Annotated in this window: 115 protein-coding genes, 2 tRNA genes, 3 rRNA genes and 1 riboswitch (2 of these 121 cut by a window edge); of the genes, 52 read left to right on the forward strand and 68 right to left on the reverse strand. The window is 47.0% G+C overall.

The annotated features are described in order from the left end of the window. Both recD2 and LEPBO_RS38580 read right to left on the reverse strand, forming a co-directional pair. Nucleotides 1-132: the beginning of an SF1B family DNA helicase RecD2 gene (recD2, locus tag LEPBO_RS0128865; protein WP_017291077.1), read on the reverse strand. Its footprint begins 2,115 nt before the window's first position; the window shows 132 of its 2,247 coding nt (coding positions 1-132); the start codon lies at nucleotides 130-132; the stop codon falls past the left edge of the window. 122 nt (nucleotides 133-254) lie between these two features. Then, nucleotides 255-824 (reverse strand): L,D-transpeptidase, encoded by a 570-nt coding sequence (locus tag LEPBO_RS38580; protein ID WP_017291078.1) that lies wholly within the window; start codon nucleotides 822-824, stop codon nucleotides 255-257. 284 nt (nucleotides 825-1,108) lie between these two features. Here LEPBO_RS38580 and LEPBO_RS43055 point away from each other — a divergent pair, with 284 nt between their 5' ends. The 3 genes from LEPBO_RS43055 (at nucleotide 1,109) to LEPBO_RS0128885 (ending at nucleotide 2,762) form a co-directional block, all read left to right on the forward strand. Continuing rightward, nucleotides 1,109-1,258 carry a hypothetical protein gene (locus tag LEPBO_RS43055; RefSeq protein ID WP_017291079.1) on the forward strand — a complete coding sequence of 50 codons (150 nt, stop codon included), beginning with the start codon at nucleotides 1,109-1,111 and terminating at the stop codon, nucleotides 1,256-1,258. A gap of 152 nt (nucleotides 1,259-1,410) precedes the next feature. Beyond that, on the forward strand, nucleotides 1,411-2,070 hold the full coding sequence (locus LEPBO_RS0128880; RefSeq protein WP_017291080.1) for a sigma-70 family RNA polymerase sigma factor: 660 nt from the start codon (nucleotides 1,411-1,413) through the stop codon (nucleotides 2,068-2,070). A 170-nt stretch (nucleotides 2,071-2,240) separates the two neighbouring features. Continuing rightward, nucleotides 2,241-2,762, forward strand: a complete 522-nt coding sequence (locus LEPBO_RS0128885) for an anti-sigma factor family protein (RefSeq protein WP_017291081.1) — start codon at nucleotides 2,241-2,243, stop codon at nucleotides 2,760-2,762. Between the two features lie 39 nt (nucleotides 2,763-2,801). Here LEPBO_RS0128885 and LEPBO_RS0128890 read toward each other — a convergent pair whose 3' ends face one another. Together LEPBO_RS0128890 and lipA are read right to left on the reverse strand one after the other, a co-directional pair. Continuing rightward, a complete protein-coding gene (locus tag LEPBO_RS0128890; RefSeq protein ID WP_017291082.1) occupies nucleotides 2,802-3,212 on the reverse strand; it encodes a gamma-glutamylcyclotransferase family protein in 411 nt (136 codons plus the stop codon). After that, nucleotides 3,209-4,135: a lipoyl synthase gene (gene lipA, locus LEPBO_RS0128895; protein WP_017291083.1), complete on the reverse strand. Its 927-nt coding sequence runs from the start codon at nucleotides 4,133-4,135 to the stop codon at nucleotides 3,209-3,211. The genes LEPBO_RS0128890 and lipA overlap by 4 nt, the downstream gene beginning before the upstream one ends. 279 nt (nucleotides 4,136-4,414) lie before the next feature. Between lipA and LEPBO_RS0128900 the strand changes: the two genes are divergently transcribed. Then, nucleotides 4,415-4,963 carry a response regulator gene (locus tag LEPBO_RS0128900; protein WP_017291084.1) on the forward strand — a complete coding sequence of 183 codons (549 nt, stop codon included), beginning with the start codon at nucleotides 4,415-4,417 and terminating at the stop codon, nucleotides 4,961-4,963. 49 nt (nucleotides 4,964-5,012) lie between these two features. On the opposite strand, the gene LEPBO_RS0128905 is transcribed toward LEPBO_RS0128900, so the two are convergent. From LEPBO_RS0128905 to LEPBO_RS0128925, 5 genes are read right to left on the reverse strand one after another with little or no spacing between them, the layout of a single operon-like run. Beyond that, nucleotides 5,013-6,440: a carotenoid oxygenase family protein gene (locus LEPBO_RS0128905; protein WP_017291085.1), complete on the reverse strand. Its 1,428-nt coding sequence runs from the start codon at nucleotides 6,438-6,440 to the stop codon at nucleotides 5,013-5,015. A gap of 10 nt (nucleotides 6,441-6,450) precedes the next feature. Next, entirely contained in the window at nucleotides 6,451-7,122 is a 672-nt protein-coding gene (locus tag LEPBO_RS0128910) for a DevA family ABC transporter ATP-binding protein (protein WP_017291086.1), read from the reverse strand. A 2-nt stretch (nucleotides 7,123-7,124) separates the two neighbouring features. Beyond that, complete coding sequence (devC, locus tag LEPBO_RS0128915; protein WP_017291087.1) at nucleotides 7,125-8,285, reverse strand: ABC transporter permease DevC; 1,161 nt, start codon at nucleotides 8,283-8,285, stop codon at nucleotides 7,125-7,127. 7 nt (nucleotides 8,286-8,292) lie between these two features. Further along, a complete protein-coding gene (locus tag LEPBO_RS0128920; protein WP_017291088.1) occupies nucleotides 8,293-8,682 on the reverse strand; it encodes a DUF3291 domain-containing protein in 390 nt (129 codons plus the stop codon). 33 nt (nucleotides 8,683-8,715) lie between these two features. Further along, the gene (locus LEPBO_RS0128925; RefSeq protein WP_017291089.1) at nucleotides 8,716-9,867 is read right to left on the reverse strand and encodes an ABC exporter membrane fusion protein; all 1,152 of its coding nucleotides are present in this window, start codon (nucleotides 9,865-9,867) and stop codon (nucleotides 8,716-8,718) included. Between the two features lie 132 nt (nucleotides 9,868-9,999). Here LEPBO_RS0128925 and LEPBO_RS0128930 point away from each other — a divergent pair, with 132 nt between their 5' ends. The 5 genes from LEPBO_RS0128930 to LEPBO_RS41275 all read left to right on the forward strand — a co-directional run bounded on the left by LEPBO_RS0128930 (nucleotide 10,000) and on the right by LEPBO_RS41275 (nucleotide 12,370). Beyond that, on the forward strand, nucleotides 10,000-10,584 hold the full coding sequence (locus LEPBO_RS0128930; protein ID WP_017291090.1) for a PadR family transcriptional regulator: 585 nt from the start codon (nucleotides 10,000-10,002) through the stop codon (nucleotides 10,582-10,584). A 36-nt stretch (nucleotides 10,585-10,620) separates the two neighbouring features. After that, entirely contained in the window at nucleotides 10,621-11,127 is a 507-nt protein-coding gene (locus tag LEPBO_RS0128935) for a hypothetical protein (protein WP_017291091.1), read from the forward strand. A gap of 6 nt (nucleotides 11,128-11,133) precedes the next feature. After that, a complete protein-coding gene (locus tag LEPBO_RS0128940; RefSeq protein ID WP_017291092.1) occupies nucleotides 11,134-11,562 on the forward strand; it encodes an MAPEG family protein in 429 nt (142 codons plus the stop codon). Nucleotides 11,563-11,578: 16 nt separating this feature from the next. Next, complete coding sequence (locus LEPBO_RS0128945; RefSeq protein ID WP_017291093.1) at nucleotides 11,579-12,070, forward strand: YajQ family cyclic di-GMP-binding protein; 492 nt, start codon at nucleotides 11,579-11,581, stop codon at nucleotides 12,068-12,070. A 135-nt stretch (nucleotides 12,071-12,205) separates the two neighbouring features. Further along, nucleotides 12,206-12,370 (forward strand): metallothionein, encoded by a 165-nt coding sequence (locus LEPBO_RS41275; RefSeq protein WP_071596192.1) that lies wholly within the window; start codon nucleotides 12,206-12,208, stop codon nucleotides 12,368-12,370. A 75-nt stretch (nucleotides 12,371-12,445) separates the two neighbouring features. On the opposite strand, the gene hemL is transcribed toward LEPBO_RS41275, so the two are convergent. Continuing rightward, nucleotides 12,446-13,744 (reverse strand): glutamate-1-semialdehyde 2,1-aminomutase, encoded by a 1,299-nt coding sequence (hemL, locus tag LEPBO_RS0128955; RefSeq protein WP_017291095.1) that lies wholly within the window; start codon nucleotides 13,742-13,744, stop codon nucleotides 12,446-12,448. Between the two features lie 297 nt (nucleotides 13,745-14,041). Here hemL and lexA point away from each other — a divergent pair, with 297 nt between their 5' ends. After that, entirely contained in the window at nucleotides 14,042-14,662 is a 621-nt protein-coding gene (gene lexA / locus LEPBO_RS0128960; protein WP_017291096.1) for a transcriptional repressor LexA, read from the forward strand. A 123-nt stretch (nucleotides 14,663-14,785) separates the two neighbouring features. On the opposite strand, the gene mltA is transcribed toward lexA, so the two are convergent. After that, nucleotides 14,786-15,949 (reverse strand): murein transglycosylase A, encoded by a 1,164-nt coding sequence (gene mltA / locus LEPBO_RS0128965; protein WP_017291097.1) that lies wholly within the window; start codon nucleotides 15,947-15,949, stop codon nucleotides 14,786-14,788. Nucleotides 15,950-16,017: 68 nt separating this feature from the next. Then, nucleotides 16,018-16,269, reverse strand: coding sequence for a hypothetical protein (locus LEPBO_RS0128970; protein WP_026149006.1), 252 nt, complete (start codon nucleotides 16,267-16,269; stop codon nucleotides 16,018-16,020). A 548-nt stretch (nucleotides 16,270-16,817) separates the two neighbouring features. Between LEPBO_RS0128970 and LEPBO_RS0128975 the strand changes: the two genes are divergently transcribed. Both LEPBO_RS0128975 and LEPBO_RS0128980 read left to right on the forward strand, forming a co-directional pair. After that, nucleotides 16,818-17,207, forward strand: a complete 390-nt coding sequence (locus LEPBO_RS0128975; protein WP_017291099.1) for a Mo-dependent nitrogenase C-terminal domain-containing protein — start codon at nucleotides 16,818-16,820, stop codon at nucleotides 17,205-17,207. Between the two features lie 487 nt (nucleotides 17,208-17,694). Further along, nucleotides 17,695-18,459, forward strand: coding sequence for a hypothetical protein (locus tag LEPBO_RS0128980; RefSeq protein ID WP_017291100.1), 765 nt, complete (start codon nucleotides 17,695-17,697; stop codon nucleotides 18,457-18,459). A 120-nt stretch (nucleotides 18,460-18,579) separates the two neighbouring features. Here the strand turns inward: LEPBO_RS0128980 and alr are convergent, their stop codons facing one another. Beyond that, nucleotides 18,580-19,812 (reverse strand): alanine racemase, encoded by a 1,233-nt coding sequence (alr, locus tag LEPBO_RS0128985; protein WP_017291101.1) that lies wholly within the window; start codon nucleotides 19,810-19,812, stop codon nucleotides 18,580-18,582. A gap of 103 nt (nucleotides 19,813-19,915) precedes the next feature. Between alr and LEPBO_RS38585 the strand changes: the two genes are divergently transcribed. Beyond that, a complete protein-coding gene (locus LEPBO_RS38585; protein ID WP_017291102.1) occupies nucleotides 19,916-21,304 on the forward strand; it encodes an adenylate/guanylate cyclase domain-containing protein in 1,389 nt (462 codons plus the stop codon). 34 nt (nucleotides 21,305-21,338) lie between these two features. On the opposite strand, the gene LEPBO_RS0128995 is transcribed toward LEPBO_RS38585, so the two are convergent. The 7 genes from LEPBO_RS0128995 to LEPBO_RS0129025 all read right to left on the reverse strand — a co-directional run bounded on the left by LEPBO_RS0128995 (nucleotide 21,339) and on the right by LEPBO_RS0129025 (nucleotide 29,405). Then, nucleotides 21,339-22,904, reverse strand: coding sequence for an MDR family MFS transporter (locus LEPBO_RS0128995; protein WP_017291103.1), 1,566 nt, complete (start codon nucleotides 22,902-22,904; stop codon nucleotides 21,339-21,341). After that, a complete protein-coding gene (locus LEPBO_RS38590) occupies nucleotides 22,888-23,592 on the reverse strand; it encodes an MFS transporter (protein ID WP_051077833.1) in 705 nt (234 codons plus the stop codon). The genes LEPBO_RS0128995 and LEPBO_RS38590 overlap by 17 nt, the downstream gene beginning before the upstream one ends. 82 nt (nucleotides 23,593-23,674) lie before the next feature. After that, nucleotides 23,675-25,873 (reverse strand): CHASE2 domain-containing protein, encoded by a 2,199-nt coding sequence (locus tag LEPBO_RS0129005; RefSeq protein WP_017291104.1) that lies wholly within the window; start codon nucleotides 25,871-25,873, stop codon nucleotides 23,675-23,677. Nucleotides 25,874-26,098: 225 nt separating this feature from the next. Further along, nucleotides 26,099-27,067, reverse strand: coding sequence for a glutathione synthase (gene gshB, locus LEPBO_RS0129010; protein WP_017291105.1), 969 nt, complete (start codon nucleotides 27,065-27,067; stop codon nucleotides 26,099-26,101). Between the two features lie 78 nt (nucleotides 27,068-27,145). Next, nucleotides 27,146-27,406, reverse strand: coding sequence for a glutaredoxin 3 (gene grxC, locus LEPBO_RS0129015; protein WP_017291106.1), 261 nt, complete (start codon nucleotides 27,404-27,406; stop codon nucleotides 27,146-27,148). Nucleotides 27,407-27,440: 34 nt separating this feature from the next. After that, nucleotides 27,441-28,052, reverse strand: coding sequence for a 2OG-Fe(II) oxygenase (locus tag LEPBO_RS38595; protein WP_017291107.1), 612 nt, complete (start codon nucleotides 28,050-28,052; stop codon nucleotides 27,441-27,443). 75 nt (nucleotides 28,053-28,127) lie between these two features. Continuing rightward, the gene (locus tag LEPBO_RS0129025) at nucleotides 28,128-29,405 is read right to left on the reverse strand and encodes a type IV pilus twitching motility protein PilT (RefSeq protein ID WP_017291108.1); all 1,278 of its coding nucleotides are present in this window, start codon (nucleotides 29,403-29,405) and stop codon (nucleotides 28,128-28,130) included. A 282-nt stretch (nucleotides 29,406-29,687) separates the two neighbouring features. Here LEPBO_RS0129025 and LEPBO_RS0129030 point away from each other — a divergent pair, with 282 nt between their 5' ends. The 6 genes from LEPBO_RS0129030 to LEPBO_RS0129055 all read left to right on the forward strand — a co-directional run bounded on the left by LEPBO_RS0129030 (nucleotide 29,688) and on the right by LEPBO_RS0129055 (nucleotide 34,822). Continuing rightward, entirely contained in the window at nucleotides 29,688-30,809 is a 1,122-nt protein-coding gene (locus tag LEPBO_RS0129030) for a DUF58 domain-containing protein (protein ID WP_017291109.1), read from the forward strand. A 15-nt stretch (nucleotides 30,810-30,824) separates the two neighbouring features. Then, the gene (locus LEPBO_RS0129035) at nucleotides 30,825-31,247 is read left to right on the forward strand and encodes a DUF309 domain-containing protein (RefSeq protein WP_017291110.1); all 423 of its coding nucleotides are present in this window, start codon (nucleotides 30,825-30,827) and stop codon (nucleotides 31,245-31,247) included. 158 nt (nucleotides 31,248-31,405) lie between these two features. Continuing rightward, nucleotides 31,406-31,876 carry an LptA/OstA family protein gene (locus tag LEPBO_RS38600; protein WP_017291111.1) on the forward strand — a complete coding sequence of 157 codons (471 nt, stop codon included), beginning with the start codon at nucleotides 31,406-31,408 and terminating at the stop codon, nucleotides 31,874-31,876. A 40-nt stretch (nucleotides 31,877-31,916) separates the two neighbouring features. Next, on the forward strand, nucleotides 31,917-32,645 hold the full coding sequence (gene lptB, locus LEPBO_RS0129045; RefSeq protein WP_017291112.1) for an LPS export ABC transporter ATP-binding protein: 729 nt from the start codon (nucleotides 31,917-31,919) through the stop codon (nucleotides 32,643-32,645). Between the two features lie 3 nt (nucleotides 32,646-32,648). Then, nucleotides 32,649-33,797, forward strand: a complete 1,149-nt coding sequence (locus LEPBO_RS0129050) for an LptF/LptG family permease (RefSeq protein WP_017291113.1) — start codon at nucleotides 32,649-32,651, stop codon at nucleotides 33,795-33,797. Further along, the gene (locus tag LEPBO_RS0129055) at nucleotides 33,794-34,822 is read left to right on the forward strand and encodes an aromatic ring-hydroxylating oxygenase subunit alpha (protein WP_026149007.1); all 1,029 of its coding nucleotides are present in this window, start codon (nucleotides 33,794-33,796) and stop codon (nucleotides 34,820-34,822) included. Before LEPBO_RS0129050 ends, LEPBO_RS0129055 begins: the two co-directional genes overlap by 4 nt. Nucleotides 34,823-35,020: 198 nt before the next feature. Here the strand turns inward: LEPBO_RS0129055 and LEPBO_RS0129060 are convergent, their stop codons facing one another. From LEPBO_RS0129060 to LEPBO_RS0129085, 6 genes are all read right to left on the reverse strand, one after another. Continuing rightward, nucleotides 35,021-35,452: a YciI family protein gene (locus LEPBO_RS0129060; RefSeq protein WP_026149008.1), complete on the reverse strand. Its 432-nt coding sequence runs from the start codon at nucleotides 35,450-35,452 to the stop codon at nucleotides 35,021-35,023. Nucleotides 35,453-35,523: 71 nt separating this feature from the next. Next, on the reverse strand, nucleotides 35,524-36,021 hold the full coding sequence (locus LEPBO_RS0129065; RefSeq protein ID WP_017291116.1) for a VOC family protein: 498 nt from the start codon (nucleotides 36,019-36,021) through the stop codon (nucleotides 35,524-35,526). A 32-nt stretch (nucleotides 36,022-36,053) separates the two neighbouring features. Continuing rightward, complete coding sequence (locus LEPBO_RS0129070; protein WP_026149009.1) at nucleotides 36,054-36,410, reverse strand: YciI family protein; 357 nt, start codon at nucleotides 36,408-36,410, stop codon at nucleotides 36,054-36,056. Nucleotides 36,411-36,432: 22 nt separating this feature from the next. Then, nucleotides 36,433-36,912 carry a DUF1579 domain-containing protein gene (locus LEPBO_RS0129075; RefSeq protein ID WP_017291118.1) on the reverse strand — a complete coding sequence of 160 codons (480 nt, stop codon included), beginning with the start codon at nucleotides 36,910-36,912 and terminating at the stop codon, nucleotides 36,433-36,435. Nucleotides 36,913-36,948: 36 nt separating this feature from the next. After that, entirely contained in the window at nucleotides 36,949-37,317 is a 369-nt protein-coding gene (locus LEPBO_RS0129080; protein ID WP_036044965.1) for a YciI family protein, read from the reverse strand. A gap of 72 nt (nucleotides 37,318-37,389) precedes the next feature. Next, nucleotides 37,390-38,649, reverse strand: coding sequence for an RNA polymerase sigma factor (locus LEPBO_RS0129085; protein WP_017291120.1), 1,260 nt, complete (start codon nucleotides 38,647-38,649; stop codon nucleotides 37,390-37,392). A 384-nt stretch (nucleotides 38,650-39,033) separates the two neighbouring features. Here LEPBO_RS0129085 and LEPBO_RS38605 point away from each other — a divergent pair, with 384 nt between their 5' ends. Then, nucleotides 39,034-39,390 carry a hypothetical protein gene (locus LEPBO_RS38605; protein ID WP_017291121.1) on the forward strand — a complete coding sequence of 119 codons (357 nt, stop codon included), beginning with the start codon at nucleotides 39,034-39,036 and terminating at the stop codon, nucleotides 39,388-39,390. 36 nt (nucleotides 39,391-39,426) lie between these two features. Here the strand turns inward: LEPBO_RS38605 and LEPBO_RS0129095 are convergent, their stop codons facing one another. The 8 genes from LEPBO_RS0129095 to LEPBO_RS0129140 form a co-directional block, all read right to left on the reverse strand. Beyond that, nucleotides 39,427-39,936: a hypothetical protein gene (locus LEPBO_RS0129095; protein ID WP_017291122.1), complete on the reverse strand. Its 510-nt coding sequence runs from the start codon at nucleotides 39,934-39,936 to the stop codon at nucleotides 39,427-39,429. 597 nt (nucleotides 39,937-40,533) lie between these two features. Further along, a complete protein-coding gene (locus LEPBO_RS0129110) occupies nucleotides 40,534-40,803 on the reverse strand; it encodes a hypothetical protein (protein ID WP_017291125.1) in 270 nt (89 codons plus the stop codon). 52 nt (nucleotides 40,804-40,855) lie between these two features. After that, nucleotides 40,856-41,080, reverse strand: a complete 225-nt coding sequence (locus LEPBO_RS0129115) for a hypothetical protein (protein ID WP_017291126.1) — start codon at nucleotides 41,078-41,080, stop codon at nucleotides 40,856-40,858. A 171-nt stretch (nucleotides 41,081-41,251) separates the two neighbouring features. Further along, nucleotides 41,252-42,124: an SDR family oxidoreductase gene (locus LEPBO_RS0129120; protein WP_017291127.1), complete on the reverse strand. Its 873-nt coding sequence runs from the start codon at nucleotides 42,122-42,124 to the stop codon at nucleotides 41,252-41,254. 86 nt (nucleotides 42,125-42,210) lie between these two features. Further along, complete coding sequence (locus tag LEPBO_RS0129125; protein ID WP_017291128.1) at nucleotides 42,211-42,564, reverse strand: hypothetical protein; 354 nt, start codon at nucleotides 42,562-42,564, stop codon at nucleotides 42,211-42,213. A gap of 102 nt (nucleotides 42,565-42,666) precedes the next feature. Then, nucleotides 42,667-43,191, reverse strand: coding sequence for a DUF2231 domain-containing protein (locus LEPBO_RS0129130; protein WP_017291129.1), 525 nt, complete (start codon nucleotides 43,189-43,191; stop codon nucleotides 42,667-42,669). Nucleotides 43,192-43,204: 13 nt separating this feature from the next. Beyond that, the gene (locus tag LEPBO_RS0129135; RefSeq protein ID WP_017291130.1) at nucleotides 43,205-43,933 is read right to left on the reverse strand and encodes an LmeA family phospholipid-binding protein; all 729 of its coding nucleotides are present in this window, start codon (nucleotides 43,931-43,933) and stop codon (nucleotides 43,205-43,207) included. A gap of 87 nt (nucleotides 43,934-44,020) precedes the next feature. After that, entirely contained in the window at nucleotides 44,021-45,364 is a 1,344-nt protein-coding gene (locus LEPBO_RS0129140; protein ID WP_017291131.1) for a sensor histidine kinase, read from the reverse strand. Nucleotides 45,365-45,520: 156 nt separating this feature from the next. Here LEPBO_RS0129140 and LEPBO_RS0129145 point away from each other — a divergent pair, with 156 nt between their 5' ends. Next, nucleotides 45,521-45,748: a hypothetical protein gene (locus LEPBO_RS0129145; RefSeq protein ID WP_017291132.1), complete on the forward strand. Its 228-nt coding sequence runs from the start codon at nucleotides 45,521-45,523 to the stop codon at nucleotides 45,746-45,748. Here LEPBO_RS0129145 and LEPBO_RS0129150 read toward each other — a convergent pair whose 3' ends face one another. Next, on the reverse strand, nucleotides 45,749-46,006 hold the full coding sequence (locus LEPBO_RS0129150; RefSeq protein WP_317135202.1) for a ferredoxin-thioredoxin reductase variable chain: 258 nt from the start codon (nucleotides 46,004-46,006) through the stop codon (nucleotides 45,749-45,751). It lies immediately after the preceding gene. 64 nt (nucleotides 46,007-46,070) lie between these two features. Beyond that, nucleotides 46,071-47,942: a PP2C family protein-serine/threonine phosphatase gene (locus LEPBO_RS0129155; RefSeq protein WP_017291134.1), complete on the reverse strand. Its 1,872-nt coding sequence runs from the start codon at nucleotides 47,940-47,942 to the stop codon at nucleotides 46,071-46,073. 176 nt (nucleotides 47,943-48,118) lie between these two features. Here LEPBO_RS0129155 and LEPBO_RS0129160 point away from each other — a divergent pair, with 176 nt between their 5' ends. The 11 genes from LEPBO_RS0129160 (at nucleotide 48,119) to LEPBO_RS43475 (ending at nucleotide 63,051) form a co-directional block, all read left to right on the forward strand. Continuing rightward, nucleotides 48,119-48,529: an NfeD family protein gene (locus tag LEPBO_RS0129160; protein ID WP_017291135.1), complete on the forward strand. Its 411-nt coding sequence runs from the start codon at nucleotides 48,119-48,121 to the stop codon at nucleotides 48,527-48,529. A 12-nt stretch (nucleotides 48,530-48,541) separates the two neighbouring features. After that, the gene (locus LEPBO_RS0129165) at nucleotides 48,542-49,486 is read left to right on the forward strand and encodes an SPFH domain-containing protein (RefSeq protein ID WP_017291136.1); all 945 of its coding nucleotides are present in this window, start codon (nucleotides 48,542-48,544) and stop codon (nucleotides 49,484-49,486) included. Nucleotides 49,487-49,797: 311 nt separating this feature from the next. Next, complete coding sequence (locus tag LEPBO_RS0129170) at nucleotides 49,798-53,253, forward strand: AAA-like domain-containing protein (RefSeq protein WP_017291137.1); 3,456 nt, start codon at nucleotides 49,798-49,800, stop codon at nucleotides 53,251-53,253. 119 nt (nucleotides 53,254-53,372) lie between these two features. Further along, nucleotides 53,373-55,841, forward strand: a complete 2,469-nt coding sequence (locus LEPBO_RS0129175) for a beta strand repeat-containing protein (RefSeq protein ID WP_017291138.1) — start codon at nucleotides 53,373-53,375, stop codon at nucleotides 55,839-55,841. 78 nt (nucleotides 55,842-55,919) lie between these two features. Beyond that, on the forward strand, nucleotides 55,920-56,096 hold the full coding sequence (locus LEPBO_RS0129180) for a Sec-independent protein translocase subunit TatA/TatB (RefSeq protein WP_017291139.1): 177 nt from the start codon (nucleotides 55,920-55,922) through the stop codon (nucleotides 56,094-56,096). Between the two features lie 176 nt (nucleotides 56,097-56,272). Continuing rightward, entirely contained in the window at nucleotides 56,273-58,723 is a 2,451-nt protein-coding gene (locus LEPBO_RS0129185; protein WP_017291140.1) for an ATP-dependent Clp protease ATP-binding subunit, read from the forward strand. Between the two features lie 223 nt (nucleotides 58,724-58,946). Continuing rightward, nucleotides 58,947-59,369: an alternative ribosome rescue aminoacyl-tRNA hydrolase ArfB gene (gene arfB, locus LEPBO_RS0129190; protein WP_017291141.1), complete on the forward strand. Its 423-nt coding sequence runs from the start codon at nucleotides 58,947-58,949 to the stop codon at nucleotides 59,367-59,369. Nucleotides 59,370-59,465: 96 nt separating this feature from the next. Beyond that, nucleotides 59,466-61,607 (forward strand): type I DNA topoisomerase, encoded by a 2,142-nt coding sequence (gene topA, locus LEPBO_RS0129195; protein ID WP_017291142.1) that lies wholly within the window; start codon nucleotides 59,466-59,468, stop codon nucleotides 61,605-61,607. Between the two features lie 168 nt (nucleotides 61,608-61,775). Further along, entirely contained in the window at nucleotides 61,776-62,255 is a 480-nt protein-coding gene (locus tag LEPBO_RS0129200; protein ID WP_017291143.1) for a GNAT family N-acetyltransferase, read from the forward strand. A 367-nt stretch (nucleotides 62,256-62,622) separates the two neighbouring features. After that, nucleotides 62,623-62,874, forward strand: a complete 252-nt coding sequence (locus tag LEPBO_RS0129205; RefSeq protein WP_017291144.1) for a DUF2281 domain-containing protein — start codon at nucleotides 62,623-62,625, stop codon at nucleotides 62,872-62,874. Next, complete coding sequence (locus LEPBO_RS43475; protein WP_017291145.1) at nucleotides 62,875-63,051, forward strand: PIN domain-containing protein; 177 nt, start codon at nucleotides 62,875-62,877, stop codon at nucleotides 63,049-63,051. It begins immediately after the preceding gene. Between the two features lie 80 nt (nucleotides 63,052-63,131). Here LEPBO_RS43475 and LEPBO_RS0129215 read toward each other — a convergent pair whose 3' ends face one another. Then, on the reverse strand, nucleotides 63,132-64,121 hold the full coding sequence (locus tag LEPBO_RS0129215) for a GntR family transcriptional regulator (RefSeq protein ID WP_017291146.1): 990 nt from the start codon (nucleotides 64,119-64,121) through the stop codon (nucleotides 63,132-63,134). Between the two features lie 392 nt (nucleotides 64,122-64,513). Between LEPBO_RS0129215 and LEPBO_RS0129220 the strand changes: the two genes are divergently transcribed. From LEPBO_RS0129220 to LEPBO_RS0129230, 3 genes are all read left to right on the forward strand, one after another. Then, on the forward strand, nucleotides 64,514-65,227 hold the full coding sequence (locus tag LEPBO_RS0129220) for a dienelactone hydrolase family protein (RefSeq protein WP_017291147.1): 714 nt from the start codon (nucleotides 64,514-64,516) through the stop codon (nucleotides 65,225-65,227). Between the two features lie 40 nt (nucleotides 65,228-65,267). Continuing rightward, complete coding sequence (locus LEPBO_RS0129225; protein WP_017291148.1) at nucleotides 65,268-66,155, forward strand: S1 RNA-binding domain-containing protein; 888 nt, start codon at nucleotides 65,268-65,270, stop codon at nucleotides 66,153-66,155. Nucleotides 66,156-66,242: 87 nt separating this feature from the next. After that, nucleotides 66,243-68,216, forward strand: coding sequence for a tetratricopeptide repeat protein (locus tag LEPBO_RS0129230; RefSeq protein WP_017291149.1), 1,974 nt, complete (start codon nucleotides 66,243-66,245; stop codon nucleotides 68,214-68,216). On the opposite strand, the gene LEPBO_RS0129235 is transcribed toward LEPBO_RS0129230, so the two are convergent. Then, on the reverse strand, nucleotides 68,206-68,985 hold the full coding sequence (locus LEPBO_RS0129235) for an aminotransferase class IV (RefSeq protein ID WP_017291150.1): 780 nt from the start codon (nucleotides 68,983-68,985) through the stop codon (nucleotides 68,206-68,208). The two genes, LEPBO_RS0129230 and LEPBO_RS0129235, sit on opposite strands and share 11 nt — an antisense overlap. Further along, a complete protein-coding gene (locus LEPBO_RS0129240) occupies nucleotides 68,982-70,166 on the reverse strand; it encodes a tetratricopeptide repeat protein (RefSeq protein ID WP_017291151.1) in 1,185 nt (394 codons plus the stop codon). The genes LEPBO_RS0129235 and LEPBO_RS0129240 overlap by 4 nt, the downstream gene beginning before the upstream one ends. A gap of 95 nt (nucleotides 70,167-70,261) precedes the next feature. Here LEPBO_RS0129240 and LEPBO_RS0129245 point away from each other — a divergent pair, with 95 nt between their 5' ends. The 5 genes from LEPBO_RS0129245 to LEPBO_RS0129260 all read left to right on the forward strand — a co-directional run bounded on the left by LEPBO_RS0129245 (nucleotide 70,262) and on the right by LEPBO_RS0129260 (nucleotide 77,421). Beyond that, on the forward strand, nucleotides 70,262-70,576 hold the full coding sequence (locus LEPBO_RS0129245; RefSeq protein ID WP_017291152.1) for an ATP-dependent metallopeptidase FtsH/Yme1/Tma family protein: 315 nt from the start codon (nucleotides 70,262-70,264) through the stop codon (nucleotides 70,574-70,576). A 213-nt stretch (nucleotides 70,577-70,789) separates the two neighbouring features. Continuing rightward, on the forward strand, nucleotides 70,790-72,631 hold the full coding sequence (gene ftsH3, locus LEPBO_RS0129250) for an ATP-dependent zinc metalloprotease FtsH3 (protein ID WP_017291153.1): 1,842 nt from the start codon (nucleotides 70,790-70,792) through the stop codon (nucleotides 72,629-72,631). 302 nt (nucleotides 72,632-72,933) lie between these two features. After that, nucleotides 72,934-76,566: a methionine synthase gene (metH, locus tag LEPBO_RS0129255; RefSeq protein ID WP_017291154.1), complete on the forward strand. Its 3,633-nt coding sequence runs from the start codon at nucleotides 72,934-72,936 to the stop codon at nucleotides 76,564-76,566. Nucleotides 76,567-76,704: 138 nt separating this feature from the next. After that, nucleotides 76,705-77,040 carry a papain fold toxin domain-containing protein gene (locus LEPBO_RS45445; RefSeq protein ID WP_315875396.1) on the forward strand — a complete coding sequence of 112 codons (336 nt, stop codon included), beginning with the start codon at nucleotides 76,705-76,707 and terminating at the stop codon, nucleotides 77,038-77,040. Nucleotides 77,041-77,052: 12 nt separating this feature from the next. Continuing rightward, nucleotides 77,053-77,421, forward strand: coding sequence for a hypothetical protein (locus LEPBO_RS0129260; RefSeq protein ID WP_017291156.1), 369 nt, complete (start codon nucleotides 77,053-77,055; stop codon nucleotides 77,419-77,421). Between the two features lie 105 nt (nucleotides 77,422-77,526). Here LEPBO_RS0129260 and LEPBO_RS44115 read toward each other — a convergent pair whose 3' ends face one another. The 7 genes from LEPBO_RS44115 to LEPBO_RS0129290 all read right to left on the reverse strand — a co-directional run bounded on the left by LEPBO_RS44115 (nucleotide 77,527) and on the right by LEPBO_RS0129290 (nucleotide 84,609). Next, nucleotides 77,527-78,114 carry a transposase gene (locus tag LEPBO_RS44115; RefSeq protein ID WP_017291157.1) on the reverse strand — a complete coding sequence of 196 codons (588 nt, stop codon included), beginning with the start codon at nucleotides 78,112-78,114 and terminating at the stop codon, nucleotides 77,527-77,529. Beyond that, complete coding sequence (locus tag LEPBO_RS44120; protein ID WP_017291158.1) at nucleotides 78,111-78,674, reverse strand: hypothetical protein; 564 nt, start codon at nucleotides 78,672-78,674, stop codon at nucleotides 78,111-78,113. The genes LEPBO_RS44115 and LEPBO_RS44120 overlap by 4 nt, the downstream gene beginning before the upstream one ends. 428 nt (nucleotides 78,675-79,102) lie before the next feature. Further along, nucleotides 79,103-80,002: an amino acid ABC transporter substrate-binding protein gene (locus LEPBO_RS0129270; RefSeq protein ID WP_017291159.1), complete on the reverse strand. Its 900-nt coding sequence runs from the start codon at nucleotides 80,000-80,002 to the stop codon at nucleotides 79,103-79,105. A 57-nt stretch (nucleotides 80,003-80,059) separates the two neighbouring features. Continuing rightward, nucleotides 80,060-82,288 carry a DNA repair protein RecN gene (locus tag LEPBO_RS0129275; RefSeq protein ID WP_017291160.1) on the reverse strand — a complete coding sequence of 743 codons (2,229 nt, stop codon included), beginning with the start codon at nucleotides 82,286-82,288 and terminating at the stop codon, nucleotides 80,060-80,062. Nucleotides 82,289-82,358: 70 nt separating this feature from the next. Further along, entirely contained in the window at nucleotides 82,359-83,714 is a 1,356-nt protein-coding gene (locus LEPBO_RS0129280) for a serine/threonine protein kinase (RefSeq protein ID WP_017291161.1), read from the reverse strand. A gap of 88 nt (nucleotides 83,715-83,802) precedes the next feature. Next, nucleotides 83,803-84,039, reverse strand: coding sequence for a DUF4351 domain-containing protein (locus LEPBO_RS0129285; RefSeq protein WP_017291162.1), 237 nt, complete (start codon nucleotides 84,037-84,039; stop codon nucleotides 83,803-83,805). 60 nt (nucleotides 84,040-84,099) lie between these two features. Beyond that, a complete protein-coding gene (locus LEPBO_RS0129290; protein WP_017291163.1) occupies nucleotides 84,100-84,609 on the reverse strand; it encodes a peptidoglycan-binding domain-containing protein in 510 nt (169 codons plus the stop codon). A 179-nt stretch (nucleotides 84,610-84,788) separates the two neighbouring features. On the opposite strand from LEPBO_RS0129290, the gene LEPBO_RS0129295 reads away from it, so the two are divergent. Further along, a complete protein-coding gene (locus LEPBO_RS0129295; protein WP_017291164.1) occupies nucleotides 84,789-85,487 on the forward strand; it encodes a TraB/TrbI/VirB10 family type IV secretion system protein in 699 nt (232 codons plus the stop codon). 56 nt (nucleotides 85,488-85,543) lie between these two features. Here LEPBO_RS0129295 and LEPBO_RS0129300 read toward each other — a convergent pair whose 3' ends face one another. Next, nucleotides 85,544-85,831, reverse strand: coding sequence for a DUF3288 family protein (locus LEPBO_RS0129300; RefSeq protein ID WP_017291165.1), 288 nt, complete (start codon nucleotides 85,829-85,831; stop codon nucleotides 85,544-85,546). Nucleotides 85,832-85,887: 56 nt separating this feature from the next. On the opposite strand from LEPBO_RS0129300, the gene LEPBO_RS0129305 reads away from it, so the two are divergent. Continuing rightward, on the forward strand, nucleotides 85,888-86,097 hold the full coding sequence (locus LEPBO_RS0129305) for a hypothetical protein (RefSeq protein ID WP_017291166.1): 210 nt from the start codon (nucleotides 85,888-85,890) through the stop codon (nucleotides 86,095-86,097). Nucleotides 86,098-86,117: 20 nt separating this feature from the next. Here LEPBO_RS0129305 and LEPBO_RS40450 read toward each other — a convergent pair whose 3' ends face one another. The 3 genes from LEPBO_RS40450 to malQ form a co-directional block, all read right to left on the reverse strand. Beyond that, entirely contained in the window at nucleotides 86,118-86,645 is a 528-nt protein-coding gene (locus LEPBO_RS40450) for a nucleoside monophosphate kinase (RefSeq protein WP_017291167.1), read from the reverse strand. 205 nt (nucleotides 86,646-86,850) lie between these two features. Next, complete coding sequence (locus tag LEPBO_RS38635) at nucleotides 86,851-87,219, reverse strand: response regulator (protein ID WP_017291168.1); 369 nt, start codon at nucleotides 87,217-87,219, stop codon at nucleotides 86,851-86,853. A gap of 120 nt (nucleotides 87,220-87,339) precedes the next feature. Then, the gene (gene malQ, locus LEPBO_RS0129320) at nucleotides 87,340-88,848 is read right to left on the reverse strand and encodes a 4-alpha-glucanotransferase (protein ID WP_017291169.1); all 1,509 of its coding nucleotides are present in this window, start codon (nucleotides 88,846-88,848) and stop codon (nucleotides 87,340-87,342) included. A gap of 102 nt (nucleotides 88,849-88,950) precedes the next feature. Here malQ and LEPBO_RS0129325 point away from each other — a divergent pair, with 102 nt between their 5' ends. Next, the gene (locus LEPBO_RS0129325; RefSeq protein WP_017291170.1) at nucleotides 88,951-89,379 is read left to right on the forward strand and encodes an NUDIX domain-containing protein; all 429 of its coding nucleotides are present in this window, start codon (nucleotides 88,951-88,953) and stop codon (nucleotides 89,377-89,379) included. Then, on the forward strand, nucleotides 89,376-89,765 hold the full coding sequence (locus tag LEPBO_RS0129330; protein WP_017291171.1) for a RidA family protein: 390 nt from the start codon (nucleotides 89,376-89,378) through the stop codon (nucleotides 89,763-89,765). Before LEPBO_RS0129325 ends, LEPBO_RS0129330 begins: the two co-directional genes overlap by 4 nt. Before the next feature lie 153 nt (nucleotides 89,766-89,918). Here the strand turns inward: LEPBO_RS0129330 and LEPBO_RS0129335 are convergent, their stop codons facing one another. The 3 genes from LEPBO_RS0129335 to LEPBO_RS0129345 form a co-directional block, all read right to left on the reverse strand. Further along, nucleotides 89,919-90,740, reverse strand: a complete 822-nt coding sequence (locus LEPBO_RS0129335) for an acyl-CoA desaturase (RefSeq protein WP_017291172.1) — start codon at nucleotides 90,738-90,740, stop codon at nucleotides 89,919-89,921. Between the two features lie 37 nt (nucleotides 90,741-90,777). Next, nucleotides 90,778-91,233, reverse strand: a complete 456-nt coding sequence (locus LEPBO_RS0129340) for a hypothetical protein (protein ID WP_017291173.1) — start codon at nucleotides 91,231-91,233, stop codon at nucleotides 90,778-90,780. A gap of 104 nt (nucleotides 91,234-91,337) precedes the next feature. Beyond that, nucleotides 91,338-91,481: riboswitch (cobalamin riboswitch) on the reverse strand. A gap of 318 nt (nucleotides 91,482-91,799) precedes the next feature. After that, complete coding sequence (locus LEPBO_RS0129345; RefSeq protein WP_017291174.1) at nucleotides 91,800-92,240, reverse strand: DUF3574 domain-containing protein; 441 nt, start codon at nucleotides 92,238-92,240, stop codon at nucleotides 91,800-91,802. 148 nt (nucleotides 92,241-92,388) lie between these two features. Between LEPBO_RS0129345 and LEPBO_RS0129350 the strand changes: the two genes are divergently transcribed. The 3 genes from LEPBO_RS0129350 (at nucleotide 92,389) to LEPBO_RS0129360 (ending at nucleotide 95,618) form a co-directional block, all read left to right on the forward strand. Next, nucleotides 92,389-92,811, forward strand: coding sequence for a hypothetical protein (locus tag LEPBO_RS0129350; RefSeq protein ID WP_017291175.1), 423 nt, complete (start codon nucleotides 92,389-92,391; stop codon nucleotides 92,809-92,811). After that, nucleotides 92,811-93,719 (forward strand): allantoinase PuuE, encoded by a 909-nt coding sequence (gene puuE / locus LEPBO_RS0129355; RefSeq protein ID WP_017291176.1) that lies wholly within the window; start codon nucleotides 92,811-92,813, stop codon nucleotides 93,717-93,719. Before LEPBO_RS0129350 ends, puuE begins: the two co-directional genes overlap by 1 nt. Before the next feature lie 96 nt (nucleotides 93,720-93,815). Continuing rightward, nucleotides 93,816-95,618, forward strand: a complete 1,803-nt coding sequence (locus LEPBO_RS0129360; RefSeq protein ID WP_017291177.1) for a M3 family oligoendopeptidase — start codon at nucleotides 93,816-93,818, stop codon at nucleotides 95,616-95,618. Between the two features lie 75 nt (nucleotides 95,619-95,693). Here the strand turns inward: LEPBO_RS0129360 and glgA are convergent, their stop codons facing one another. Beyond that, a complete protein-coding gene (gene glgA, locus LEPBO_RS0129365) occupies nucleotides 95,694-97,169 on the reverse strand; it encodes a glycogen synthase GlgA (RefSeq protein ID WP_017291178.1) in 1,476 nt (491 codons plus the stop codon). Between the two features lie 146 nt (nucleotides 97,170-97,315). Here glgA and LEPBO_RS0129370 point away from each other — a divergent pair, with 146 nt between their 5' ends. After that, nucleotides 97,316-98,728 (forward strand): hypothetical protein, encoded by a 1,413-nt coding sequence (locus LEPBO_RS0129370; protein ID WP_026149014.1) that lies wholly within the window; start codon nucleotides 97,316-97,318, stop codon nucleotides 98,726-98,728. A 50-nt stretch (nucleotides 98,729-98,778) separates the two neighbouring features. Here LEPBO_RS0129370 and LEPBO_RS0129375 read toward each other — a convergent pair whose 3' ends face one another. The 6 genes from LEPBO_RS0129375 to LEPBO_RS0129400 form a co-directional block, all read right to left on the reverse strand. Continuing rightward, entirely contained in the window at nucleotides 98,779-99,162 is a 384-nt protein-coding gene (locus LEPBO_RS0129375) for a single-stranded DNA-binding protein (protein WP_017291181.1), read from the reverse strand. Nucleotides 99,163-99,311: 149 nt separating this feature from the next. Further along, nucleotides 99,312-99,428 (reverse strand): 5S ribosomal RNA (gene rrf, locus LEPBO_RS0129380). A 114-nt stretch (nucleotides 99,429-99,542) separates the two neighbouring features. Continuing rightward, a 23S ribosomal RNA gene (locus LEPBO_RS0129385) occupies nucleotides 99,543-102,426 on the reverse strand. A gap of 199 nt (nucleotides 102,427-102,625) precedes the next feature. After that, nucleotides 102,626-102,701: transfer RNA gene (locus LEPBO_RS0129390), tRNA-Ala, on the reverse strand. Nucleotides 102,702-102,715: 14 nt separating this feature from the next. Next, nucleotides 102,716-102,789: transfer RNA gene (locus tag LEPBO_RS0129395), tRNA-Ile, on the reverse strand. A 114-nt stretch (nucleotides 102,790-102,903) separates the two neighbouring features. Next, a 16S ribosomal RNA gene (locus LEPBO_RS0129400) occupies nucleotides 102,904-104,391 on the reverse strand. The 16S, 23S and 5S rRNA genes sit together here with 2 tRNA genes alongside, the layout of an rRNA operon. 312 nt (nucleotides 104,392-104,703) lie before the next feature. Here LEPBO_RS0129400 and glyQ point away from each other — a divergent pair. Next, the gene (gene glyQ, locus LEPBO_RS0129405; protein WP_017291182.1) at nucleotides 104,704-105,591 is read left to right on the forward strand and encodes a glycine--tRNA ligase subunit alpha; all 888 of its coding nucleotides are present in this window, start codon (nucleotides 104,704-104,706) and stop codon (nucleotides 105,589-105,591) included. Between the two features lie 498 nt (nucleotides 105,592-106,089). On the opposite strand, the gene LEPBO_RS45150 is transcribed toward glyQ, so the two are convergent. The 3 genes from LEPBO_RS45150 to LEPBO_RS45455 all read right to left on the reverse strand — a co-directional run bounded on the left by LEPBO_RS45150 (nucleotide 106,090) and on the right by LEPBO_RS45455 (nucleotide 106,599). Further along, entirely contained in the window at nucleotides 106,090-106,233 is a 144-nt protein-coding gene (locus LEPBO_RS45150) for a hypothetical protein (RefSeq protein ID WP_239741242.1), read from the reverse strand. Then, nucleotides 106,172-106,315, reverse strand: coding sequence for a DNA cytosine methyltransferase (locus LEPBO_RS45450; protein WP_347277625.1), 144 nt, complete (start codon nucleotides 106,313-106,315; stop codon nucleotides 106,172-106,174). The genes LEPBO_RS45150 and LEPBO_RS45450 overlap by 62 nt, the downstream gene beginning before the upstream one ends. Nucleotides 106,316-106,434: 119 nt before the next feature. Next, nucleotides 106,435-106,599, reverse strand: a complete 165-nt coding sequence (locus tag LEPBO_RS45455) for a DNA cytosine methyltransferase (protein ID WP_394368062.1) — start codon at nucleotides 106,597-106,599, stop codon at nucleotides 106,435-106,437. 192 nt (nucleotides 106,600-106,791) lie between these two features. Here LEPBO_RS45455 and serA point away from each other — a divergent pair, with 192 nt between their 5' ends. From serA to LEPBO_RS38640, 3 genes are all read left to right on the forward strand, one after another. Further along, the gene (gene serA / locus LEPBO_RS0129415; RefSeq protein ID WP_026149015.1) at nucleotides 106,792-108,372 is read left to right on the forward strand and encodes a phosphoglycerate dehydrogenase; all 1,581 of its coding nucleotides are present in this window, start codon (nucleotides 106,792-106,794) and stop codon (nucleotides 108,370-108,372) included. Between the two features lie 205 nt (nucleotides 108,373-108,577). Then, entirely contained in the window at nucleotides 108,578-109,468 is an 891-nt protein-coding gene (gene prmA / locus LEPBO_RS0129420) for a 50S ribosomal protein L11 methyltransferase (protein ID WP_026149016.1), read from the forward strand. Continuing rightward, on the forward strand, nucleotides 109,452-110,036 hold the full coding sequence (locus LEPBO_RS38640) for an HD domain-containing protein (RefSeq protein ID WP_017291185.1): 585 nt from the start codon (nucleotides 109,452-109,454) through the stop codon (nucleotides 110,034-110,036). Before prmA ends, LEPBO_RS38640 begins: the two co-directional genes overlap by 17 nt. A gap of 111 nt (nucleotides 110,037-110,147) precedes the next feature. Here the strand turns inward: LEPBO_RS38640 and LEPBO_RS40455 are convergent, their stop codons facing one another. The 5 genes from LEPBO_RS40455 to LEPBO_RS0129450 all read right to left on the reverse strand — a co-directional run. Further along, nucleotides 110,148-110,963 (reverse strand): helix-turn-helix domain-containing protein, encoded by an 816-nt coding sequence (locus LEPBO_RS40455; RefSeq protein WP_017291186.1) that lies wholly within the window; start codon nucleotides 110,961-110,963, stop codon nucleotides 110,148-110,150. A gap of 145 nt (nucleotides 110,964-111,108) precedes the next feature. Beyond that, nucleotides 111,109-111,387, reverse strand: coding sequence for a 4a-hydroxytetrahydrobiopterin dehydratase (locus LEPBO_RS0129435; RefSeq protein ID WP_017291187.1), 279 nt, complete (start codon nucleotides 111,385-111,387; stop codon nucleotides 111,109-111,111). Further along, entirely contained in the window at nucleotides 111,384-112,154 is a 771-nt protein-coding gene (locus LEPBO_RS0129440) for an MBL fold metallo-hydrolase (RefSeq protein ID WP_017291188.1), read from the reverse strand. The genes LEPBO_RS0129435 and LEPBO_RS0129440 overlap by 4 nt, the downstream gene beginning before the upstream one ends. A 94-nt stretch (nucleotides 112,155-112,248) precedes the next feature. Then, nucleotides 112,249-112,437, reverse strand: a complete 189-nt coding sequence (locus LEPBO_RS0129445) for an RNA-binding S4 domain-containing protein (RefSeq protein ID WP_017291189.1) — start codon at nucleotides 112,435-112,437, stop codon at nucleotides 112,249-112,251. Continuing rightward, a protein-coding gene (locus tag LEPBO_RS0129450) for an AAA family ATPase (RefSeq protein ID WP_017291190.1) crosses the window boundary here: on the reverse strand, nucleotides 112,438-112,689 show its 3' portion. Its footprint extends 1,272 nt past the window's final position; only the last 252 of its 1,524 coding nucleotides appear in the window; its start codon lies beyond the right edge, outside the window — the gene reads right to left on this strand; its stop codon occupies nucleotides 112,438-112,440. It abuts the gene before it with no gap.

Below are 112,689 nucleotides of genomic sequence, written 5' to 3' on the forward strand. Positions count from 1 at the left end.
GAGGCTGGCAAAATTGCCGACAATTGTTACAACTTCGGCAACCGTCTGCAACCGAGCAACCGTAAATCCAGTTTTAGCCGAGGTAAATACGATCGATTCAATGCTGCCTTCGAGTTCCTCAATGTTCATCATGTTGGCTTTGGGCTGCAACTTCGCTCAATCCACAAAACGCATCGAAACGCATCTTTGGCTTATTCTACTGTTGAGTCTTGAGTCAAGTCGAAGAAGTGGAAGGTACAACTCGCCAAACCTAATTACTTCTTCACCTCAACAGGTGTCCCAATCCTCACTGCCTGATACAGCGCCACTACATCCGCATTTCTCATTCTCAAACATCCATGAGAAACGGCTTGCCCTAGCAACGAGTAATCCTTTGTTCCATGAAATCCAATCAAAAGTTTTCCCTGCGAAGTAAAGCCAATCCACCGTTTGCCCAAGGGATTGTCCTGGTCACCTGCCGGGATATGCTCACCCGTAATCGGATGTTGCCAAGTTGGATTCTCAACCATTTGAGACACTTTAAACGATCCAATGGGCGTTTCCCATCCTTCTTGCCCAATTGCGATCGGATAAGTTGCCTTCAATTTCTTTTTCTCAAACAGTCGCACCTTGCGATCGCTTAAATCGACCACTAATTTTGTCTCAATCACAGGCGACGGAGCAGGAGAAGCTTTGGGAGCAACCATCGCCTGAAAATTCGGCAGGTCAAATTTTGGCAACGCAGGCAACCGACGCACCTGGAAAAGCGCGATCGCGATTCCTGGGACAACGCAGATCATCATGAACGCTTTAGAAAGAGGAGACTCCTGAATCTTTGCCGCCATTTCCTTCTCAAACTGCTACTTTTTTCATTCTGCCCGGAACTCATCTGCTCGATTGTGAATCTTAAGACGCAAGCAGATTTTTCTTTTACACGGATACCATTGTCGCGATCGTAACGTAATTCATACGGGAATCCTTTGACCTAACCCGGAAAATTGGCGAATCTGCCGCAATCTTACCTAGGTTAGATAAAAGATTGAGTAAATCTTGATCCAAAGGGTGATCCCAAATTTACAATGCTGGCAACCTGTTCGTTTCGGTCTGAGTGAGGAGTGAGGAGTGAGTCATGAAAGAAAAGCTATTTCTAGCGATCGCCGTCACAAGCGCAATTCTCTGTCTGTATGATTGGTCTAGTCCAATTCGCGTCCGAAATACTACCCAAACTGAAGCGATCGCCGACCACATCGCTCGTTTACAGCTCGAAACTCTACCCTAAAGCGTATTTCTGTTGCCAGAGTTCTCCAACGAGAACATCTCCGATCTATCCTGGATAGGATCACTCGATCAAAAACTAGGCAACTGTGAGGAACTTTCTCAAACCCGTTGGGGTCATCAAAGGTGGAACGTAGAAAATACCGTCATCCGCCCATGAGTCAGTCCCTTCCTGTATCCTGGTCATCGATCGAGCCAAAGGTTCATCAGAGTCCAGTGCAAGCAGAAAAACTCTCCAATTACGATTTAGTGTTGCAATGTCAGACCGGACATCGCCCGGAGAAAGCCGTGTTTGCGGAACTCATGCGGCGGTATCAGTCTCATGTCGATAAAGTTCTCTATCATTTAGCACCGGATTGGCAAGATCGTGCCGATCTGGCTCAAGAAGTCTGGATTCGGGTCTATCGCAACATCACCCGACTGAATGAACCTGTCAAGTTCCGAGGTTGGTTGAGTCGGATTGCGACCAATTTGTTTTACGACGAGCTTCGCAAACGCAAACGCAATACCGCACCCCTGTCTTTGGATGCACCTTTATCCGTGGATGATGGAGAGGTAGATTGGGAAATCGCCGCAGCAACACCCGGACCTGATGAAGATCTCACCACTCGGGAATTCTACGATCAGCTCAACGAAGCGATCGCTGACCTCCCCGAAGTCTTCCGTACCACGATCGTGTTACGTGAGATTGAGGGCATGGCATATGAAGAAATTGCTGAACTCACTGGAGTGTCACTCGGAACTGTGAAATCGCGGATTGCGAGAGCGCGCCATCGCCTCCAATCGCAACTTCAACAGTACCTTGATGGACAATAATTTTAAATTCTCCGTGATATTGCTAAGACTTCAGATTGGCTTTGTTAATATGCTCTCAGATGTATCTCCGCAAGAGCTTTAATATTCTGAGGAGTGAGTGATTACGAGGAGTGGTTAAGTACACTGAAAATCGTTTGATCTCTGGGCATTCATAAGTGAAGTGACTCTCGATGAACTCCAATTTTGATTCGCTGAATAACGATATGCAATCTCCGCTCAATTCACAGTTAAACGCACAAGCCCGCGATCGCTTCGAGTTACTCAGTGCCTATCTCGACGGAGAAGTGACAGCCAGTGAGCGCAAACAGGTCGAAGAATGGTTAGCAACCGATGCTTCGATCCAACAGCTTCACGCTCGCTTGCTCAAACTTCGTCAGGCATTTCGCTCGATTCCTGCCCCCGCTCCCGTTCAATCTGTTGAGCAAACAGTTGAACAAGTCATGGCAAAAGTCGATCGCCGTCCAAAACTCCGCTTGGTCTGGGGAGGGGCTGCCATTGCTGCTGCCTTTATGGGTGCCGTGACGCTCTTTAGTGTTCGTCAGCCCCAAATGGCACAAGTTCAACCCAAAACTCAACCGACTCTTGAAGCTCAGCAGCAGCCCTCTGACTCTGACATGATGGTGGCGCTCGATCGCCCAGTTGTGTCAATTAAGATGGCAAATTCTCAACCGCCTTCACGTCAACGCAACTAATCTCAGGTTTGCTGAAGATTTCAATCGCCCGTGGTTATTTCACTGCGGGCGATTTTTCTGCCAAATTCCGCTGGGAGTCAGAACGCCCTTTAAGCGATCGACTTGCTCTTGCATCATCACATACGCCCAAGCTTTCCCTAGTGAGATTTGGTTAAGATCGAAAACTTCAATTTCCTGGCGCTGATAATCGTTCCCTGATCCAAACGGCTCGATCTCGGTTGGATCATGTTGTTCGTAGTCATCTAGGATTTCTAATATCTCAGCATTCTGGAAAGTTAACAGATAACCGTAAGTCCTTCCATTTCCAGGAACAATTGCCGGATAACCTAGCTGTAAATGATAGAGAGAGGCGTGAGCGATCGCGCTCTGGCTGGAAATAACGCGATCAGCACAGAGCACATACTGACTTTCACCCGGTTTGAGCGTGCCGTACACAAAGACCCGAATCATTCCTCTTCGCCTGCATGATACGAACTGCGGACGAGGGGAGCCGATCGCACATGAGAAAATCCCATGTCTTTGGCAATCTTGCCCAAACGCTCGAACTCATCCGGATGCCAATATTTCTGAACGGGCAAATGGTCTAAAGAAGGACGCATATATTGACCGATCGTTACGCGATCGCACTTGACGGCTCTCAAATCCTGAAGTGTCTCAATCACTTCTTCTTCAGTTTCACCGTGTCCTAACATCAAGCCTGATTTGGTGGGAATCGCCGAATCGAGTTCTTTGACGATTTCTAAAACTCGAAGCGTGCGATCGTATTTCGCACCTCGGCGCACGGGAGCCTGTAACCGCTTGACGGTTTCAATATTGTGGTTATAGCAAGCGGGTTGCGCTTTCACGATCGTCTCAATTCGCTGACGCTGCAATTCTTCTGCGGAAAACCCTTCTTGTTTTCCGCCCCAAAAATCAGGGGTCAGCACTTCAATCTGAGTCTCCGGATTCAATTTGCGAATTTGCTGCATCGTTGCTGCAAACCAACCTGCTCCTTGATCCGGGATGTCATCTCGTGCCACCGAAGTTAGCACGACGTATCTCAAGCCGAGTAACTGAACCGATTCCGCCACTTTCTGAGGCTCTTCGGCATCCAGCGGCATGGGCGCGTGCCCTTTATCCACCTGACAGAACGCACACGATCGCGTACAAGTTGGCCCCATCAACAGAAACGTCGCCGTCTTCTGGGCATAGCATTCTCCCCGATTTGGACAGCGTCCTTCCTCACAAATCGTGTGAATTTGGCGCTGTTTAATAATCTGCTGCACAGTTGAAATATCACTGGCATTCCCGATCGAGCGGCGTAACCAGTCTGGCATCGCAGCAACCAAGGCACGACGTTCAGAAATTGTCGAAGGATTCGTTTGGGAAGACATAAACGGGGGAATGCTAGGGGTCAGATGAATAAAAACTTGGCAAAAGCCAACAGCTTAGAAGATAAAGTTTTGTTGCCTATGTCAATTATAAAGTGAGAAACTCATCGGCTCGACGCTGTAGTGTTCCTTCACGAAAAGTCAGTATCATTTAGCACGATCGCGGCTATCATTTCTACTGCTGAGTTTCTCGGTCAGGGGTGCAGTATTCACGGGTCGCATCGTTTTCCCGACCATCCTGACCGATGTTGTTTCCCAGATCACCCGTAGAGGAGTTCAGTTGTGGCTAGTCACAAAGTTATTGTTATCGATGATAGCGCCGTGATTCGGAACATGGTGCGTGACATGTTGCCGAAAGGCAATTTTGAGGTTTTGGAAGCAAAAGACGGAGTGCAAGGGATTACCCTGATTCGTCAGGAGCGTCCAACTCTGATTATGTTAGATTTCCTGCTGCCGCGGATGAGCGGTTGGGAAGTGTACCAGCAAATTCAGAGCCAGCCTGAACTACAAACGATTCCTTTAGTACTGATGTCGGGACGTAAGGAAGAGGTTGAGGAAAAGCTGCAAGAGCCGTTTGAGTATTTTGAGTTTGTGCAGAAGCCATTTGACCAGAAGGGTCTAATTGATGCCATTAAAACGGCAATGGCAAAAGCGAAGCGTCGCCCGGCTCCGGTTGCACCAGTTGCTCCGGTTGCTGAGACCACAAGTGGCGCAGACGCAGCTGAAATTGCAGCCCTGAATCAGAAGATCGTGAAGATGCAGGCTGAAATTGATGGAATGAAGAAGCAAATGGGTCAGCTTTTAGCGTTTGTGAAGCAGAAGTTGAAGTAATTTTGATGAATATAGGGCGCTACGGAAGTTCTCACCTCCGTAGCGTTTTTTATTGAGCAGGTTTCCATGTCCCATGAAATCCGAGAGGGATGACTTCCGGCAATGCTAATCGACATACGGGCTGATCATCTAAATGCTCACTATCGAACACCCAAACTTCACTACTATCTGTACGCGCATCGTAAACAACGGTAATAATCCAACCTTGATTGGCATCGATCGCATCAGGTGCGTAAATCGGTTCCATTGGATAGCGATTCTCCCCACAGTCAGCTTCGATCAGCGTTTCAGTTTTCCGATCGAATCTCCCGATCGCGCCAAAGAAATCTTTCGTCGAATCGCTGCCTTTACGATGCATTGCTAAATAGGTATAGCGCCAGTCTTGTCCCACATCGACTGGGTTTACCACCGGAAATTCTAAGTGTCGATCGACGAGTTCCTGCTGCTCGAATACTTTCCCCGTTTTCGGATTGACTCGAACTTGCCACAGGGTCGATTTTGCGGAGGTATGCGTCTCGCCCGTGGCAACCTGTCTGAGGTATTCATTAGTATTGAAGTCGGGGAGGCGGATGATATCAACGATCGCATTGCCATCCTCATCCACACAAGCATTGCCAAAATGCCATTGATACCAAGGATCAGTTTCGCCTTTGCTCACCAGTTGTAGCGTTTCTCGATCGAAGACCAACACTTGAGTTCCGAGTTCTGGCTTCCAGTCGAACGACTCGCTAAAACTCTTAATTCTTGCTAACAGCAAAAACGGATTCAACCGTACAGGCGAAACAAAAAAGAGTAAATACTGACCTGCCATCACAAAATCGTGGATGAGCGGAAAGCCGTCTAGGGTGTAGCTATTTCGCTGCTTGAGTTTGCCATTTGCATCGACACAATACAAATTCAGAACCGGGTCTTTCCCAACGGTCACACCGAAATTGTAGATATCTCCGGTTTTGGGGTCACGTTTTGGATGAGCAGAAAAAGGAATTGACTCCGGTAAGCTTCCTAAAGGGTCAGGTTCTCCAGTCTCTAAGGTTTCTAGATTGAGCGTGTACGGATGTGCGCCTTCCCAGAGAGCGAGTAAGCGATCGCTCAATGCCAACACTGAGGTATTTGCCGCATTTTTCAAGCCTTTCGTAAAGCGATTGATCAATCCTCCGGGTGGCAACATGCCATAACCGCTGTACATCAATCGCCCCGCCCGTTCCTCATTGAGAAATTCTGGCGTTTCCACATAGCGATAAACCCCCGTTGCGCCCGCCTCTTTGAAATGCACGGCTAAGATTGCGCCATCGCCATCAAACCAATGTCCAACTCGCGTATTGCCGCGTTCTAGGCGACCGGGACCGTTGCGGTAGAGTGAGCCTCTCAAGCCTTCGGGAATTTTGCCAGATAAAATTGGCAGAGCCGTGGCTGAAAAGCCTTTGGCAGTATGAAGAACAGATTGAGTCCAAGGTTGTGATTTTACAGCGGTGACCATAATTTTTTTCTTAGTTTAGTAGCTTGCCATCTTCGAGTTCGACAATTCGATCGGCGATATCTAAAATCCGATTGTCGTGAGTGACGAGTAAAATCGTGCAGCCTTGTTCTTGGGCAAGTTTTTGCATGAGTTCAACGACATCTCGACCGGATTTTTTATCGAGTGCAGCAGTCGGTTCGTCGGCAAGAACAATTTTGGGATGACTCACTAGCGCACGAGCGATCGCGACTCTTTGTTTTTGTCCACCCGATAAGTCTGCGGGATAGTAATCCATCCGATGTTCTAATCCGACCGCAGTGAGAATTTCTTCTGCCATTGTCGAAGCAGTTTTATAAGGGGTTTCGCTTAATTCTAGCGGCATCATGACGTTCTCTCGTACAGTCAGACATTCGAGAAGGTTGTGTGCTTGAAAGATGTAGCCTAACTGCTGTCTTGCTTGAACAAGCTGAAGTTTGCTGGCATTTGAGAGGTTTTGTCCGAGAACATTGAGCGTGCCGGATTGCGTCGATCGTAGACATCCGATTAAGCTCAAAAGCGTTGTTTTACCTGAGCCGGAAGGCCCTGTCATGATTACAATTTCGCCGCTTTGAATGTTGAGATTGATGCCAGACAGAACTTGTTTTTTGAGTTGACCTTGACCGTAGTAATGATCGAGGTTCTGAATGGAAATTGCGGTGTTCATGATTAGAAAATATCTGCGGGGTCAGCCGATCGCAGTTTTCTGACCGAAATTGCGGCTGAGATTGTACACATCATTGCAGTTAGCATTAACACAAATGTTGCTCGTCCTATGGTCATCACCATGGGTAAAAGTGTTGCTTGTCTTGTGACCTGATAGAAGCCTAGAGAAATCGCAAACCCAGGCAGAAATCCAATAAATGCCAGAATCAGTGCTTCTTGGAAGACAACTGAAAGCAAATAAGTATCTCGAAATCCAATTGCTTTCAGCGTTGCATATTCCGGTAAGTGATCAGTTACATCACTGTAGAGAATCTGATAAACCACAACTGCACCCACAATAAAACCAATCACTGCGCCCAAATCAAACACATAACCAACGGGTGTGCTCGTGTTCCAAAAACTCTTTTCTTGCTCCATAAATTCCGCTTTTGACATGATTCGGACATCATTTGGCAAGCCCGATCGCAGATTTTGCAGCACTTGATCCAAATTCGCATCCGATCGCAGTTTCACAACTCCCACATCAATCAAGCCTTTCTGCCGCCGCTCTCGAAACATCCGCAAAAAGTTCAAATCGCTCGTAATCATGTGCCCGTTAATTCCAAACGAAGTTCCGAGCTTAAACAATCCAACGACATCCACTCGTCGATGCTCAACTTCAGTCGTCACATTTCCCGAAGCTTGAAATAATTGCGGAATTCTCCCAAATTCTTGCCGCGCTCCTGCATCAAACAGTACAGTATCAGGGCGTTTTAGCAATTCAGTATTTGATTTCACTTCTGGTAACAGAATTGTTTGATCATCTGGATTAATGCCAATTGCATAAAGATTCCAAATCTGCTGATTTTCTGGATTCTTCCACTGAACTGGGCTGAGATAAACGGGCGTGACTGATTCAACTCCTGAATAGCCTAATGCTTGATACAATCGCCGTTCTGTAAATCGATCGAGAGAAATTACGGCTTTATAGCGATCGCTGACTAGAAAAATCTCGCCATCCAAAACCTGATGAAGCTGAACGGCTCCTTCAAATAACGCACTGCGAAATCCCATTTGCAAGAACATCAAGACATCGGCAAAAGCAATTCCCGCGATCGCAACAATCATTCGTCCCCGTTCTTTGGTCAGTTGCTTCCAAGCTAACGGAATTCTGCGTTTCAGCATAAAAGCCTCAATTAAATCGATGGTTTTGGTGCGCGATCGAGGGATGCGTCAATGAGCTAAATCGACCGCTCGTAAACATTGCCGTTTCAGCCTCTTCCCAAGTTGTTGAGGTTGCCCTTTCTGATTGCCAATGAACGACCGAAGCTTCATCACACCAATTTTGCAGTTTTGGCATGACTTCTCGATGAGAACCCGATCTCATAAACGATCGCATCGATGCTTCATCTTCCCAAACCGTCTTTGTCCAAAACACATTTTTGCCCGCTGCTCGAATGGTTGAAGCTAAGTTGCCTTGAGCTTGTTTTGCTTGTTGGTTGCTTTTGAAGGAATACCAGAGAAATGCTGGAAGAAATCGAACAGAGCGCACTCGTAAGCGCGTGACAGAAATCAAGGGCATTGTTTTACTCCTAAAATTAGCGAAGATCAGTAATTATTGAAGGCCGATCGCGATTTGCAGTTTCATATTCGTTAAGCCTGCAACGCTCTGACTGTCCTCTGGATCGAGTCGAACTTTGACTTCAACCACTCGCGCATCGATCGATGCCGCTGGATCGGTGTTCAAAACATCTTTCTTGGCAACTTCTAAGCCAATTTCGTCTACTTTGCCTTTGAGCGATCGTGCGAGTTTTCCACCCGATACGCTCGTCATCGTTGCTGCCTGTCCGACTCGAATCTTTGGCAAATCGGTCTCATACACTTCGGCAACGGCATACATCACATCCGTTTGCCCGATCGAGACAATTCCATTTTTGCTATCGATGATCTCGCCTTCCCAGGTATGAACTTTGAGAATCTGCCCATCTCTCGGCGCACGAACGACTGTTAAATCCAGCTCTGCTTGAGTTTGTTGAACAGCAGCGATCGCACTTTGCACCTCTGCCTGTGCTGCCTCGATATCCACCGGACGCACCTCAGCAATCCGATCTAACGTGGCTTCGGCTTCTTTGACTTGTTTCGCAATCGTTTCGGCTGCCTGTCTTCGATTGGCTTTTGCTTCTGCTAATTGCTGACGCGAAACATCTAAGGTTAATCGTTTCCCATCTTTGAGAGAAGTGGAAATCGCACCCTGTTTTTCTAAGAATTCGTATCGCTGAAATTCCAATTCGGCATTTTTTACTTCTGCTTCTAATTTCGCGATCGCCGCATCTTTCGCTGCCACATCCTCACGCAATTGCACTTCAGTGCGATCAATCGTTGCCTGCTGTGCAGAAATCTCTCCCCGCTTCGCGCCTGCTTCCACCTGCGCCAATTTTGCTTGAGCAATTCCGACTCGCTTCTGGGCTTGAGTTAAAGCTGCTAAAGCGCGATCGTGCGTATCCAACACGGCAATGATTTGACCTTTGCGGACTCGATCTCCCAACTTCACCCGCAATTCAGCAATTCGACTTCCAGGCGGATTGGCTGCCAGTTGGATCACTTCTCCTTTCGGTTCTAATCTCCCCAATGCCGTTATCGCTTGAATGGCAGGAGCATCAGAAATCGCAACTGCCACCGTTTTCGGACGAAATTGATAGAGCGCGATCGCCCCAAACGCTGTCAAAATAACCGCAATTCCAATCGATCGTGGTTGAATCTGCTGCATAGTTTTAACTCCTAATTACTATGCACTTAGTTGCATAACACTTGCTAGAATATATGCAACTAATTGAATATGTCAACAGTTTTGTATGCAAAAAATTGCATTTAAGATTCAAATGGTTTGAGGTTCAAATTTATGGCATTGAGTCACGCAATTTTGGCTCTTTTAATCGACAGCCCTTACAGCGGCTACGATCTGGCAAAAGATTTTGATCAGTCGGTGAATTTTTTCTGGAAGGCAACGCACCAGCAAATTTATCGCGAACTCAGCAAGCTCGAAGAGCAGGCATTGGTTGAAGTCAGCACGATCGCGCAAGCAGGACGACCCGACAAAAAGCTCTATCACATCACCAAAGCGGGCGAAACATTCTTAATCGAATGGCTGCTCCAACCTTGTGAAGTCATGCCGATCAAAGAAGACTTGCTCGTGAAACTTTGGGCAGCGCAATTGATCCCCGTTGCTCATGCGATCGAACAGTCCGCTTCCGTTGCCAAACTAATCGAAGAATTCCAGCGACATCGAGAACTGCATCAGCAGCGACTCGCGACGTATCACCAAATCGAGCGCAAATTTTATCCAGATTCCGATCATCTGCCAATTGCCCAAAAATACCGTTACCTTGTGTTGCGGCGCGGCATTCGCTATGAAACAGACTATATCGAATGGTGTGATGAAGTTCTCAAACTATTCGCAAATCAAGCGGAAGGCAAGGGTGTCTGATACAATGAACGGCGTTGTCAATTAGATGTACATCCTTTGAGTCAATCGATCGACGATCTACCTAAAGTAGATGATTTTCTACAAGAACTCGCCACGATTCAGCAAACAGGGTCGAAACGGATTGCGATTCTCGGTTCACGCCACGTGCCGATTACGCACCAAACTCTGATTGAACTGATGACGTATGCGTTGGTTTTAGAAGGGAACCGGATTATTACATCCGGCTCGACCGGGACAAATTTTGCTGCAATTCGAGGAGCATTACGGGCTGATCCGTCGATGTTAACGGTGATTTTGCCGCAAGGACTCGATCGACAACCCCGTGAGTCTCGTGAGCAGCTTGAAACCGTCATGCATTTAGTCGAGTGTCCAGAGAATAATAGCCTTTCTCTTGGCGAAGCGAGTGCGCTCTGTAACCAGGAAATCATTTCTCGCTGTCAACAGCTCATTTCGTTTGCGTTCCATGATAGTCACACGCTGCTACAAACCTGCCGCGATGCTGAAGATCAGCGCAAAGTTGTGACATTGTTCTATTTCGACTAAATTTTTATGTTGTTTGGATTGTCCGTCCCGAGCTTGCTGCTGATTGCGATCGCGGTCGCAGTCGTGTGGATTTATGTGCCATTTTTAGTTGTTGCGTACGCCCGCGCTCAGATTGGGTATCTCACGAACAAAGAAATGATGGCAGCCCCGCGCGCCACCTTTGATCAATTGCCGGACTATGGAAAGCGAGCTACTTGGGCACATCAGAATGCGCTCGAAGCCTTTCCGATTTTTGCCGCGGCAGCATTGATGGCGTATGTGACTCATCAAACTTCCGCATGGGCAGGATGGGCAGCGATCGCTTGGATCGTGGCACGATTTCTGTATCCCGTTTTTTACATTCTGAATGTCTCCATTTTGCGATCGTTGATGTTCGGAATTGGCTCAGTTTGCAGCTTTACGTTAATCGGACTAAGCTTGATCAGCACGCTCTAAAAGACTTTTTTGTTTTATGGCTTCTACTTTTTCGTTTGATATTGTGAGCGACTTCGATCGTCAGGAACTCGTCAATGCGATCGACACAACGAAGCGCGATGTTCTCAGCCGCTACGATCTCAAAGATACGAAAACGGAGATCGAGTTGAATGCTGATGCGATCGTAATTAACACCGATAGCGAATTTACCCTAGATGCAGTGCATACGCTGATGCAACAGCGAGCTGCAAAACGGAATCTGTCCTTGAAGATTTTCGATTATGGCAAGGTTGAATCCGCGAGCGGAAGTCGCGTTCGACAAGAAATTAAGTTGAAAAAAGGCATCAGCCAAGATATCGCCAAGCAGATCACTAAGATTATTCGCGATGAATACAAGAAAGTTCAAGGCTCAATTCAAGGCGATGCCGTTCGAGTGACTGCAAAATCAAAGGATGATTTGCAAGCCGTGATGCAGCGGATGAAACAAGAAGATTTTCCGGTGGCATTGCAGTTTACCAACTATCGGTAAGTTCATCGTCTAAAGTTTCTTGGGTTGGAGCATGAATCGGGAATGTTACTCGAATCGATGCTCCTTCTATTTTTCTTAATATCTGAATAACTGTTCATATGTTAGGTTAATAAGGAAAAGATTGGAGAATCAACCATGGCAACCGTAACTCAGATGAAATGTGCGTGTGAAGCTTGCCTGTGCATCGTGTCGATCGAGAATGCAGTCAAGAAAAATGACCATTTCTATTGCAGCGAGGCTTGTGCAGAAGGACATCCAAACGGACATGGGGATTGTGGTCATCAAGGCTGTACCTGCTAATTGAAAAAACCGCAGAAATTATTTCTGCGGTTTTTTCACAATTCATTTTCAAGTGACTGTGAGGCAATATCGCGATTACAGACTTGACATGACCGATTTTGCGGCTGCGATCGTTTGATCGATATCCTCATCGGTATGAGCTAGAGAGGTAAATCCAGCCTCAAACTGCGACGGAGCCAGGTAGACACCTTGCTCTAACATGCCGCGATGGAACTTGCTGAATTTGCTGAGATCCGATTTTTTCGCGTCTTCGTAGTTATGAACGGGCCCTTCGGTAAAGAAGAAGCCAAACATTCCACTGATCGAACCACCACATGCTGCATGACCTGTTTCTTTCGCCGCATTCAGCAATCCAGCGATCAGACGAGACGTAATGCGATCGAGCGTTTCATAAGTTCCCGGTTGCCGTAACAATTCCAACGTCTTAATGCCCGCCGTCATTGCCAGAGGATTTCCTGAAAGCGTGCCAGCTTGATACATCGGGCCTGCAGGAGCAACCATCTCCATAATGTCCCGACGACCGCCGTAAGCTCCGACAGGTAAGCCACCACCGATAACTTTACCCAACGTGGTCAAATCAGGAGTAATGCCAAATTTCTCCTGAACTCCACCGTAAGCAATCCGGAAGCCCGTCATCACTTCGTCGAAGACCAACAGCGCGCCATACTCGCGAGTCAACTCGCGCAGACCTGCTAGAAACCCAGGTTCAGGCACAATGAAGCCAGAATTTCCAACGATCGGTTCTAGCATCACACCAGCAACTTCACCTGGATTTTCTTCAAATAACTTCTTCACCGCTTCCAAATCGTTGTAAGGCGCAGTGAGGGTACTCGCTGCGGTTGATTTGGGCACACCTGGAGAATCGGGCAATCCCAACGTTGCCACACCAGAACCTGCTTTCACCAAGAACATGTCCGCATGTCCGTGATAGCAACCTTCAAACTTGATGATTTTCTCGCGTCCGGTGAATGCCCGCATTAGGCGCAATACGGACATACAAGCTTCTGTACCAGAATTCACGAAGCGCACCATTTCAATGCTGGGAACCGCATCGATGACCATTTCTGCCAGCACGTTCTCGAGAGCGGAAGGCGCACCGAAACTTGTTCCTTTTTCGGCAGCCTCTTGAATCGCACGAATGACTTCAGGATGAGCATGACCGCAGATTGCTGGCCCCCATGTGCCAACATAATCGATGTATTGATTGCCATCGACATCCCAAGCATAAGCACCTTTGACGCGATCGAAGACGATCGGTTGACCACCTACCGATTTGAATGCTCGTACCGGAGAGCTAACGCCACCGGGCATCAGCTTTTGAGCGGCAGAAAAAATCTCATCTGATTTGGTGGTTTTTAAATTGCCAGTGATCAAAGTTCTCTCCTTACTCCGTCAGAAAAATCGGAGTCGCTGAAAAAAGAGGCGATTCATTACCGCCTCTTTTGATAACTACATCATCTTAACCAGATCGCGAAACCGCATGGTAATCATTCGTCTCAGAACCCGCTGGAAACCTGAAAAAACAGGAGAACAACTCACTTGCGTATTTTTTGACTCGTTAAGATACAAACGTTCTAAGAACGATAAACAAATTTACTAGACGAACGCTCAAATTCGTGATACAAGTGTTCTAAAATCCCTTAATTGTTTGTATGTCCACCTAGGAAGTTTATGGAACCCCTTACCGAAGCCCAACAACAACTTTACGATTGGCTGGTTGACTATATCCGCGACCACCAACATGCTCCGTCAATTCGGCAGATGATGACCGCAATGAATTTGAAGTCTCCGGCTCCTGTCCAGAGCCGACTGGAGCACCTTCGGAACAAGGGTTACATCGGCTGGACAGAAGGGCAAGCCCGCACAATTCGGATTCTCAATTCACATCCGCAAGGAATTCCAATCCGTGGCGCGATCGCAGCAACGAGTCTGGTAGAAACTTTTCCCGATGTGGAAGTTGAATATCTCGACTTATCGAACTTGCTGCTAAAACCGAGCCATTTTGCCTTAAAAGTGCGCGGTCATAGCATGATCGATGCGCTGATCGATGATGGCGATATTGTGATTTTGCAGCCTGTGAATGATGCAAGAACGATTAAAAATGACACGATCGTTGCGGCTCATCACCAGGGCAAAGCCACTTTGAAATATTTTGAGCGCAAAGGCAGCAAAGTCATTCTGAAGCCTGGTAATCCCAATCGTGAACTTTATCCGATTACTGAAGTTCCAGCTTCGGAAGTTGAAGTTCAAGGCGTTTTAGTCGGTGTTTGGCGCGGTTACGGCAAACTGTAAAGCTGCGTTTTTGAAGTTGCAACTGCCTCCACTGATAGAAATCAGTGGAGTTTTTTATTGGAATTTAGAATCAACAGCTTTTGAGTGATGCCTGACAAATTCTATTCGCCAAGCATTTTCGTCCTACTTTAGGAGCAAGTAATAGAGTTGCCCAGTGGCATTAATCAAGCCAGCTTCATTGCCAGCTTGTACACCTGTTCCTGTAAAGATATCAACTCGACCTGCTCCAATAATTGCGCCTCCGGTATCTTGATCTAACACAAACCGACTCACCGATCGCTGTTCGAGTTGCTTCTGCGAATTCGCGATTGGCAATTGTGTCTGAATCAACGCCAATGCCCCTGGTGGCATCAAAGACTTATCTGTGGCAATGGAGCGATCGCCCGTCAGCGGAACGCCCAAACTCCCTAACGCAGGCGCACCAAACGTATTTCTGAAAAATACAAACCGCCGATTTCGAGGCAGATAGACATCTAAATCTTTCGGATTTTCTTGAAAATATTTCAGAACATTCGGCAAATTCAAATCCTCTAATTTCAGCTTGTTATCTTTAATCAGTTCCCGCCCGATGCCGCTGTAAGGCTGATCAGTAATTCCGGCAACGCCGATCGTCATCGTCGTTCCATCCGTGAGATTCAATCGCGCCGATCCTTGCACTTGAATCAGGAATGCCTCCAAGCGATCGCGCATCCAGACTAATTCTGCACCCCGCAATTTCCCCTGCTTGCCTTGTAATCCATCCGCTCCTTCTAATTCCAAGCGAGTCGGATGCGGCTTTTTCCACTGCGAAAATCCGGCAGGTAGCGCATAAAGCGGATATCGATATTCCGCTGTTCTTTTTCGACTTGCCGTGTGAACAGGCTCGAAATACCCCGTAAACGCAACCGTGCCCTGATTGTCTTTCCCGGTTGATTGATAAACAGTAAATTCTTTTGCGATCGCCGCTGAAAGTGCCGCCTCAGATTTTGCAGTCAGGAGTAATTGGCGAAATCGTCTCAGACTTCGGATCACACGATCGCGCGTAATTTCTTTAACCGGATAGTTCTGATACGCCTGAATCGCTTTCGAGGTCTGAAGATATCTCAAACTCTGATCAATTGCGCCGAGCACAGAGCGGCGATCGCGCAAAATCTGATCATCCACCGCAACGGTAGAGGGTGCGATCGGTTTAAGCGGAACTTGAGCGGGTTTGGCAGCAGGTTGAGTCGTAGGTTTGGGCTGTGCAAGTAAGGGGATCGCAGGCACACCGAGAAAAAGTAGACTTGCAAGAATCAGCGATCGTTTCATGGGGAGAACTGAACATGGGGTAATCAAAACCGACAATAGATTACCCCTACAAGTTCCACAGCAGCAAGTTAATAGCGATCCACACTGCCTGCAAACAGCGGTTCAACTCTCAAGCTAATAACGCGCGCCGGACGAACGACCATGTATTCGCCTTGGATATTTTTAATCGGAACGCTAATAAAATCCTCAGAAGCAGCCTTCGGCATCAGTTCGCCGCTGTACCACTTCTGAAACTCTTGAATCGTTGGGAAACGCACCTCTTCCCGGTGTCCTCCCTCCATCATAATATGCACGGAAAATTCGCTAGGCGTTCTAGGCATCTGAGTTTCCTCTCAATTGAGCGATCGTCTTTTGCATCGCAGGACAGACTCAGTATGGGCGGAGTGTACAAAGAACTATCAGGTGAGGAGGGGAGAGACAGCAGATTAAGCTTCGAGACATTAAATTATTCCGTTATCTCTGTTACAGAATTCTGCCTGTAATTTTTAACTTTTGAATAGTGAATTTTAGCGATTCGTGAAACGCATCAATTCCATTCAGAAATTAAATATAAATCCTGTAAATGTGGCGAGAATGACCTTCTATCTTTAGAAAGAAAGACTAGAATAAAAAGTGTCAAATTTACTTCATAAAAACGTGGCAACAAAGTTCTACCGAATTGCAGGAAATTTGCAAAGAAAGTAGTAATCTCGTAAAAATTGTTACAATCAGTGAAGCTATTTTGATACATAACTATAGAAACTGGTCTGTCAACCGGATTCTGAATTGTAAGCTTCGCCCGGAATGGCTTCATTTCCTATAGTCGTCACTTCACGGACGGAATCCTTTACCTCTACACATCTCTCACCAGTCCAAGGAACGTTTCAGCATGAGCTTTCGGAAACCTGGTGGCTCCGCGCCAGAGCGCGATCGTCACAGTCACAACACTATCGCGGTTTCAGGATGGGTTTATCACCCCCTAACCGCCTCTACACCTTACTCTCAACCAAGTCGTAAGCCCTTTGATCTCATTGCCCCCCTGCGCCGCAAGTTAGACAACCTCCAAGTTACAAATCCAGAATTTGCTCACTTCATCGCAAAATCGATTCCAGCCCAGTGTCCATTCGAGCGAACGGTTTCGCTCTTTGGCAAGACTCTCTTTCACATTCCGCCTCTGTGCAAACTGAATCCGTTATACGAAGAAGTCGTTGGATTACGGTTCCGCGCATTGTGCTATCTCGCTGATGAATGCGGCGAAGATATCAACCAATATTGTTAAAGCTTCCAATTCTTGTCTTGTACAGCGGCTTCTCCCGGAGCCGCTTTTTTATTGCAATTAATTTCAGGGCTTTACACGCTGCAATTTATATTTCTAAATTTAGTCATTTACAAGCAGAAATATAGATTGAATTGGGTGCTTCTAAGACTCTAAACTTTGGTTTCATGCCCTAGATCTTTGGGGACAAAGTGGTATCTTTGAAATTGAGGTTAGTGAATAACTTCCCTGGCAGATCAAACAGCCAAATCTAGTTAAATAAAGAGAGGTACAACTGCTGTTTCACTTTATATCTGTCTCGTCCAACAACACCCAAGACCGAAATTTGATATTTCCTCTTCTGGCATAGCTGAGAGTCTTTAACAAGTCGGCGCTTAAAATTAAGTATCCAATTTGTTCAACTCTATCTAGAATGGATTAATGTGAGGAAGTCACTCAGAGAGTAAGACTTGGGTGTTGTTGTAATTTTAAAGAGAAGGCAGATTTCAGCATGGCGATTATTGCTCTCAAAGCCTGGTATTTGGAACAGTATGAACCCATTCGGGAACTAGAAAAACGTCCCCACGATTTGAGGTTGAGCAAGAATAGTTTGCTGAAGTCGGGCTTGCGTGCTGATTTTTTAGAAGATAGCGATGAGGTGAAAAAATCATCGTGGTTCCAACGCTATCTCCTTGGTGAAATTGTTGAATTCTATATCGAAGGAAGCGGTGGTTACGCAATTTCTAATATTGATCTGTCGAGCCACGAAATCTATTTCTCAAAACAAGAAGTCATGGCGAATTTGGAGCCTGAAATCTTCTTTTCTTATCAAAATGAGTTTGATGAGTCGAGCGATCTGATCCGCGAAGAACTGATTTCTGTCGTAGAAAGCTTGAATCGTCGATCGCGCTTACCTCTAACGCTACGCGAATCCCATCGGCTGAGCGAAGGCGCAATTCGGCTCAATAGTTCTCTGATGCGATCGATTCGTCAGTCTTTATTATTTATTGGCGATGCAACTTCGATCGCTGAAATTTCTGATACGCCTCCGCTGCTCATTCCCAGTCCAAAAGTATGTATCGAGACGGGATATGCCCTGAGCAGTAAGCGAACCGAGCAAGTTCTGATGGTACAAATGGAGCGATCGGACATGCCGGGATATTTTCCCTTTGATTTGCCGAGTCAGAATCGATTGACGTTTAAAGATAAGACCCAATTGCGGAAATTATTGCCAAAAGCGATTGAGTCTCAACTGCATCGATTTAACTTGCTGTAGAAGCAACCTTGATGAATTTGTGAAATTTGGGTTTCGACTCCGCCCAACCTGCGCACTAGGCAGGATTTGTGAATGATCGAAAAAATTCGATCGTTGAGCGGAGCCGAAACAGATTTTGCACTAACCTAAAGTTCTCTTGATTGGATCAAAGACTGCTCGTTTCGCCACATAGGGCTGACCTACCGAAACTCGTGGCAAGCGATGCTTAAATCCACACAGAATCTCCCAGGAAATTGTTCCTAACAAATTTGCCCAATCATCTGCCAAGATTTTTTCGTTACCATCTTGTCCGAGTAGCGTCACCACCTCTCCTTCTTGCAACGCTGGAATATGGCTCACATCCAGCATTAATTGATCCATCGTGATCGAGCCAATTTGCGCTGCCTGTTGTCCTCGGACTAAAACCTTCATCTTGTTCGAGAGATTACGCGGCACTCCGTCGGCATAGCCAATCCCAACCACCGCGATCGTCGTGTCTCGATCGGCAACAAATCGATGCCCATAACTTACCCCAGTCCCCGGCTGAATCCTTTTAACCTGGGTCACTCGCGCTTTGACTTGCATCACGGGGCGGAGATCTAACCGCGACGCTGGCGGTAAGTGCGAACCCGATCGCAAATGCTCTGCTGGATACAATCCATATAAAATCAGCCCCGTCCGTACCATGTCATAGTGCAAACTCGGATCAACCATCGTTCCGGCTGAATTGGCCAAATGAAAGCGGGGATGCTTGCCCGCTAAGTCATATCCACAGGCTCGAATCGCTGCTTCATAACGTTTTTGCTGTTGTTTTCGGATCGTGGGATCGAGATCTTCAGCTGTTGCTAAGTGGGAATAAATGCTATCGATCGACAAATTCGGCAAACCCTTGACCAACTGCACAAACTCAACTGCCTGCTCCCACGATGTCCCCAATCGAGACATGCCCGTATCGAGTTTGATATGAACGGGCAGAACGCTGCCTCGAACCGATTCTGAGTACACTAAAGCCTGTTTGGGGGTGCAGAGAGTAGGTTGAAGCCGCCAATGCTCGATCGCTCGAATTTGATCAGCGGTATGAGTCGCGCCTAAAACCAAGATCGGCGCTTCAATCCCCGCTTCTCGCAATTCAATGCCTTCTGGGATCGTCGCTACACCAAGCCAGCTTGCCCCTGCTTGTAGAACGGTCTGCGCCACAGTCACAGATCCATGACCATACGCATCCGCTTTGACCACTGCCATTAATTCAGTCTGGGGAGACATCAGGCTGAGAATCTGCTGCACATTATGGGACAGTGCCGCGAGGTCAATCTCAACCCAAGCTCGCTCTCGCTGCATCAGAGCAATACTCGAACTTTGATCCCAACTCAACATCACGTTTACTCCTCGATCACACCATTCATCCTGACAGTTTAATCGTCACTTCTCTTTCACAATCGGGAAATATAGCGTTTAGCTGCGTTCCTAAGTGTTGAACATGTCAACTCCCCGATCTTCGACCCATCGCTTGACTTTACTTTATATCGTTTCTCTCGGTACAGTGGCATTCCTAGCGCTTTTAGGTCAAGCGATCGTCCAATCGATGCTGTCTCAACAAAAGCAAAATGCAACAGTCGTCGAGATTGCAAGCCGACAGAGAATGCTAAGTTGGCAGTTACGAGAAGCGACTTTGGCACTACAAATTGATTCGACTCAAAGTAATGCGACACAGATTCAAGAGATTGAAAACATTCTCCAAGAGTGGGAGGTTGCCGATCAAAAAGTTCAAAGTGCAATTCGGGAAGCCATGAGTTTTAGCAGGTCTGGCAATGAGATTCGCAATCAAGCGGATGCCCTTGTCCCCTCGCATCGTCGGATTCGGCAAGCAGTTGAAGCGTTGATGCAACTGGAATCGGGTCGGAAGCGACCTGCTCAAACTTTATACTATCTGAAGGAAATTCGAGAAAGTGGGAAAGAATTTTCTGAGCGGATTAATCAGTTGCTGTTGTCTTACAACCAGCAGGCACAAGAAGGAATTGCACAACTCCGAGCGGTAGAACTGAGTCTGTTCGGATTGCTGATGCTGATCTTGCTATTAGAAGGAATTTTGGTGTTTCGTCCTGCGGTTGATCAGTTGCAGAAGGCACTCAATGATCTGGAAGCTTCCCTGTCGATGACGCAAGAGACCGCTCAACAGCTGGCAGCAGAACAAGCCCAGTCCGAACGTCTCCTGTTGAATATTTTGCCAAGCCCGATCGCGCAACGGCTCAAAGAAACGCCCGATGAGATTCAGCCGCATATTGCCGATGGCTTTGGAGATGTAACAGTTCTATTTGCGGATATTGTTGGCTTTACCAGTTTGTCGGCTCGAACCTCGCCCCAGGAGTTGGTGGGGTTATTGAATCAAATTTTTTCGCGCTTTGATCGCTTAGCAGAACAGCATGGATTAGAGAAAATTAAAACGATCGGTGATGCGTATATGGTCGTGGGCGGATTACCACATCCGAGTGACGATCATGCGATCGCAGTCGCGGACATGGCAATTGACATGCAAAAGGCGATTAATCAATTCAATTTAGAGACGGGAGAAGCCTTTAGCATTCGGATTGGGATGAATACGGGTGCAGTCGTTGCGGGCGTGATTGGGTTGCGGAAATTTATTTATGACCTGTGGGGCGATACCGTGAATATTGCAAGTCGTATGGAGTCTCACGGAGTTGCAGGTGGGATTCAAGTCACAGAAGCAACTTATCTGCGGCTAGTAGAGACACATCATTTTGAGCCACGAGGAGTGATTGAGGTAAAAGGGCGCGGGGAAATGATGACCTATTGGTTAAAGAACAGAAAGGAAGTTTCCGCTGCAACATCAGAAGCCAGTGTTTTATGAGGTTCCGATTTCTCACTACGCGAGGATGAGTCTGCTAATGTCCAGCGCTCACGCCTTCGGCTTTCACCTTTTTGAAAAATAGCACTGCAATACCGCTAACGAGCAATGCGAACCCGATGAAGTAAAAGCAATCATTGAACGCTTGAATATAGGCTTCACGACGCACAACATTATCGATCGCGGCTAATGCCTGATTTTGAGCGGAGGCTAAATCCGAACCTCGACTGACAAAATATTGTGTCAGCTGATTCAATCGCTCTTGAGTGGCAGGATTGAAATTAGAAATACTTTCTCCTAAACGGTTGGAGTGAAATTGCTGGCGCTGAGTGAGGAGCGTCGCGATCGCGGCAATACCAATCGACCCACCCAAATTTCGCATCATATTAAACAATCCAGACGCTGATCCCGCTTGATTAGGCGCTAAGCCCGCTGTCGCGACTGTCGAAAGTGGAACCATAATCAAAGGCTGCCCTGCCGCCCGAACCAGTAAAGCAGTTCGCAATTGATCCATCCCGGTCAAATTCGTAAAAGTCGAATTCATAAAACAACTGACAGCAAACAGACTCACCCCAACTCCAATCAAGAGCCGCACATCCACGATTTTCATCAACCGGGGAACAAACGGAATCACCAGTAATTGAGGAAATCCAACCCACATCAGCACTTCACCGATTTGTAGCGCGTTGTATCCCTGAATCTGTCCTAAGTAAAGCGGCAAAATATAAACTGAGCCGTACAGTCCTAACCCAAGTGCAACGTTAATGACACTGGCTAGTCCAAAATTGCGTTCTTTGATCAATCTGAGATCGATAAAAGGTTGCCTCCGAGTCAGTTCAATCCAGAAGAAAATACTCAAGAAGATTACAGCAATCACGGCTAATCGAACGATCAAATCAGAGCTAAACCAATCTTTTCGACTGCCTTCTTCAAGCACGACTTGAAAAGATCCAAGCCCGATCGCCATCGCAATCACGCCACCCCAATCGCCATCCCTTAAGCGATCGAGCTGCATCGGGCGGGAATCGATCGCATACCAAACGGCTGTGAGCAATAACACGCCTGGAATCAGATTGATATAAAAAACATAGTGCCAGCTAAAGTTTTCAGTTAACCAACCTCCGAAGGTTGGCCCGATCGATGGTGCAAAGGTTGCTGTAATACCAAACAATGCCATCCCAGTCGGTTGTTTCGACGGTGGTAAAGTCGTCAGCAGCACGGTAAATGCCATTGGAATCAGCACACCACCCGTGAACCCCTGAAGTGCTCGAAACACAATCATCGAGGGTAAATTCCAAGCAAATGCACACAGGATCGAGAAAAGAATGAACAGAGAAGCATTGACAAGGAGATAGCGACGAACTGAGAAAATCTGCGATAGCCAACCTGTCAGCGGAATTACAACAATTTCCGCAACTAAATAAGAAGTCGAAATCCAAGATCCTTCTTCTAAAGTCGCTCCAAGTGCAGCTTGGATATCTCTTAACGACGAATTCGTAATTTGAATATCCAACACTGCCATAAATGCACCCAAGACCGTGCCAAATACCCCGATCCACGTTTTCAATGAAACCTGATCTCGATCGCTAGCAGTAATAGACACGCAATCCTCCAATGATTAGGGATGAGGTTGATAGGGATGAGGTTGATTGTATATGCCGAGGCACGGTTTCATCTTGTGAAGGGATTGGCATTTCACGCTTTCGCAACCGCATGGCAAACAGCCCTGCAATCACAGCAGCATAGCTAACCGTATCAATCGCAAAACAGGCGGGAATGCCCACTGCTGCGATTAATAATCCTGCGATCGCAGAACCCATCAATCGTGCTCCACGAAAAATCGAAGAATTGAGCGCGATCGCATTTCCTAAATTTTCTGGTCGATCAACTAAATGCACGACAAACGACTGGCGCGCAGGAATATCGACCGCATTGACGCAGCCTTGAAACACACTGAGCGCAATGATATACCAGAGATCGATCGCGTTGCTAAACGCTAAAACAGCTAACAGCAAAGATTGCAGCATGGACAGAGCCTGAGTCGCAATCAACGTGTGTTGACGGTTCCAACGATCAACTAAAACGCCTGCAAACGGACTCAAAAGGAAATTCGGAATTTGCTGCGCGAATCCGACCACTCCCAGAAGTAATGCAGAATTCGTTAAGTGATAAACCAGCCAAATTAGGGCTGTTTGGCTCATCCAAGTTCCAATCAGAGAAAGCCCTTGCCCCATGAAAAACAGGCGGTAGTTTCGGGATTCGAGCGCGCGAAACGTCTCTGGAAACTGCATCTTTTAAGTTTCTGAGGAGTGCGCCTCCCAGTGTGAGCGTTTTCAGAGATGGCAAACACTCTCTATCGACGGATTTTGCCAATTAGTCATGGTTTTCGACGGGAATACGATCGGCGATCGAAAATTGATTTTTACCCGATCGTTTAGCGTGATACATGGCTTCATCTGCCTTCTCGATGAGTAGTTCCAAATCATCTGCATGTTCTGGAAAGATCGCAATCCCAATGCTCGTCGTCACCAATAAGGTCTGTCCCGAAATGGCAAATGCTTGTGATAAACGGCTTAAAATCTTTCTAGCGATCTGCGTCACGGTCAGAATGTCTGGAATTGCGGGTAGCAGCACAACAAATTCATCCCCGCCTAAACGCGCGACTGTATCACTCGTTCTTAAACAACCGCTGAGCCGTCTGGCAACTGCCTGTAACAGCAAATCACCAATTGCATGTCCTAATGTGTCATTAATCTGTTTAAATCCGTCTAAATCGAGAAACAGTAAAGCGGTAATTTGATTACTTGCCTTCGTCATCTCGATCGCTTGTTTGATCCGTTCGTACAACAAGATCCGATTCGGTAATCCAGTTAACGCATCATGATTGGCAATATAGTTCAATCTGTCTTGCGATAAGCGTAGTTCCACATTTGACTGATATAACTCTTCGGTTGTTCGTCTCAATTCTTCTTCAATCGTTTTCCGTTGTGTGATGTCGCGAATGACACCGACTAAAAATAGATTCCCTGCCGCATCTTTGTGTAGCGATCGCTTTGTTGCAATGTGGTAAGTCACACCATTCGTGCTTGTAAATTCTTCTTCGTGTTCTAATTCATTCTTGTATCTGAACACTAATTCATCCTGCTGGTGAAACACATCTGCTTCATGTTCTGGAAAAATTTCGTAATCCGATTTCTCGATTAATTCTTCGAGCGGTTTTCCAAGTAATTTAGAATACGCTTCATTCAGAACTACCCACCGATGCTCAGCATCTTTGACAAATACCGGATCAGGAATGGAATTAATCACACGCGAAAGAAACTCTTTCGATCGCTTTAACTCTTCTTGGGAATGCGCGATCGCAGCAATCACAACCGTGGCTGAAGTGACTAAAGTAATCGCTGCGGGCACAAAGGGCACAATCCACCCTGCCAGAAATAATCCGTAGCAAATTCCGGTAAGTCCCCCACCTAGCAAAACGACTGCCAGAAAACTGCGCTGAGGAGAACGCAGTCGCCAACAAACACTAGTGCCAATTAGCGCCCATGTCCAAATCCAGATGTATTCGACAGGCTCACTCCAACTTTTCAAAAGCCTGCGCTGCCCGAGTGCCACGTTCAAAATTTCGCTAATAAAATTTGCCTGAATTTCCACCCCTGCCACTTCGATAGGCGTACGAGTGAAACCTCCACTAAAGGGTGTGGCTGAAAAATCTTTTAAGCTCGGTGCGAGCGAGCCAATCAAAACAATGCGATCGCGCAACTGCTCGGCTGGCACTTTTCCATCCAAGACATCTTGCATCATCACCGTTCGGAAATGTCCTGCCCCACCTCGAAAATTGGCGATGATCTGATATCCCCCATCATCTGCATTCACATAAACCCCATCATTCTGTTGAAATCGGGGAAATATCGCTTGTCCAAGCTTTAGAATTTTGGCATCATGAGGCGCTCCCTCTTCGCGAATGCCTTGGTTTTCGAGATAGCGCAGCGCTAACATCATCGAGAAACTCCGAAATTTCTGACGATTTTCAAACCAATATAGGACTGCCCGTCGAATCTTGCGATCAGGATCGAAGATCACATTGTTAAATCCAACTTGTCCCAGCTTCTTGAGCGTTGGAGAAGCTGCAACACCTGGACTTTCAGGATCGGGCATTTTCTGAATGCCGATTAGATTCGGCATGGTTTGAAAGGCTCTTTCGAGTTCAGCATTGCCTTCTCTGACGGTGTGATCGCGGTAAATATCCAGCCCGATCGCGCGAGGTTTAGCACTTTCAATTTTGGTCAGTAATCCTGCCAAAGTGCGATCGCTCAACGGCCATCCATGCTGTTGTAATTCCGCTTCTCGAATGCCGACAATCACAATGCGATCGTCGACTGGCTCTGCCGGACGTGCCTGAAAGAAACTATCAACATAGCTTAATTCCCAAGGCTGTATGATTCCGGTCGTTCGCAGCCCAATCACACTGCCTGCGATTGCAGAAGCTGGAATCCAGACTCTGGCAGTTTGGCGCAGCGTTGTCTTGACTCTGTTCCAAATTTCTTGCCACGGCGCAAATTCTTTGATCATTGCAGTTCACAAACTAGCCTGACGGTACGTACGAGCGCTGAGAACTTCATCATTTATCTGCAATTTCTTTATTCTGCCTTTGCCTAGCCGACCTCAGCGTTAAGTTAGCTTAGTCGAGCAAGGGTCGGGTAAGTCGCCCTTGCGAGCGGGTAGTCAGTACAAGGGGGCTTGTGGCTGGCTACCTTCTTTAATGAATCGCCAGTTGAAATTGCTGGAAGGATTTTATCATTTCGACTCGAGGTTCTGAATCGATTCGATCACTTGTACCGCTAACTGGGTGTCATTAAGTCGATCGACTTCGCGGATTCCGGTTGGGCTGGTGACATTCACTTCGGTCAAGTAGCCCCCAATCACATCAATGCCGACAAAGAAAAGTCCATCTCTTTGCAGTGTGGGAGCTAGCATTTTGCAGATGGCTTTTTCGCGATCGGTAATGTCGGTCTGGGCACTTCTGCCCCCAACTGCCATATTGCCTCGAAATTCATTGCCCGTCGGGATGCGATTGACGGCTCCGATCGGTTCACCATTGAGCAGAATAATCCGCTTGTCGCCGTCTTTGGCTTCGGGCAGATAGGTTTGCACCATGATCGGTAATGTGCCTTGCTGAGTGCTGATTTCAATCATCGAGTTGAGATTGCGATCGCCCGCTTGCAAGAACAAAATTCCTTCGCCCGCTTTTCCGCCTAACGGCTTTAAAACGGCAGTTCCTTGCTGTTCTAAAAATTGCAGGATGACGCGCTTTTCTTGCGTGACGATCGTTTCAGGAATCGCCTCAGTGAATTGCAGCGCATACATTTTTTCATTCGCGGCGCGGATTCCTGACGGTGAGTTGATCACTTTCGTTTTGGCAGGATCAACGTAGTCGAGAATATACGTTGCGTAGAGATAGGCTGTATTGACCGGAGGATCAGTGCGCATGAAGACTGCATCCATGGTTTCGAGAGGAAGAAACACAGGTGCTTCAGTTTGAAACCACTGGTCAACTGCAATCCATCGATTTTCGCCGAGGGTGACTGGGACAAGTGTGACTCGCTCTAAAGTCGCATGGGCTTTGCCTTGAACGACACTGAGCCGATTCGCCTGTGTGATCCAGACTTCGTGCCCAAGTTGCTGGGCAGCTTCCATAAATGCCACGCTGGTGTCGTGAGTTGGGTCTAGGCGATCGATCGGATCGATGATAAATGCAATTTTCACAGCAGCTCAGTCCGTTAGAGAAAAGTGGGTAGAGTGGGAATTGGAGTCACCAACTCCCAAATTGATCGAGACATTGATCTAGGCAGCAAGCAGCGGATCGAGTTTGCCGGATCGATCCAAGGCGTGAATGTCGTCACACCCTCCGATGTGCTGATCGTTGATAAAAATCTGTGGGACAGAGCGGCGACCGTTTGAGCGTTCTGCCATTTTTGCCCGTCCGGGTTCGTCGCCATCGAGACAATATTCGGTGTACTGCACACCTTTGCGATCGAGTAACGCTTTTGCCCGAATACAGAAGGGACAGGTACTCCAGGTGTAGATTTCAACGTGAGGAGTCATACAAATTTCCTAGCATTAGCAACATTTGTTAATTTTAGACATACTCGGTCGCTTCGCGACGAACCCAGCCATTTAGTGTAAAACGGCTGTCGGCAAAATTGCGCGATCGACAAGAAATCGGTAAGACTTCATGCAGGCAATGGCTAGGAAAGAACACAATCCGATTATTCACGGGCTGGATGTCTCGGTAAGTCTCTGCTTGAACGTAGTGTCCATTTTCGATTCGCATGTCGTAAAGCCGTAATGCTCCGCCTGAGAAGTTTGTCGGTTCTCGGTTGAAATAATAGACATACGACATGGTTCGAGTTGCTGCATCTGGGCTACCGTTATCGTTATGGATTTTGTAATAGTGACCGTCGTTGTGAGCGGTGAGTTGAATCTCAATTTGTGAGATGGCAAAGGGTTCGATATTCCAGGCATGGAACAGACGCGGCAGGAGCGGTGTGATTTTCTGAATCATCCAGTTTTCGTACGCTTCAAAGTGATAGAGAATCCAGGATTTGCGATAGTCGAGGTCGCCAGTTGCAGTGCTGGTTGGGACAAAATCAGCTTCGCGATCGAGTACATATTCCAAGAGATTCAGACGATCCTCATTGGCGAGGAAGTGATCGATTTGGAGAAATTGAGCGGGTTGGTCAAAAGACATAAATTTTGCGATCGTCAACGATGCTATTTCACACGAAATACGATCGCAAAGACTCAACAATTTTCAAAATCGGATTTAAGCCGGATGATAATCTCGTGCAGACGGATCAAATTCCCGATTTGAAGACCGTCCTGGATCGTAGCCTTCATTACGGACGCGACGGCGGAGATCTCCCAAATCTGGAGACGCTTTCACGGCATCTTCAGGCGTAATTTTGCCGAGTAAGATCAACTCACACAACGCTTGGTTCATCACTTGCATTCCTTCATTGGTGCCAGTCTCCATCAATTGGAATGCTTCGATATCATTGCCTTTGAGCAGGTAATCTTGCATTGCAGGTGTATTGAGCAAGATTTCATGCACCGCAGTTCGATGTCCGTCTGTCGTCGGTAACAATTGCTGAGCCACAACCGAAATCAGAGATTCTAAAATCTGAACTCTCATCGCGTCCTGCTCATCCGGCGTATAGATATTCAGCAGACGATTCACAGTTGCGATCGCGCTTTTTGTGTGCAGGGTTCCAAGGACTAAATGCCCAGTTTGAGCCGCTTTTAAGGCTGTATCGACCGTGACGCGATCGCGCATTTCCCCGATCAAAATTACGTCTGGATCTTCGCGCAAAACCGCTCTGAGTGCGTGTTCAAACTCATGCGTATGCAGTCCGACCTCTCGTTGGCTAATCAGGCAATTCTGCGAGGTGTGAACATACTCAATCGGATCTTCGATCGTGACAATATGGCGCTGATCGGTCTCGTTCAAGTGGCGAATCATTGCCGCGATCGAGGTCGATTTTCCGGAGCCAGTGGGTCCTGTGAGGAGAATCAAGCCTTGCTGATAGCTGACTAGATGTTTGAGCACTGAAGGTAAGCCCAGTCGATCGATCGTGGGAACCTCTAGACTAATCAGACGAAGTACGATCGCGCCGCCCGTCAAACTCTCAAAGCAGTTCACCCGGCAGCGGACGAAACCAGGATAGAAGATGGCGGTATCAAGTTCTTTCTCTTGCCGAAACCGTTCGCACTGCTCGGGAGTGAGCATCTCGGCTAAAAAGCGATCGAACATTTCGGGGGTGACTGCGGCTTGATTTTGCCGGATCATTTGCCCTCGAATCCGATAGCGAACGGGTTCACCCACGCGCAGGTGAATATCAGATGCCTGTTTCGCATACGCATCTTGAACGAGTTGTCGAATCGTCGGCACTGAACTCGGTGGCATCGATCGCGGCGTAGCGGGAACTGGATTGCGTTTGGCTCCGAGAGGAATGGAAGGAGGAGGAACCGCAACAGGTTCAGTCAGCGATCGAGAACGCGAGCTAGATTTAACCGACTCGTCAAAAGGATTTACTTGTGTCATATACTCAGGCTTCCGTATTTCGCCGGGATCGAGGGGAATGGGCAAGTTGACGAGGGGGCGGCTAGAGAAATACTCTGATTCCCCAGACTGTACCTGATGTCATGGCATCGTAGAAATACGGAGAGAAAAAGTTTGCAGAAAGTTTTTGTACGGATAAAGCACTGAGGCTGTGATCAGCTGAGCGAAAAATTCCGGGAAACTCTTCATCGAAAAGGTTCTCTCGGTTCACAGTCTGGTGCATTCTGAAATCACGTCCCTTTGCAAAGCCTTTACAGAACTCTCATGCGTATCTCTCGCCTTACAGACTGGCTCGAATCTCATTGGATCAATCCGGCTTATAGCGGTGGGTTGTTGGCTGGGATGGGCATTTTCTTCTTTCTCGCGGCGACGAATTCGATGTCCGGTTGGCTATATGTCATGAGCGGCGTTGTGTTGGCGCTGTTGGCGATCGCGGCTATTCTCTCCCGACGAACGCTGTCCCGATTATCAATCACCCGCCGTCCAATTCAGCCCGTGAGTGTCGGTGAGAATTTAACGATCGAGTTGTTTATTCAAAATCCGACTCGAAAAAGAAAAACTTTGATTCAAGCAACCGATTTCATTCCGTCTGTCTTCGGCAAGCCTGTTGAAAAGGTTGTGGAATTGATTCATCCGACCACTCCTTATTACTGGGTTTACCAGCATCGAGCCGAGCAGCGGGGAATTTACCGCTGGCATGAAGTGCAACTGCGAACGGCAGCTCCTTTGGGTTTGTTTTGGTATCGCAAGACGTTTCGAGCCGATGCGATCGCGGTGATTTACCCACAGGTTTTGCCGTTGAGCCGCTGCCCGTTGATTGATCAGATTGGGCAAGAGATGAGTTTGCAAATGCAGTCGCAGCGGGCGCAGAATTCGACGCAGGGCATCACTCGATCGCTGCGTCCCTATCGTTGGGGCGATCCGATGCGGATGATTCATTGGCGCAGTAGTGCTCGGTATGGCGAGTTGCGCGTGCGAGAGTTAGAGATTTTAACCAGTGGGCAAGAGATTGTGATTGCCTTAGATAGTGCGGCAACTTGGGATCGTGAAGCATTTGAGCAGGCAGTCACGACTGCGGCATCGCTGTATTTTTACGGAGAGCGACAGACCTTGAGCATTCGAGTGTGGACAGCAGAATCTGGGGCAATCCGGGGACGGCAACTGGTTTTGGAAACCTTAGCAGAGGTTCAGCCGCATCAAGAGGTGACATCAGATCGGTTGCCTGAAGGAACCATCGTTTGGCTGACGCAGAATTCGAGCAGTTTGAATACACTTCCGAGTGGAAGTCGCTGGGTCTTGTGGGGACAGGGACAGACGACAGCGAACTTGGGAATTCGGGTGGAACAAGAGCGATCGCTGCAGGCGCAGTTGCAAGATAGTGTTTAGCGATAAAATCACAACATGGACACAGACATCCCAGAAGAATTTTGGCAGGGAATCGAGCAATTTAATCAGGGCGAATTCTACGCCTGCCATGACACCTTAGAAGCGATTTGGATCGAAGCTCCTGTCGTCGATAAAAAATTCTATCAGGGCATTTTACAGATTGCGGTGGGACTCTACCATTTAGGCAATTACAACTGGCGCGGAGCCGTCATTCTGATAGGGGAGGGATTAAATCGATTAAGCGACTATCAACCTGAATATGGTGGGATTGAGGTTGAGCAACTCGTAGAAGATGTATCAGCCTTACTCAGCGAAATTCAAGCCGCAGGACAAGATCGCGTTGATCAAATCGTTTTGACTGACGATCCACCACTTGAATCTGTCGATAAAATTTTTCTCCGTCCACCAATCATCCAGAAAATCACAGCAAATCGTTGAAGAGTCATGTATATAGAAACTTGTCTTCGTGATCGCTCGTCTTGAAATTTATTCGCACGATCGCCCGATGTCAAAGAATTCATTGATCGCATACGCTTAACTTTCTGATAGTGATATATTCGATTCGTCCTGTTCACCCTCATCCCCAGTCTCCACTCATGTCTCGCTTCTCCGTTCGTTCTCTCCTAGTTCTGCCGATCATCGCCGCTGCTGTGCTTGCGAATGGACGTGTTTCTATCGCTCAAGCACCCGCAGGCTCGACTCCGCTTACCTTGCGCGCCAATAGTACTGAGGCAAACGCGAAAACAGGGGTTGTCGTTGCAAAAGGTAACGTCCAGATTAACTATCCTGCTCGTCAGATTCAAGCCACTTCTGCTCAAGCTATTTATTACAGCAACGAACGCCGGATTGTTCTGCAAGGGGATGTCTACGTCTTGCAACAGGGCAATAGTTTGCGGGGAGAAACGATTACGTATTTAGTCGATGAAGGGCGGTTTGTGGCACTCCCTCAACCGAATAAACAAGTAGAAGCGGTCTATTTGATTGAAGCACCTGCGGCTCCTGCTTCGCCTGCACCTGCGGCTCCTGCTCCTTTTAGCCCACAATCTCAGTTTCGGTCGAGTCGTTAACGAGTTACGTCCCCTCTTTTTCAGGTTTTAGGAGCGGGTTTTGAGAATCGTTCTAGAAAATATTCACAAATCGTTTGGCGATCGCCCAGTGGTGAATCGCGTCAGTTTGTCTGTGGGTCAGGGTGAGATTGTCGGGCTGCTTGGTCCCAACGGAGCCGGAAAGACGACGACGTTTTATATTGCAACTGGGCTAGAAAAGCCAGACAGCGGTAAGGTTTGGTTGAATGATAAAGAAGTGACGGATCTCTCGATCGACAAACGCGCTCATCTCGGAGTTGGCTATCTTGCTCAAGAAGCGAGCATTTTTCGCTATTTAACCGTACGAGAAAATATTCTACTCGTGCTGGAGCAAACCAAGGTTCCGCGCTGGCAGTGGAACGATCGCTTAAACAGTTTGCTGAAAGAATTTCGATTAGAAAAAGTTGCCTCTTCGCTCGGAATTCAAGTGTCGGGTGGAGAACGTCGTCGGACAGAACTCGCGCGGGCTTTGGCAACAGGGGTAGACGGACCCAAATTTTTATTATTAGACGAACCGTTTGCAGGCGTTGACCCGATCGCCGTTGCTGAAATCCAAACAATCGTGGCGCAATTGCGCGATCGCCATATGGGGATTCTGATCACCGATCATAATGTGCGCGAGACGTTAGCCATTATCGATCGCGCTTACATCATGCGAGATGGTCAGATTCTTGCCTCGGGCAGTGCTGAGGAACTTTACAACAATCCCTTAGTCCGCCAGTATTATCTCGGTGACAATTTTCAACCCTAGATTATGTCTTTAGCTCCTACCCGCGCGCCGATTTCGGTTCTCGATCGCTATATTGCTGGACAATTGACGGGTCCATTTATCTTTGGCGTGGCAGCGTTTACATCGATTCTGGTGTCGGTAGGAGCGGTGTTTGATCTGATTCGCCAGATGACAGAAATGGGCTTGCCGTTGTCGATCGCAACTCGCGTTTTTCTCTTGCGACTGCCAGAGTTTGCTAGCCTTTCTTTTCCAATGGCAACCTTGCTTTCGACGTTAATGGTCTATAGTCGGCTTTCGACTGACAGTGAGTTGATTGCGCTGCGAAGTGTCGGGATTAGCATCTATCGACTGGTTGCACCTGCGATCGTGTTGAGCTTTCTCGTTTCTGTGATGACTTTTGGCTTTAATGAAGCAATTGTTCCGGCAGCAAAATATCAAGCGACTCAAACGTTATCACAAGCATTAAAGCAAGATAAGCCGAAGTTTGATGAGAAGAATATTGTCTTTCAGCAGTATCGCGATGAGAAGCAGCCCGATGGAAAGAGTGTACAAATGCTCGATCGAATTTTTTATGCTCAACGATTCGACGGGCAGCAAATGAAGGGCTTAACGGTGCTGGATTTCTCTCAAAACGGGGTGAATCAGATCATTAGTGCAGATTCTGCTCGCTGGAACTATGAGGATCAAACCTGGGACTTTTTCAGTGGCACAATTTACCTGGTTGATCCGAATGCGTCTTACCGCAATATTCTCAAATTCGAGCGGCAGCAGATTCAATTGCCCCGAACCCCGCTGGATTTGGCGACTCACAAAACTGATTCGGCAGAGATGAATATTGCCGAAGTTCAGGATTATCTCCAGTTGGTCAACCAAAGTGGCGATGAGAAGCGCGCCAATCAATTGAGAATGAGAATTCAGCAGAAAATTGCCTTTCCATTTGTGTGCTTGGTTTTTGGATTAGCAGGTTCGACGTTGGGCACGAAACCCCGACGAGGCGGCAGAGGTGCAAGTTTTGCGATTAGTATTTTGATCATTTTTACCTACTACCTGCTGTCGTTTGTCTGTGATGCGTTTGGGCGGTTGGAGATTTTCACGCCGATTTTGGCAGCTTGGTTGCCGACTGTGTTGGGACTGGGGGCAGTGAGTTGGCTATTAGTACGAGCAGCAAAATGATGGACAAGCCTTTGTTTTTGCGCGACCTTTGGTACTATGCGCTGCCGGGTGGAAGTTTGAAGCCGGGACAAACGATCGCGAAAACCCTGCTCAATGAACCGATTTTACTCGGCAGGACTCAGGCGGGCAAAGTCTTTGCACTGAGAGATATCTGTCCGCATCGGGCTGTTCCGCTGAGTTGCGGGCGATTTGACGGTACTGAGGTGGAATGTGCTTACCACGGCTGGAAGTTTGACGCAGCCGGACAATGTACTGCGATTCCAGCGTTGACTGAGGATCAAACGTTAGATTTTTCTAAATTTCGAGTGCGATCGTATCCAATTCGAGAAGCACAAGGCAATATTTGGATTTACATCGGAGAGCAGTCTCCCCAAGATGAGCCGCCTCAAGTCCCTGGCTTTGACACGACGTATCAAGCCGCTGTTGTGATGAACTTTCCAACGTACTTAGATCATGCGGTAGTCGGGTTAATGGATCCAGCGCATGTGCCTTTTGTGCATCGAGCGTGGTGGTGGCGGGCTGATCCGACCCTGGCAGAAGAAGTAAAAACGTTTGATCCGTCTCCGCTCGGATTTACGATGCGGCGGCATAAATTAGAGCGATCGACCTTTCTTTACGATCTAGTAGGCGGTGATCCAGAAGTCGAAATCTCATTCCAACTCCCAGGAGTACGATTTGAGCAAGTGATTACAAAGCGACATCGAGTCTGCAATCTAACGACGATGACTCCGCTGAATGATACCGAGACAGAAGTTACTACGCTCTTTTATTCAACAATCCCTTGGTTCAATCTGTTGAAGCCCTTTTTACTTCCGCTCACTCGAACATTCTTGAATCAAGATCGAGACATGGTCGTCAAACAGAAGATTGGATTACAGCACAATCCAGGCTTGATGTTGATCAAAGATGCAGATACTCAGGCGCGATGGTACTACCAATTGAAGGCAGAATTTGCGCGATCGCAATCTGAACATCGAGCCTTCATTAATCCTGTCAAAGAGCAAACTTTGAGATGGCGAAGCTGATTGACTGACAATAAAGGCGAGGAGCATTTTCCATAACAGTAATTGAAGTGGTGTGGTAATCCCTAGATGACGGGATTTTGCTCCTCGCCTCCAGTTTTGTCAGTTAACCAGCGTCACAGCTTATGGACTTAATGCTAGTAGTCCATAAGCTGTGACAGGTAGGTTGGATGGGGATTACACAAGGCGAACTTTTGTTCCCTATCTTTGCGTTAGCTTCTCAGTCCTTTCGCGAATGCGTTCTTCCTGTTCTCTGAGTTCAGGTGTCAATGCTTCACCAAAGTCATCTGCCTCGAACACTGGACGAATCTCAATCTCGGAGTCTCCCGGCATAGGGTTGGGGCAACGCTTCACCCAATCGATCGCTTCTTCGATCGATTGCACTTGCCACAGCCAATACCCAGCAATCAGTTCTTTGGTTTCCGTAAAAGGACCATCAATAACCGTGCGATTCGTTCCAGAAAATTGAACCCGTGCCCCTTTCGAGCTAGGATGCAGTCCCTCGCCTGCTAGCATAATGCCAGCCTTGACCAATTCTTCGTTATACTTTCCCATTTCGGTTAGCAGTTGTTCACTGGGCATCACACCAGCTTCCGAGTCTTGAGTTGCTTTTACTATTACCATAACCTTCATTGTTGAATCTCCCGTTGTTGATGTTTGATGTTTGATTGTTGTTGAGTGTGATTGTGTAGAGATATTCACTGTTATTCAACAGAGATGCGTTTCAGTTCATCAATTTCGATCTTCTTCATTTGCAGCATTGCTGTCATGACTCTTTGGGATTTTTCTGTATAGGCATCATTGAGCATTTCAACCAAAATACGCGGAACAACTTGCCATGAAACGCCGTATCGATCCTTGAGCCAGCCACATTGCTGTGCTGTTTCATCGCCACCCGCAGATAGCTTCTGCCAGTAGTAGTCCACTTCTTCCTGGGTCTCGCAATGGATTTGGAAGGAAATGGCTTCGTTGAATTTGAAGGTTGGTCCCCCGTTGAGCGCCGTAAATGGTTGCCCATCTAGCTCAAAGGCTACAGTCATGACTGTTCCGGCTGGTTTTTTGTGGATCTCCTGCCCAGCTTCTCCATAGTGAGTAATGGTGACGATTTTGGAATTGCTAAAAATCGCTGTATAAAACTGAGCAGCTTCTTCTGCTTGATTGTCGAACCACAAGCAGGGAGTTATTTTCTGAATGGTTGGCATGGTGTTTCTCTGAATGAGCTAAAATCGCAAGACTAATCTGACAGCAAGGCTGATAGCTCCAGCACAGGGCGGATTTCGACGGTGCCGACACGGGCACCAGGGATGCGTCCAGCGATCGCGATCGCTTCATCGAGATCCTTTGCATCGATCAGGAAGTAACCGCCGAGTTGTTCGCGAGTTTCAGCAAATGGACCATCGGTGATCATCCGTTTGCTGTCCCGAACCCGAACGCTTGTTGCGGTTGAAACGGGGTGCAACGGTGACGCACCCAAATATTGTCCCTTTGCTTGGAGTTCTTGCGTCAGTTGAATCGACTCAGCATAGCCGTGCTCCCGTTCACTCTCGCTCCATGCAGTTTCGTCACTGTAAATCAACAACATGTATTTCATGGGTTTGAACCTGATCGTTGAACTAGGATTTGCGCCAGTAGTGACCCGTCATAAACTGATGCCAGTTGCCGTCTTCTCCTAAAATTTGGGAGGTCAAAATCCGGTGGTCGTTGCTAACAAACGTAATAATATCTTGGTATTTTGCTAACGCGGTTTCAGTGCAACTGGGTCCTTCGGTATCTAGTGTGAGCACGGTTTCGGTTTCGTTCAGGGAACCGTTGTAAAGCCAAAGATGGGACATCATCGAACAAACAAAGGTTCCGATGTAGCGATCGTTTTGCGGGTCATACCCTAGGGTTACGATTGTTGTTCCCATTTCACCATTTGGTGTTTCGCCTTGACCTTCAGCGATAATCCAGAGTCCACCTAGCGATTTTACAATTTCAGTTCCCTTAAATTTTGAGGGTGGTTGATTCGGTTCCATTTGGCATTCCGATTCATAATTCCATTCCCCAATCAGTTTGTCTAACCATTGGTGTTGCTTTTGTAATGTTGCTTGCATTGGTTTTCTCCGTAGTTAATGAGTCAAGTAGCGAACTCAAACTTTGTCGCTGACGCATTGATTTTCATCCACTGGGCGAATCTCAAAGGAACCAAAACGGGCACCCGGATGCTTTGACATCAACTGGATCGCGTGGTTCAGATCTCTGGCTTCCAGCACCAAAAATCCGCCGAGTTGTTCTTTGGTTTCTGCGTAGGGTCCATCGGTAACAGCAACCTGACCATTGTGGTATTGCAGGGTTGCCGCATTGCGAACACTTTGTAGGGCTTCTCCACCCATGAAGTGTCCACCCTGACGCAATTCGTCATCGTAGGCAAAACATTTTTCCATCAGAGTAGTACGATCGCGCTCTGGCATCTCGTCCCACTTGCGTTCTTCCATATAGCCAAGGCAAATAAATTTCATCCGCTCCTCCAAATTAGAGAATGGGCGCTTTCATTCAGTAGTCGTTCGGGATTCCCATAAATCGACATCCCGTTAAAAATTTTTTTCACCTAATTCGCGCAGGCGTTTTTCCAAGAATCGGCGTTCGGGTTCCTGTCGCACTAAGGCAAGGGCGCGGTGATAGGATTCTTTGGCATCGGCAAGCTTACCCAAGCGTCGGCACAAATCCGCCCGTGCCGCATGAGCGAGGTGATAGTCGGACAATTCACCTTGCTCTAAAATGCCATCAACCAGTTGCAGTCCTGCCCCTGCACCCTCTCGCATCGCCACGGCAACGGCTCGGTTCAACCGCACGATCGGGGAAGGTACCACCTGCGCGAGAAGGTTATACAATGCCACGATTTGTCCCCAGTCGGTTGCCTCTGCACTGGGTGCTTCAGCATGGACAGCCGCGATCGCGGCTTGCAGCGTATACACCCCAATCTGTGGAGCAGCTAACGCCTGTTCCACCCATCGCTGACCTTCTGCAATTTGCTCTCGGTTCCAAAGAGAACGATCTTGATCCTCTAACAAAATTAAATCTCCTTCTGGGGAGGAGCGGGCAGTACGGCGTGACTCCTGAAATAGCATGAGTGCGAGAAGTCCCATGCCTTCTGCATCGGGCAGGAGTTCAACCAGGAGACACCCTAAGCGAATCGCTTCGGTTGACAAATCCGGTCGCGTCACAAACTCACCGGATGAAGCGGAATACCCTTCATTGAAGACGAGATAGATGACTGACAATACCGCATCGAACCGTTCGGGAAGATCTGCGATCGCAGGTACGACGTAAGGAATGCGAGCATCTCGAATTTTTGCTTTGCCCCGCACAATCCGTTGGGCAATGGTGGAGGGTGTGGACAAAAAGGCACTGGCAATTTCTTCCGTTTTCAGACCACAGATCTCCCGCAGGGTCAGGGCAACTTGGGTATTGAGCGAAAGGGCGGGATGGCAGCACGTAAAAATCAGCCGCAACCGATCATCTTCAACCTCATTGTCTTCTAACACGAGGGAATTTTCTGCGTGTTCAAGTCGCGCTCCCAGTTCTCCCAGTGAAGCATCAAAGCGAAATCGACGACGCAGGGTATCGATCGCTTTAAATCGTCCGGTCGAAACTAACCAGGATCTGGGATTGTGTGGCACCCCGTCCCGTGTCCATTGTTCTATTGCTGCTGCAAATGCTTCGTGCAGCGCCTCTTCTGCAAGGTCGAAGTCCCCCAACAGTCGGATCAGAGTTGCGAAAACCCGACGGGACTCAGTGCGATAGAAATGGTCTACCGTCTGGCGAGCTTGTTCGATCGAATGTTCATCCATCACTTAGACCTCAACGCCTTATAGATCGGGATAGGGACTAACAGTGAATTTGATCACCTTGGATGTTTAGGAAATGCCCCATGAACGGGAACACAGCCGAAATCGTTTGTTCCATAAAGCCTCTCTTGCACTGCATGATCAGGATGAGAGATCGCAACTATCAAGCCTGTTTTATAGTACAAGAGTTTTACTCACATTACAACTATGCCAAAGGAATGTTCTTTGTTGATTGATTTGTTTGGGTGAGAGATGTGTTCTTATGACTAAAGGTAATTGCTCAACCAGGTTTATCTAATTTTGATGCTATTTCCCGTATCCTTACCTCACTGCAGACCGATTGGCTACTAGGTTGAGCAATTACAGATATTGATTGGAGGTAAGGCTATGATTTCCTCAGTAATGGCACATCTGAAAACAAAGGAGACACGCAACGATGCCCAAGCTCGGAAAGAGTGGAAGTTTCGGCTCACGCGACGGCTGTATGAGCAGGGTTATGAGCGACAACATATACTGAACTTGTTCCGTTTTTTGGATTGGACGCTGGAATTACCTGAGGGACTGAAACAAGCATTTCAGGCTGAACTTGCCCAATACGAACAGGAGAGACAGATGCCGTACATCACCTCGATTGAACAAATGGCGAAGGAGCAAGAGCGGAAAGAGATTGCACTTCGGATGCAACAAGGACTACCAATTGAAGCGATTGCTCAAGCAACACAATGGTCGATCGCAGCATCCTGACTCTCAATTCGAGCAAAAGAAATAGCAGTTGTCTTTCTAATTCTCTTTACCATGCATATTCCGCCACACAATAGGCGGGATTATGCGAATAGACAGAATGATTGGGACATCAAAGCCCTGATTACTCAGAAGTAGTAAAGCGAATGCATTCTTTAAGCGCCATGCTGAAGATTCGATCGCATCATAGTCATCACTGTCAATAGCTATATTTGGGAAGCCAAGGTGAGACTCCAGAGCATGTAGACATTGTTCGTAGTAAATTTGAAACTCGCTTACCTTTTCATCATACTCATCTGAGTCTAAGGAGTCTGTTTCAACAAATACAGCTAAATCAATCTCTACATGCTCAACTTTGTTATCTGAGAAGTAGACGCTCAAATCACTTTCATTAACTAATGAGTATGTCTCTCTCGATTGAACTTGCTCAATTAACTGCAAATTTAACTCAGAGACAATGCTATTCCATTCTTGTCGCCGCCAGTTCCATTTGAGTGGCTGAATGGCTCTAGCTACTTGTATAGCGTTATTACTAAGCTCATCACTCATGATACTTTCAAAATTAGGTTTTGTTCGTTCTTATAGGGTTTTGGTTCAGAGTATTTTACCCTCAGATCATTCGCGACGAAATGAAATTCTGCGATTATTGGCAGGATGGAAGATTAGAATAGATTTAGGCAATATTCAGGACTTTAGCCGACAGGAAGCACTCATTGCACTCTCGGAAGCATTTCTCGCTTGGGAACAGCAGACTCAGGAACAGAGCAAATAAGAGGAGCGCCGAACGATCGCACGTCCGATGTCCCAACAGGGGTTATCGATTGAAATGATTGCTCAGGTTACAGAATTGTCTATCGCAGAAATCTAATCACTTCAATCTCAGCATCAAGAAGAGTAACTGTTCTGCTCCTTGAACCGAACATTTCAAAAATTCCATTCTGAAAGTCGTAGAAGCGATCGCGAAAATAGTAATCGTCCAACCCCGGATCAAACTGCTCACCCGCAAACAGATATTTATTTGCGATCACTCCCTCTTTTTTCACCCCATTTCCAACATCATCATGACGGGAGAAGGTTCACTAGATGAAAAATTGAACGGGAGCATTACCCTTTGGCATCAAGATCTAACTATGCATTTGTTCACTTTCAAAGCTCACGATGCTTCTGCATTCGCTCTTCAAATCTTCGCCAAACCTCATCATGTCGATCAGCGAGCAGAAAAGTGCAATTCACATGCTCATCACTGGTTGGGCAGTAGATACCAGGGCGTTTTTGGTGTGCGGAAGCAGACGCATAGGAATCAAGAATCAATAGGTCAGAGTTACAGAGAGGGCAAAGAATTTTTCCGCCCTGCTGATGAACCTCAAGGATCTCTTCAAGATCGTCTGTATTCGTCTTGTATATGATCGAAACCATGAGTTCCTCCTAAAAATTATCTGCCAACGAAGTTTGGAACTTTACACTCAGACTATTTTTCGCGCAATGTTCGTTTTGCTTCTTCTAAATTTACTAGAAAGGCATCCAGATCAAATGACCAAACCCCATTAGAGGTAGGATCAGGATTTGGATAAATATCTAACTGAAATTCTTCTGTTTCTTGTGAAATCTCTGCCACATATTGGTCATTATGCCAAATTTCAGCAACTGGATTCTCGCGGTCTACTAGGCTTGCTCTCTGTATTCTAAATTGCATCTCTAAAGCTCCAAAAATCCGATAAATTCTCCTTGCTTATAGTATTTTATTTCTCTTCTACTAACCCAAGTTGAGAGTTAGTGGACTCAATCTCCGAAGCTCTCGGTTTTGCACGGAAAAAGCACTCCAACTTTTGAAAGTTTGGAGTGCTTAAAATTCGGGCGAGTTTACTTAACCGTTGACAACATTGCCGCCGTTTGGATGCAAGATTTGCCCACTCATGTAGCTCGAATCACTGGATGCTAAGAAAACATAGCTTGGTGCAACTTCATCAGGTTGTCCAACTCGCTGCATCGGAACTTGCTTACCGAATGATTCTACTTTCTCTTCAGGAAATGTAGACGGAATCAAGGGAGTCCAGATAGGACCTGGCGCAACCCCATTCACTCGAATTCTTTTTTCAATCAAAGATTGGGAGAGCGATCGCGTAAATGCAACAATCGCACCCTTCGTCGAAGAGTAATCGAGTAACTGTGGACTACCTTGGTAAGCAGTTACAGAAGTTGTATTGATGATCGAACTTCCCTCTTTGAGATGCGGCACTGCTGCCTTCGTCAAAAAGAACATACTAAAAATGTTCGTGCGGAAAGTTCGCTCTAACTGTTCTGAAGTAATATTCTCGATCGATTCTTGAGGATGCTGCTCAGCGGCATTATTGACCAAAATATCGAGATGACCGAATTCATCGATCGTCTTTTTGACAATCGATTGGCAGAGCGATTCATCCCCAATATCGCCCGGAAGGGCAAGACATCTGCGCCCTTCTTGTTCGACAAGTCGAGCCGTTTCTTTTGCGTCGTCATGTTCATTCAAATACGCGATCGCAACGTCTGCACCTTCTTTCGCAAACAAGATCGCCACCGCACGACCAATTCCGCTATCGCCTCCAGTTATGAGTGCAACTTTACCGGAAAGTTTCCCTGCTGCTTGATATCTTTCTCCATAGCTTTGTGGTGCAGGAGTCATTTGTGACTCATGTCCGGGCTGCTGGTCTTGCTGCTGTGGAGGCTGCGACTTCTGCTTTTCTGGCGATGCTTGTACCATTGACTTGCTCCTGTTGTTTTCGATGTTCTGTAGAGGATTGGGCGAAATGGATGTGAAACAAAATTAATTCGCCCAAAACCGGGACTCTACCGCCAAACTCGATTGCCATCTTCGTCTAGTCTTGCTAAGCGGATCATGTCGGAAATTTCTTCCGCATCTTTGACATGGTGTAACGCTTTCTTCTCGCCATCTGGAGTCTCAAACACAAAATAGGTTGGGACTGTAATGTGATCACCAGTGATGTCAGGGGCATCGACTGCAACTTGCTGTGCTTTTTCTTCGAGAGATTTTGACGGATCAATGCGATCGCCCGGATTCGATGCGAGATGTCCCTTAGCAAGCTCTTTTTGCTGTTCTAATTTTTGCTGGGGATCAACTTCTGCTGCGGTCATCGGTTGATTGATTCCAGATTGAGTTTCTGCTGCTGAATCTTTATTCATAATAAAAAATTGAATTCTTCTTAGTACCAACATAAAAAAAAGAGGCAGTTTATACCTCTTTCAAACGGTGAGTTATCGTATCTTTCAAAGGTGAGATAGATACTAAGGACGGCGATTTGGGCCAACTCCAATTACTGCAACTTTATGTCGGTAAATTAGCTCTGCTCCATACCATCCAGTAATTCCTAAAATTGCAGACACGAATAGCGAAATAATCATTCCAGTCGGCAAAATTGCACCCGTTTCGTTGCCCCATCTCAACCATAAATTGATCGCAGATAAAGTTAAAGCTGCAATATTTCCTACCATATGCGCCCAGCCTGCACTGTGCTCCCGAACGCGCCCAATTCTGAGAAAATCGCTCATTCCAGTTGCTGCTGCAACGAGACCTGTGACCAGTCCTCCAACCAGTAGCCAAAATGAAGCTCTTGCCCAGAATGGATCGCTAGTAAACCAATACGCTGCATCTGTTACCAATGTACCTGTGAGAAATGCGATCGGAAAAGTCACAATCAGTGGATGCAGCGGATGCTTAGCAATATGAACGGTGCTAGGCACACCACTATCGCGCAATTCTGCTTCATCTGATTCGATCAATAAAGGAATATCCGGTGTCGTTTTCGTCATAGTATTCTCCTAATTAACTTGGAAATTGATGAACAATTGCTTCAGATTCCAGAATCATTCTTCCGGTCTGAACATCTAACCGCTTTAACTGCAAAGACATTCCCTCAAGCTCAAAATTTCTTAGATTCAATAGCTCTTTGGATTGATTGAGTAACGCTTCAGTTAGCTCTGGAGAAAGTTCTTGATTATCAGTCGGTTCAACATTTTCAAGTACGACTTGCTGTCCAGATTCGCTAATCTTTGGGACTGCTGTAAATGCAACGTGTTTTCTTTCTTGGCTGGCTTGCAAAAGTACATCAGTTGCTAAAGAAACTTTTCCTTCTCCAGGTAATCCAAATTCAATTTTCTGCATGTCTACGGTGGCAGGTTCACCATTCACATGCACATCTAGGTTCTGCATTTTTTCTCGGACGAAATCGGAGTTAAATGCACGATTGATATCTGCTTCAGTCAAAGTCACGATCGCTTCTGCTTCAGTCGGATGAGCAAGCTCAATCTTTCCAAATGCCACGCTCAAAGGATTAATTGCAACGGCTCCCGTATTGAGTTCCATTTTCTCAATCCGCAAGTCTTGCTTCATCACCATGCCTTCGCCTTCGATCGCAACTGAATCGACTGCGCCTGTCATGATTTTGAGCGGATCAGTTTCAATTTCAACGTCTAAGGTTTCCACCTCATCCAGTTGGCTTTTAATTCCTAGCTCTGCAACTTTACTGACTGCCTGTTCACCTAAATCGGGCATGTCCCTCTCCTGTGCCATCATTCAGCGCTACTCTAGAACATCTCATCTCGGCTCTAAATCTGCACACTGATAGAGCTAGACCTATGCCTAGAGGGAGGCAACGTGAGTCGGCAGTTCTACTGTAAACATTGAGCCAAGCCCAACCTGACTTTGAACGGAGATCGTTCCTCCCATCAGTTGCGTGAGAGATTTTGTAATCGCTAACCCCAAGCCTGTGCCATTCTGTAGTCGAGTGGAAGATTGATCTACTTGTCGAAATTCCTGAAAAATCGCGTCTAATTGACTATCATCAATGCCAATTCCCGTATCTTGAACCACGATCGCAATTCGCCCAGTTTTCCTGACTTCCACTTTCACAGAAACTGAACCTGAATGAGTAAATTTGATCGCGTTTGAGAGCAGATTGACGATAATTTGCTTCAGCCGAATGCGATCATTCGTCACGAGAAGGGAGTGACTTTCAAACTGAATATCCAGGTCTAAACTCTTTTGCTCAGAGAGCGATCGCATTTCTTGAACGGTTGCTTGAATCAACTCAATCAGATCAAAGGTTTCTAGCCTCAACTCAAAGCGATTGGCTCGTAAATTAGAAAAATCTAAAATATCTTCAATCAAGCCCAATAAGTGCTTCCCGTTTTGAAAAATTCGTTCGATTAATCGAAGATGATGCGGCGGAACTTGCTGATGAAACTGCCTTAAAAGTAAATTGGAAAATCCAATAATGGCAGTTAAAGGAGTTCGCAATTCATGCGACATCGTTGAAATAAACTGCTCCTTTAACTGTACCGATTCAATTAATTCTAAATTCTGTTTTTGAATAGCTCTCAATTGAGATTCGATTTCTTTTCGAGCCGAAATATCGCGTAAAATCCATCTCAAAGCAGCCGTTTCTCCCCGATTGTTTTTGACAGCCGCGATCGTTAATGCTGCTTCAAATCTCTGTCTATCTTGAGTGATAAATCCCATCTCCCATTCTCGAACTTGATCAACCGATTGCAGTTGAACCAAGAGCGATCGAAAAATATTTCGCTGCTCCTCTGAGACAAAATTCATCAGAAGTTTGCCGATAATATACTTTCTCTCTATGTTAAATAGCTCAGCAGCGGCGCGATTTGCTTCTTGAATCTTGCCATGTTTATTGGTAATTAAATATCCATCCGGAGCAAATTCAAATAATTCTTGATAGCGCTGTCTTTCAATTTCAAGCGCGTGTCGAGTTTCAAAAAGCTGCTGATTTTGACGGCACACTTCTTGTTCAAGGACTTTTAATTCTGATAATGCTTCTGAAAGCGCGTTGAGATAATCTGAAAATGTATCAGAAGAATCAGATTGATTGACCGCTTCATGGATTTGATTAAATCGCTCATCGATCGTATCTAATTGATCAGCAATTTTTTGACGATCGCGAAGATTGTCTGATTCATGGCTCATAATGTCCGATCGCCCTGAAAATACGAAATGAATAAAGATATAAAAATTTCTGTGACTATTTTTGCAAATTTTTAAGATAGACAACTCTATCAAGAGAGCAGGATTCTGAGAAAGTACGCTAGATTGTTCACAAGCCAACCCAATCTCTCTTCATCTATGCCGATCCGAGATCATCGCTGGTTCGTGCCAACATTGCCCGTCGAACCAGAAATCTTTCAGATATATCGAACGACACATCAGTTTTACTATGAAGTTCAATCGCGAGATGAGCACGATCGCTATTGTGAATGGTACGCAACCGTTTCAATGCAACATCGCCGCGAACTGGAAACAATGCGCGGCGATGTCAATGTATTCAGATGGTTTCGACGCAGATCCAGTTAGCTAGATCGCCTCAAGTTCAAATTCTTGCAGGTGAGCACGAAACTTGCCAGCAAACTTGACGAGATAAGGAAAATTTGCGCTCACCGGACGACCCTGCCATTCTTTGACGATCGCTATAATTTCACCTTCTTGACCTTTGATATCAAATGCCTCGTTGCGGTGTTCTGGATGGTGATACACCACCACTGATTCTTTAACTCGAACGCGATCGCCAATATTCATAACCTTGAGTGTCCCTCTTTCCGCAAGATTCACCACAGTCGCTTGCCCTGTATGAACGATAGATAACCTTTTTATCTTTGCATAATGCGTGTCAATCGCTCTATCGCTTCAGCAAATCGTTAGGCACGAATTGACGCAATGGTTCGACTTTCGACTTGATCTGCTGCTCCATCCCTTTAATTTGCTGCTCCATTCCCACCGGATCTCGATAATACCAAGCTCCCAGTGCAGTACCACCGCCCAACAGCAGAACCAGCAAAGTTTTGAGCCAAATCCGGCTCTTGCGTTTCCGTGGGACAACTTCAGTCGGCGGGATCACGACTGGAGCGGGTAAATCCTGATCGTCTTCCCCAGTCACAAATGACATCGGCAATCGCAATTCCGGCAGCGAGGATGAAACTTGACAGTGCGTCAGCACGATCGAAGCATTGTCATGCCCATTGCGCTGATTGGCAAAGTCGAGCCAAGATTTCACTGCCGACTCTAGCGAAAATTTATCCTGCAAGATCAGTTCTGCATAATCTGCCCAAGATTGCTCGACAAAGCCGTTATCGCTCATGCCGTCTGAACACAGCACTAATAAGCCGTCTTCTTCGATGATGAAGCGTCTGACACTCGGATGGAGATGATGCCCTTCACGAGTTCCCATCGCTTGCGTCAATGCGCCCGAATCAGGGCGTTTCAGCGCTTCTCGATACAGCGATCGACCCATTCGCACTTCTCGCACCGCAACATCATCATCGACGGTCAATTGGTGACAATATTCTGGCGTAATCCAATAGGCGCGACTGTCACCGACATTGACGATATACAGTTCGTGACCGTTATTAGAAACAGACCCACTCGTGAGCGTAACGCATTGGGGAATCTGCAACGCCATCACTAAGGTCGTGCCCATGCGTCGCCGCGCCATGCGATTCTGAGCATCATTTTTAGCGGCGATGAGATTATTCACGACTCGCACGATCGCGGCGAGTTGATCACAAATCAAATCCGGCGGCAAAAGTTCGGGTTGATGTGCGATTTCCGACAATAACGCTTTGACTTGCAGTTGAATCGATTGCACAGCGAGTTGGCTTGCCACTTCTCCGCCATCGTGTCCGCCAATTCCATCACAGACGATCGTTAATCGCGCCGATAATTCATCAAACGATTGCGTCTTCGTGTGTAACGGGTAACAAGTGTCTTCGTTATGCGATCGCCGTTTTCCAACTTCAGTTGCCCCGATGACTTGCGATCGCAACGGCAACGCCGCCGCCTGTTCGAGCAATAACGCATTCAACTGCGTTGAAATATCGCGATAGCTGACATTTGCTGCCTGCATCAACGTACACAGCGCTTGTAGCTTATCGGCAATAATCGGCTTGGCATCCGGCAATAGCACGAGCCAACTCTGCGCCAAATTTGCGAGCGTCGGTCGATTAAAGGATTCGCTCGTCTGTCCTTCGTCAAAAATCAACTCTTGTAATCGAATCCGCCAGCCTTCAATCCGCACCTGCTCCGGCGATAACAAACTCGATGCCACGCCTAATTCAGACAGAGGAGTCCACAATTCCAGCATTTGCCAGAGCCAATAGACCTGCCGAGTCGCAGTGCCTTGATGCCACACTTGCGCGATCGACGGCTGCAATTCCCCGTTCTCAGTGAGCGGCACGTTTTCCAACAGTAGAATCTCGTCGCCGCCCTCTCGGCAAACTCCATACACTTCTGGCACATGCAGCCGATACGGATACAACAGCATATAAGTCTGTGCGATTTCCGAGACGGCAAGCGGCACTTGAGGATCGACTTCGGGTTGGGTATCTAGCCAGATTTGGGCTGCCTTCACCTGATAACGAGCCGCGATTGTTGTGCCAGGCTTCTGATTTTGGGCGGTCGCTCCTACTGCCCAGAGATAGTGAAACCCTTGCGCTTGAGACCGATCGATCGCCAGTGCCGACGTATAGTTGGGAAGATTAGACGTGGAATTCATAAGGGAGAAGCTAGGATGAAGAAGCGAATCGCAGAGCATCTTAGCGCCGACTGAGAGGAAAAGCTACAGTCATTGCCGGAATGTTGCATTTGCGGTTTGAAGTCTGTATTAAAGCATGACTTCTCATCGGGGGAACGCTACATTTTAATTCCTCAAACTGGAAACTCAATGTCTCTATGAATCCTACTGTTCTATGGCTATTGCTTGGGGCGGGATTGTGTCTAGTCGAATTCATTCTGCCAACCGCATTTGTCGCCTTTGTCACGGGGATTAGTGCGTTTTGTGTTGCAATGGTGGCGCACTGGTTGCCTGTGAATCTCCAAGCCATTGTTTGGGTGATCTTGTCGATCGCGATGGTGCTGTTTTCCCGTCGGTTCGTCAATCGCCGTGCCAATTTAAAACTCGATGCCAGTGAAGCTGAAACCCTCACTGAAATCCGGTCAGGACAACTGGGGCGAGTTTGCTATGAAGGCAACTCTTGGGCGGCGCGCTGTGAAAGTTCTCATCTCGATATTCCCGCAGGTGTCCGCGTTTATGTCGTCGGACGCAAGGGAACAACTTTAATTGTCATGCCCGAAGATATTTAAGGAGAAAAATTTATGTGGGGTTGGTTGATTGCGTTAGTCGTGGGCGGCGGTGCAGTTTCAAGCGTCAAAATTATTCAGCAAGGAAATGAAGCCCTGATTGAACGGCTAGGAAGCTACGATCGTAAACTTTCGCCAGGGTTAAATTTTGTTTTGCCGGGACTCGATCGCGTGGCATTCCAAGAAACGATTCGAGAGAAAGTGCTCGACATTCCACCGCAAGGCTGTATTACGCGGGATAACGTTTCGATCACGGTGGATGCTGTCGTCTATTGGCGCATCGTCGATATGGAGAAAGCCTATTACAAAGTTCAAAATCTACAATCGGCAATGGTGAATCTCGTGTTGACCCAGATTCGAGCCGAGATGGGGCAGTTGGAATTAGATGAGACGTTCACGGCGCGATCGCAAATCAACGAAATCTTACTTCGAGAACTCGACACGGCTACTGATCCTTGGGGAGTCAAAGTTACGCGGGTTGAGTTGCGAGATATTGTGCCGTCGAAAGCCGTCCAAGAATCAATGGAATTGCAAATGTCGGCAGAACGTCGCAAGCGGGCAGCAATTTTGACTTCTGAGGGTGAGCGAGAAGCAGCAGTCAACTCGGCTCGGGGTAAAGCAGAAGCGCAAGTTCTCGATGCAGAAGCGCGTCAGAAAGCAGTGATTTTGGCTGCTGAAGCTGAGCAGAAAAGTATTGTTCTGAAAGCTCAAGCAGAACGTCAGCAAGCCGTGTTGAAAGCTCAAGCAACTGCTGAAGCAATTCAGATTGTGACTCAAGCCCTGAAAGATGATGTACGTGCGGCTGAAGCAGGTAAAGTCCTCTTGGCACTCGGCTATCTGGATATGGGCAAAACTGTGGGTCAGAGCGGAAGCAGCAAGGTAATGTTTATGGATCCTCGCAGCATTCCAGCAACCTTACAGGGAATGCTGTCGATCGTCGATGAGAACGGCAAAGCTTAGCTTCTCGAACTATCAAAAGTTGGAGTTCTCTAAAAACTCCAACTTTTGTCGGGTAGATTGTGCGGAAAGTCATTCTCTATTTTCCGCCAAAAGTTGGTTGCAACAGTGTTCAATCCGGGGAAACGCCAGAGTTTAAGCGCTCAGCCCAGTTAAAATGCGACAAATTGAGAGAAATCTCTCATTCGCAAACCTGCTCGATTCAGTATTAAATCTTCTTGTTCCCACAGAAGATTTAGAATGCGAGCAAATTTGAAATCGAGTGTCTCAAGGTTTGATAGAGTGCTAAATCTACCCAAGCTTATCGAACGCTCGTGATTACTTCTGAACATCCTAAACCTGTCTATCAGGTTGGGGGCAGTCTACCGCCTCGATCTACCAGCTATGTCTATCGGCAAGCCGATCAAGATTTATTTCAAGCCTTGCGCAATCAGGAGTTCTGCTATGTGCTCAATGCGCGGCAGATGGGCAAATCTAGCTTGCGGGTGCAAACTGCGTTACGACTACAAGCAGAAGGAGTCAGTTGCGTCACGATCGATCTGACCGAAATCGGTACCCAACAAATCACGATCGAGCAATGGTACGCTACGATCGCTGCTTTTCTTGTCAGACGATTTCAACTCGATATTCATCTATCCCAGTGGTGGGAGTCACATGCTCATCTCTCACGAGTCAATCGTTTGGGTGAATTCATCGAAATCGTTTTACTGACTCAAGTTCAAGATCCAATTGTAATTTTTATTGATGAAGTTGATAGTGTTCTCGGTCTGAATTTTCCGTCAGATGACTTCTTTGCCCTCATTCGGACTTGCTTCAATAAGCGCACAGACAATCCTGCCTATCAGCGATTAACCTTTTGTTTGATCGGCGTGACGACTCCCAGTGATCTGATCGCTGATCGCGCTCGTACTCCCTTCAATATCGGACAAGCGATCACGCTACAGGGCTTTCAATTAACAGAATCGACTCCACTGCTCTGTGGATTGCTCAACTTTCCCGATCCAGAAATGATTTTGCGTCACATTCTCGATTGGACAGACGGACAGCCATTTCTGACCCAAAAGCTCTGCAACCTCGTTCAAAACACCCTGCTTGAACATCCTGAAGAAGCTTCGCCAGCCTGGATTGATCAACTGGTTCAGACCCATTTACTTCAACACTGGGAAAGTCAGGATGAACCTGAACATCTCAGAACGATTCGCGATCGCTTATTGCTTCGAGAAGAATGGGCAGGACGGTTGCTCGGACTCTATCAACAAGTGCTACAAAACCGTGGGATTGCCTGTGATGATAGTTTGGAACAGACTGAATTATTGCTCTCTGGTTTAGTCAAGAAGCAACAAGGGACGCTACAAGTCAAAAATCGAATTTATCGAGAAGTTTTCACCTTAGAGTGGGTCAATCAACACTTGAGCCGATTGCGCCCTTATGCGGAAGCCTTCAATGCGTGGATGGTTTCTCAGCAAACCGATGATTCTCGCTTGTTACGAGGGCAAGCGCTAGCAGATGCTCAGCAGTGGAGTCAAGGCAAACATTTAAGCGACTTAGATTATTGGTTTTTGTCAAGTAGTGAACAATGCGATCGCCGAGAAATGCAACAGGCTTTGGAAGCAACCCAAGCCAGGGAAATCCAATCCCGATTGCTGCAAGAACGCAAAGTTGTCAAGTTGCAGCAGACATTACTTGGAAGTTTAGCAGTGCTGTCTACGATCGCGATTGGGATTAGCGGATTTGCGTTGCATCAATATCAAGAGTCAAAGTTAAGCCAAATTCGAGCTTTAGCTTCTTCTTCAGAAGGCTTATTCGCCTCAAATCGACAGCTAGATGCCATGATTAATGCGATCGAAGCCGAACGTCATTTACGCAAACTCCAGCAAGTCGATCCTCAAACTCTTACGAAAGTAGAAGCTGCCTTACGGCAAGCAGTCTATGCAACTAATGAAACTAACCGTTTAATTGGGCATCAAGGCTCAGTCCTGACAGTTGCGATCAGTCCAGACAGCCAAGTTATTGCTACTGGTAGTAATGATAAAACAGTCAAGCTCTGGTCGCAAGATGGAACCTTACTCAAAACGTTAAAGCACACTGCGACAGTGCATCGCGTTGCGTTCAGCCCTGACAGTTCTCGCGTTGTAACCGGAGGCTTAGATGGCACAGTCAATCTCTGGAACATCAATGGTACTCCGTTAAAGACAATTCAGGCACACCAGTCTCCAGCTTGGGGAGTTGCTTTTAGTGCAGATGGACAAACGATCGCGTCAGCTAGTGCAGATAAAACAGTAAAAGTTTGGACAGTAGATGGCAAGCTACGATCGACCTTAACTGGTCATGCAAAAGCCGTTTGGGGCGTTGCTTTTAGTCCGGATGGACAAACAATTGCTTCAGCAGGGGTCGATCGTGTCATCAAATTGTGGAATCTGAAGGGGCAGGAGCTCAAAACACTCAAAGGGCATCGAGCAGCCGTTTGGGAAGTCACATTTTGCCCGCAGACGAATTTGATTGTTTCGGTGAGTGGCGATCGCACAGCAAAACTTTGGAGCCGAGATGGCAAGCTTGTCAGAACTCTCCAAGGCGAACGTCCCATGATTGGCGTTGCTTGTAGTGCAAATGGTCAATTTATTGCCACAAGTGGGACGGATAACTTTGTCAGTCTTTGGAAGCCAGATGGAACTTTAGTTCGACATCTAAAGCAGCATAATGCCGTGATTCGCAGTGTGGCATTAAGTGCTGATGGACTGATGGCAGCTTCTGCGAGTGACGATGGGACTGTCAAACTTTGGCAGCGAAATCAATCTCTCTTGAGACCCCTGAATGGTCATCAGGACGTCATTTGGGAAGTTGCAACGAGTCCGAATGGAAAACTGATTGCAACCGTGAGTGGAGATGGCACACTCAAACTATGGAACATGAACGGAACTTTGATCCAAACGATTCAAGGCAGAGAAGCGGGCTTCCGCAGTGTTGCTTTTAGCCAGGACAGTCGAATTCTGGTCACAGGGGATATGAATCGCACGGTTCAACTCTGGAAGGTGAACGACTCTAAACAATTTTCGCTTCAACGATTGCGAACGCTAACTGGACACGAAGCAAGTGTCTATGCAGTCGCAATGAGTCCCGATGGTCAAACAATTGCATCTGCCGGAGATGACAAAACGATCAGACTTTGGACGATCGAGGGCAAACCGCTGCATCGCTTCATTGCTCACCAAGAAAGAATTTGGAAGCTTACTTTTAATCCGCAGGGGAACATGCTTGTTTCAGCCAGCGAAGATGGAACCGCTAAACTCTGGACAACAAAAGGTCAGCAGATCGCAACTCTACCCGGACAAGGAGCTATCTGGGGAGCTGCCATTCGTGCTCAAGGGGATATGATTGCTTCGGTCAGCCGTGACGATATGCTGAGGCTATGGCGACCAGATGGCAGCTTAATTAAAAGCATTCCTGGGCAGAGCCGAGGATTAACACGAGTTGCTTTTAGTCCTGATCATCAAATGATCGCAACGGCTGGAGTAGACAATACCGTAAAACTCTGGAGTATCACTGGAGAGTTGCTCAGAACATTACCCGGTCATCGTGGCATCGTCATCAGCCTTGCTTTTAGTGCAGATAGCCGTCATTTGATCTCGGGTGATGATGATGGACAGGTCATTCTCTGGGATTTGCACGCAATTCGTGTCCTCAACCCTTTCGCCTACGCTTGTGATTGGGTGAAAGACTATCTGCGGACAAATCCAGAAGTTCACGATCGCCGGAATCTCTGCCAACAATAATGTTCATAGATTCCTGCTCAGACTGCTCCTGAATATAGATGACGTAGAGCATCGTCGCGATCGCAGAATCAGCAGGGCACTCTACAGCTAATGATCGATGCTTTAGAGAGTTGAGAAAGATGATGCGTGGATTGCTCTGTATCGGGCTAGTCAGCTTAGGCACAATTTCAATCTTAGAACAGGCTCACGCTCAAAATGTCGTTGCTGATAGTTCACTCGGCACAATTGTTACAGGCAGTGCCAATTCTATAATTACAGGTGGCACTCGTCCAAACAATGGTTCCAACCTATTTCACAGCTTCAGCCAGTTTTCTATTCCTACAGGTGGCTCTGCCACGTTTGATAATGCGCTTGATGTCGTTAATATCTTCAGTCGGGTGAGTGGAGGAGCCGCCTCCAACATTGATGGACTCCTTCAGGCGAATGGAACTGCCAACCTATTTCTGCTTAATCCGGCAGGGATTTTATTTGGGACAAATGCTCGCTTAAATATTGGCGGATCATTTGTGGGGACAACCGCCGATCGCATTCAATTTGCAGATGGCTCTCAATTCGTTGCAACCGATCCCAATCCCGCCCCCCTGTTAACAATGAGCGTCCCCAGCGGGCTGCAAATGGGACAAAGTTCGAGTAGCATTCAGGTTCAAGGTCAAGGTCATCAGATTCTGCATCTTCCTATCTTTTTAGAACCTGCCACTCGTAACCCTCAGCAGGTCGGCTTAAAAGTGCAACCCGGAAGAACTTTAGCGCTCATTGGCAACGGAATTCAACTTAACGGCGGTGTGCTCATTGCAGAAAGTGGGCAGGTGAATCTAGCAAGCTTGAGCACAGGAACAGTTCAGTTTGATTCCACCCTGCCTCAATGGAACTTCAAAGTGGACACCACTGCAAAATTAGCAAATATTCAGCTTACGCAAGCTTCGCTCCTTGATACGAGTGGCAATCCTGGGGGGTCAATTCATCTACAGGGAAAAGACATTCAGATTCAGAACAGTTCTATGCTGTTTGTTCAACATTACGGAACACAAGCAGCAGGTCGTATTCAAGTCAAAGCAGACTTACTAGAACTAAGCGGTGCACTCCGCAATCGGGATCAAAGTTTAATTCTGAGTGAGAATCTAGGCAGCAGTCCCGGTGCTCACATCGATATTTCAGCCCGACAGATCGTGGCACGCGATGGAGGTGAAATTCTTTCTACAACATTCCGCAATGGAGGAATGGGCGGCGATATTTCAGTCAATGCGCGTGACTCAATCCAACTCTTTGGGGTTTCACCCTTTGATGGCACTCGCTTTAGCGGCATTGGCGCACCGTCCAATTTAGGGGGAGGTCGAGGTGGTAACATCTCGATTACGACTGGAGATTTTATTGCTAGGAATGGAGCAGGCATCATTTCTCGTGTTCTGGGGGGACGAGGCACTGGGACGATTCAGCTGCGCTCAGATAGCATTTCCCTAATCGGCGAAAATCCAGTTATTGCTGGTAATAGCAGCATTGTTTCTTCAACCTTTCTCGGTGGAGATGCAGGCGCGATCGTGATTGATACGGGGCGGATTGTCCTCGGAGCATCTGGGGCGATTTCTGCAAGTACGTCTGGTACTGGGAATGCAGGAAGTTTAACGGTGAATGCTCGCGAATCGATCGAGATTGACGGCTCGAATGTGGCTTTAGCTTTACCCAGCCGAATCTCAGCATCCGGGCAGCAGCTCTCCGCCCGATTTCGGCAGATCTTTGGACTCCCGGCTTTACCCACAGGAAATGGTGGGAACTTAGTGGTCAATTCGCCGAATATCACTATCCGAAATCAAGGATTTATTGCAGCTGAGAATGTTGGCAGTGGCAATGCTGGCTATCTCAAGATTCAAGCGGACTCAATTCTACTTGAGCGACAAGGTCAAATCAGAACCTCAACCACTGTAGGTCAAGGGGGAAATCTAGAACTCACAGCACGCGATTCACTGATTATGCGGCAGCAGAGTTTGATCAGTGCAAGAGCCGGTGAACGAGGAAATGGTGGCAATATTATGATCAATGCCCCAATCATTGCGGGCTTTGAAAATAGCGACATCATTGCCAATGCAGTTCGCGGTCGGGGCGGTAATATTCAGATTACGACTCAGGGGATTGTTGGACTCCAGTATCGTCCTCAACTTACCCCTGATAACGACATTACAGCGAGTTCCGAATTTGGGGTGAATGGTTCTGTTCAAGTCAGAAATGTCGGAGTTGATCCGAATTCTGGGCTAATGACGTTATCGGAAAAGCTTATCGATACGAGTCAGCAGGTTGCAGAAGGGTGTTCATCTGCGAAAAATGGCAGTTTTATCATCACCGGGCGTGGGGGAATGCCTGAAAATCCTGCTGAACGTGTCGTGCGCGATCGTCCTTGGACTGATCTTCGCGCTCTCAGTCACACATCCGTTACCCGTTCAGCGTCAACACTACCCGCTGAACCCTTAATCGAAGCAACTACCTGGCATCGCAGTCCTCAGACGGGTCGCATCGAACTAATCGCAGCTCGACCTAACCGCGCAACCCTATTCGCAACTTGTAGTGTGTCTTCTGATATCACTTCACAAGTTGATTGAGCGAGCCGTCAACTGCATCAATCGGTGAAACAAGCCCCGAAACCGCTACATTTAAAGACATGGCATTGGAGAAACGCGATGTTTAATTTAGGCTGGGTTGAAATTGGAGTCATTTGCCTCGTTGCGCTGCTCATCTTTGGGCCGAAAAAGATTCCTGAACTGGGGGGAACTTTTGGCAAAACGCTGCGGAACTTTAAAGAAGGTATGACTCAAGCGGATGAGCCAGACGAGATTGAACCTGGCGACGATCGCTAAATCCTTAAGTACGGTCGTCCTAGAAAATTAGACGGTTATCCTCCCTCGTTGGTTTGCAAATTCCCTCGGTAGAGTGGGGTGTAGAACTACAGGAAAGTTTACAACTGTAGGTAGTTCACGCTCCTCTGCTGTTGGCGCATTTGTCAACGCAGACCTCGCATAGTGGAGAAAGCCCGATGTTTGAATACTTCACCGATCAGGCGATCGAGACCATCATGTTTGCCCAAGAAGAAGCCCGCCGACTGCGGCAGAACTCTGTGGGCACAGAAGCAGTTTTGCTGGGCTTACTCAGACAGGATGATACGATCGCCGTATCGGTCTTGCATGAATTGGGCGCAGACCTAAGCAAAGTGCGCTCAGAGGTCGAAAAAATTGTCGGTTATGGAAATGGTGCGTCGTTTGGAGAACTTCCCTTTACGCCCAAAACGCGCCAAATCCTGGAACGAGCGCTACAACAAGCCCAGATGATGGGAATGCGCTACGTTCGTGCAGAACACATTTTATTAGCCTTAGTCGATGACAACCAAGGCGTTGCCATCAAAGTCTTGAGCCAATTGGGTCTAAATCCAGCTGAAATCCGTGCCCACATCACCCGCGCTCAAGCGGAACCGATGGCAGTAGGACAACCGACTGCACCTCGAAAAGCGGCTGGCTCGAATAAATTAGTCGCTCTGAACGAGTTTGGGACAAATTTGACCCAGATGGCAGCAGAAGGAAAGCTCGATCCCATGATTGGACGGCAGAAGGAACTCGATCGCGTCATCCAAATTCTCGGTCGCCGCTCCAAAAATAATCCAGTTTTAGTCGGCGAACCGGGTGTGGGTAAAACTGCGATCGCAGAAGGACTCGCCCAACGAATTTACGACCAAGCCGTGCCTGAGATTTTGCAAGATCGGCAAGTCTTTATGCTCGATATGGGCGGGTTGCTGGCAGGAACTCGCTTTAGAGGTGAATTCGAGGAACGCATGAAGCAGATTCTCGATGAAGTTCAGCAGTCCGGTAACGTCATTTTATTCATTGACGAAATTCATACCCTCGTTGGCGCAGGTTCAATCGGGGGCGGAATGGATGCCGCGAATTTGATGAAACCTGCTTTGGCACGCGGTCTGTTGCAGTGCATTGGCGCGACGACTTTGGACGAGTATCGTCAACATATTGAGCAAGATGCCGCCTTAGAAAGGCGATTCCAACCCGTCATGGTGGGCGAACCCAGTGTTGAAGAAACGATCGACATTCTTCGAGGATTGCGCGATCGCTATGAGCAACACCACCAATTACTCATTGACGATGCAGCAGTAGAAGCAGCGGCAAAATTAGCCGATCGTTATATTACCGACCGATTCTTGCCGGATAAAGCGATCGACTTAATCGACGAAGCAGGCTCTTTAGTGCGATTACGGCATACCAATCCTGCCTTAAAAGCTCTGAAGAAAGAACTCCGGCAAGTGCAGAAAGAAAAACAAGCGACCGTCGCAGCGCAAGATTTTGACAAAGCTGGCACACTCCGCGATCGAGAATTAGAACTTGAACGCGAATTGTCTGCTGGAGTTCCAGAGGCTGCAATGCCGACTGTGACCGAAGAAGATATCGCGCAAGTTGTCGCATCTTGGACAGGTGTTCCGGTTAGCAAACTGACGGAATCTGAATCAGCGATGCTGCTGCATTTAGACGACGTTCTGCATCAGCGAGTCATTGGACAAAATGAAGCAGTGAGCGCAGTCGCACGAGCAATTAAGCGCGCTCGCGTTGGACTGCAAAGCGCCGATCGCCCGATCGCATCCTTCATTTTCTCAGGACCGACAGGTGTCGGGAAGACGGAACTCGCAAAAGCTTTGGCAGTTGCGGTGTTTGGCTCAGAGGATGCCATGATTCGGTTAGACATGTCCGAATATATGGAATCTCACACCGTCTCGAAATTGATTGGCTCGCCTCCTGGCTATATCGGCTATGACGAAGGCGGACAGTTGACCGAAGCGGTTCGCCGCAACCCCTATACCGTCATTCTGTTTGATGAAGTCGAGAAAGCGCACCCAGATGTCTTTAATCTGATGCTGCAATTACTCGATGATGGTCGTTTGACCGATGCAAAAGGGCGCACGGTCAGCTTCAAGAATACCTTGTTGATCATGACTTCAAACTTAGGGTCAAAAGTGATCGAGAAAGGTGGCGCAGGTTTAGGATTTGCGACTGAAACGGGTTCCTCAGATAGCGTCCAGTACAATCGCATCCGGACTCTCGTGAATGACGAGTTGAAGCAATACTTCCGTCCAGAATTTCTCAACCGCGTGGACGAGATAATTGTCTTCCGTCAACTGACTCGCCCTGAAATCATTGAGATTGCTGACTTGATGATTCAAGAGGCAGCAACTCGGATTGCAGAGCAAGGCATCTCGCTCGAAGTCAGCGATCGCTTCAAAGAACGAGTCGTTGTAGACGGTTACAACCCCAGTTATGGAGCACGTCCATTGCGTCGCGCGATTGCTCGGTTACTCGAAGATAGTTTGGCTGAAGCCTTCTTAGCAGGTCAAATTCAGAGGGGAGACACCGCGATCGCCGATGTCGATGATGATCAGCAAGTGGTGATCAAAGCTGTGAAAATGCCCGTCTCGATCGCCGCTTCTGCGTAGTTTTTCTTCGCAAATCTACCCTAAATAACTCTTGATCAAAAGCCTTATGTATCTACATAGGGCTTTTTTCTGTGTTCTTCGCTTCAGGGAGTCACAACAGGCTTAAAAGTTACCCCTCTTCTGCCTCGTAGAAGCTTACTTGAACAAGCTATCATTCAGACAATCCTGTCATTCTGAACGGCGATTTGGACAAATCGTCACGAATCAGAGCTAAAAGCGAATAATGCTACAAATTTCTAGAACTGTGAGTATTCCCGATGATGAGATTGAGATGAGGGCAGTCCGTTCTCAGGGAGCGGGTGGACAAAATGTGAATAAAGTTTCCACAGCGATTCATCTTCGATTTGATATTCAAGCTTCGACATTGCCCGATCGTTATAAAGAAAAACTGCTAAAGCTCAGTGATCATCGGATTACAAAAGAAGGAGTCATTGTCATTAAATCGCAAGAGCATCGCAGCCAAGAGCAGAACCGGGAAGAAGCATTGCAACGACTTCGAGCACTGATTCAGAGTGCAATGATTGTGCCCAAGCCTCGTAAGCCCAGTCAGCCGACCCGCAGTTCTCAGAGGAAACGGTTAGATTCCAAAACTCGCCGCAGTCAAATTAAATCGATGCGCGGAAAAGTAACCGATGAGTCGAGTTGATATCCAGTTCGCCGCTTCAGTTATTAAGGGAATCGCCAAACCCCATAAAACGGAATAAGATATAGTTCTTATGTTCTGCTTCGTTTTACTTGCCTCATGCCCACCAAGCTCCTGATCGTCGAAAGCCCCGGCAAAGTGAAAAAGCTCAGCCAAATTCTCGGCTCAGATTGGTTGGTCAAAGCCAGTATGGGACATGTTCGGGAACTCGCCAATGATGGCATTGACTCTCTCGGATTCGAGCTAGAACCTGGCAAAGTCAAGTGCCGATTTGTCCCCAGAGGAACCCGTGGCAAAGAGACGATCGCGCAACTCAAATCCGCCGTCCAAAAAGTCAACACCGTCTACCTTGCCACCGACGACGATCGAGAAGGCGAAACGATCGCATGGCATCTGCAACAAGCACTCCATCTCAAACAACCGCAGCGCGTTGTTTACAGCGAAATTACGGCACCTGCGGTTAAAAGAGCGATCGCTCATCCCCGCCCTCTCAATCAAAACCTCGTCGATGCTGGACTCTGCCGCACCGTCCTCGACAAACTCGTCGGCTACAAAGGCTCCCCCTTGCTCTGGAAATTGCAGAATGGAGCAAAATCAATGGGACGAGTGCAGAGCGCCACACTTCATATTCTGTGCGATCGCGAACGTCAAATCGAAGCGTTTGTCCCACAAGATTATTGGAATGTCTTTGTCGAATATGCAGAAGGCTTTCGCGCTTTCTACCACGGCTCAGACACGCCTGAAGCTGAAGCTACACCAGATGATGCAACTCCCGCTAATGAACGCAGCACTCCCGAATCAACTCGCGTGCTCAGCCAAGCTGAAGCCGATCGCTTAGTTCAACAAGCCCAAGCTTATCCGCATCACATTTTGTCGATCGAGGGCAAAATCGTAAACCGTACCCCGCCACCGCCCTTTGTGACTTCTAGCTTGCAGCAAGCGGCTGGCTCGCGCCTTAAGTTTAGTCCTGAAAAAACGATGCAGGTCGCGCAGTCGCTCTATGAAGCGGGACATATCACCTACATGCGAACGGATAGCATCGAACTCAGCCCAGAGTATTGCAATGCAGCCCGACAATGGCTCACAGACCATGATCCAGACAATGTTCCGAAGAAAGTGACGAACCATCGGAAAGTAAAAGGCTCACAAGAAGCCCACGAAGCAATCCGCCCAACTGATATCAATCGAGCGTCGGCTCAACTGAAACTCGAACTTTCAAGTGATGAATTTGCCCTGTATGTGTTGATTTGGAAACGTGCGATCGCATCTCAATGTCAGCCTGCTCAGGTGCGCCAGACTCGAATTTTGACGCGATCGGGCAACATTTCTTGGCAAGCCAAAGGACAAGTGATTGAATTTGCAGGCTACAGCAAGTACTGGAATAACTTAAGTGCTGATGTTGAATTGCCCTTGTTGCAAGCTAATCAGCCTTTAACCTTAACGCAAGCAGCACACGAACAAAAGCAAACCCAACCTCCGCCTCGTTACAGCGAACCCAAATTAGTTCAAGTCATGGAACGGCAAGGAATTGGACGACCGAGCACCTATGCTCCGACAATTCTTACTTTGAAAGAACGAGCTTACGTAGATGTGGTGAAAGGAGTGTTGCAACCTACTGCTCTAGGTTTAGATGTCGATCGCTTTTTAGCTGATGCTTTGCCGGATTTACTTCAATCTGCATTCACCGCTGAGATGGAGCGATCGCTCGATCACATTGCAGCAGGTCAGCAAAATTGGCAAAAGTATCTCACAGCTTGGAATGAGACGTACTTTGAACCCGCGTTATTAAAAGCAGAGCGAATTCTTCCGCAACATTTAACGAATTCGCCCATTCCACGATCGACAAAGCAACTTCAACTCTCTAGAACTCGCTGCCCAAGCTGTGAAAAGCCGCTTGCTAAAGTTCCAAGTAGCAAAGTCAAAAAGAAATACTTTCTCAAATGTGTGGAAGGTTGTGAGAATGTTGTTTTGTTTTGGTCTGAGCGATCGAAACGTTGGGAAGCTCCACAAGCCAAAAGCGATCGATCTGAGTTAGCAAAACCACAACTCACCGATTTTTCCTGTCCAGTTTGCCGAAAAGCGTTAGAACGCTATGACTATCAAAAAGAAGGACAGACGAAAGCGTTACTCCGTTGTTCAAATCCCAAAGCCAGAACAGATCCTAAGCACAAAGATGTGGTTTACTTCCAAACAGAAAAAGGTTGGTGGAGTCCAAAATTTGGAGAACTAAAACCAACCTAATTGTTCGATCGTGTTGTTATGCAGACCAATCTATCGGTTGGGGTAATAGTTGAAAGGTTATCGGTTAGCCACAAATGCCTCAGAAATTTATTATGAAGGCGATGGGAAATCTTAACGTTAGTGCTTGAAGCATGGAGTAAAATGTACAAGCCTTAACTAAAAATTTCTATGATTCGATTGACCATACCCCATGACACAAGTGCATTACTTGCTTTGGCAGAGGCAACAGGGCTTTTCGAGTCAAATCAAATTGAAGAACTCGCTCAAATGCTAAATCAGCATTTCAGTAACGAAACAGATAGCCAAGGTGTATGGCTAACCGACTACGATAATGAGCCAGTGGGGGTTGCCTACGTTGCGCCAGAACGTATGACAGACGGGACATGGAATCTCTATCTGATTGCTATTCATCCCAACCACCAAAAACAGGGACGCGGAGCCGTGTTGTTGCGATATGTCGAGCAAATGCTCGCTGAGCGCGGCGAGCGTGTGCTACTAGTGGAAACATCTGGAACGGACGACTTTGAATACGTCCGCGCATTTTACCGCAACAATGATTACGTGGAGGAAGCGAGAATTCGCGATTTCTACACAGACGGTGTCGATAAAATTGTCTTTCGCAAGTCACTGAGAAGTGTTGCTGCATAACATAATCCCGTTGCACACCGACCGTATCGAGTTGGTTGGTTGGGAACGAAAATTTACTAGCGGCGGGTGAGCGGGATCGTTAGTTCGCGTTATTTAGATTGTTTACTATACTGTCCGTAATACGTTCCGTTCTCGACAAGAATGAGTAACAGACCCTTCAAGGTACTTTTCTCGAACTCAATGGTGGTTAGCAGGCACAAAAAACAGTAAAACAGTTTGTCGCGTTGATAGAGCGAGTTGAACGGCTAGAGTGAGCCTGCTGAGGCTTGAAATTTACCGAGCAATAGTAACATAAACTGTAGGGATAGCTTGGAAAATAGCTGACTAGAATGCTTATTGTCAAACCGCACTTTAATCTGGAACCTCAATGATGATAATTGCTGAACAGATTTATGCACTCGTGAAATCTCTTCCTCAAGATCAAGCAAACGAAGTCCTGACTTTTGCTGAATTTATTCATGCTAAACATCTCAAGGATAATCAATCATTGAGTACAGTAAGCTCAACGGACTGGTCAGAGTTCGTTTATTCTCTGGATGGAGCATGGGTAGAAGACTTTCCTACCCTAGAAGCAATTCGTGCTGAATCAGGACAGGACACCCTGCGGGAGAGCCTTTAGATGTATGTTTTGGATACCAATACCCTGATCTACTACTTCAAAGCACAAGGGCTGCCCATTGGTTCACTAGATATTTTAATTGCAGGAACAACCCTGACACTTCAGGCAACTCTTGTCACCCATAATGTCAACGAGTTTTCCCGAGTTTCGGGACTGGCGATCGCAGATTGGTATTGACGGTTCATCAGTAAGCTTCAAACTGCTCCCACAGCCTGTAGATAGAGCAGAAATAACGAATTGACTGGATCGCAGTCGATTTACTCTAAACCTAACTCGCGCTTCAGCAAACTAATCGACTTACTGACAATAAAATTCTCGCAACAAATCACTTGCGGCGGACGAATAATATCATCCCGCGAAGCCGAAATCGTCGCCTTCACCGTCGCACAACTCACGTGATCAAAACTAAAAATCGTCTGTGCAGTTCTCACCATCGCATTGAGTTTGTAGCGATCGTTCACCTGCGCCGTCATGACCAACAAATCATCTCCGCGTAAACTGTGAATAATCACCTCAGCCACGCCAACCGTTCCCGCACTCAAACTGACAATCCCGAGGCAAGTTCCCTTCGGCATCGTCTTCACCATCTTCAATTCCTGCTCAAAGTCATAAATATCAACCGGAATCACCCGCGCCGCTTTTGGCATCGCGATCGCTTCCGCTTGAGCAATGAAATATCGACTCGTGACCACCGTACTCGATCTCGTCTGATCTAACACTTGCGCCAGTTCTTCCATTGGAACAAGCTGCATCGGAATTGCCAGAGCGCGTTCTAACTCCCGCATCAACACTTCCCCATTGGCAATGTCATGCAGCGGAGCCGTGACCAGAACCGAAGCACTACACCGCAATCTCCAATCGATTTCTGCTAGAAATAATTCTCGTGCTTGTCCGAGCGAACATCCTTGTTTCACAAGCTCATCTAAGCTGGTTTGGATAATTTTATGCGCTTGGGGATATTGCTCAAGCAGAGGCGATTTAATATGCGCTGCGGTGTCATCATGCCCCTGGTCGCGTACATAAATTCCTGAACCCGCTTGGGCATCTACGACCCCTGCATCTTCAAGCTGGCGATAGACCTTACTAATCGTATTGCGGTGCAGCCCGGTTTGCATTGCCAACTGACGCGTACTCGGCAAGCGATGTCCCGGTGGAAATTGCCGCGATGCGATCGCGAATAAAATCTGGTTATAGAGTTGAGTTGATGCCGGGATATCACTATCTGGCTGAATATGAAACTGCACCATGCCCGTGCCTCAAGCTACGTTCTCTAAATAATTTTTACCGTGCAAATCCTTACATTATTCGTTAATCAGAATCTGCTTTTATCGTCCACTAGTTTAAGTGCCACACTGGATAAAGAAGTTGGGTATTTTTTCGGTTTGTCATTTGATTTACTTTGGCGCATCAGTATTATTTCTGACTTGCTTAAACCTTGAATCTAACTCGCTTTCAACCCCTTCACTCACCTCAATGGCAACAGTATAACTCGTAGAATTTCGATTGCCTTTTTTGAAAAAATCCGTGATGTAGGTTATCTAGGTTTCTCTTTTTTTGAACTGTAAAGATAAATAAAGCTTCTGCTGATTTTTTTGGCAAGTTTTGGTTAAAAATACTGAGAGTTGCAGTGTGAACGATCGTGAATTCCTCTTGGATCAAAATTTCTAACCCATCTCTCGACATTGATGCTTATCTGGCTGAACCCAATTCGCCAACTTCAGCGGCGATCATTGTCATTCAAGAAATCTTTGGCGTAAATCCCCACATTCGAGATGTGACAGAACGATTCGCGCAAGCCGGATATGTCGCGATCGCGCCCGCGATTTTTCAGCGAACGGCTCCTGGATTTGAAGTCGGATATAGCCAAGAAGAGACAAAACTTGGGCGATCACATAAAGATCAAACTCAAGCGGACGAATTGTTAAGCGATTTGCAAGCGACGATCGATTATCTAAAAGCGAAAGGCATTCAGAAAATTGGGGTGATCGGCTTCTGCTTTGGTGGACACGTTGCCTATTTAGCGGCAACCCTGCCAGACATTCAATCCACCGCTTCATTTTATGGTGCAGGCATTGTCACGATGACTCCAGGTGGAGGGGAGCCGACCGTTTCTCGAACTCCAGACATTCAAGGAACGCTCTACGCCTTTTTTGGAACCCAAGATCCGTTAATTCCGGTTGAACACATTGATCAAATTGAAGCGGCGCTCAAAGCGCACCATATTGATCACCAAGTGTTTCGGTATCCAGTAGGGCATGGTTTTTTCTGCGATCGACGGGCTGATTATGATCCGACTGCCGCCGCTGATGCTTGGGAGAAAGTTAACGCGTTGTTTTCGAGATTGAAGGACTAAAATGGAAAGCTGATACTTTGTTTCTTAGGACCTATCTCCAATGCCATCTCGATCGACAGATGCTTCCTTTTCGATGGAAGATTTCGCAAAAGCCTTAGAGCAACACGATTATGAGTTTCAGAAAGGAAAACTCGTGACGGGTAAAGCCTTTAGCTACGAAAGCGATGGGGCATTAGTTGATATTGGAGGCAAGTCTCCTGCGTTTCTGCCGATCGAAGAAGCGAGTGTGCGGCGCGTGAATGATGTTTCGGCTGTGCTGCCTTTGGATGAAGAACGCGAATTCATTATTGTTCGCGAACAAGATGCGGATGGACGAGTAACCATTTCGCTGCGTCAGCTTGAGGTGCGGAAAGTTTGGGAACGCTTAGCCGATTTGCAGGCGAACAATCAGAGTGTCCAAGTCCGGGTCACGGGAATGAATAAAGGCGGCGTGACTGTAGATGTTCAAGGACTGCGGGGCTTTATTCCGCGATCGCATCTGGTTGAGCGTGAAAATTTAGAAGCGCTGAAAGGACAAACGCTATCCGCAACGTTCTTAGAATTGGATCGCGATCGCAACAAAATTGTTTTATCGAACCGTCTAGCGGCTCGGACTGTGAATTTCAGTCAGCTCGAAGTTGGGCAAGTCGTGACTGCAACGATTACCAGTTTGAAGCCGTTTGGTGCGTTTGCCGAGTTTGATAGCACAACAGGGTTATTGCACATTAATCAGATCAGCAAGAACTATGTTGAATCGCTATCTTCACTGCTGAAAGTTGGGCAAGAAATTAAGGCGATGATTGTGGATCTCGATGAAGGTCGCGGTCGGATTTCGCTTTCGACACGGGTGTTTGAGAACTATCCGGGAGAAGCGATCGAAGATTTTGCGAAACTGATGGACGAAGCAGAATCGCGGCAAGAACGAGCCAAGAAAAACTTACTGGGATAGGTTCCTGATAAATCTTGTTGCAGCAGCGACTCTGGAGAAATCTAGGGTCGCTACAATTTTTCTGAACGCGATCGCAACACTTTTCTTATGGCAAAGAAGCAGAAACCTCAATCCTCAAAATCATCCAAAGGATTTGGGACAAAAAATTTAGCCCCTGAATTACAAAAAGCGATCGGGCTAGCTGCGCGGGAAAAATGGGCTGAAGCGCGCGATATTTTAGAACGCTTAAGTGAGGATTATCCGAACAACACAGAAATCCTGCTGATGTTGAGCAATTGCTGCTATGAGATGCAGGATATGTTGGCATTTCAGCGCGTCAGTGAACGGTTGGTTGAGCTTGAACCGAATAATGCAGATGCAGCGTTTGCTTTAGGGCAAACCTATCTCACTAATTCTCATTTTTTACTGGCGCTACAAACGCTACAGTCTGCGATCGCACGTTGGTCAGATTATCCCAATGCTGAAGAGATCAACGAGATCATCAGCAAAATTGAATCGCAAGTGGATGAATTACTTGGAGAAGCTGGCTTAGTTGGTGAAGCAGGGTTTGAAATTGCGATCTTGCATGAACGCGGACAGGCTGCGCTAGAAGTAGGCGATTATGCAAGAGCTAGACAACTCGAAGAGCAAGTTTTAGAGCGCAAACCAGATTTTGTCGCTGCGAGTAATAATTTGAGTCTGATCGAATTCTTGCAAGACAACCTTGAAGGCGCGATCGCAGTTTGCACTCAAGTTCTGGAAACTCAACCGAATAACATTCACGCGCTGTCGAATTTAGTGCGTTATTACTGTTTAATCGGCAAATTAGACGAGGCTCAGCAAATCGGCGATCGCTTGAAAGCAAGTCAAGCTTCTGCCTGGGATGCTTGGACGAAAAAAATGGAAGGATTGAGCTTCTTGGGAGACGATCAAAGTGTCGTTGAGGTGTTTCAACAAGCCGAAAAAGAAGGCGACCCCGAAATTGCTTCTGCAATGTTCTTCCATTTGGCTGGGGTGGCATTTGCAAGATTAGGACAATCCTCAGAAGCTCGAAAGCATTGGAAGAAGGCGTTAGAAGTCTCTCCCGGATTTGAGCTAGCACGATCGAATCTCGATAATCTGAATCGTATGACAGGTGAACCCGCTTGGGCTTTTCCGTTCAGTCATTGGTTCACACCTATCGCTTTAAAAGCGGTGGAAAAAGCAATGCGATCGGGACAATCTTCTGAGAAAGCCTTTCAGAAATCGATGCAAATTTGCCTGCAAGACCACCCGGAAATCAAAGCGGTTATCCCAATTTTGTTCGATCGTGGAGATCCAGCCGGACGACATCTGGCTTTTGTGATCGCTTCAAATCTAGCAACGCCTGAGTTTCTAGAGATGTTAAAGGATTTTGCATTGAGTCAGCAGGGATCAGATTCGATGCGCCATGAGGCAGCCATTCAAGTGGCTGAAGCTGGATTGTTGCCGACGGAAAATGTTCGGATGTGGTTGCAAGGAGAATGGCGAGAGATTTCGTTGATTTCCTATGAGTTCTATGATGAGTCGCCTTATAAGCGATCGAAAAAAGCAAATGACCTGATGCGATCAGCTTTGAACAAGTTGCGATTCGAAGACAAAGCAGAAGCAGAAGAGGCAGAGCAGTTATTGAGACAGGTTCTAGAACTGTATCCTGATTCACCGGATGTTTTGAATAATATTGCTGCATCCTATGACATCCAAGAGCGAACTGAAGACATGCTTGCACTGATCCAGGAGATCATCGATCGATTTCCAAATTATGTCCCTGCGCGTGCTTCGATGGCTCAATATCATTTACACAATAAAAACATTGAAGCGGCTGACACACTGCTGAAGCCAATGATTTCTAGAAAACGTTGGCATATCGATGATTTTGCAACGTTCTCTAATTCGTATTTGCAGTTACTACTGGCGCAGAAAGAGACAAAAGCCGCCCAACTTTGGCTGAATCTGTGGGCTGGAGTTGAGCCAGATCGAATTGATGTGCAGCAATGGCAAAGACGATTAGCACCCTCATCTTTCCTCGATGATCTTGACCCAGTAACGCGTCTTAAACGGTGAAGCACTCTCTTAGAAGTTGAAAACTAGGATGGTCAGCAACATATTGGAATTGAGTCTCACGATCGAGAACTGTGTGAATTGGAATCACTTCCATCACACAGTTCGTATAAGCGATCGCTTCAAATTCCCACACTAAATCCGGTGTCCAAGTCTTCTCAATCACATTGCTCAACGAACTGAGAAGATGCGATCGCAATAATCCTGGCAAAATTCCATCGACTAAAGGTGGAGTCCACCAACCATTGTCTTTCCAACCCCAAAGCGTACCTGTACTCGATTCGAGCCAGTTGCCATTTAAATCCGTCAGAATTGCTTCTTGAGCATTTAACCGCTGAGCAGTTTGGAGAGCGAGCCAAGGGGCAAGGTAGTTTCCTGTCTTATGTTGAGGAAGCGATCGCGAAAGTTCAGATCCTGCGACCCAAGCTGTAATGCCTTTTTGCTGACGCTCTGCTAAATCAACTGGCAGAGATCGACCTGCAACCCATTCTCGTCCATCTGGAAAAACGACAATTCTTAGAACTGGATAGTCATTTGAGAGCCATTCCGCGCCAGATCGAATGTTGTCCCAATTAGGAGATTGCCAGTGGAAATCCGCGATCGTCGTTTCTAAGCGATCGCAATGCCCCTTCCAATTTGTCAATTCATGATCTAAGGATTGGTAAACTCGCAGGGTCGTAAAAGTTGTAGCACCATAGATTAAACCTGGATCAGTGATGGAGAGTTGAATTTGATCCCCTGCAATGGCGCTTCCGTTGTACCAATATTTCACAGTAACCCCATTTCTCTTAAGCCTTGTTGCAGCCTCTCAGCTTCGGGAGAATTCTGCTGTTGGTGCAGATCGATCGCAGTCTGAAACGCTGCTACACTCTCAGGCACTTGTCCCAATTTCAGTAACACGACCCCCAGATTTTGATAAGCCTCAGCGTAATTTGGATTCAGCGCGATCGCTTGATTGTAATGCGCGATCGCCGATGAGAATTGTCCCATTGCTTTTAAGGTTGCGCCTAAATTGCAATGCGCGATCGCAAAATTCGGATCAATCTTTAATGCCTGCTGAAACAGAATTTGGGCGTTTTGCAAATCCCCGGCATCTTTCAGTAAACTCGCTAAATTATTGACGGCTCCTAATTTCAGCTTCGGTAGAATTGGCTGCTGAATGGCTTGCTGGTAATGATGGGCAGCTTGCTCGATTTCATTCAGTTGCACATGCACACTGCCTAAATGGTAATGCAGTTCATATTGCGTCGCAGCATCCTCGACTGTAGACAAACCTCGCTCTAAAAGTTCGATGCCTTTCGCCGTTTCACCTATCTGAACATAGAGCGCGCCGAGCTTACTACAAACATACGGATCATTGGGATGAGTTGCCAGAAAGCCTTCCATTGTCGATCGCGCCTTATTCACCTTGTCACGCCCAGCAATCACATCTGCCTGATAACCTTCATGTAAAATCGCGACTTCCGAAATCGCGCCAATCTTCCAATGCGGCTCTCGTTTCAGCAACGCCTCAACTTGATCATCAATCATGGCGTGATACGGACGAGAAAACCAAATCTCAGGATGCCGTCGAAATAATCGCGAAATTAATGAATAGGGAGACTGAGCTGCTCCAATTTCTTGCCGAACTAAATTAAACACAAGATAGTCATCTTGCGCGATCGCCTGTTTCAAGGTCGGCACAATCTCTGGAACTAAGACCTCATCCGCATCTAATACCAAAATCCAATCGCCATGAACATACTTCAGCGATTCATTGCGGGCGGCAGAAAAATCATTCCGCCATTCAAAAGAGTGAACTTCTGCACCAAAAGACTTGGCAATTTCTATTGTGCGATCGCTCGATCCAGTGTCCAAAACCACCATCTCATCGACCACATTCTGAACGCTAGACAAGCAGCGCGGCAGATTTTCCGCCTCATTTTTGACAATGATACAAAAACTCAGTTGCATAACGTGGTGATCGTGAATCCTTAAGTTAGATTGGACGAATCGAATCAGCGATTCTGAAAATCCGACTCTATATATTCTCAGAAGGATACATTTTAATGAACCAGCGGTGGAGAAACGCAGGATTATATGGACTTTTCGCGATCGTCACGATCGCGCTATCAACCGCAGTCTTTGCTGAACAGCCCCAAACTCGTGAAACCTGGGAATACAGCCAGTTTATTCAAGAAGTTGAAAAAGACAATGTTAACAAAGTCAGTTTGACTGCCGATCGAACTCGAATCTTGGCACAATCCGAAGATGGAAAGCGCTTTTTAGTCAACCTACCGGACGATCCTGAACTGATTAACACTCTGGTGCGGAATCAGGTCGATATCTCTATCGTGCTTGAACTCAAGGACAGCGACTTCTAGCCCCAAACCGTTCCTGCCTGATTCCTGACCAGGATACTAAAAACTCCACCCCATAACGTGATCGATAGTAAATCCTTACGTTACATTGGATAAATCGGTAATTCTCAGATTTCTCTCGTATTGATGCAAGAAGTCTTAATACAGAGTAATATAAGTTTACAAATACAAATCTGAGAACCCGATTTATTCCTATTTTCAGGAGGATACACCCCGGTGAACAAGCGGTGGAGAAATGCAGGGCTATATGCGCTTTTAGCGATCGTCGTGATTGCTTTGGCAACGGCGGTCTTCGATAAGCAACCCCAAACTCGTGAAACCTGGCGCTATAGCCAGTTTATTCAAGAAGTTGAAAAAAATAATGTCAATAAAGTCAGTTTGAGCGCCGATCGGACTCGCGCTTTAGTGCAATCTGAAGACGGAAATCGCGTCTTAGTGAATCTGCCGACCGATCCTGAACTCATCAGCATTCTGACTCGCAATAACGTCGATATTTCTGTTCTACCTGCAACCGATGGCAATGACTTCTGGCTGAGAGCAGTCAGCAGTCTTTTCTTCCCAATCTTGCTGCTTGTGGGCTTGTTCTTCCTGTTGCGCCGCGCTCAAAACGGACCAGGTAGCCAAGCGATGAACTTTGGCAAATCTAAAGCCCGTGTGCAAATGGAACCCCAAACCCAAGTCACCTTTAACGACGTGGCAGGGATTGACCAAGCAAAGCTGGAATTGAACGAAGTTGTGGACTTTTTGAAAAATGCCGATCGCTTTACTGCAATCGGTGCAAAAATTCCCAAAGGTGTCCTACTCGTTGGACCTCCTGGAACTGGTAAAACCCTGTTGGCAAAAGCTGTTGCAGGCGAAGCAGGCGTTCCGTTCTTCTCGATTTCCGGTTCTGAATTTGTCGAAATGTTCGTCGGTGTGGGTGCGTCTCGCGTCCGTGACCTGTTCGAGCAAGCCAAATCGAATGCACCTTGCATCGTCTTCATCGATGAAATTGATGCAGTTGGTCGTCAGCGTGGTGCAGGTCTCGGCGGCGGTAACGATGAACGTGAACAAACCTTGAACCAACTCTTAACTGAGATGGACGGGTTTGAAGGCAACACTGGCATCATCATCATCGCAGCGACAAACCGTCCTGATGTCTTAGATGCAGCGCTCTTACGTCCGGGTCGTTTCGATCGCCAAGTCGTCGTCGATCGTCCTGACTACTCCGGTCGTTTGGAAGTGCTCAACGTTCATGCGCGTGGCAAAACGCTCTCGAAAGACGTTGACCTCGAAAAGATTGCCCGTCGGACTCCTGGATTTACCGGAGCAGACTTGTCGAACTTGTTGAACGAAGCCGCAATTCTTGCCGCTCGTCGCAATTTGACTGAAATTTCAATGGACGAGATCAACGACGCAATCGATCGCGTCTTGGCAGGACCTGAGAAGAAAGACCGTGTAATGAGCGAGAAGCGCAAAGAGCTTGTGGCTTATCACGAAGCAGGTCATGCGCTTGTCGGTGCTTTGATGCCTGACTATGACCCTGTTCAAAAAATCAGCATTATTCCTCGCGGTCGCGCAGGCGGTTTGACCTGGTTCACACCAAGCGAAGACCGGATGGATTCAGGCCTGTATTCTCGCTCTTACTTGCAAAACCAGATGGCCGTTGCTCTAGGTGGTCGAATCGCTGAAGAAATCGTCTTTGGTGAAGAGGAAGTTACCACAGGCGCATCGAACGACCTTCAGCAAGTAGCACGCGTTGCAAAACAAATGGTGACTCGATTCGGCATGAGCGATCGCTTAGGACCAGTCGCATTAGGTCGTCAGCAAGGCAACATGTTCTTGGGTCGTGACATCGCTGCTGAGCGGGACTTTTCCGAAGAAACCGCAGCCGCGATCGACGATGAAGTTCGCAACCTGGTTGAACAAGCTTACCGTCGTGCAAAAGCGGTGCTGGTTCAGAATCGTCCGGTGCTGGATAAACTGGCAGAAATGCTGGTGGACAAAGAAACCGTCGATGCTGAAGAACTGCAAGAGCTTTTAGGCAATAGCGACGTGCAGATTGCAGCGATCGCGTAAGCGCTGAATACTCGCGTAAGCGCTGAATACTCGCGTAAGCGCTGAATACTCGCGTAAGCGCTGAGTACTCATGTAAGTTTCTACTTCACTGAAAATTCGAGAGATGTTCCACCGGGGCATCTCTTTTTTTTACAGAGAACTCCAGATCGCTAAAACTTAAATAAATATGTCACAGTTTAAATGTATAGCTAGTGTGAAATGTCATGGTTGCCGCTTTCCGCCATGACTTCATTCACCCTAAAACTTAAAGAGAACTCAGGGTAATTACTCAATCTTGTCGTCTAGTCCCTCAACCTTTTCCTATGAGCAGCGCTTTTCTGACCCGTCTTCACAGTCCCGATCGTCCTGTCCTCGTCTTCGATGGCGCAATGGGAACCAATATTCAGTCCCAGAATTTAACAGCAGAGGATTTTGGAGGTGCGGAATATGAAGGCTGTAACGAATATCTCATTCATACGAAACCAGAAGCGATCGCGAAAGTTCACCGCGATTTCTTAGCAGCAGGCGCGGATGTGATTGAAACCGATACATTCGGCAGTAGCCCGTTTGTGCTGGCAGAATATGGGCTGCAAGATCTAGCGTATGACTTGAGCAAGAAAGCGGCTGAACTCGCGAAACAATGCGCCGCCGAATTCTCAACGCCTGAAAAGCCCAGATTTGTCGCCGGATCGATGGGTCCTGGCACAAAATTACCGACCTTAGGACACATCACATACGACGAGCTAAAAGACGCATTTACCGTTCAGGCAGAAGGGTTATTTGATGGCGGTGTTGATTTATTCATCATTGAAACCTGCCAGGACGTACTGCAAATCAAAGCCGCTTTGAATGCCGTAGAAGCTATCTTTGAGAAAAAAGGCGAGCGTCGCCCGATCATGGTGTCTGTGACGATGGAAGTTCAGGGAACGATGCTCGTCGGGACAGATATTAGCGGCGTTTTGGCGATTTTAGAGCCGTATCCGATCGATATTCTCGGCTTAAACTGTGCGACAGGTCCCGATCGCATGGCAGAGCACATTAAGTATTTGACGGAGAATGCACCGTTTGTCGTGTCTTGTATTCCCAATGCAGGTTTGCCGGAAAATATCGGCGGTCATGCTCACTACAAGCTGACTCCAGTTGAATTGCAGATGGCATTGCACAAATTCATCGAAGATTGGGGTGTGCAAGTGATTGGCGGATGTTGTGGAACTCGTCCCACGCATATTCAGGCATTAGCAGAAGCCGCCGCGACGATGAAGCCGAAAGAGCGCAATGTTCGGATCGGGGAGCGCGAATGGATGAATGGTCAAGTGTTTGAATCAGAAACACCCAGACCACTTTTAAGCTACACGCCTTCAGCCGCATCGATTTATACGTCTCAGCCTTATGAGCAGGATAATTCTTTTCTGATTGTAGGAGAGCGACTGAATGCCAGCGGCTCTAAGAAAGTTCGAGAGTTGTTAAATGCAGATGACTGGGATGGACTGATTGCGATCGCAAAATCCCAGGTCAAAGAAGGCGCGCATGTATTGGATGTAAACGTCGATTATGTCGGACGCAATGGCGAATCCGATATGAAAGAACTCGTTTCCCGCCTCGTTACCAATGTCACCCTGCCTCTGATGCTCGACTCGACTGAGTGGACAAAGATGGAAGCCGGACTCAAAGTTGCGGGCGGCAAGTGCATTCTCAACTCGACCAACTATGAGGACGGCGATGAGCGGTTCTTCAAAGTGCTGGAATTAGCGAAAGAGTACGGTGCTGGAGTCGTAATCGGAACGATCGACGAAGAAGGCATGGCGCGGACGGCTGAGAAGAAATTCCAAATCGCGCAACGGGCGTATCGCGATGCACTAGAATTCGGAATTCCGCCGCACGAAATTTTCTTTGACACCTTAGCTCTGCCGATTTCGACCGGGATTGAAGAAGATCGGGAGAACGCAAAAGCAACAGTTGAGTCGATTCGGATGATTCGGGAAAATCTGCCTGGCGTTCACTTCATGGTCGGGGTGTCGAATATCTCATTCGGTCTGAGTCCTGCAGCTCGGATTACTTTGAATTCGATGTTCTTGCATGAAGCCACGAAGGTCGGAATGGACGGCGCGATCGTGTCGGCGGCAAAGATTCTTCCACTTGCGAAAATTGAGCCTGAGCATCAAGAAGTCTGTTTAGATCTGATTTACGATCGTCGCCGATTTGATGGGGATATTTGCATTTACGATCCGCTGACGAAGCTGACGGAACTATTTGAAGGCGTAAGTGCAAAAGATGCTCGATCGACAAGTTCTCTAGCAGATTTACCTGTTGAAGAACGTTTGAAGCAGCACATCATCGATGGCGAACGGATTGGTTTAGAAGATGCATTGAAAATCGCATTAGAAACCTATGAGCCGTTGCACATCATCAATACATTCTTGCTTGATGGCATGAAAGTGGTCGGTGAATTGTTCGGATCGGGGCAAATGCAATTACCGTTTGTGTTGCAGTCTGCGGAAACCATGAAATCTGCGGTCGCATTCCTTGAACCATTCATGGAGAAGAAAAGCGATGACAGTGGCAAGGGTAAATTCTTAATTGCAACCGTGAAAGGGGATGTTCATGATATCGGCAAGAACTTAGTTGATATCATTCTCACCAATAACGGCTACAAGGTGATTAACTTAGGGATTAAACAGCCAGTTGATGCGATCGTCGATGCTTACGTTGAACATCAACCAGATTGTATTGCGATGAGCGGATTGCTCGTAAAATCGACTGCATTCATGAAGGAGAACTTAGAAGTCTTTAATGAACGTGGGATCAGTGTTCCAGTGATTCTTGGCGGTGCAGCACTGACTCCAAAATTCGTTTACGAAGACTGTCAGAATGCTTATAAGGGGCAAGTGATTTACGGACGCGATGCGTTCGCGGATTTGACGTTTATGGATCGCTTTATGCCTGCGAAAAAAGAGGGGCAATGGAGTGATACCGAAGGTTTCCAAGGCGAATTTGCTCAGTTCAATCAGAAGGGACGTAAAGCGATCGAACAAGCTGAACGCGAACTAAACGGCGAACCAGAGAAGAAATCGGATGAGCCGGAAGTGATCGATTTAGTGCGATCGGAAGCGGTTGAGTTGGATATCGATCGACCGACTCCGCCGTTCTGGGGAACTAAAGTTCTCAATCCTGAAGATATCTCCTTAGAAGACCTCTTCTGGCACATGGATTTGCAAGCGTTGATTGTTGGGCAATGGCAATTCCGCAAGCCGAAAGACCAATCGAAAGAGGAATATGATGTGTTCTTAGCTGAGAAGGTTTACCCGGTCTTGGAGCGCTGGAAGCAGAAGATTCAGACTGAGAAACTGTTAGAGCCTCGGATGATCTATGGCTATTTCCCTTGTGCGGCTGAGGGGAATTCGCTGCATGTTTATGATCCGAGTGTGATTGAGCAAGGTCTCACGCCTGCAACTGCAACACCCTTAGTCACCTGGACATTCCCACGTCAGAAATCTTTACGCCGCTTGTGTATTTCAGACTTCTTCCGTCCAGTGTCAGACAATCAGTTCGATGTGTTACCCATGCAAGCGGTGACGATGGGACATATTGCCACTGAAGTCGCTCAAGAGCTATTCAAGGCGAATAACTATACGGAGTATCTCTACTTCCACGGTATGGCAGTCCAGATGGCGGAAGCTTTGGCTGAATGGTCACACGCTCAGATTCGTAAAGAGTTAGGCTATGGAGAGCTTGAGCCAGATAACATTCGAGATATGCTAGCTCAGCGTTATCAGGGATCACGGTATAGCTTTGGCTATCCAGCTTGTCCAAATGTTGCGGATCAGTTCAAGCAATTAGAACTGCTAGGAACTGATCGGATTGAAATGTCGATAGATGAAAGTGAACAACTTTATCCAGAACAATCGACGACAGCTTTCGTGGTCTATCACCCGACTGCGAAGTACTTCAGCGCTTAATTCTTGTGGGGGCTATGCCCCCTAATTTTTTCAGTCTTGCCGCGATATTCAGGTGTTGCAAGATTATAATTTAGGTCAGTTGTTTGAGCAGGGTGTGAAACTATCAGCAAAAATTCCGAGGATTGGACGGATGCAGAAATTCACAGAGAGATAGGGCAAATTACTCGCCGTTTTGACATCTTAGAATGTGCCGACTGCTCCAGAGCAATCGTTAGATGGTTGAACCAACAAGGGATTGAAGGAATAATTCTCAGGCTCAGAACTAGAAACGGTGAAGACTACATTCTTAGTAAGCGCCTCGAACAGCTTGGAATCACTGAATCGATTACGCTCAATGGGCAGCATTTTGGAGTTGAAGTAAGAGGAAAGGTATTTGACAATCTCTCTGAAGAAGGGAGATCGCGGCAAGACTGGCTGAAAGATTTTAGCTGCCATAGTGGACTATTCACCTTGACAGAATTGAACCGTTTTTAGGAGCCATCAATTATGAGTAACCTCTTTGACCTACTGGAAAAGATCAATCAGAAACCAGGTCTATATATTGGAACTGCTTCCATCACTGCACTACGGCACTTTCTGGTAGGTTACAAATTTGCTCGGCAAGAGATGGGAATATTACCTACCGAAGCAGAGTTAGATTTTTATCAAGAGTTTCAACCTTGGTTGCAGAGGCGATTATACGTTCGGACTGCTAACTCCTGGGACAAAATTATTCTGATCAAATGCATTGATGAAAAAGCGGCGTTCGACCATTTCTTCCAATTACTAGAACAGTTCCGCGATCGTGATAAGAGTCAGGACATTGACCCAATTTTGTTGGATGAGCCATTTGAAGCCTCAGAAAGAGTGGCTTGAGTCAGATTGCCAATGGACGATCTCGATAAACGAGTTAAGCAATTGGATGTGGCGGAAGTTTTTAAGATGCTTAAAACTTCCCACCCTCAAGGGGTGACAACGAAGCTAGAGAGCAGACTGGATCAAGGAAATGGCATTGAGACCTCGCTGAAAAAAGGGACGTTTTTGCGGCTTGAGTGCCATCAACTTGGTCGCCAGAGTTGACCACAATTGCAAGGGTTCAATCCACAACCTGCCATACAAGCCAATCCAGAAATTGCTATGTCGGTTTCGGGTTCGCTTCGGCTCCTTGACTCGACCGACGTAGCATTGCACTTGCTTTTGGCGAATGCGTCGTCCCTGAAGCGTTGAGAGCGAATAAGCAATGGCAATCAGAACCAGTAGTGCATTGAATCGGCGTGAATCGGCATGGCAATCTTCGAGATGATAGCCACCGGATTTGTAGTCTTTGAACAGCGGCTCAATGGAGAAGCGATTAGAGTAAGCTTTCAGAGTTTGTTCGGCACCGACGAGATTGGTCAGCAGATACCAAGCATCAGAATTCGATTGACGGTAGGCGCGTTTTTGGCGCAAGACTAAATTAATGCTTGCCGACCCGCGATTTTTCCGTGACTTGAATGTGCAAATATTGCTCAGTGATTCCGGGGCGTTTGTGGGAAATCGTCCAAGGCCAATAAAAGCCTTCGCTGTCATTCGGTTTGAATGGTGGTATTTTTCGGTAAACGGAACACGAATTTGACTTGTTTTTCCACACACCAAGCAGCAAGCTCGATACTGTGAAACTCACGGTCTCCGAGCAAAATGAAGCGATACTTTTTCAACAGATGAAATACCGGACATAACACTTTTCGTTGTTCAGCCAGCGAACTCTGTCCTTGCTTGTTCAGCCACATCCAGTGCAATGGGATTGCCCGCTTCTGGTATACAAGACTCACCATGATCAAGTTATGGTTTTGCCATTGCGTCCGGTCAACCACCAGGTGAAGCGGAGTTCTACCTGAGTAATGTCGTTTGATCCACTGCTTGACAATCGGAAACCAGATCGCTTGTGGAGTCAGTTGCGGCAGACTCAAGAATCGCTGAATATTCCGCCGTCTGCTCTCAAATAGAATCGGTTGCGGAAACAGGGTCGCTATCCGTTCAATCGTAATTCTTCGCTCTTTTTGCAACAGTTCGACCAAGATTTCTAGCGTCACAAATTGCGCTTCCGTTAATTGCGATTGTAAACAGGTTTGATAGAATGAGGGCAACATCTTTTAGATTGATGGGGTGAAACAAGTGGAATCACCTCATTTTTTCTGTCTCTCAATGCTGCTATCCGGCATCCTTTCTACCGTTCAGTCGTGTCGTCACCCCTTAAGCTTCCCACCCTTGCCAAATTCCATTGCGCTAGTATTCCTCTTGCCAATGAACGATCGCGATAAACGAGTTAAGCAATTGGATGTGGCGGAAGTTTTTAAGATGCTTAAAACTTCCCACCCTTGCCAAATTCCATTGCGCTAGTATTCCTCTTTTTTATTCTTCATAGAGAAAATTATAGGCAACTTATGTAGCAGTAGTTTCCCACTCTAGAAGTCCTAGAATGACGAAAGAGCAAAGCCTTCGCATCACGGGTATTGCAGTTTTTCTTCTGTCACATGGGCAGAAGAGAAATATACAGAGAAAGTCGCCGATACTCCCGCTACTTTGCATCCGCCGGGATTTCCTCTCGCGATTCAACAACAAGTTGCATCGTCTGAACAGCAATATCCCGCATGTCTCTTGTTAACGGGAATGCTCCATTTTCACCAAACCAGCGATCGAAGATTTGCACTGATTTGGGTTCTCCGCGCACAAAGCCTTGCATGTACCGATACAGAGCATAATTTACCGTATCCAGAAACCTAGAGTTATCTTCAGGAACCATACAAGCAATCCCTTCTTGAGATAATGGACTGTCCGGCAAAATGTTGTACTGGTTGATTTTTCCAGCTAATCGCGCTTCTAGTAAAATACTATCTGCGGCGAACGCATCGATCGTCCCTTTCTCCAAAGCTTGATAGCCTTGTTCCCAAGTTTGAAAATAGACAGGTTTTGCCTTCGGTAATTTTCGTTGTACTGCTAGCTCATTAGTCGTGCCCGGCAACACTCCGATACGCTTGCCATTAAAGGCTTCTGGAGTACCTAAATTGCTTGATTTTTTGACCGCAAGTTGAGTGCCCGTCGTCGCATACACCAGCGAAAAATCAACTTGTCGATTGCGTGCCCAAGTAAAGCTACTGAAATCACAGACAATATCCACTTGTCGATCGGCGACCTTTTTGACGCGATCCGAAGGCGGTAACGCAACTAATTTCAATTGAACTTTCTTGCCTGTTTCTTTTTCCATCTGCGATCGAATTAATTCCAGCATATCGACGGAATATCCGACTAGTTTGCCTTGTCGATTTTGATAAGCAAATGGAATCGCTTCACTGCTGGTTCCTGCAACCAAAACTCCCGATCGAGCGACCTTCTGCATAACTGTCTCCGCATTCGCGATCTGCGGCAGTGCAGCACACAGAAGGGTACTCAGGACAACGAGAGAAAATGGTTTGGGCATGATCAATCTGATGGATTATTTAGCCCTTATCTTCTACCACTTTAGGTAGGCACATTGTCAAGCGCGCATCGAAGTTGTTCTTGCACAGCGGGCTTTCTGAATTGCCTCGTCACGAGTCGCTTTTTCTTTCAACGTGTTCGCAACTTTCATCGCTTCAGACATCCGATTCACGCGAGCATATTGAATCGCGATCGCTTCTAACATACTGCCACGATCTGTTTCGATCGGAATCACAGTACCGCCATCTGTACCGAGGCGATCGAATTGCGATTCCTCTCCAGGAATCGTTTGGGCAACTTGGAAAGCTTGAGCAAGGTAAGACACGGCTTTTTGAGATTGATTTAGCTCAGTATAACGTTGTGCGATCGCAAGTAAAAGCTGCGTTTTACTCACGGGTTCCGTTGTTTGATTCGCGATCGGTTGGACTAAATCAAACCGATTGATCGTGAGCAATCCCAACGCGCTAGTTTGTAGGCGAGCACTTTTCACCTCTGGGAATGCAGTTCCTTCAGCAATTTGCAATGCGCCTAGATATTGTTTCGCTTCAATGAATTGAGCGAAAGGATTATCTGTAAAAGATGCGATCGAGGGATCATCAATCTTTGAACTAAAAACAACCACTTGCTGAAGAAGTTGGCGAGCTTTTTCAGGCTGCTGCGTTTGAGAATAAACCAAAGCAATACTAGCTAAAGCAGTGGGTTTAAAGCGTTCAAGACTGAAGAGATCGCCGCCTTCACGGTTGATTCTCTCGCGATAAGCTTTATCGAGCGGATCAATCGTTTGTAAGGCTTGCTCAAGCATTTGATTGGCGAGGGTAGAGTTGCCAGCTTGAGCCGTGACGAGCGCGATCGCAGACAGTGCTCTAATCTGCTCCAAAGGACGATTCTCTAAAGGCAATTTGCGTACCCATTCTGCTGCTTGAGAATGTTGACCTGTTTGGGCATAAGCCTTGGCGATTTGTATAATTTGCCAATCCATCAAACCGTAGTCGATCGACGAAATTTGTGCCCAGTCTTCGCGAATCCAGTCAAACTGATTGGCAGCGATCGCAGTTTCAATTACAGTCCAGACTTGACCTCTCTGTTCCCAAGAATCGCTGAGGGCTTTAATTGCTACAAGCTGCTGAGACAAGAGGGCTTTAGCTTGAGCGGTTTTGCCAGCTTCTTGATGAGCTACAACTACTGACTTCAACGTGTCGGTGCGGAGATTTTTTACTGATTTTGCAAGCTGCAATGCTGCGTCTAACTGTTCAGCTTGTACATAGGCTTCGACAAGCTTTTGCAGCAATGTATCTTTCTGATAGGGATCTTCTACAGATTGAGCAAGCGTTGTAGCTTGGCGGAAGAGTGAAGTAGATTGACTTGGGGTTTTACGATAAGCGATCGCTACTTTTGCTAAAGCAGAAATTTTTTGAGGAGTTGCAGAGATTGATTGAGCGAGTTTTTCGGCATCCGCCAATTTACCATTGCTCAGATAAGTTTGCACGATGCTTTCTTGAGTGTTTGCAAAAGCTTCTGGAACTTTCGACAAGCGCTCTAAAGTCTGTTGTGCTTTCGGATAGTTGCCGATTCGCGCATAGGTTACAGCAGCGCGTTCTACAATTCGATTCGATTCTTCAACTGCAAGCCGGGGTAAAATTTTCTCAACCTGAGCAAGCGTAGTTTGGGCGACTTGAGGCTGTGAAAGTTCAGCGTAAGCTTCTGCGATTTCGATGAGTGCGATCGCACGTAAGTCTGGTGCTTTGATTTGAGGTTCGAGTTGCCGCGCTCGTGCCATTAAGTTATTGGCAATTCGCAGTTGTTTGAGTGCTGCATATTGACGTGCGATCGCAACAAAAGCACGAGTTTTCTCCGCACTATTTGCAGATGGAAGACGATTCGTCAGGGTTAGAAACTGATCAAGTAACGCACGCAATTTTTGTGGAGATTTGAGCTGCTGATTGAGTTGAATAATCCGTAACGTTGGGAAGCCGTTATAAGGCTCGATTAACCAGGATTGAACTAAATCGGCTTGAAAAGGAGTATTTTTTACTTGCAGCGCGATCGTAATTGCTTCTTGTAAGGCTGTGCCTGCTGTTTCGGCATCTTGTCGATCCAAAGCTTCACGCGCTTGATTGGTCAAAGTTGCAAGCTTGCTTTCTAATTGTTCATTAGGATTACAAGTTATCGAAGCAGGCTGAGCAGAAGCTGGATGAGGTGCTACTAGATGTCGTGTGACGACTAAAAAAGTGGGAGCAATCAATGTAAAAATACTCAGGAGAAGCCAGGGATGAATGGATCGAGACATAAACGATTTTGGGCAAAGTGCTTGACGTTTGCTAGATACCATCCCATCCCTACAAGTTCCAGAATGTTTTTTACTCTGCTTTGAGCTTTAACCACGATCGAATTTCTTTCAACACCCAAGCTTGCTCAAAATCAGTTAGCTCCTCTCCAAATTGATGCAAGTGATATCCATCCCGATACGGTCCTGAAGTAATCGTAATTTTGCCATTATCCCGGCGCACATCTCGAATATGGCGAGTCTTGCCTGTCATTCGATTGCTCATCGCTCGAAATCGCTGGGTTTCGACTGCAAATTCTTTGCGATCGAACTTGACGTAAGTTCGCTGAAACGATGGACTAATAAAAATCAAAAATACAATCAAGGCAAATAGTAAAACCCAGACAGATGCGCTCATTACCCCAAAAACGAGCAGCATCATAAACATCGGCAACGAGAACATCAGAGCAGGCAGTGCGACTCCTGCCATCAGTAAGCCGAACATCTCAAAAACTGATTCTTCTTGTTGATTTTGCTGTGGGATGACAATTTCTAAGCGTTTTTTCGATCGCTGAAGTTGAACTCGCGTATTTTTAGGACGCTCCACTGCACCAAATGCAGATTCTCCCGCTAAATGGAGTGCCTGAATCGCTTCATTTGCGGTTTGAAATCGTTGTTCGACATCAGGATGAGACAGGCGATCAATCCAATCTGCAAAAGCAGGAGTTAAAGTTACACGATCGCGCCATTGCAATTTAAGATATCGCTGGGGCAAATCCGCAGGTGCAGTTCCCGTCAACAGATGAATCAAAGTTGTCCCTAATGCGTAGAGATCCGAAGCAGCAACAGCCCGACCACCAAATTGTTCGATCGACGTATAGCCGTAGGTTCCAACAACTGTAAAGGTTCCACCTTCAATCGGAACATGATCCTGAACTGCCCCAAAATCAATTAAATAAATCTGCTCATCTTTTCCCAAAATCAAATTACTAGGTTTGATATCGCGATGCAGAAGCGGAGGATTTAACTGATGCAAATCGCGCAAAATTTCTAGAACCGCGATCGCGAATTTTCGCACTTCTTCTTCTGTAAATCGTTTTCCATCCTGCACCAACTCTTTGAGCGAAGTGCCTGGAATATAATCCTGGACTAAGCCAAACCAAAGAATGCGATCGTCGATCGAAAAAGAGTCTCGACATTTCGGAATCCGAGGATGATCAATCTGACGTAAGACCTGAGATTCGCGCTCAAACAGTTTCAAATCTTCCCACTGCATCTCTGCACCAAATGCCAGGAGTTTGAGCACAATCGGCTCAGACTGAGCGTTCAGATCCAGTGCAAGCCAAGTCTGTCGTCCAGCACTCTGTCCTAATTTCTCTTGGAGTTGATAGCGATCGTACAGCGTCTGTCCTGCCGTCAGCATCGAACCGAATCCCCCTAGCATCGTCATCGACTCACTTCGCCTCTGATCATAGCGATTCCGGTTATTCTTTGACGAGCGCTCCATTCTACTCAGGGAGTCTCTCTAAATGTCCTGCTCAACCGTGATTGAGCAACCAGGTTTCTAAATCAGTTACGGTTGAAAAGTCGAGTAGAGCATCAGCTAACGCTTCAAGTTGTTCGATCGATAGAGTGTGAATTTGCGATCGCGTCTCTTCTGATAAGTTTCCGACTTGTCGAGCCAATAGACGTAGAATCAGTGCTCTTTGACCTTCTTGTTGTCCTTCTTGTCGGGTTGCTTGTTCCCATTCCAGAAAAGCTTGTGAAAACGCCATCAGTACCTCTTGAGAACAATCCACTACTAGGTGTTCATTGTGTCAAAGACAAGTCAAAAGTCACCACCACTTGCGCGGATTGTTAAGCCAGCGATTCTGCTTGCGAGGCATCGTAGGAAGTCCTCGACCTCTCAGAAAAGTCCAAGTTATATCATCCACAATGCCCGTCTCTCGTAATCTGGAGCGCTGCTGAAATTGTCGAACCGCAACTTCTGTCGCAGCATCGTAAACCTGATTTCGGTCAACATCGAAGCCATGAACTAACAAGAGTCCTTGAAGTTCAGCCACATCTGTCCCAATACAGCCCAGTTTTAAGAGCCGTGTGCCTGGTTCTAGGTCTGTGTTGAGTACAGACCACGTCTGTTTACCCACCACACCATCAATTCTCAATCCATGTCGATGTTGAAACGATCGCACTGCTGTTTCAGTCCGACTCCCAAAATCTCCATCGATTCTCAGGTTAAATCCATGTGCTCTCAATAAGGCTTGCAGTTGCATAACATCGCTTCCTTGATCCCAAGGATACAAATCGGGCAGTTCGATCTTATCGGGGGGAATTTCAGCGCTCATGGCAATTTTAGATTCAGCTTCTTACATTTGAGTATGAATGAAAAAAGCCTGAATCTCTGACCTGAGATAGGACTTTTTTGCGATCGCAAATTCTAATTTTTAAGATGAGGAACCTTATCTCTGGCGGCAAAGTCATTGAAAGTATCGCCGTTAGACTCGGACTTGAAGGACAAAAATCTATGTTGAACTTGAAGAAATTGCAAACTAGCACTGCGCTCGCACTGACGATCGGTGTAACGGCGACTGGAGCCGCTCCGATCGTATTTGCGAAAGACGCGATCGCGGCTACTCCTGCTCCGATGAAAGTCGCGCAGCTGTTCCCCTCATCTCCCTCGTCACCGACGCAAACGACAGGTGCATTCCGAATTCCGGCAGGCACAACGTTGCGCTTGGCTTACCGAGATGCTGAGAAAATTTTGGTTGCCCCGAATGAACGCCTTCCGATTACGTTAACTGTTCCCAATAATATTCGCACCTCGAATGGAACCCTGTTGATTCCAGCAGGTAGCCAAGTGAAAGGAGAGTTTCAGCCTGCCGATGGTGGAACTCGCTTTGTCGCAAATACCTTGATTTTGAATAATGGCAATCAGGTGGCACTGAATGGTCAAACAGATTTAGTCACTCGGACTGAAGAAATTCGTCGAGGGGTGAGTACAGATGCAATTCTGAAGGGAGCTGCAATCGGTTCAGGTGCAGCAGCGATTATCTCTGGCATCACCGGGAATCGTCGGATCACGTTGGGCAAAGTTCTAATCGGTACGGGTGCAGGTGCTTTAGGTGGCTTATTGCTTGGACGAAATCGCAATCAGGTGATTTCAGTCAATCAGTCTGATTTGAATTTGCGTCTGAATTCTGCGTTGGCAGTGAATGCCTACTAAGTGGGGAGTGGGGAGTAGGGAGTAGAGATTGTTTCTTCCCCACTCCCCACTTCTTTCTAGCTCCAATCATCCCGCTTCGCGCCACGCCCCTTATAAGGCTTCGTCTCTACATGAATGTGGCGAGTTTTTTCAAACAAAGCATCCTCCGTTAAGTTCCACTGTTTGAGAACTGTATCTAAGTCTGCTTGAATATCGCGTGCCCCTGGGAAACCGTTATAGCGAATTCTCAAGCGGGCTAATTCTGCGAGATTCCAATCCGTTGCTTCGCCCGTCAGTAGAGAATCGACAATTTCACGATCGCTCTTCCACAAAGGATGCTCCTGGTCTTTTTGCTCTTGCGCCATATCTCACCGTGGAAATCACGCTCGTCAGTATAATACGGGAACGCGGTTGCAGAGAGATGGATAAGTTAATTCTTTTGAGCTTTGATGTTGAAGGGTTTGATGTTCCAGAAGAGTACGGGCAACCGTTAGATAAAACAATAAAATTCAAAGCATCAGCTGAAGGTTTAGACCATGGATTAGCCTTACTCGATCGCTTAGAAACCTGTTTAAATTGGTTCAAACCACAAGCAAGATTTGTAACATTCTCCGAGTTCCAAGCCAGTTGAGATCCAAGCAGCTTGTTTCGCTAAGCCAATATCGTAATTTGCAATCTATCCAGAATTTTTTCATTAATAATTGAGGGAGTTGTATTCGCATCAACCATCATTAAGCAGTCTAGTTCCTGGTAGTACTCGATAACAGGAGAAAGCAGCCGTTGATTCCACGCTAATTGATCAGCCGATAATCGCTCTAATAAATCATGTTTTGTAAGACTGAGATAAAGTGCTTGAGGCTGTGAATAGCCCATATATTCAAGCAGAAGGTGCAGAGATTGCGCTTGAGTAAAGCACTGAGGAAAGTCCGTGAGAATCCAACCCTGACGAGTATCAGATTGCCGCAAACGGACTTCCAGCATTGCCAGCTTTTCTGTATCAGGCGAGATCGTATCGGAAGGGAGGATGGCTTGCAGATCGCTGCACAAGCGATCGCGCATAAACTGCGAAAACAAATGGATCATCGAGATATGGGGAATCCCGAGTTGTTTCGATAAGATTGCTGCCTGTGTATTCACACTCGCAGTCTCAAGTCCTAAGAAAATAAGCTGCACCGTCATATTATTCCTCAAACGATTAGACTAAACTTCGGTCATCAATGATTGAACTCGAATCATGCTCATCTCAGCATACTGACATCTGATGATAAAGTTTGCTACATCAAAGAACGATAGAGAAATAGTGTGAAAAACTAGAGAACTGATCGCTCATGCTGAACGCAATGTTACATTGTGTCATTGTTCATCACGAATTCAATTCTGAAACTTAAGATAAGCATTCCCTAATCTCTGCTAGTACCTTACTGAGAGAGCAAGGTTTAGATAGATACTTTTCTCCTCGATCTTTGAGGATTTTCAAGCGATCGTTATTCTCAACTGCTCCGGTTAAAAACAAGATTGGAATATTCATGGTTTCCAGATTTTGACGGAGCAATCTCAACACATCAAATCCATCAAAAATAGGCAACTCGAAATCACTAACAATCAGGTTTGGGCGTTCCTCCGTTGCCAGTTTGATTCCTGAGCTTCCATCTTCTGCTTCAATCACTCGATAGCCTTCTAACTCAAGCATCTCTGCCAAATTCGCTCGAAGCGCAGCATGATCTTCAATCAGCAGAATAGTCTGTATCATCATTGAGACAGTAATGATTACTAGAAAAACAATTTGTAGAGCTTGATGCGTGTTGCTGACCCTATCAGAAAATTGTAGAAAACTAGAGAACCATCATTACTGTTCTTCAATTTACATTTTGAGTTAATCTCGCTTCCGGTGAGGTGCACGCCCAAATAGATGCGTCAAACTTGCGAATCGATCGCGAATCTCGTCATTCAACATCTCCGATCGATAGCGCCAACCCCAATTCCCCTCTGCCTGACCCGGAACATTCATTCTGGTATTCGCTCCCAACCCCATTAAATCTTGCATTGGGATGATCGACAGAACTGCAACCGAACTCATGGCGACTCGAATCAAATCCCAATGAATTCCCTGCTGTCCGATACAGCCCATATAGTTCCAAAGATTACCCCGCTCATAGTCTGAAAGCTGCTCATACCAGCCGATCGTTGTATCGTTATCGTGCGTACCTGTATACACGACACAATTACGAGGATAGTTAAATGGCAGATAAGGATTGCCCGGATCAGACCCAAAAGCAAAGTGAAGAATCTTCATGCCTGGAAACTCATACTTATCCCGTAATGCTTCTACTTCCGGTGTAATCACACCTAAATCTTCTGCCAAGATCGGTAGCTTTCCTAACTTCGTATTGAGCATCTGAAAGAACTGATCTCCTGGCGCTTCGATCCAGTTCCCATTCATCGCTGTCTCTTCACCTTGCGGAACTGCCCAATAAGCCTCAAGCCCACGGAAATGATCAATCCGAATCCAGTCCACCAGATCTAACATGGCTTCAAATCGCTGCACCCACCACTTGAAATCTGTCGATTCCAGATAGTCCCAGTCATAGATGGGATTACCCCAAAGCTGTCCTGTTGCACTAAAATAATCCGGTGGTACACCTGCCATCAGTTCAGGATGTCCGGTCTCAGGATCAAGCCGAAAGTTCTCCGAGTTTGCCCAAACATCCGCACTATCATGTGCAACATAAATGGGAATATCTCCAATAATTTGCACCCCGTTTTCGTTGGCATGTTCTTTGAGCGCCACCCACTGTTTGAAAAACTCGTATTGAAGAAATTTCTGGTAGTAAATTTCTTCTTGCAGTCGGATTCGAGCAGCTTCGATCGCATCCGGTTTCGACTGCATCAATTCGGGTTCCCACTCATACCAACTCTTGCCGCCGTTCTCATGCTTCAGTGCCATGAACAACGCATAGTCTTCTAACCAGAAGGCTTTTCTCGTACAAAAATCGGCAAAATCGCGCTGTTCATCACTCTGATGTTTAAAGGCATCGCAAGCCTTTCGCCATAACGGAGCCTTGAACGCATAGACGCGATCGAAATCCACACAATCGATCCAAAATCCATCAGCATTCGCAAAATCCGATTCTTCTAGCAAGCCGCGATCGCGCAATGCCTCTAAACTAATCAACAACGGATTGCCTGCCATTGATGAATAAGATGCATAGGGAGAATTTCCATATCCCGTAGGACCTAATGGCAACACTTGCCAATATTGCTGTCCACTCTGCACAAGAAACTCAATAAATCGATGAGCTTCGGCTCCTAGTTCTCCGATTCCAAATCGACCGGGAAAGCAGGTAGGATGCAGCAAAACGCCACTTGATCGCATTAAAGGCATAGTAATCTAGCAGGAAAAGGCTGTGAGAACTGTAACATGAGGCGGAGAGGACAAAATCCACCGCAAGAAGAATCAAGATTAATTCGGAAATCGTAATTTTTTATGGCTCATCGCAATCCTGCTCCCACCGTTGACATTATCATCGAACTCATTGATCGCCCCCATCGCCCGATCGTGCTGATCGAACGCCTCAATCCCCCACATGGATGGGCAATTCCCGGCGGTTTCATCGATTACGGAAATTCGGCTGAGAAAACCGCACATCTTGAAGCCGAAGAAGAAACTGGACTGCACATTGAACTCATTGATTTACTGGGAGTTTATTCTGATCCCGATCGTGATGCGCGCCAACATACGATGAGCATTGCGTACATTGCCACTGCCAAGGGCGAACCCAAAGCAGGTGATGATGCCAAAAATGTGCGGATTGTCGAGATTTGGGAGATCCCTGAGAATTTATGTTTTGATCACGATCGCATTTTGCACGATTATTTACAGTACAGAAATTATGGAATGCGCCCAAGATTATGAAAAAAGTAATTCGGACTGATGCGGCTCCGGCTCCGGTTGGTCCTTACAATCAAGCGATCGTGGCTCAAGGTTTAGTCTTTGTCGCAGGTCAAATCTCACTCGATCCGCAGACGGGTGAAATTGTCGGTGCTGGCGATGTTGCGGCTCAAACCGAACGAGCCATGACCAGTTTGAAAGCCATCTTAGAAGCGGCTGGTTCGTCGCTCGATGATGTTGTCAAAACGATGGTCTGCTTGAAAGACATGAACGATTTTGCGGCAATGAATGCGGTCTATGCCAAATATTTTGATGAAGCAACTGCACCCGCAAGAGTTTGTGTGGAAGTCGCTCGCTTGCCAAAAGATGTTTTGGTTGAGATCGACTGTGTTGCAACACTGAAAGATTAGGAGAACTGCGATCGCTCTTGAACCTGATTCACAAGCGAGAGCGATCGCATCGAAGCGCGATGGCTGGAAGATTCACATCACAAGGTAAATGCTTGTTCTGGAACGGGTACGGGCTTTTGTCGATTTGAATATTGGAAATTAGTTGTGTGAGATTCAATACTCTACTAGATGAGCAGTCTTAACATTTTTTGCAAGTTTCAATTTCTCCAACAGTCGAATCGTCAACCATATCAGATCCACTTCCCACCAGCGCTTGCCAAACTGCGCCGAAGCTTGATAAGCATGATGATTGTTGTGCCATCCTTCTCCAAAAGTCAGCAATGCTGCCCACCAGCAATTCGTCGATCGATCATTGACCGCATAGTTCCGATAGCCAAAAGTATGACATGCACTATTGACAAAGCACGTACTGTGAAAGCCAACAAACAATCGCGCAAAAATTCCCCAAACTACGAAGGGCATTCCACCGAGACCATAAAGCAAAACAGCTAATGCAATCTGTAAAGCAATGTAGTGCTTGTGGCAAAACTGATAAAACGAATCATGAGCAATATCTTGAGTGAATCGATGCAGTTCTGAATGAGATGGAACCTCGTGCATCAGCCAACTGATATGACTCCACCAAAATCCCTGAGTCGAATCATGTGGATCACCAGTCCGATCGGCAAACAAATGGTGCATTCGATGATAGCCGACCCAACCCTTCACGGCTCCTTGACCTGCCAATGTGCCACACAAGATAAAGAAGTATTCTAACCATTTGACCGTTTTGAAACTGCGATGCGTTGCTAGGCGGTGGAATCCTAAAGAGATTCCTAGCCCGATCGTCAGCCAATGCAAGAATAGAGCAACTCCAACGGCTGACCAACTAAAATAAGCGGGAGACAGTGCAAGTAAGGCTCCTAAATGCAAGAAAACAACAACAGTAATTACAGTCCAACGAGGACGTGGAGAAGTCAAACGGACATCGGTCATGAATTTTGCTCAAACGGTTTGGATAAAATCAGCGTGATCACTCAGCACGATTGCGCTCTGTGGCTTCTAGTTGAAACTCACTCCAACGGTGCTGCACTTGTTTATAGCAATCAGCAGGAGAGATTTTTAGGTTTTGCAGTAGACTGACCTGAACTTCGCGATCCCGTCTCGCCAGAAGCACGATCGCTTGAGTTGGGTCATACGTCGCGATTGCCTCGTGAATCGCAACCCCAGCTTGGCTATCAACTTCAAGCATTCGCAAATATAGCTCGACTTGTGCCTGCGCGACGAACTCCTGCTCAAAGACTACAGAATCAATACTCAAATTCATTGAAGCATTGATCCGATTCGTAATCTTGCAGGTTACTAGTCCTCGCCCTAGTCTCAAATAGCCATTCCAGCTAGTGAACCCTATCTGCAAAAAATTCTGCTGAATAACCAGATCTTGCCAGTGATCAAAATGCGATCGCAAATCATAATGTTGAAACCTCATCAACTTCCCCTGAACTGCAAAATAGGGAAGCAAATCCGTTTTAAGAAACTAAGAACCATCATCATCCGTACCTCGCAGATGAAACACAACAGACATACCTCTTAAAGAGGCGCTATGCATCGGCGGGCATCCTGACTCAAAGAACACAGTTCTTATCACAGTTGCGGGACAGCGTCGGGTTTGCACCGAACTTTCCCCCTTGCGTCTAATGGCTGATTCCCATCAGAACCGATACTCATCTAGAGAGTAGCACGATCAAGCAAAATTAGACTCATCTTTGCCGCACTTCACCCACTCAAACTGGATTGAAAATGAGCCAATCATCTAAATCGTTTACTAAAGTAGTCTCTGAAGGCTCTCACATTTTGCACAGATCCACATATCGGTTACATTCCATGTTGTTGACGAGAATACCAAATCGCTAGTTCGCCGTCCTATTGTTCGCTGATCTAAAAAGTCGCGATTCCTCGGAACCGTTGCCTCTGAGCTATCATGTCGCGTAAAACTCTAACGCTATGCCCGATAAAGATGAGACTCGTTCAGAAATTAAACTATCAAGTTGACCATTAAAACGAAACACACGATCGCTCATCCACGCGCAATACAGATTCTTGCTGAAATGCCTGTTTATAAGCGGCTCGAATCTGATCAATCTTCTTGCTACTCTCAACATTCATCGGATACAGTAGCGTCAAAAGTTGAGAGTTTTCTGCCACAACCTTACCCTGCGAATTCCGATATTGCCCCTTCGCGGCTACCCTTGTCAGCCCTTCAGGAAATAGCGGAGTCACAACGCGATCGACAAATTGCTGAAATTCAACCTGAGTCACTTCTGAGCGATCGGGTTTCGCGAATCCAAAAAATAACTCTGTTCGCATAAAAGCCTTGCCATGCGGTTGCAACTGGCAAGATTGATCCACAGATTCATCAACCTTTGCGAAAACCAGCAGCGGCACAATCAGCCCGCCTGCCACTCCTAAAATTAAGTGGAATCTAGATTTCATCATATCAACCTCAAATTCTCTGCTCTCTCACGTTGAAGTGCAATTCTTCATGCAATCGCTCGATTTTTAAAACCTCGAAAAATCGATAGCTTGAATCGATCTCTGAGTGGGAATACTGAGACAAACCGATGGCAAACGGATAATAGGGAGCATGTGGCGCAAGCTAGACAATATCGTTCTAAATATCAGAACCTACGCCGATCTGAGTCCTGACCTCAGTATTCGACGACAGATCAATCAGGCAATGCGATCGCGCCCCACTCGCACATCCGAGGATTGGTATCGCTCATTTTGGCAACCGCTTTCAATTTCTCAAGATCTGGCAATTTTCGTTTATCAGCAAATGGAAGCGTATTCCGGGTTGCAATTCGCAAAAATTACCCCAAGCGATCGCTTAACCGAGGATCTTCAACTGCCTTTGGTCTGCTGGTTCGATTGGGAATGTACCTTATGTGAGGACTTTCACGATCGCTTTGGCATTGAAATTCGCGATCGTTTGGATATTGGTATGCTGCATACCGTCCGAGATCTTGTTATATTTCTGAATCAGCAACTTTTATCGGTCAATTGCTGATGCCTGATTCATATCCGCGCAATCTCGTGGGTTACGGACAAAATCCACCCCATCCCCAATGGAAAGATCAAGCCAGAATCGCAGTTCAATTTGTCATCAACTACGAAGAAGGCGGCGAGAACTGCGTCCTCCACGGTGATCCCGCCTCGGAAGCGTTCTTGTCAGAAATTGTTGGCGCGGCTCCCTTCCAGGGAATGCGCCACATGAATATGGAATCTTGTTACGAATACGGCAGCCGTGCCGGATTTTGGCGGTTATATCGCATGTTTACATCACGCAGAATTCCAGTCACCGTCTATGGTATCGCTATGGCATTAGAGCGAAATCCCGAAGCCGTTGCTGCGATGAAAGCCGCAGATTGGGAGATTGCCAGTCATGGGTACCGCTGGATTGAATACAAAGACTTCTCAGAAGCAGCCGAGCGAGAGCATCTAAAATTAGCGATCGACATTCACACCCGTGTCACAGGCAGTCGCCCACTCGGTTGGTACACCGGGCGCAGCAGCGAGCATACCGACAAACTTGTAATTGAGGAAGGCGGCTTTCTCTACAGTTCTGACAGCTATGCCGATGATCTCCCGTACTGGGTCAATACCGACCAAAAGCCGCATCTGATCATCCCGTATACGTTGGACAACAATGATATGCGGTTCGCCACGTCTCAAGGGTTTAACTCTGGCGATCAGTTTTTTGCCTATCTTCGTGATGCGTTTGACGTGCTTTATGCAGAAGGTGAAACTGCACCAAAAATGATGAGCATTGGCTTACACTGTCGCTTAGTTGGACGACCTGGACGAGCCGCTGCACTGATGCGATTTTTGGACTATGTGCAGCAGCACGATCGCGTTTGGCTCTGTCGTCGAATTGATATTGCTCGACACTGGCACGAACATCACCAACCGAAATAACCCAGAACGCGGATGCCTTCCCGTTCAAAATTGATTACTGTGTTACTATCGAAATCAAAGCGTAATCATAATGAGTCCGTTTAAGGAGCTAATGGAATGACACAAGCGATTGACCGGATGCAGTTGGACAATCCACAAGAATGGGATTTATCTGATTTATATCAAAACTTCAGCGATCCAAATTTCTCTCAAGATTTAGAGTCGTTGCAGCAACAAGCCAGCGAGTTTAGGGATGCACATCGCGGCAAGGTGAAAGATTTGAGCGCCGATCAATTAGCAGAGTGTTTTAAAACATTAGAAGCGATCGCTGAAAAATCCGGCTATCTCTATGCGTTTCCTTCTCTCATCTTCTCCGCCGACACCCGCAATACCGAAGCCAAGCAATTTCTAGATAAAGTCATGGAAGCGCTCACAGGCATTGAAAATCAGCTTCTTTTCTTTGATCTCGAACTGCAAAAATTAGATGCTGCCAAATTTGAAACCCTACAAAAAGCTTCTACCCTAGCAACCTATCAGCATTATCTCAATCGCATTGCGAAGTACCGACCCCATACACTCTCTGAAGAAGTTGAACAAACCCGCAACCAAGATAGCTTAACGGGACGACAAGCATTTATCCAACTGAGATCAGTTCACCTGGGCGAACAAGAATACGAACCTGTCACGACTCCCGATGGTCGCATCGTCAGCACCGAATCAGAACTGAGTGCATTGCTCTATCACCCCGATGCAGAAATCCGAACAGCAGGCTATCAATCTGTTCGGAAAGTCATGAAACAGCATAATTCGCTGTATGCTTACATTTTGAATTCCGTAGCACAAGATCACAAGATCGAAAATCAGATGCGCGGCTATGAGTCTACTTTGCAGAAGCAACTGCTAGCAGATGAAGTTTCTGAACCTGTATTTCGAGCAATCATGCAGGGAACAGGCGATCGCTTTGATCTCTTCCAGCGCTACTACACTCTAAAAGGTCAAGCGCTAGGACAGAAAATTCGCACAGCCGATCTTTATGCACCCTGGGGAACTGAAGCAACTCCAGCCGTCACCTACAAAACAGGAGTCGAAACGCTGCTTTCTGCATTAGATCAGTTTGATCCGAACTATGCCCGTCGAGCAGAAGAATTCTTCGTGAAAAACTGGGTCGATGCAAAAGTCCGACCTGGCAAACGCGGTGGTGCATTCTGTTCCTACACCTACGGCAAACACAGCTATCTACTGATGTCATACACTGATGACTACAATTCGTTGTTCACCCTAGCACACGAAATGGGTCATGGATTGCACTTTGCTTGGATTGACGATCGACAAACCTACTTCAACAGCAATCCTCCAATGGTGCTAGCTGAAATCGCATCAACCTTCAATGAATTGCTGTTGCTAGACTATCTGCTGAAGCAAGCTAAAAACGATAAGGCTTTGACGAAATCATTGATCACACGACAACTTGAAGATCAGTTAAATCTATTATTCCGGCAAAGCACAATTAGCCGCCTAGAGCTAGCTGTTCATGAACGTGCCGCTCAAAGCAGTTTTGATCAATCCTTTGTCAACCAAGAATGGATGAAATTATATCAAACTCTTTGTGGTGATGCAGTTGAAGTTCTGCCTGAACATCAATACGATTGGGCAAGAATCGGACATATCTACTTCAAGCCCTTCTACTGCTATCAGTACACAGCATCAAACATTGTGAGTCTGGCTTGCTATCAGAAGTATCTCGAAGTTGGGAAAGACTTTATTCCTGGGTATTTAGAGCTACTCGCCGCAGGTGGCAGCCTAGACCAAGTGACTGCACTGCGTCAGTATGTTGGCGTTGACATTGAAGATCCCGCAACAATCCGGGGAGCTTTAACCTATGTTGAGAAGCTACTAGATCAGTTGCAAGCTAGCCTGTAAATGACTTAAACAAAGAAGTTCCAGTGAACTGTAATTCACTGGAGCTTCTCAGAATTTATCCAGCTCTGTCAACTGCTACTTATGCCGAATATTGTTATATAATTCCGCATACTCTTTAGCTGATTCCGTCCAAGAATAGTCATACTTCATTCCCTGAATCGCCAACTGATTAAAGACCTGCCGATTCTGTCCCCAAAGATCAAAAGCTCGTCCCATCGCGGACTCTAAGGCATAGTTATCCTTGTCATAGAATACAAATCCGTTTCTCTCTTCAGGCAGGTGGTTTTGATCATAATCATGATCAAATACTGTATTGATCAACCCTCCCACACCTCGAACGATCGGGACAGTTCCATACTTCAAACTGATCACTTGTGTCAGACCACAAGGCTCAAAGTTACTCGGCACGACGATCATATCTGCGCCCGCATAGATTAAATGGGATAGCTCCTCATTGAATCCAAGCTCAATATGACAATCGGGATTATTATTCAGAAACTCTTTCTCATGTCTAAACCATTTGTCGATCGACGACTCCGTTGCCGATCCTAATAAAACATACTGTGCCCCTCTTTCTAAGGCATAGTAAATCGAATGATGCACCAAATGCACCCCTTTTTGATCATCTAATCGTCCAATGAAACAGACGATCGGCTTATCTGAATCTTCTAACAACAATCGCTCTCGCAGAGCCTTTTTGTTATAAGCCTTTTGATCAAATGTTTCCGCCGAGTAATGATAAGGCAGATATCGATCGTTCTCAGGATTCCAGAAGCCATAATCCAATCCATTCAAAATTCCAGAGAACTTATCTTGATGGACTTCTAAAGTATGTCCTAATCCATAGCTCACATCTGTATGTCGAGCTTCCCAGGCATGATGAGGTGAGACAGTTGTTACTGCATTTGCATAAACAATTCCACCTTTCATAAAATTGATCGAAAACGGATTAAAGTTATCTCTCAATTTGTCATAGCTGAAATAGTATTCAGGTCGTCTCAACTGCACCGCTTCGAGAACTTGCGTCCCCGCAAATCCTTGATGCTTAAAGTTATGAATCGTATAGCAAACTCGCTGATTTGCCATTCCGTGATACTTATAAATCTCGAATAGCATCACCGGAACCAAGCCCGTTTGCCAATCATGACAATGAATCACATCAGGTCGCTTATTACTTTGAAGCAAAAACTCTAATGCCGCTTTGCTAAAGAATGCAAACCGCATGTTGTCATCATCGCAACCGTAGTACACTCCTCGATCGAAGTAAAAATCTTCCGAATGCGGCTCAATAAAGAAACAAACCCGACCATGCACCCAGCCGCAATACACCGAACAATGAACCCACCCATCAAACCAGGGGACATATAAATCTCGATATGCATCGTGCAGCCCCCAGATATGGTCGTACCGCATGCAGTCATACTTAGGCAGAATCAACTCTACACAATGCCCTTGATTCTCCAATTCCCGGCTCAGACCATAAACCACGTCCCCCAAACCGCCCGCCTTAATCACTGGCGCACACTCGGAGGCAATTTGCACAATATACATTTCTATCCCCCTAGTTAACAAAAATTCATTTTTTGATGTCTTTATTCAATACGTAACCTTGATTTTTTGCAAGTCGCCTCAAAACTTAAACCTCTTTTGAGAACGTCTGATCTAAGATCTGACCCTACAGACTCAAGGATCTCCCCATGGCAACCACGCTGACGACCTCTAGTTTCCCACCGATCTGCGGTTCGGAAATCTCCTATTCCTCTGATCCCGTTTTCCTTCCCACCACACATCTCCGCCTTGACTCTATCCAATCCGCCTTCGCTTGTGCCCTCCACATGCACCAGCCCACGATCCCCGCAGGCAGAAACGGCGAATTGATCAGCAATCTCCAGCACATGTTCGAGCATCCCAACGATGGAGATAATCACAATGCGGCTCCCTTCGCTTGGTGCTACAGCCGTATGGGAGAATTTATTCCTGAACTCGTTTCTCAAGGCTGCAATCCCCGCATCATGCTCGACTATTCTGGCAATCTCCTCTGGGGATTCCAGCAAATGGGGCGTGACGACATTCTGAATCATCTTAAGCGGATGACCTGCGATCGCGAATTTCAACCCTACGTCGAATGGCTCGGCACCATGTGGAGCCATGCCGTTGTCCCTTCTACGCCTATTCCTGACCTCAAACTCCATATTCAGGCTTGGCAACATCATTTTGCATCCATCTTCGGCAACGAGGCTCTCAAGCGTGTCAGAGGCTTCTCTCCCCCAGAAATGCACCTCCCAAATCATCCCGACACACTCTTTCAATACATTAAAGCCTTAAAAGAATGTGGCTATCAATGGCTTCTTGTCCAAGAACATTCTGTAGAATGTCTCGATGGTTCGCCCCTACCTCATGACCAGAAATACATTCCTAATCAACTGGTCGCGCGCAATTCAAATCACGAAACAATCTCAATTACTGCATTAATCAAAACTCAAGGTTCAGATACAAAATTAGTGGCTCAAATGCAGCCTTACTTTGAGGCAAAAACACGATCAAAACAACAACTCAATCACACCCAAATTCCATCTTTAGTTTCCCAAATTGCTGATGGTGAAAATGGCGGCGTAATGATGAATGAATATCCGCGTGATTTCTTTCGCATTTACCACGAAATCCGAGATTCCGGCAATAACAATTCAGGCATTGTTGCAATCAATGGAACTGAATATTTAGAGCTACTTGAAGCCTCAGGCATTAGCCCCAACGACTATCCAAAAGTTCAAGCCGTCCAACAACACAAAATCTGGCAACGAGTTGATCATCATGCTGAAACTGTAGAGCAAGCGATCGCGAATCTCAAACAAAATGACGATCGCTTTCACATTGATGGAGCTTCTTGGACAAATGATCTCAGCTGGGTAAAAGGCTATGAGAATGTTCTAGAACCGATGACAGAACTGAGCGCATTGTTTCATCAAATTGATACTAGCCATCCTCATTATCAAGAAGCTTTGCTCTATAACTTGTTGCTTCAAACAAGTTGCTTTCGATATTGGGGACAAGGAGCATGGACGGATTACGCACGTGAGATTTATCGCAGAGGTAAGTCTGTATTAAGCTAGCAAAAAGCGATCGCACTTCTGCGATCGCTTTTCATTTCAAACTACTTTTTCTAAGCCGGAACTGCAACAGGTTCTTCTACATCTTCCATCTCTTCTTCTTTTACTTGATCGAGATGTATATCAATGACTGTCATCTGCAAGCCTGCTCTTGGCACGTTTCCATTGCTTGAAATGAATGGATTTGGCTCAACTGCCCCAGTACAAATAATCAACGACCCTTTCTTCAAATATGGCAATACTCGCCAAGCTGTCGATTTCTCCCAAATGCTCAAAGACACTGTAAAAGATTCTTCCCGATTGCGAGACTTCCGAACATAGATTGTTGCTTCTGCAACTTTCGCTTCTCTACCATCTTTAAGCGTTACTGTTTTCACGGTTGCATCAGCCGCTAAATTGCCGCTAACAATCCATTGATTGAGTCCAGCACTCGACATGAAAAATCTCCAGCTTTAAATCGTGTTTAGCAAATAAACTTTGTAGAACCATAGTGCCCGTCTTCTCTCAAAATTTTGCTATCCAGCGGATTTAAAGTTAAAAACGCGCTCTAAGAAAAATCTTAAAGCACGTTTTCTTTCTAATGATACCCTGGCGGTTAGCTATTTTGACAGGAGGCTACCCTCCAACTATCGTCGCCGCAAATGCGTTTCACCACTCAGTTCGGGATGGATGAGTGTGGGTCCACATCGCCATCACCACCAGGAAACTCGTTGAGTCTGGCTCAAATTCACCAGAACCCAGAAGGCTGCATAGTTTTTGATGTCAGTTTTGAATGTAGAAATCTCAAACACCAAGGCTTAGATTCAATCTGATTCAAGAGGTCAAGCCCTCGGTCTATTAGTACTCCTCGGCTGCATACATTACTGCACTTCCACCTAGAGCCTATCAACGCGTGTTCTCCGCGTGACCTTACTGGTTTAACACCATGAGAGTACTCATCTTGAGGTGGGCTTCCCACTTAGATGCTTTCAGCGGTTATCCACTCCGCACTTGGCTACCCAGCGTTTACCGTTGGCACGATAACTGGTACACCAGCGGTGCGTTCTTCCCGGTCCTCTCGTACTAAGGAAGACTCCTCTCAATACTCTTGCGCCTGCACCGGATATGGACCGAACTGTCTCACGACGTTCTGAACCCAGCTCACGTACCGCTTTAATGGGCGAACAGCCCAACCCTTGGGACGTACTACCGCCCCAGGTTGCGATGAGCCGACATCGAGGTGCCAAACCTCCCCGTCGATGTGAACTCTTGGGGGAGATCAGCCTGTTATCCCTAGAGTAACTTTTATCCGTTTAGCGACGGCCTTTCCACGCAGCGCCGTCGGATCACTAAAGCCGACTTTCGTCCCTGCTCGACATGTTCGTCTCACAGTCAAGCTCTCTTGTGCTTTTACACTCTACGGCTGATTTCCAACCAGCCTGAGAGAACCTTTGCGCGCCTCCGTTACCATTTAGGAGGCGACCGCCCCAGTCAAACTGCCCACCTGAAACTGTTCCCTCCCCGGATTACGGGCGAAGGTTAGAATTCTAGCCTTAACAGAGTGGTATCTCACCGTTGGCTCCTCAATCCCCACAAGGATTGAATCATAGCCTCCCACCTATCCTGCGCAGTTAAAGCCCGAACCCAATTCCAGGCTACAGTAAAGCTTCATAGGGTCTTTCTGTCCAGGTGCAGGTAGTCCGTATCTTCACAGACAATCCTATTTCGCCGAGCCTCTCTCCGAGACAGCGCCCAAATCGTTACGCCTTTCGTGCGGGTCGGAACTTACCCGACAAGGAATTTCGCTACCTTAGGACCGTTATAGTTACGGCCGCCGTTCACCGGGGCTTCAGTCGCTAGCTTCAGGACGAATCCCTGACCAACTTCTTTAACCTTCCGGCACTGGGCAGGCGTCAGCCCCCATACATCGTTTTGCAACTTAGCGGAGACCTGTGTTTTTGGTAAACAGTCGCTTGGGCCTCTTCACTGCGACCACCTCTCGGTGGCACCCCTTCTCCCGAAGTTACGGGGTCATTTTGCCGAGTTCCTTAGAGAGAGTTATCTCGCGCCCTTTAGTTTTCTCAACCATCCTACCTGTGTCGGTTTCGGGTACGGGTAATTTGAATTATCGTGATCCGGGATTTTCTTGGAAGCCTGACATCACACACTTCGAGTCCGTAGACTCTCGTACTCACACCTCAGCTCAAGTCGTTTCCGCCGACTCTCATCACCTCGAATGCTTGAACCCCTAACCAACATGGGGCTGTGTTAGCCTTCTCCGTCCCCCGTCACAATCCAAATTGAGTACTGGAATCTTCACCAGTTGTCCATCGACTACGTCTTTCGACCTCGCCTTAGGCCCCGACTCACCCTCCGCGGACGAGCCTTCCGGAGGAACCCTTAGGATTTCAGGGCATTGGATTCTCACCAATGTTTGCGCTACTCAAGCCGACATTCTCACTTCTGCTTCGTCCACACCTGCTTGCCGCTGATGCTTCTCACTACAACAGAACGCTCCCCTACCACTCACATAAATGCAAGTCCATAGCTTCGGTAAACACCTTAGCCCCGTTCATTTTCGGCGCAGGAACGCTTGACCAGTGAGCTATTACGCACTCTTTTAAGGATGGCTGCTTCTAGGCAAACCTCCTGGTTGTCTCTGCATTCCCACCTCCTTTATCACTGAGGTGTTATTTTGGGACCTTAGCTGATGGTCTGGGCTGTTTCCCTCTTGACGATGAAGCTTATCCCCCACCGTCTCACTGGCAATCTATTCATCTGGTATTCAGAGTTTGACTCGATTTGGTACCGGTCTCCCAGCCCGCACCGAATCAGTGCTTTACCCCCAGACTTAAACAATTACCGCTGCGCCTCAACACATTTCGGGGAGAACCAGCTAGCTCCCGGTTCGATTGGCATTTCACCCCTAACCACACCTCATCCGCTGATTTTTCAACATCAGTCGGTTCGGACCTCCACTTGGTGTTACCCAAGCTTCATCCTGGACATGGTTAGATCACCGGGGTTCGGGTCTATAAATACAGATATCGCGCCCTATTCAGACTCGGTTTCCCTTTGACTTCGGCATCTCCGCCTTAATCTACCTGTACCTATAAGTCGCCGGCTCATTCTTCAACAGGCACACGGTCAGACGTTCAATCGTCCTCCCATTGCTTGTAAGCAGATGGTTTCATGTTCTATTTCACTCCCCTCCCGGGGTTCTTTTCACCGTTCCCTCGCGGTACTAGTTCTCTATCGGTCACACAGGAGTATTTAGCCTTTCGAGGTGGTCCTCGATGATTCACACGGAATTTCACGTGCTCCATGCTACTCGGGATACAGCTAGCTCAGTTAAGTTTTCAACTACAGGACTTTCACCTTCTCTGGTGTAGCTTCTCACTACTTCGTTTAACCGCTCTGATACACGTTGCTGTCCCACAACCCCAGATGATAAATCACCTGGTTTAGGCTGTTTCCAGTTCGCTCGCCGCTACTACGGAAATCGCGTTTGCTTTCTCTTCCTCCAGCTACTAAGATGTTTCAATTCGCTGGGTTAGCTTGCTCTACCCTATGGATTCAGGTAGTCATGTTAAAGGTTGCCCTATTCGGAAATCTTCGGATCAATGCTTACTTCCAGCTCCCCGAAGCATATCGTCGGTCGTCACGTCCTTCATCGCCTCTGTGTGCCTAGGTATCCACCATCTGCCCTTTGTAGCTTGACCACTAATTATTTCAATCAGTTTTAGTCCTTTACATTGGTGTCTGTGTATCTCTACCTGACATCATTACTATGCAGTTTTCTTGGTTCTTGTACTGGACATAATCCAGCAGGCTCTCTACATCTCGCAGATGAGTTGCTGTCGCATATCCTCAATCGCTCAATTCAACAAAAAATTCAACAGAGTGATTCAATCAATCGGTTGGTGGAGGTTAGCGGACTCGAACCGCTGACATCCTGCTTGCAAAGCAGGCGCTCTACCAACTGAGCTAAACCCCCTTGTCTTAATGGAGTGGGCCATCCTGGACTCGAACCAGGGACCTCACCCTTATCAGGGGTGCGCTCTAACCACCTGAGCTAATAGCCCCCATCCCTGAACCGGGATAGTTTAGAAGCACATCGAAATTTATGGAAAGCTTCGAACGACCTAGTTGACCTTTCTCATCCTAGCTTTAGCTAAGTGAGAGGGTAGGTCTCCTTTTAAGGAGGTGATCCAGCCACACCTTCCGGTACGGCTACCTTGTTACGACTTCACCCCAGTCATCAGCCCCACCTTCGGCGTCCTCCTCTGCAAGCAGTTAGAGTAACGACTTCGGGCGTGACCAACTCCCATGGTGTGACGGGCGGTGTGTACAAGGCCCGGGAACGTATTCACCGCAGTATGCTGACCTGCGATTACTAGCGATTCCGCCTTCATGCAGGCGAGTTGCAGCCTGCAATCTGAACTGAGCGCCGGTTTATGAGATTGGCTCACCATCGCTGGCTGGCTGCTCTTTGTCCGACGCATTGTAGTACGTGTGTAGCCCAAGGCGTATGGGGCATGCTGACTTGACGTCATCCACACCTTCCTCCGGTTTGTCACCGGCAGTCTCTCTAGAGTGCCCAACTGAATGCTGGCAACTAAAAACGTGGGTTGCGCTCGTTGCGGGACTTAACCCAACATCTCACGACACGAGCTGACGACAGCCATGCACCACCTGTCTCTCGGCTCCCGAAGGCACCCCTAACTTTCATCAGGGTTCCGAGGATGTCAAGCCTTGGTAAGGTTCTTCGCGTTGCATCGAATTAAACCACATACTCCACCGCTTGTGCGGGCCCCCGTCAATTCCTTTGAGTTTCACACTTGCGTGCGTACTCCCCAGGCGGACAACTTAACGCGTTGGCTACGGCACGGCTCGGGTCGATACGAACCACGCCTAGTTGTCATCGTTTACGGCTAGGACTACAGGGGTATCTAATCCCTTTCGCTCCCCTAGCTTTCGTCCCTCAGTGTCAGTGCAGACCCAGTAACACGCTTTCGCCGCTGGTGTTCTTCCCAATATCTACGCATTTCACCGCTACACTGGGAATTCCTGTTACCCCTATCGCACTCTAGTTCATCAGTTTCCACTGCCCTTATGCGGTTAAGCCGCACGCTTTGACAGCAGACTTGATAAACCACCTACGGACGCTTTACGCCCAATAATTCCGGATAACGCTTGCATCCTCCGTATTACCGCGGCTGCTGGCACGGAGTTAGCCGATGCTGATTCATCAGGTACCGTCATCGATTCTTCCCTGATAAAAGAGGTTTACAACCCAAAAGCCGTCCTCCCTCACGCGGTATTGCTCCGTCAGGCTTTCGCCCATTGCGGAAAATTCCCCACTGCTGCCTCCCGTAGGAGTCTGGACCGTGTCTCAGTTCCAGTGTGCCTGGTCATCCTCTCAGACCAAGTACAGATCGTCGCCTTGGTGTGCCGTTACCACTCCAACTAGCTAATCTGACGCGAGCCAATCTCTAGACAATAAATCTTTCACCCTAAGGCACATTCGGTATTAGCAGTCGTTTCCAACTGTTGTCCCCAATCTAAAGGCATGTTCTCACGCGTTACTCACCCGTCCGCCACTATCTCCGAAGAGACCGTTCGACTTGCATGTGTTAAGCATACCGCCAGCGTTCATCCTGAGCCAGGATCAAACTCTCCATAGTAAATAGAGTAAGCTTGTAGCTCAATTCAGTAATTTATCCGGTTACCTTTCCGGTTCCTAACTCGTTAGGAACATTTTCTTGACGAAGGCTTTCCTTTCTCTGGCTTCTAAACTATTCTGTTTTATAGGTTCAGTTTCTCGCAGATGAAGCTGAGTCCGCTTTCGCTCGCTCTTCCCTCACCCGCGCTTTGATAATATAGCGGGATAACCTACAGGGTGTCAACTCCTTTTTTCAATTCGTTCTCAACTGCCCGCAGAATGAGGTTTTGGGCGACAATAGGCAAGTGATTTTTGTCGCTGAGGGCTAGGGAACGTGAATTTTCAGTCTGTGATTTCGACGCTCAATCAGTTTTGGGCGGAGCGGGGATGTTTGGTGGTGCAACCTTACGATACGGAGAAGGGGGCAGGTACGAAGAGTCCGCATACGTTTTTGAGAGCGATCGGGCCTGAGCCTTGGGCGGTTGCCTATGTGGAACCTTGTCGTCGTCCGGGAGATGGGCGGTATGGGGAGAATCCGAATCGGGTGCAACATTATTATCAGTATCAAGTGCTGATTAAGCCATCGCCTGACAATATTCAAGAGATTTATTTAGAGTCGCTGAAGGCGTTGGGGATTTCGCCGGAGGATCACGATATTCGGTTTGTGGAGGATAACTGGGAGGATGCGGCGGTTGGCGCTTGGGGAGTCGGTTGGGAAGTTTGGTTGGATGGTATGGAGGTGACGCAGTTCACTTATTTCCAACAGTGTGGAGGATTGGATTGCCGTCCGGTTTCGATCGAGATTACATATGGTCTGGAACGACTGACGATGTATCTACAAGGGGTGAACTCGATTTTCGATATTCAATGGAATGATGAGATCACTTATGGTGATGTGCATCTGCAAGGGGAAATTGAGTGTTCGACTTATAATTTTGAGGCATCGAATCCGGAACTCTTGTTTACGCTGTTTAAGTTGTTTGAGCAGGAGGCGGAGCAGTTGATGCAGCGTGGGTTGGTGTTGCCTGCTTACGATCAGGTGCTAAAGTGCTCGCACACGTTTAATTTGCTGGATGCGCGTGGGGTGATTTCGGTGACGGAACGGGCGCGATATATTGGGCGCGTGCGGAATTTGGCGCGGCAGGTGGCGCAGCTTTATTTGAAACAGCGGGAGAAGTTAGGGTTTCCGCTGTTGAAAAGGGAGAAGGTTGAGGCGGTTTAAAGGGAAAAAGATAGAGCGATCGCACTCTACAAATCTGCGATCGCTCTATCACTGACTGCAGATTCAGTGTCGCGGATAAGGTGGGCAATAGGGCAATAGAAAAGAACTATGTGCAACAAGAGCTTCTGAATCCGGAGTAATTCAAACTATGTCGTCTACATCAAGTCTTAAATTTGCGATGTCTACAATATCTGGCATCACTTGATCTTTTGCATGCCTAAAAAGATTGGGTAATGCGTCAGGATAAGGTGGGATAGATTGCGATATCATGCCACGTCCAAGTCCAAGTGGACAGTCCTGCTCGCTGTGAGACGGTGGATCGAAACCGACGATGCTGCTAAATCCAATTGAAATCGCTCCCAACTAACGAGTCGTCACCTTTGTCTGTTTCCAAACCTTGCAAAACTTACTCTGCTGTCGATGCGAGCGTTCAGTCTGTTGTCGAACATTTCCATTCGTGCATTCTGATCGTTGTGCTTTGTCTTTGCTGATGTGATGCTATTCAGGTGGCAAAGTCCGCTCATATCCGCTCCGAATTGTTGCATTTAGTAGCTTATGTGAAGCAACATAGCCCGCTTTCTCAACGCTCGTAATGATTGAAAGCAACGCATGAAGATGTTTTTCGCCGCATTCCAGAGACATTTTCAGTCAGGAAAAAGAGCCGTTGCTTATCTTTCAGAATCCGAACATACTCTAGAAAAAGCTGACTTCTTGCATCCTCGATTCCTGTCTATGTTCCGGCTTCACTCCAGCTTTGACAAAGAGGTTCTTCAAATAATTCCAACACACTCAGGAATATCATCGGAAGGAATGCTGCTGATATCACGCCTATCTAGAACGGTTTCAGGATAATTTTTTTTCGTAAGTTTCCCAAATACTCTTATCGAACTCATTTGCCCAAATCGTCTGAAATCCAGGTTGGTTAAATCCTAAATCTAAGTCCCCACAACCTGGAAATAGAGAACCGATCGTGCTTGATAGGTGCAGCCCATCGTTCGGTCTAACCAAAATAGACCTTACGCAAGCTCAGAATAATAGTTTAAAGGGGCAGGACTAGATTCGCTGCTTGATCAGCGCAAATCCGAAAACTTTTTGAGTATAGGGAGGGATGCGTCACACCAATCCATTAGAATGATCAATCTGTGGAAAACTTGGAAAAGTTTTTCATGCACTACTCACTCTGCCTCTCGCACTCGTGTTATGCCCAAGGTTCTTGTTTCCGATCCAATCGATCAAGTTGGGATCGATATTTTGTCCCAAGTCGCTCAAGTAGATGTCAAAACTGATCTGAGTAAAGAGCAACTTGTCGAAGTGATTCCAGAATATGATGCGCTGATGATTCGCTCTGGAACGCGCGTAACTGCTGAGGTCATTGAGGCAGGACGCAATCTGAAAATTATTGGACGCGCTGGAGTTGGAGTCGATAATGTCGATGTTCCAGCCGCAACTCGCAAAGGAATTATTGTTGTCAACTCGCCCGAAGGTAATACGATCGCGGCAGCTGAACATACCCTAGCAATGATGCTATCGTTGTCTCGCTATATTCCCGAAGCGAATGCCAAGTTGAAACAAGGCAAATGGGATCGCAAAAGCTATACCGGGAACGAAGTTTATAACAAAACGTTAGGAGTCGTGGGGCTCGGTAAGATTGGCGCCCATGTCGCAACTGTGGCACGCGCAATGGGCATGAAGTTGCTGGCTTATGATCCATTTATTTCAGTGGAGCGTGCAGAACAACTGGGCTGTAGCTTAGTTGAACTCGATGTTTTGTTTCAATCGGCAGACTACATCACCCTGCACATTCCGAAAACGCCGGAAACTGCCAACCTGATTAATGCAGACTCGATCGCGAAAATGAAACCCAATGCGCGCATTATTAACTGTGCGCGAGGCGGAATTATCGATGAAACTGCGATCGCAGAAGCCCTCAAAGCTGGAAAAATTGCCGGAGCCGCGTTAGATGTATTCTCCAGCGAACCGTTAGGAGAATCGCCTCTCACGGCTTTGGGTAAGGAAATTGTCTTAACGCCACACTTGGGAGCCTCGACTGAAGAAGCTCAGGTCAATGTCGCGATCGACGTTGCAGAACAAATTCGGGATGTCTTACTTGGCGAACCTGCTCGATCGGCAGTCAACATTCCTGGACTGCGCCCTGACGTTTTAGAACAGTTGAAGCCCTACTTGCAGCTTGCGGAAACGCTCGGAAAGATGGTTGGGCAACTTGCCGGGGGACGTATTGAATCGCTCAATATTGGGCTGCGGGGAGATTTGGCAACCAATCAAAGCCAACCGATCGTGATTGCTGCGTTGAAAGGATTGTTATCTCCGGCATTGCAAGAGCGGGTGAACTATGTGAATGCCAGCATTGAAGCAAAAGAGCGAGGCATTCGAGTCGTTGAAACTCGCGATGCATCGATCAAAGACTATGCAGGTTCACTGCATCTTTCCGCAAAAGGCACACTGGGAGAACACTCTGTAACCGGAGCTTTGCTCGGAGATGATGAGATTCGGATCACGAGCATCAATGATTTTCCAGTCAACGTGCCGCCGAATCGCTATATGCTGTTCACCCTGCACCGGGATATGCCGGGAATCATTGGTCGGATTGGTTCGCTGTTGGGCGAATTCAATGTCAATATCGCCAGTATGCAGGTGGGACGGAAAATTGTTCGGGGCGATGCGGTGATGGTGCTCAGCATTGATGATCCGTTGCCGGAGAACATCATGAACGAGATTAAGCAAGTCGCTGGAATCCGCGACGCTTACACGGTTACGTTGTAAGAACTGAATTCAGGCAGGAGCCAGGAGATCACTCCTACTTCCTGCCTGAATCAGGAGAGTCGAGAATTTTCTGCCTCAGATGTGGGTCTTGATCCCCTCTTAGATTCAGGGGGATTGAGAAGAGCAGAGTCTAAAGTCATAAATGATTGACTCTGATCAGATCAGCCTAGATGCTTCTATTTTTATTTTGCCGTGCTGCAAATTTATGTCTAACAGTTGGTGGGAAATTCAAGTTCTGTGTGATGCGGCTCTCGAAGAGACGGCAATTTGGCGATTTGATAATTTTGGCTGTAAAGGGGCATCGAGTCAGAGTCAAGGCTCGTCTTGTTTGGTTTCAGCGTATTTGCCTCAGCAACAGGCACAGTTGTTAGATTTATCTGCGTTGTCTTTACTGCTCAAACAAGATGCACTTTGCATGAATTTGCCTGCACCGATCGTGCAATGGCAAATCATTGATGAAGAAGATTGGTCAAGTAGTTGGAAGAGTTACTGGAAGCCGCAGGAACTAGGCGATCGCTTTTTGATTAATCCCGCTTGGCTGCCTGTGCCCGAAAAGACCGACCGCATTGTCATGCAGCTTGAACCAGGCGTTGCATTCGGAACGGGTGATCATGCGACGACTCAACTGTGTTTAGAAGCTTTAGAGATGCGATTGAGTGTAGATCCGCAAACCGTGACGATCGCAGATATTGGGTGTGGATCTGGCATTCTCTCAGTGGGCGCACTGCTCTTAGGAGCTAAAAAAGCTTATGCTGTCGATACTGATCCGCTAGCCGTCAAAGCAACCCATGAAAATGTAGAACTGAATCACCTTGATCCGGCGCGATTAGTCGTGGATCAAGGTAGTGTCACGCGACTTCAAGAGATGATCGAAGAACCAGTCGATGGGTTAGTTTGCAACATTTTGGCAGAAGTCATCATTGATCTGATTCCACAATGGACACCTTTGATTAAGCCTTCTTCATGGGGAATTTTGAGCGGGATTTTGTTGGAGCAAGCAAAACCTGTTGCAGATACGTTAGAGGCAAATGGGTGGATTGTCGCAGCTTTATGGAAGCGTGGCGATTGGTGCTGTTTAAATGTTCGTCGATCGTAGAAATTGGTTGCGCAAACGCTGGCGTTTTTCAGACCCACTATTTTGGCAGTTGATTGCAGCGTATTCGAGCCAAGATCGTTACTATCACACGGTTGAGCATCTCTATCACGTTCTCTCAATGCTAGAGCAGTTAGGCGGAGAGTCGATTGCGCTGAATCTTGCGGCATGGTTTCATGATGCCGTGTATGACACTCATGCTCAGGATAATGAGGAGAACAGCGCTGAGCTTGCAGCAGCTTTATTTCCTGAATTTGAGCAGATCCATCAAGTTCGCAATTTGATTCTTTGTACGAAAACCCATCAAGCATTTGATGCAGAAAGTCAGATTCTCTTAGATGCAGATTTAGCAATTCTCAGCACTGAGCCAGAACACTATCAGAGCTATGCTGCTGCAATTCGGAAAGAGTATTTTTGGGTAACAGACGAGGATTATCGAATTGGGCGATCGCGAGTGTTAGAAAGTTTTTTGCACCGCGATCGCATTTATTCCACACCCACGATGCAGGCAAGAGAAGCGATCGCACGCCGCAATCTTGATGCAGAATTGCAACGATTAGCTCATCTTTAAGTTGCAAATGGATATCAGGCTTCGGCTTCGCTCAACTCACAACTTCTCTTTAACCTCGTTACGAGCTTTCTCGATTCAAAAGGTTGAGCAAAGCCGAAATGCAGTGAGCTATTACAATCTCTCAGGTGCAGCAACTTGCATATTGGCACTCATTTTTGCAGTCGGTTGAGAGTCAGACTGAGCAGGCGTAACTTGAGGCGCATTTAACTCTGCTCCCGGCCGTGCAGGTTGCGAAGAATGCTGCGATAACCAAACCATTCCACCACTCAGCACAGCAGCATAGCCTAAATATAAATGCACTGGACTGAGCGCCATTCCACCCAGCGAAATCGACTTCTGCTGCTTTGGCTGATACCAAGATGGCAACACAGCTTTCACTGGGTCAACAGCAGGCAGCAAATCGAGCAACACCGTACTCTCAACATTCAAGGCTTTCGCAATGCGTTGAATAAACCCTCTGAGATAGACATCTTCAGGCAAATGGGTGCCCTGTCCAGCCTCGATCGCAGTTAATTGATGAACTGGAACGAGCGTTTTGCTGTGCAGTTCCGCGATCGACATCGATCGCGCCTCACGGGCGGCTCGAATCTGTGCGCCTAAGCGTGCCAAACACTCCTGCCGATGAGATTCAGAAATATCAGCAGTAACCTTTTTACGAGGAGATTCCACCTTTTTCGGTTCTGGCTTCGGTGTGGAAGCTTCTTGCAACTTCATTTCTCGCAGTGCCAATCGAATTGCTTCGCGTGCCACTGATTTGAGACAAACTTGGGCAGAAGTTCCTTCAGAGACACCTGCTTCTAAACGCTCAACGGCTCGACGGTAGATTTCACTCCGGTATAGCTCAGCTTCTATCTGGGAAAGCAGGGTGTGATGGTCATCTAGCTCCACGCCTGCCATACTGATCCGCATCGAATCTTGCGCTAACATTTCCTGTCCTCACCAAAATCAAGAATTGCGATCGACCCCGTATAAGACGCTAGTGCAATGTTGCCAATGCAACATAAAAAACCTCTTGTGTCGATTTCTTCTTTCTTCCGGCTCAGAACTCGAAATCTGGAAGTTTTGTCAGAGATTATGCCAGTTTATTGGCAGTTTTCGCCCAGTCAATATCCTTCTGAGTGATTCCACCAGCATCGTGTGTGGTTAGGTCAACGGTGACGCGATTATACACGTTGAACCATTCGGGATGATGTCCGTTCGCTTCGGAGACGAGTGCCAAGCTTGACATAAATCCAAATGCTTCGACAAAGGAAGCAAATTTGAATTCACGGTGTAATTTGCCCTGCTCGATCGTCCAACCGTCCAGGTTTTTTAATTCGGCTTCGAGATCTTGTAAAGAAAGTGGAGTCATGATGCTACCTCTTTTGATGGAAGAAGAATTTCAATGCGATCGCCGGGCTTTGGCTCAATCACAGTGGTCGATAGATTCGCTTGAGCCAGTTTTGCACGAAACTGATCGACTGTTCCGATGGCTTTGAGTAAAGAGTTCAAGATGCCTTCAAACTGAATATCTCCACCTGCTGCTGTGGGCAAAATCACTTGAGGTCGAACTTGTTGAGCAAGATTGACTCCACTTTCAGCACCTTTAATAATTGCGCCAACAAGCGGTAAAGCCAGATCGATTAAAGGAGTGATCACTACATCGATCGGAGCTTTCAAGTTCTTGGGATGACTACCATGAGGCTCATAGTAGAGTGTGGTTCCCGTCGAAAGTTCGGTCAACAAGTAGCCATTTTCTTGTGTCCCAGGCCCAAGTTGAGATCCTAAAGTCGCTTGAATTTGAAGCTGATCTAACGTCCAGCTTTCTCCAGGCTTCAAGGCTGTAATCGATGTAAATCCGATCGCTTGGGCTACCTTTGCCGCACTAGGAGAACCAACAACTGGAATTGAGCGATCGAGCTTTTTCAAGGTTTCAGGATGAGCATGATCTTCAATCCCTTGCGAGAGCAGGATCAAATCGATGTTGTCAGGAATGGGGCGATCTTTCGATCGAGTTCCTTTGAACAGCCATCCGAGATTGCCAAACACTAATTCGCCAACGAGCCAGGGATCGAGCAGGATGCGCTTTCCAGCCAGTTCGATCAGCCAAGAATTGCTATCAAGCCAAGTAAGAAACATTGTTTGCTGACCGGAAATTAATTAGCTTGCTTGCCAACTTACCTAGCGAATCAGTTCACAGGGTGCTGGCGCAAGAAGTCTATTGACCCTAATTTTAAACCTCGATCGTCTCTCCCAAGGTGGTGACGCGATCGCCTTTGACTAATTTTCTTCCCCGTCTCGTTTCAATGGTTCCATTAACTTTGACTTCTCCAGCTTGAATCAGCATTTTTGCCTGCCCTCCAGTCTGGACTACGCCTTGAAATTTGAGAAATTGATCTAACTTAATTGTGTCTTCCATCATTTACTCGGGTTGTTGTAACTGTCGTTGAATGCGATCGCTCAAGGGACTATGTTTAGAAGCCATCCGAGCCTTGCCAGCCGCTGCCCAATCTTGCAAAAACTCAATCTGCTCTTTCGCAGTTCGGGCAAGTGGCACCATCTGACTCGCGGATTCGAGAATGTCATCGGTGGTGAAATCCCGATTTTGACTAAATCCAATGTGCATGGCTTCGATCAATGTCTGCTCGATTTCGGCTCCTGAAAAGTCTGGAGT

Origin of the sequence: Leptolyngbya boryana PCC 6306, assembly GCF_000353285.1 — a bacterium.
Lineage (GTDB): Bacteria > Cyanobacteriota > Cyanobacteriia > Leptolyngbyales > Leptolyngbyaceae > Leptolyngbya > Leptolyngbya boryana.

Bases quoted from the DNA above. Each gene is read 5' to 3' on its own strand.
- LEPBO_RS38580 (WP_017291078.1), bottom strand. From the start codon at position 824: ATGGCGGCAAAGATTCAGGAGTCTCCTCTTTCTAAAGCGTTCATGATG.
- LEPBO_RS43055 (WP_017291079.1), top strand. From the start codon at position 1,109: ATGAAAGAAAAGCTATTTCTAGCGATCGCCGTCACAAGCGCAATTCTC.
- LEPBO_RS0128880 (WP_017291080.1), top strand. From the start codon at position 1,411: ATGAGTCAGTCCCTTCCTGTATCCTGGTCATCGATCGAGCCAAAGGTT.
- LEPBO_RS0128885 (WP_017291081.1), top strand. From the start codon at position 2,241: ATGAACTCCAATTTTGATTCGCTGAATAACGATATGCAATCTCCGCTC.
- LEPBO_RS0128890 (WP_017291082.1), bottom strand. From the start codon at position 3,212: ATGATTCGGGTCTTTGTGTACGGCACGCTCAAACCGGGTGAAAGTCAG.
- lipA (WP_017291083.1), bottom strand. From the start codon at position 4,135: ATGTCTTCCCAAACGAATCCTTCGACAATTTCTGAACGTCGTGCCTTG.
- LEPBO_RS0128905 (WP_017291085.1), bottom strand. From the start codon at position 6,440: ATGGTCACCGCTGTAAAATCACAACCTTGGACTCAATCTGTTCTTCAT.
- LEPBO_RS0128910 (WP_017291086.1), bottom strand. From the start codon at position 7,122: ATGAACACCGCAATTTCCATTCAGAACCTCGATCATTACTACGGTCAA.
- devC (WP_017291087.1), bottom strand. From the start codon at position 8,285: ATGCTGAAACGCAGAATTCCGTTAGCTTGGAAGCAACTGACCAAAGAA.
- LEPBO_RS0128920 (WP_017291088.1), bottom strand. From the start codon at position 8,682: ATGCCCTTGATTTCTGTCACGCGCTTACGAGTGCGCTCTGTTCGATTT.
- LEPBO_RS0128925 (WP_017291089.1), bottom strand. From the start codon at position 9,867: ATGCAGCAGATTCAACCACGATCGATTGGAATTGCGGTTATTTTGACA.
- LEPBO_RS0128930 (WP_017291090.1), top strand. From the start codon at position 10,000: ATGGCATTGAGTCACGCAATTTTGGCTCTTTTAATCGACAGCCCTTAC.
- LEPBO_RS0128940 (WP_017291092.1), top strand. From the start codon at position 11,134: ATGTTGTTTGGATTGTCCGTCCCGAGCTTGCTGCTGATTGCGATCGCG.
- LEPBO_RS0128945 (WP_017291093.1), top strand. From the start codon at position 11,579: ATGGCTTCTACTTTTTCGTTTGATATTGTGAGCGACTTCGATCGTCAG.
- LEPBO_RS41275 (WP_071596192.1), top strand. From the start codon at position 12,206: ATGGCAACCGTAACTCAGATGAAATGTGCGTGTGAAGCTTGCCTGTGC.
- lexA (WP_017291096.1), top strand. From the start codon at position 14,042: ATGGAACCCCTTACCGAAGCCCAACAACAACTTTACGATTGGCTGGTT.
- mltA (WP_017291097.1), bottom strand. From the start codon at position 15,949: ATGAAACGATCGCTGATTCTTGCAAGTCTACTTTTTCTCGGTGTGCCT.
- LEPBO_RS0128970 (WP_026149006.1), bottom strand. From the start codon at position 16,269: ATGCCTAGAACGCCTAGCGAATTTTCCGTGCATATTATGATGGAGGGA.
- LEPBO_RS0128975 (WP_017291099.1), top strand. From the start codon at position 16,818: ATGAGCTTTCGGAAACCTGGTGGCTCCGCGCCAGAGCGCGATCGTCAC.
- LEPBO_RS0128980 (WP_017291100.1), top strand. From the start codon at position 17,695: ATGGCGATTATTGCTCTCAAAGCCTGGTATTTGGAACAGTATGAACCC.
- alr (WP_017291101.1), bottom strand. From the start codon at position 19,812: ATGTTGAGTTGGGATCAAAGTTCGAGTATTGCTCTGATGCAGCGAGAG.
- LEPBO_RS38585 (WP_017291102.1), top strand. From the start codon at position 19,916: ATGTCAACTCCCCGATCTTCGACCCATCGCTTGACTTTACTTTATATC.
- LEPBO_RS38590 (WP_051077833.1), bottom strand. From the start codon at position 23,592: ATGCAGTTTCCAGAGACGTTTCGCGCGCTCGAATCCCGAAACTACCGC.
- LEPBO_RS0129005 (WP_017291104.1), bottom strand. From the start codon at position 25,873: ATGATCAAAGAATTTGCGCCGTGGCAAGAAATTTGGAACAGAGTCAAG.
- grxC (WP_017291106.1), bottom strand. From the start codon at position 27,406: ATGACTCCTCACGTTGAAATCTACACCTGGAGTACCTGTCCCTTCTGT.
- LEPBO_RS38595 (WP_017291107.1), bottom strand. From the start codon at position 28,052: ATGTCTTTTGACCAACCCGCTCAATTTCTCCAAATCGATCACTTCCTC.
- LEPBO_RS0129025 (WP_017291108.1), bottom strand. From the start codon at position 29,405: ATGACACAAGTAAATCCTTTTGACGAGTCGGTTAAATCTAGCTCGCGT.
- LEPBO_RS0129030 (WP_017291109.1), top strand. From the start codon at position 29,688: ATGCGTATCTCTCGCCTTACAGACTGGCTCGAATCTCATTGGATCAAT.
- LEPBO_RS0129035 (WP_017291110.1), top strand. From the start codon at position 30,825: ATGGACACAGACATCCCAGAAGAATTTTGGCAGGGAATCGAGCAATTT.
- LEPBO_RS38600 (WP_017291111.1), top strand. From the start codon at position 31,406: ATGTCTCGCTTCTCCGTTCGTTCTCTCCTAGTTCTGCCGATCATCGCC.
- LEPBO_RS0129050 (WP_017291113.1), top strand. From the start codon at position 32,649: ATGTCTTTAGCTCCTACCCGCGCGCCGATTTCGGTTCTCGATCGCTAT.
- LEPBO_RS0129055 (WP_026149007.1), top strand. From the start codon at position 33,794: ATGATGGACAAGCCTTTGTTTTTGCGCGACCTTTGGTACTATGCGCTG.
- LEPBO_RS0129060 (WP_026149008.1), bottom strand. From the start codon at position 35,452: ATGAAGGTTATGGTAATAGTAAAAGCAACTCAAGACTCGGAAGCTGGT.
- LEPBO_RS0129065 (WP_017291116.1), bottom strand. From the start codon at position 36,021: ATGCCAACCATTCAGAAAATAACTCCCTGCTTGTGGTTCGACAATCAA.
- LEPBO_RS0129070 (WP_026149009.1), bottom strand. From the start codon at position 36,410: ATGAAATACATGTTGTTGATTTACAGTGACGAAACTGCATGGAGCGAG.
- LEPBO_RS0129075 (WP_017291118.1), bottom strand. From the start codon at position 36,912: ATGCAAGCAACATTACAAAAGCAACACCAATGGTTAGACAAACTGATT.
- LEPBO_RS0129080 (WP_036044965.1), bottom strand. From the start codon at position 37,317: ATGAAATTTATTTGCCTTGGCTATATGGAAGAACGCAAGTGGGACGAG.
- LEPBO_RS0129085 (WP_017291120.1), bottom strand. From the start codon at position 38,649: ATGGATGAACATTCGATCGAACAAGCTCGCCAGACGGTAGACCATTTC.
- LEPBO_RS38605 (WP_017291121.1), top strand. From the start codon at position 39,034: ATGATTTCCTCAGTAATGGCACATCTGAAAACAAAGGAGACACGCAAC.
- LEPBO_RS0129095 (WP_017291122.1), bottom strand. From the start codon at position 39,936: ATGAGTGATGAGCTTAGTAATAACGCTATACAAGTAGCTAGAGCCATT.
- LEPBO_RS0129110 (WP_017291125.1), bottom strand. From the start codon at position 40,803: ATGGTTTCGATCATATACAAGACGAATACAGACGATCTTGAAGAGATC.
- LEPBO_RS0129115 (WP_017291126.1), bottom strand. From the start codon at position 41,080: ATGCAATTTAGAATACAGAGAGCAAGCCTAGTAGACCGCGAGAATCCA.
- LEPBO_RS0129120 (WP_017291127.1), bottom strand. From the start codon at position 42,124: ATGGTACAAGCATCGCCAGAAAAGCAGAAGTCGCAGCCTCCACAGCAG.
- LEPBO_RS0129125 (WP_017291128.1), bottom strand. From the start codon at position 42,564: ATGAATAAAGATTCAGCAGCAGAAACTCAATCTGGAATCAATCAACCG.
- LEPBO_RS0129130 (WP_017291129.1), bottom strand. From the start codon at position 43,191: ATGACGAAAACGACACCGGATATTCCTTTATTGATCGAATCAGATGAA.
- LEPBO_RS0129135 (WP_017291130.1), bottom strand. From the start codon at position 43,933: ATGCCCGATTTAGGTGAACAGGCAGTCAGTAAAGTTGCAGAGCTAGGA.
- LEPBO_RS0129140 (WP_017291131.1), bottom strand. From the start codon at position 45,364: ATGAGCCATGAATCAGACAATCTTCGCGATCGTCAAAAAATTGCTGAT.
- LEPBO_RS0129145 (WP_017291132.1), top strand. From the start codon at position 45,521: ATGCCGATCCGAGATCATCGCTGGTTCGTGCCAACATTGCCCGTCGAA.
- LEPBO_RS0129155 (WP_017291134.1), bottom strand. From the start codon at position 47,942: ATGAATTCCACGTCTAATCTTCCCAACTATACGTCGGCACTGGCGATC.
- LEPBO_RS0129160 (WP_017291135.1), top strand. From the start codon at position 48,119: ATGAATCCTACTGTTCTATGGCTATTGCTTGGGGCGGGATTGTGTCTA.
- LEPBO_RS0129165 (WP_017291136.1), top strand. From the start codon at position 48,542: ATGTGGGGTTGGTTGATTGCGTTAGTCGTGGGCGGCGGTGCAGTTTCA.
- LEPBO_RS0129175 (WP_017291138.1), top strand. From the start codon at position 53,373: ATGATGCGTGGATTGCTCTGTATCGGGCTAGTCAGCTTAGGCACAATT.
- LEPBO_RS0129180 (WP_017291139.1), top strand. From the start codon at position 55,920: ATGTTTAATTTAGGCTGGGTTGAAATTGGAGTCATTTGCCTCGTTGCG.
- LEPBO_RS0129185 (WP_017291140.1), top strand. From the start codon at position 56,273: ATGTTTGAATACTTCACCGATCAGGCGATCGAGACCATCATGTTTGCC.
- arfB (WP_017291141.1), top strand. From the start codon at position 58,947: ATGCTACAAATTTCTAGAACTGTGAGTATTCCCGATGATGAGATTGAG.
- topA (WP_017291142.1), top strand. From the start codon at position 59,466: ATGCCCACCAAGCTCCTGATCGTCGAAAGCCCCGGCAAAGTGAAAAAG.
- LEPBO_RS0129200 (WP_017291143.1), top strand. From the start codon at position 61,776: ATGATTCGATTGACCATACCCCATGACACAAGTGCATTACTTGCTTTG.
- LEPBO_RS0129205 (WP_017291144.1), top strand. From the start codon at position 62,623: ATGATGATAATTGCTGAACAGATTTATGCACTCGTGAAATCTCTTCCT.
- LEPBO_RS43475 (WP_017291145.1), top strand. From the start codon at position 62,875: ATGTATGTTTTGGATACCAATACCCTGATCTACTACTTCAAAGCACAA.
- LEPBO_RS0129215 (WP_017291146.1), bottom strand. From the start codon at position 64,121: ATGGTGCAGTTTCATATTCAGCCAGATAGTGATATCCCGGCATCAACT.
- LEPBO_RS0129225 (WP_017291148.1), top strand. From the start codon at position 65,268: ATGCCATCTCGATCGACAGATGCTTCCTTTTCGATGGAAGATTTCGCA.
- LEPBO_RS0129230 (WP_017291149.1), top strand. From the start codon at position 66,243: ATGGCAAAGAAGCAGAAACCTCAATCCTCAAAATCATCCAAAGGATTT.
- LEPBO_RS0129240 (WP_017291151.1), bottom strand. From the start codon at position 70,166: ATGCAACTGAGTTTTTGTATCATTGTCAAAAATGAGGCGGAAAATCTG.
- LEPBO_RS0129245 (WP_017291152.1), top strand. From the start codon at position 70,262: ATGAACCAGCGGTGGAGAAACGCAGGATTATATGGACTTTTCGCGATC.
- metH (WP_017291154.1), top strand. From the start codon at position 72,934: ATGAGCAGCGCTTTTCTGACCCGTCTTCACAGTCCCGATCGTCCTGTC.
- LEPBO_RS0129260 (WP_017291156.1), top strand. From the start codon at position 77,053: ATGAGTAACCTCTTTGACCTACTGGAAAAGATCAATCAGAAACCAGGT.
- LEPBO_RS44115 (WP_017291157.1), bottom strand. From the start codon at position 78,114: ATGACAGCGAAGGCTTTTATTGGCCTTGGACGATTTCCCACAAACGCC.
- LEPBO_RS44120 (WP_017291158.1), bottom strand. From the start codon at position 78,674: ATGTTGCCCTCATTCTATCAAACCTGTTTACAATCGCAATTAACGGAA.
- LEPBO_RS0129270 (WP_017291159.1), bottom strand. From the start codon at position 80,002: ATGCCCAAACCATTTTCTCTCGTTGTCCTGAGTACCCTTCTGTGTGCT.
- LEPBO_RS0129275 (WP_017291160.1), bottom strand. From the start codon at position 82,288: ATGTCTCGATCCATTCATCCCTGGCTTCTCCTGAGTATTTTTACATTG.
- LEPBO_RS0129280 (WP_017291161.1), bottom strand. From the start codon at position 83,714: ATGACGATGCTAGGGGGATTCGGTTCGATGCTGACGGCAGGACAGACG.
- LEPBO_RS0129285 (WP_017291162.1), bottom strand. From the start codon at position 84,039: ATGGCGTTTTCACAAGCTTTTCTGGAATGGGAACAAGCAACCCGACAA.
- LEPBO_RS0129290 (WP_017291163.1), bottom strand. From the start codon at position 84,609: ATGAGCGCTGAAATTCCCCCCGATAAGATCGAACTGCCCGATTTGTAT.
- LEPBO_RS0129295 (WP_017291164.1), top strand. From the start codon at position 84,789: ATGTTGAACTTGAAGAAATTGCAAACTAGCACTGCGCTCGCACTGACG.
- LEPBO_RS0129300 (WP_017291165.1), bottom strand. From the start codon at position 85,831: ATGGCGCAAGAGCAAAAAGACCAGGAGCATCCTTTGTGGAAGAGCGAT.
- LEPBO_RS0129305 (WP_017291166.1), top strand. From the start codon at position 85,888: ATGGATAAGTTAATTCTTTTGAGCTTTGATGTTGAAGGGTTTGATGTT.
- LEPBO_RS40450 (WP_017291167.1), bottom strand. From the start codon at position 86,645: ATGACGGTGCAGCTTATTTTCTTAGGACTTGAGACTGCGAGTGTGAAT.
- LEPBO_RS38635 (WP_017291168.1), bottom strand. From the start codon at position 87,219: ATGATGATACAGACTATTCTGCTGATTGAAGATCATGCTGCGCTTCGA.
- malQ (WP_017291169.1), bottom strand. From the start codon at position 88,848: ATGCCTTTAATGCGATCAAGTGGCGTTTTGCTGCATCCTACCTGCTTT.
- LEPBO_RS0129325 (WP_017291170.1), top strand. From the start codon at position 88,951: ATGGCTCATCGCAATCCTGCTCCCACCGTTGACATTATCATCGAACTC.
- LEPBO_RS0129330 (WP_017291171.1), top strand. From the start codon at position 89,376: ATGAAAAAAGTAATTCGGACTGATGCGGCTCCGGCTCCGGTTGGTCCT.
- LEPBO_RS0129335 (WP_017291172.1), bottom strand. From the start codon at position 90,740: ATGACCGATGTCCGTTTGACTTCTCCACGTCCTCGTTGGACTGTAATT.
- LEPBO_RS0129340 (WP_017291173.1), bottom strand. From the start codon at position 91,233: ATGAGGTTTCAACATTATGATTTGCGATCGCATTTTGATCACTGGCAA.
- LEPBO_RS0129345 (WP_017291174.1), bottom strand. From the start codon at position 92,240: ATGATGAAATCTAGATTCCACTTAATTTTAGGAGTGGCAGGCGGGCTG.
- LEPBO_RS0129350 (WP_017291175.1), top strand. From the start codon at position 92,389: ATGTGGCGCAAGCTAGACAATATCGTTCTAAATATCAGAACCTACGCC.
- puuE (WP_017291176.1), top strand. From the start codon at position 92,811: ATGCCTGATTCATATCCGCGCAATCTCGTGGGTTACGGACAAAATCCA.
- LEPBO_RS0129360 (WP_017291177.1), top strand. From the start codon at position 93,816: ATGACACAAGCGATTGACCGGATGCAGTTGGACAATCCACAAGAATGG.
- glgA (WP_017291178.1), bottom strand. From the start codon at position 97,169: ATGTATATTGTGCAAATTGCCTCCGAGTGTGCGCCAGTGATTAAGGCG.
- LEPBO_RS0129370 (WP_026149014.1), top strand. From the start codon at position 97,316: ATGGCAACCACGCTGACGACCTCTAGTTTCCCACCGATCTGCGGTTCG.
- LEPBO_RS0129375 (WP_017291181.1), bottom strand. From the start codon at position 99,162: ATGTCGAGTGCTGGACTCAATCAATGGATTGTTAGCGGCAATTTAGCG.
- LEPBO_RS45150 (WP_239741242.1), bottom strand. From the start codon at position 106,233: ATGTCTCTGGAATGCGGCGAAAAACATCTTCATGCGTTGCTTTCAATC.
- serA (WP_026149015.1), top strand. From the start codon at position 106,792: ATGCCCAAGGTTCTTGTTTCCGATCCAATCGATCAAGTTGGGATCGAT.
- prmA (WP_026149016.1), top strand. From the start codon at position 108,578: ATGTCTAACAGTTGGTGGGAAATTCAAGTTCTGTGTGATGCGGCTCTC.
- LEPBO_RS38640 (WP_017291185.1), top strand. From the start codon at position 109,452: ATGTTCGTCGATCGTAGAAATTGGTTGCGCAAACGCTGGCGTTTTTCA.
- LEPBO_RS40455 (WP_017291186.1), bottom strand. From the start codon at position 110,963: ATGTTAGCGCAAGATTCGATGCGGATCAGTATGGCAGGCGTGGAGCTA.
- LEPBO_RS0129435 (WP_017291187.1), bottom strand. From the start codon at position 111,387: ATGACTCCACTTTCTTTACAAGATCTCGAAGCCGAATTAAAAAACCTG.
- LEPBO_RS0129440 (WP_017291188.1), bottom strand. From the start codon at position 112,154: ATGTTTCTTACTTGGCTTGATAGCAATTCTTGGCTGATCGAACTGGCT.
- LEPBO_RS0129445 (WP_017291189.1), bottom strand. From the start codon at position 112,437: ATGATGGAAGACACAATTAAGTTAGATCAATTTCTCAAATTTCAAGGC.